The organism is Vibrio sp. 1069 (assembly GCF_033340555.1).
This window is the reverse complement of sequence record NZ_JAWOWP010000005.1, coordinates 57,672-173,014: the sequence shown is the minus strand read 5'-3', so window position 1 is coordinate 173,014 and position 115,343 is coordinate 57,672. Positions and strand designations below refer to the sequence as shown.

The following is a 115,343-nucleotide window of genomic DNA, read 5'->3' as shown; positions in this document are numbered from 1 at the left end:
CGATCAGCCCTGCCAACAACAAAAATAAAATCGCTGGCAAACGCAATCGCCAAGCTAACCATTGGCAACCTAAACCAATAACCCCAACCGCTGACAGCACCAGCGCTTCATTACCCACTTGCATCAATAATTACCTGTTTTTGTCTTTTTTCGCGTGAATGCGCTATACCCGAATACATTCAGCCTTACGGTCAAATAGAAACAACCGAACGTGCAAATCAAACGACTGACCTTCGATGACATCGCTACGAAACGCACATGTTTGAAGTCCTTTGGCGATCGCATCAGAACTATGAATATAGTTGACCCCCAATGACTTAACGACTCATTTTTGTTCATCAGGTCTTAAAGTGGCACACAAGTGTGCGACTTTGTCGAATTCATCATTACGCATTGAGTTTCATTATGTAGAATGATTTCTGAAGAAAGCGCGGAACCTAGCACTATATGAGGCTAAGGCATAGAGCATGAACTAAGCTTTAGCGTAAGTGCTCAAAGTTAAGAATCGTGGGTCACGCGACGTACGCAAGGAGAAATGGATTGTACGTAATACTAGCACTGTTCATGGCGTGTCTCGCCATCCTCATCGGAGTGAAAGCCGCCAACCGAGCTGCACTTTTAGAAAAAGAACTAACCAAACTTCGTGAGGAAGTCACATCACTACGAGCCAGTGTCCATGGGGGCTCAAACCCACAAGCGCACCAACAATCCAGCATCGAAAAAGACACACCATCTGTAGCGACGTCACCTCACATAGAATCACCACAGAAAAATGTCTCATCCTCTGGGGAACATGATCCAGCTGCCAACCTAGACTTGGACCAGAGCGCTGCGAATCAAGGGTACGCCCAGACAAGAGAAGTGCAACTGGATGTTTTTAGTCAAGAAAATGAGTCATTCCTTCAGAGTAAAGTTCAGAGCCTGCTTAGCAACATTCAAGAAAATTGGTTGGTTTGGGTAGGCGCATTGGCCATGCTGATCGGTGGAGGTTATCTCGTACAGGTGATTGGTAGTCACATCCAGTTTTCGCCATTTATGCGAGTGTCCTTTGCCTTTGTGATCTCATTACTTATGGTGCTTGTTGGCGAGTGGTTTCACCGTAAAGAACAACAGAATCCGCAACGGGCAGCACGAGCCCAAGGCTTTACGTATGTTCCTGCTGCTGTTACCGGTACGGGATTAACGGGCATTTACTGCACCGTCATTTTTGCCTTTGTGGTTTATCAAATGCTAACGCCGAGTATCTCGTTGATCATCTTGGCTTCAGCGGCATTTTTCAGTTTAGCATTATCATTGCGACAAGGGCCGTTAATGGCCGTGCTTGGCTTAATTGGTGGCTACACAGCACCACTGTGGATTGGGGGTAATGAACCCAACTACTTTTTGTTAGCCGGATACATCTGCGCAATTTCGTTCGCGGCGACCTTATTGATGCAAAAAGTGCGTAGGTCATGGATTACGCCAAGTATCGCGATTCCACATGTCATTTGGATGTTGCTGTTGATTGAGAGTACACCAACAGAACTGTTGTTCTCGTGGCTCGCGATTTATCTCTCCATCACTTTGTATCTCATTTTCGCGGTTCCGAGAATGGGTTGGATGCTCAATCCTCGCTTTCGTCACTATCAAAGCAAGTGGACAAACTCGCCGACCGCTACCGCTCTCGCAACTGCTTTATTGACCTTTTCTGCCGTCACCAGAATGCCGGATCTGAACACTCTACAAATGGCGTACTGTTATACGCTGCTTGTTGCGATCATCTGGCTACCAGCACTTCGTACAGGCTGGTCATTACGTGTATTTTTGCCATCCATTCTCGTCTCAGCAACCGCGCTGATTGTTCTTACCATCGCTTTTAATGCGCTGTATATGTTAGAGCGAGAAGCTAGCATCCTATTCGCATTGGCGGTGAGTATTGCGCTGATCTGCTATCGAACATATTGCCAATCACTTAGTGACCGTTCGCAACTCAGTGGGCTGCTTCTGCTGGTACTGGCTCCCGCGATGAGCTTAATTACGTTGTTTTATATTGACGAATTTATGCAAGGCTACCTGTGGTATTGGACTGCATTCTGCGCATTGATGGCCACTTACTACGTTGTGCTTGGTCAGCGTGCACGTTCGTTGGCATTAGAATGCTCTGCCGTTATGCATGCTTTAATCGTAGGTATCGCTTTTGTTTGGTTGAGTGATACTTGGTTAACAACAGCAATCTCAATACAAGTTGCGATAATGGCCTTACAGGCTCAAGTCGGGTTATTTCGACCTGCGAGTTGGGCGATTAAAGTGGCAATGGGAATACTGGTTATCCGACTCACGCTGCTACCTTTCATACCCGAATGGCAACCGGTAGAAGCTGGGCATTGGGCTTGGGTTCTGGTGAGTTATCTGCCTTCTCTCTTCATCTTGTCTTATGCTCGTTCAACACTAAAACAAGTGGACCGAGAACTGACCAACTGGTTTGAAGGGGCGTTTTTACATGTATTCTTAATGGCATTGTTCACCCAAACTAACTACTGGTTAACGGGGCAATATGGTTACTTGGGGAACATCGACTTCACAAGTGCGGCAGTCTTTGCCAATCAAGCATTAGTTATGGGTTTGGTATACAGCTACCGCAGCCAATTTGCGCAACGCTTAAGCCGTATCTACGAAATCTATAGTTACTTGCTTTGGTGCGCGTTCGCTATATTGATTATTTTGCTTAATACGGCAGAATCGCCGTTGGTGACTGATAACGTCTCGGCACAAGCACTTCCCATCTTTAACATGCTGAGTATCGGCTGGCTGTTACCAGCTTGCATCCTGCTTATCGCAACCTTTAAACGCTGGAATACGTTGCAAGTTCATCGATTTGCGATTGCTAGTCTAGGCTTTTTACTTGCAGCCATTTGGTTGGGGATGTCTATCCGTCAATTCTGGCAAACCACATCGATGATGCTGTATCAGCCAACCAGCATGGCAGAGTTGTTCAGTTATTCAGTGGCTGGCTTGCTCGTAGGTGGATTGCTGACTTGGCGCGGCGTGACCCAACAGGGGCTGATGATGCAGCGTGTCGGTCTAGTGGTCCTTGCCGGTGTCGCACTGAAAGTATTCTTATGGGATGTGAGCTCTCTGGATGGGTTCTGGCGAGCAATAAGCTTCTTAGGCTTAGGTGCATCTTTGATAGCACTTGGATGGCTATTCCAGAAATTGAATCGTTCGGTGGCAAAAGCACTCGAGCCCTAGACGAGTCAAAGAGAGATTCCCGACAGTGCGCTGTTTTCGTTATTGGGGGACGATAACAGTGTAAAGCCGGGAATCATTGGAGTGTTCGTTACTTCAGTAAAGCGACCACGGTATGACGACGCACGTTTGCTTGCGCATTCAATGCCTGAAAAGTCGAAGTAAACTCGCCAGACTTTTGCATGAATCCATCCAGTTTTGCATTCACCTCATTGACTGAAAGCTGTGCGGTTTTGGTTTGGATAGAACGCATTTGAGTATTCAGTTCACCATGAAAAGCTTTCGCCTCCTGCAAGCTCGTTTGAACTTGTTTCAGATGCTGATTTACTTTGGCAATCGTCTGCTTGATGCCGTCGCGTGAGCCTAAATCAAACCCGAGCTCCGCAATACCATCTGGCTCAGACTTTAAGTTCAAAACGTTAGGCTGCCCCGCAGGGAATCGGTGCCCTTCCCCCGTTACCATCACCTTTTGCTGCATTTGTTGATAAGCGTTGTCTCTGGCTTCAAATAAAATGCTGCCATCATCGGCTAATGAGGCTCGCATTCCTAACGCAATCAAGCTGCGATCCAGCATTTTGACCGTTCGCTCACCGTCTGATTGTCCATCAAACTGAATCATCACCGCTTGACCTTGAGGAAAATCCAAACGGATTTGCTCGGCCTTGTCGCTTAAGCGATGAACATTCAAACCTGGAATAGAAAAGCGACGAATGTCCGCTTTATCCAGTTTTAAGTGCAGTTCGTTATTTAGGACTTTCTGGCCATCGAAACGTGCTTGCTCAACGACTTTTTGGATGGTGGCTTTAGAGCGAACCAATGTATCCTGCAAACTAGGAACATTTTGTACGCCTTGATTCACAGCTTGCGTCAAACCACGTTTAATTTGCGTGAGCTCTTTGCCAATCACCTGCAGCGATTTGGACGCGATCTGAACCGCCGTGGCTTGCTGCTGACCCTGCGTAAGCTGAATACCAGATACAGAGTAGGCTGACGCAGTGTCAGCCTGAATTTGCGCCGGGCGCGGTTTAATTGCCGTACTTGAGTCTGCAGAACGGGTCGGCATGATAGAGGCTTGTTCTTGTCCACCTAAGCGTATGCTATGGGGTCTAACCTCTACTGTACTCATTACCATAAAAAGAACTTCCTAACCTTATAAACGGTCAAACAGCGACAAACCATCGATCTTCACATAGCTTGCTTGCGTTGCTTGCAAAGCGGCCATGTAATTACTCAATCGTACCGACGCTTCACCATAGTCCAGAGCAGAGAGGTCTCCAGATACTTTGTCAACGAACAGCTTGTTTTCACTGTGCGCGCCACCAACAAGATCTAAGTTGTTGTGTCGACCACCAATCTCAGTCATGGTCCCTAGTACGTTTGAAAAAGTATCGTCGATAGCGCTGATACTCGCCTCAACTTCAGCTCTGAAGTTGGCGGTAGGGCTCTCAAACTCTTTGATCAGCGCATCAATTTGGTTAAGCACGTTATGGCCTCCCCCAAGGTCCAATATTTCTTTTGCAGTCATATTGGAATCCATCGTGACACCTTTAGCAATTGTTACTACGCGCTTGTCACTATTACCTTCAATTACGTAGCTGCCGCTCGCTTTACTTACAGCCGCAGTATCCGTTTTAGTACCAGAGAAAAGGTAGTGCCCTTCTTCATCCTGCGCGTTAAAAGACGACTCAATAGAGTCACGGTAACTCTTAAGCTCTGTAATCATACCGCCACGACTTTCGTCAGTAAGAGAGCCGTTCGCACCCCAAAGCGCGATGTCTCGCATGCTTTTTAAGCTTTCTTTGATCGAATCTAAATGGGTTTCTTGACTCGATAGCGTCGTTTTTACGTTTTCAATGTTGTTTTTGTACTGAGCAATCGCACTGGTTTCTCGGTCTAAGTTAAGCAACTTGATCGAAGCCATTGGATCGTCAGACAGCTTGGTCAAGCGCTTGCCAGTAGACATCTGTTGCAGAGCTTCGCCTAATCCCGCGCTATTGCTCTGCAAGCTGTGCAACATCATTTGACTAAATTGATTGTCACTAATTCGCATCTAAACTTTCCTCTTAGAATAACTGCAGAATAGAATCGAGCAGTTGATTTGCTGTGCTGATCACTTTCATGTTGGCATTGTGCGCATTAGCAAACATCATTAGGTTAGCCGCTTCTTCATCGCTGTTTACGGAACTAACATTATCGCGAGCTGCGTGCGCTTGCTTGTTCATGGCTAACTTCGCTTGATAATCAGCATTAGCTTGGCGTGCTTTAATTGCGGTTTGACCCACCATTGAACTAAAGGCATCGTTCAAGCTTACTGAGCCGTAACCTGATACCGCCACTGGCTTGTTGCTTAACTCGATCAATGATTGCAACGCATCTGCGTTACCAGGTGTTCCATCACTTGAGAACGCAAGCTCATCTGGAGTTAGCTTGGTAATATCCAAACTGGCTGCAGGGTTTGCTGGGTCATAGCTGAACAAAGGTTTACCTGGGTTGCCATTTAAGTCTTTGCCAGTCGCAAGCACGGCGTTGTATTCATCCGCGAGAGCTTTCGCCATGTCATTCAGAGCCAGTTGGTTTGGTTTCAACACTTCGGTTTGATAGTCATTAATCGCACCTAATTTGCCACCAAGCGAGTCACCAATCGCAAAGCTTTGATTCGAGAACGTGACGTGTAAGTCCGCCAAGTAAGGATCACTCGGGTCAGGAATGGCTTCCAGTTTGCCATGGTCCGTACCCATCACAAGCGGTTGACCAGAGGTTAGTGTGACCTGAACACTGCCGTCATGCTGCTGTGTTGTTTTGATTTCAATGGTTTGAGATAACTCACCGATTAACCTATCTCGTTCATCCATTAACTGTGATGGGTTACCACCTGTACCTTGCATCTCTACCAGTTGCTTGTTCACCTTCGCGATATTTTCCATAAGGCTATTCGCGTGGTTAAGCGCTGCATTACGTTGGTCGCTCATGTCTTTATGTTGATTGTATAAAGACTCGGTAAGCGTATTAAAACGGCGGGCCAAAGCTTCAGATTCGTTAATGATCTGCTGGCGGTAGGGTATGGATTCTGGCTTAACGGTCGCATCGTTAAGCGCGGCGTTTAGTGAGTCCAAGCCAGCCGATATACTGAAACCATCGGCACCAAGCGTATTCTCCAGCTGACTCATGTTACTGGTGTATCCAGATGCGTATGCCGCCATACTGTTAGTCGACCACGTTTGCTTAATCAGAAATTGATCAGTAACGCGGCGAATGCTAGTGACTTCTACCCCTAAACCTGGACTTAAGCGATTGGCTTTACCATCATCGACAGACGCTATCAACGCTTGTTGACGACTGTAACCCACGGTATTCACGTTTGCCACGTTTTGCGCGGTTACGTCTAGGGCCACACGGTTCGCGCCTAAACCTGAAAGGGCAATATTAACTAGGTTCATTTACAGCTCCATTTTTCTGATCAACGGCTGAGAAAACGCGGTAGTCATACCGGCCTCACCGAATACCTGTTTAACAGAGGCGACGCCTTGAGAAGCGGTATTAAATAGGCTTGAATTCTTCTCCACCTCTTTAGAATCTACTTGTGAGATAGATTCAGAATTCGAAGCTTTACCATCGTTAGCGGATGAGATGTTGCGCGCAGCATCGAAAGCAACCTCACGCATAGACGGGCTCAGCTGCTGGATGAGCATATTGGCAATGCCTGAGCTCTGTTTCTTTGCTAGTTCCATCGCCAGCTGACCGTCATACATATCACGGAATACCCCTTGTTGCTGACTGGCGAACGGGCTGTCTTTATCAGCAAGAGCATCACTACTGCTGCGCATTTGGCGTAACACCATTTGTAGGAACATTGCCTCAAATTGACCTGCGACGACTTCAAGTGCGCCTTCTTGATCACGACTATGCTTGATGTTAGCCAATGCACTATTGTCGTGATAAAGCATCGAATTTAACTGAGTTTGTTCATTGGTACTGTCTAGCTTCATCCTTAACTCCTTATATCACGACCAATTCAGCGTTCAATGCACCTGCTTCACTCAAAGCTTGCAGGATAGACATCAAGTCTGTAGGCGTGGCACCTAAACTATTTACCGCATTAACTATGGTGTTAAGTTCCGTGCCTGGAGGCCAAATCACCATCTGAGCGAGATCTTCATTCACATCAAGGTCCGTTTGGTTAACGACTTTCGTATCGCCATTTGCAAACGCATTAGGCTGACTAACTTGTTGTGATTCAGAAATTCGCACGGTCAAGTTACCGTGACTTACTGCTGCTTCACTCACTTTGACACTCTTACCGATCACTACGGTGCCAGTGCGAGAGTTAAAGACAATACGAGCAGGTTTACGGCCTTCAACGACGCTCATTTCTTCAAGCATCGACATCATGACGACACGCTGCTGTGTATCTTTTGGTGCACGCATATCAATGCGCGCTTTATTGATCGCAACTGCAACGTTAGGCCCAAAAGTGTTGTTAATTTCACGCGCAATATTTTTTGCTGTAGTGAAGCTAGGCTTGCGCAGGTTTAGGGTGATTTCATCACGTTGGTTGAAATCGGTTTTGATTTCTCTCTCTAAAGTCGCACCATTCGGAACGCGACCCGCCGTTGGTGTGTTTACTTCTACTTTGGAGCCACTTCGCCCCTCTGCAGATAAGCCCCCCACAACCACGTTGCCTTGCGCAATCGCGTACACTTCGCCATCAATACCACGTAAAGGCGTTAGCAATAACGTACCACCGCGAAGGCTCTTTGCATCACCGATTGAAGACACAACCACATCCAACGTTTGTCCTGGGCCTGCCATTGGATCAACGGACGCTGTCACACTCACAGAAGCCACATTTCGTAGCTTAGGGTTCATACTGTCATCAATTTGAACCCCAAACTGACGTAGCATGTTGGTAATAGATTGAGAGGTAAATTTCACTTGGTTTCGGTCACCTTGGCCGGCTAAGCCAACCACCAAACCATAACCAACCAGTTGGTTTTCTCGAATGCCGCGAACATCGACCAAGTCCATGATCGGAATTTCCGCTTCAGCACGTGAAGTGCCTGGTAGTCCCAAGGTCAACACCAATAGGAGAGACATAAAGAAAGATTGCATTGTCTTCATTAGAAAGGTACCCATGGGCTGTTGAAGAACTGAGTTAGCCACCCGGCTGCGTTGCTGTCAGCTAGCGCTCCGCGACCTGCGTAGGTAATTCTTGCATCAGCAATTCGTTGAGAAGAAACTTGGTTACTGCGGTTAATATCATCCACACGGACGATACCGGTTAGACGAATAAACTCGTCGCCTTGATTCAGACGAAGCCATTTTTCACCGCTGATACGCAATACGCCATTAGGTAATACTTCGTGTACCGTTACCGTAATGGCACCTTGAAGCTTGTTGCCTTGTGAACTTGATGCACTGCCATCGAAGTTACGTTTGCCATCCACGCTAACCCCTAACTCATCGATAGTTTTCGTGCCTATGGTCGGCGCCACAAAGTTAATTGCTGAACTTTTACCGAACTTAGTACCCGCATTTTTACTCGATGAGGTTTCTTCTGATAATTGAACCGTTAATACATCGCCAACTCGGTAAGCACGACGATCCTGGAACAGAGTCATCGTGTATTGGTGACGATAAAGGCTACCAGATTGGGTTTCCGGCAGCGTGTAATCGAGCGTTGGTGGTGCATATTCCTCAGTATTCGGCTCAGGCGGAATAAATTCCTGACGGCCAGCACATCCCACCAGCAACACGGCGGCTACTGCCCAACTCTTAGAAAGCCATTTCATTGCTTTTTCCTTCATCATCACCAATTTCATACTTACATTGATTGCGAAACAAACTTCAGCATGTCATCTGCAGCAGAGACCACTTTCGCATTCATCTCATACGCACGTTGAGTGGTGATCATGTCGACCATCTCTTCTACTACTTGTACGTTTGACCCTTCCAGTGCACCTTGCTTGATAATGCCGGCGCCATCAGCTCCTGCAATCAGCTCATCAGCTGGACCGCTGGCTTCCGTTTCACGGAATAAGTTGCCACCCATGGCCTCTAAGCCGGCTGGATTGATGAATTTTGCAAGTGTAATTTGACCAAGCTGCTGAGGTGTTGGATCGTCTGCTGTTGTTGTAGTCACTGTGCCATCAACACCCACAGAGAAAGAGACCGCATTGTCTGGGATCTGGATTTGAGGCTCTAAAGGCAGGCCCTGACTGTTCACCATTAAGCCTTCTGAGTTTCGATGGAACTGACCATTACGTGTATACATGATCTGTCCGTCCGAGTTTTCTATTTGGAAGAAACCCTGACCCATTACAGCAAGATCCAACTCTTGCGTTGTGTTTTGGGTATTACCTTGCGTGAACACTTTTTGTGTGCCAACAACGCGAACACCGCTACCTAGCTGAATACCACTTGGTAGTTCGTTAACTTGGTCTACTTGTGCGCCTGGTTGACGCTGAATGCTGTAGAAAAGATCTTCAAATACGACTCGGTCACGCTTAAAGCCAACCGTGTTTACGTTTGCTAGGTTGTTAGAAATGGCAGTCATCTTCGTGTCTTGCGCTGCCATGCCTGTCTTACTTACCCATAATGCTGAATGCATTTTTTACTCCTTGCGGGGCGAGACTTAGCTCGCCGCCATTAATTTGTTACCAGCTTTTGCTAGAGTTTCCGCCGTTTTCATCATGCGAACTTGCATTTCAAAGTTGCGCGTCAGCGACATCACACTAACCAATTCATCAATAGCAGATACGTTACTGCCCTCAATGTGCTCAGGAGAGAGTTGCACGGTTTCATCTGCCGCGAATGGCACGCCATCTACGCTGTGCAGCAAGCTATCGCTCTCTTTTTGCAGTTGATTAATTTCCGGTTTAACCAACTTCAAAGTGCCTGCCACAATTTCTGCGCCGCCACCTGGTGGGATCACTGAGACTTGACCACGCTCGCTGATTTCAATCTTTTGATAATCCGGCACAACCAAAGGACCATTGTCACCGAGGACAGGGAACCCATTGATTGTTAGAGCGCCAAAAGTATCGACCTGAATATTGCCTGCACGGGTGTAAGCTTCGTTACCCGCTGGGGTTTCTACAGAGAGATATCCCTCCCCCATAACCGCAACGTCCAACGGACGTCCTGTTTTCACAATATCGCCAGCGTCGAAACGTGTTGAGGCAGAGTTGGTCACAACCATAGTGCGACCATCAAAACCTGGGCCTTGCATCTCTACACTACGCACACGCTCCATATCCGCTCGAAAACCCGCAGTATCAGCATTTGATAAGTTGTTTGAACGAACGTGCTGCGCTTTAAGAACTCGGCTGGCACCCGACGTTGCCGTAAATAACAAACTATCCATGCAAAACTCCCATTACACCGCGTTAAACAAAGCTTGAGTAAGCTTGTCGCTGGTAGAAATTGTCTTTGCGTTTGCTTGGTAGTTGCGTTGTGCAGTCATTAGAGCAACAAGCTCGCTGGTTAAGTCAACGTTAGAACCTTCTAATGCACCCGGAGTTAGGTCACCCATCGTACCTGAACCCGGAACACCCATAATTGGAGCACCTGAGCTAAAGCTTTGAGTCCATGATGTTCCACTCACTTTCGCTAAGCCTTGTGTGTTTGCAAAATCAGCAAGAACAACCTGACCTTGTAGCTGTGATTGGCCGTTAGTGTAAGTCGCGTAAACCATGCCGTTACCTTCAACGCGTACACCTGCAAGTTCACCTGATGTGTAACCGTTAGGACTATTAGTACTTACGCCAAAAGCTGCACCAAATTGCGTGCTGCCTTTCAGGTTAATGTCTACACTCATCGCGTTCGCGCCTGCAGCAGGGAATGAAACATTAAACGGCGCAGTTGGTGCTGAAAGCGAGCCGTCTTTACCAAACGTTACAGGCACAGTTGCTACTGGCGTCGTACCGCCATCTACTTGAACGTTCACTTCCCACGAGTTAGAAGCAGTCTTAGTAAAGTACTGAGTTACCGTGTGCGAGTTACCCAGTGAGTCGTAGACTTTTGTTGTGTAAGACGAGTTAAATGAGCTTGGATCTTTTGGATTGAATGGCGTTACGGCTTTATCAATAACAGACGCGCTTGCGTCGAAGTTCGCAACAAAATCTAAGCTGTCTGTTGCTTTAGCATTCAGTGAGGAAGTCGATACCTGAATATTACCCACAGAACCTGTCATTAGGTTGTTGTTGCTATCGACACTGTAACCTTGAAGCTTTGCACCGCTGTTAGCCGTAACAAAGTTGTTCTTATCCGTTGAGAACACACCTGAACGTGTGTACAACATTTGACCCATATTATCTTTAGTAACAAAAAAGCCACCGCCATTAATAGCTAGGTCCATCGCACGGCCAGTTCCTGTGATACTGCCGTCTTTGTCGAAGTTCTGTGAAATTGACGCGACTTCCACACCACCAGGTTGCATGCCGTTATATACAGCGGAGAATTCTGTGCGGCCACCTTTAAAACCATACGTTGATGCGTTGGCAATGTTGTGACTGATTGTGTTTAGCTCTGTGTTGGTCGCGTCCAGACCACTTAGTGCGATGTTAAAACTCATAAATAGACCTCTGATTTCCGTATTTGGTTAAGCACCAAACTGAGTGATTTGATAGAAAGGAACGTTGCCAACGCCATGGACATTGACTAATGCTGCGCCACCGGTATTAGGAATGCGCACTTGCTCAACAGTGCCTGCCATCAGCACATTTGGACTTGCTTGCCCTTCTTGCACTTCTACGGCCACTGAGTATTTGCCTGGTTTAAGACCAAGTTCTTCAGGATTAATTGAAAAGTCGACGTCACCTTTGCCGTGAGCACCTAGTGGCACTTTAGTTGATTGACCAAATTCATCTTTAACAACTAACGTGACTTGGTTTGAGCTATGAGCGAGTTCGATTTTTCCGTTTTGTACGTCTTCACCAAGCTGAAATTCATCCGCATTGACGTAAACCGTTTGCCCAACAAGGCCCGCTGTTGATAGCACTTGCATGTTGTCCAGTAACACCATGCTCTGTTGCATTGTCTTAGACATATTCTCGGTACTTTGTACCTGCGAGAACTGAGCCAATTGACCAACGTATTCCGTACCATCAAGGGGATTAAGTGGGTCTTGGTTTTGAATTTGAGCCACCATCAAAGAAATAAACTCATTCTCCAATGAAGAAGCGCTGTTCATGTCTTTAGGGTTTGGTGAGATACCGTTGCTGTCTTTTGCTTTTGTATTTACTGGAGCGTCAGACGATAAAGGGGTGTATTGTGCAATACTCATTAGCTGCCCTGCCCTAATCTAAGCAGACCTTGCTGCATACTTTTTACATTGGCTAATACTTCAACATTCGTTTCGAAGCTGCGTGTTGCGGACATCATGTCTGCCATTTCAGCAACTACATCAATATCTGGGTAAAACACATAGCCTTCATCATTAGCCAGTGGGTTGTTCGGCTCAAAACGCTTCTCTGCATCTCCAGCATTTTTAACAACGTCAACAATGCGAACTTCTGCATTGGGATAAGCTCCATTTTCTGTTGTCATTTGCGTTTTTTGGTACACAGTCGCAAATACTGGCTTAAGCGCTTTATAAGCATCTTCTGGATTTGCAGATACTGCATCTGCGTTTGCTAAGTTACTGGCTACCGTATTCAGACGCACAGTTTGTGCTGTCATCGCGGAACCAGTGATCGAGTAAATATCAGTGAATGACATAATTAACGTCCCTCAATCGCTTTCGCTAAGCCATTAAATTTCATGTTGAGAAACGTCAGGCTAGTTTGAAAGTCCATGTTGTTTTGCGTGAATTTTGCTTGTTCAACACCAAGCTCTACGGTGTTGCCATTTTTGCTATTCTGGTAAGGCACCGAGTATTGGGCCTGAACCTGGAACTTTGGCACCGGTTTGTTCACACCACCTGCCGTTACTTGGTTCATTACGGTGGTGAAACTTAGGTCTTTCGCCAAATACCCAGGGGTGTCAACATTTGCTAGGTTACTGGCGAGGACTTTGGTACGCTGAACGCGAAAATTAAGTGCCTCTGGATGTACTCCTAAAGCATTTTCAAATGTGATCGCCATGCATCTTCCTTACAGTTGGCTCGAATACGCCAACATACAAACAAGATACGTGCCATAAAAAATAGCTATATATATCAATGATTTACAAACAAGGATGGAAGCCAAACTTCCGGTTCTCGGAAAGCATTAAAAACAAGAGGAAAGTGTCCACTTCCTCAACAATAATGCTGACGTTACTCGCTTTGACATCAGAACAAGCATTCGCCAACACCAATGACAAAACCCTAAGCGTTGAAGAGATAAGGTCCGTTGTAGCAACGGATTTCGAACAAGAGGTGGATCGCGTAGCGCTCTCCAATCAGTGGGGGGAGTACAAACTAGACTTCGACATGTGGGTGCCCGGTTCAGCCAATCACTTGCCAGAATGTGAATCTCCTTTAGTTATCACAGGTCGTGACAACAACACGTTGCCAGTCGGTAACCTCAAGCGCTCAGTCAGCTGCGACAATATCGCATCACCATGGCGAATTAACGTTACGATAAAGTCTTCGCTGACTCTGCCTGTTTTGGTCGCGACAACCACGGTTGGCCGAAATGAAGTCGTAACGGCTAAACACATAAAGCTTGAAACCCGAACCATCTCTCGCCAAGACGATTTTTATACTCGCCCCGAGCAAGCAGTAGGCTTAGAAACCTCTCGTCGTTTGCGGGCTGGACAAGTGGTTAATCCATCCAATTTGTCGGCCCCACCTCTAATCGAGAAAGGCAATGAAGTCATAGTCATTGCGAGCAAAAATGGATTTAGTGCCAGCACAAAAGGAGTCGCCTTAGAAGATGGAGCGAAAGGGCAACAAATTGACGTGGAAAACCCAAGTTCGGGCAAGGTCATAAGAGCAGTCGTAACTGGATTAAACCAGGTTCATACTCAATTTTGATTTTTTGACTCGGGGTAACATTTTTTAATTTTGGCTCTCGTCAGTAACACTGAACTTCGAGTACAAAAAAAATATTTAATGTTTATCACATTCTAACCGCCTACTTAATTTAGAACATGATGATGAGGACCACAGCATGAAAATCGACAAAGTCGCGGGCGGTCATGTCCCACAAACAAAATTACAGCAAGCAAGCAAACAGCCTGTCGACGTCGTCGAACAGAGCAAAGTACACGAGCCTGCATTTCAAGCGAATACCGTAGCGATAGATCGCGCTCAAGCTGAAATGGCATCACTACCTGATGTTGATATGGAAAAAGTAGAACAAGTACGCAACGCATTAGCGCGTGGTGAACTTAGCCTAGATACAAAAGTGCTATCCAAGGCAATCATGCAGTTCCATACAGGTCACGAGTAATAAAACGCTAGGAAGACATCATGGCAAGCGCAGTATCGCAGCGAATTCAACAATTTGTTCGCTCTATATCTGAGGATATTAAGCTTTATCAACAACTACTTCCTTTGCTTCAGCAGCAAAAGGTATTGTACTTAAAGTTTGATGGAGAGGCACTGAACGACAATGTTCAAAAACAAATGCCGATACTCAATAAACTCAGCCGCTCCGCCAATGACAGAAGCCAGTGTATGCGAGCGCTGGGGTTAGCGTGTAATGACGCCAGCGTAAAACGAATTTTCAATGCTTTGCCTGCCCAAATAGGTATGCAAGCTAGAAAACAATGGGCGCTATTGGAAACGTTGGTAAGTCAGTGCCAACAATACAATCAGAGCAATGGCCACAGCTCTGCGGCGTTCCATGAGTTGGTCAGTCAACTCAAACAACCTGTGCAACACACTTATGAAGATAAATCGTTCTAAACGATGTTCGTCTTGCCTACAGATTCAGTCGCCATCTCGGCTGAGTACTGTAGGCCTTTTTATTTTTATTGCCTTTCTGTCCTACCTTCCATTCACATGCCAGGCAAAACCAAATGCTGTCGATATTCAAACGCAGTATCAAGTATTAGCCCCATACAAGCCACAAATTGCCAAGCGTCTCGATTCATCCAAACCGGTAATTAACCACATTTTCAAACAGCTTCAAAACCACTCATTACCAAATAGCCTAGCCTTAGTGCCAATGTTAGAGTCTTCTTACAATCCCAAAGCCGTTTCTCATGCTAACGCCGCCGGACTTTGGCAATTGATACCAACCACAGCGAAACGATTCGGATTAACGATAAATACAAAACAAGACGATCGCTTTGACACAGAAGCCAGCACAACGGCCGCGCTCAAGTACCTGGCGTTTTTATACAACAAATTCGATCAAAATATGGCTCTCACTTTAGCTGCATACAATGCCGGAGAAGGACGTGTTGCACGTGCTATTCAGCGAGCAGGAAGTCGAGATTTCCAACAACTCACGCTGCCTAACGAGACTCGTCAATACGTCAGCCGCTTCTATGCATTGGAAAAGTTGATAGATATCGGTCAGTTACAATCCTCATCATTTCAACCTTTACTCTTGTTTGCTCCAGACGCTCCTATGATTTCACAACCGCTGGTCGACTTTAGCCGACTGCCTCCGCTAGTTAATTTGTGATAAAAGCTACGACAGAGCTCAATGTCAGAGAAACGTAAAATTACAAGATCCTGTTCGGCGAATTTGAAAACTCGTGATCTCTATGCAAACGTGTGCAAAAAAGTTGAGGTAAGGTATCTCAAAGATAAGAAAGAGTAGTGGTTTACTAAAAAGCGCCCCAATTGCGCTTGGCAATTGGGTAGATATGCGTCACATTGCGTTTGCAAAAAACATGAAAACCAATGGTCAGACCTAATAATTATTTACACACTAAATGTAAAACAGCTATTGTTTTCATAGTTCGAAACAAATCTAACATATCAAGATGACGCTTCGCTTGCGCGTCTGGAATAAGTCCGGGTTCCGGGGGGGAGTCCGGACTTTTTTATTGCTCTAAAATCTTTACCAACAATAGCGCCAACAGAAGCTAAGTCGTAATGATGCAAGCTAGCTGTTTATAGTAATTCTTTAGAAATCAACTGAAGCAAAAACGTTTCGCGCTCAATGCTCATGCCTTTTTTCGGGCTTTCTGCCATCGTTTTTTCATTGTGTGCAATTGCTTCGTGAATGTTCATCCATACCGGGCGCATTCCATTTTTAACTTCGTAATCTTCATACGCCGTTTCGCCTAGCTCACGTTCGATTTTACATGTATAACAATACGACACCATGTGCATCACGTCAGCGTCATCCTTGTACCACGGACGAAACTCCTCAAAGATTCCGAAAGGCTTAATACCATGTATATTTTGGGCGCCCGTTTCTTCCTCTAATTCACGGACTAATCCAGCAATGACATCTTCACCATCATCAATACCACCGCCTGGTAGCGTGTAGTCATGGTAACGTTCTGTATAGAGCAACAGCACATCTTCACCATCAAGTACAATGGCTCGCGCTGCATTGCGCTGAAAAACAATTTTGTCATCCAAATGCTCTATGTCTGGATGAACGGTCGATTTTAAATGTCTCATCGAAAATACCACGGTCAATGTTTTGTGCGCATATTACCGAATTTTACACTTTAAATCATTGTTGTAGGCCAAGTACGTTCGAGCGCTTGTCAGGAAGTGATTGATATGACCTTCACAACAATACGCCAAGAACAGAAGTGTGACGTGCTAATCAGCAATAAATGAGAATATCTAAATTCTTATACGTCCCTCTTACTTTTAACATCGATAAGACAATAATCTCTTAAAGTTGCCTATAATCAATACAATACTCGCCCACCCCATGCGGAGATAAAGAATGAAAAAGACAAATTTAATGATGGCTATGGCTGCAACATTGGTACTGGCTGGTTGTTCAACTTACGAGGGAGCGACCCGCTCAACTGAGTATACCTCCGTTGCAAATCCCGCAGCCGTATACTGTGTTCAGCAAGGTGGTGAGCTGGATACCGTGTCGGAAAACGGCGAACGTGTCACTTACTGTGTGCTGTCTGACAATGAGCGCGTCGAGCAATGGGAATACTATCGCGAGAATCACAAAGAAAATGAGGGTGACAACTACTAATTATTTTTGTCGATACGTCACCTTCCCTCTATCACTTAGGAGCCTTTGGGCTCCTTTTTTATTTGATTTATCAAAGTGTTCTTACGTTGTTTTTACATATCTCTGACTTTACCGCACATCGACCCTATATCGAACAGTGTTCTATTCTTGACATTCCTCTGACATAACTTTCCACTTGGACAATAAAATTCCAAACACAGATCACACTAATTCACATTTCTTCCACATTTTCTGGGACAGGTGAGCAAGATGAAAACACAAATAGTAAAAGAAGCCGAGTCAGCCCCAAGCAACGTTGTTACTGAAAAATCAAAGCGCATTATTTATAAATCGAGTTTAAACGCCTTGATGATTGTCGCTATAAGTATTCTCGTTAACCTTAGTCTTCGTCTTGATTATGTCGTGTTGGGTTCAAGCCTTGGCGAGCTTTCCGTTACAGAAACGCTCCAGCTTGTGATGCTTGCTATTGCATCATGGTCGTTTTTCAGCTTATCGAAACAACAGCCTCAGCTAAAGCATGCGGCTATTTTGATCGCAGGATTTTTTGCAGTACTGATTATTCGCGAAACGGACTATTGGACAGACATGATTCATCATGGCTCTTGGGTTTTCCCAGCACTTGCTGTCACCGCACTGGCTTGCGCCAAAGCTTACCAAGGTGGTAAAGGTACCATGAACGAAATGGCGACTATTTTAACGGTGCCACATATGAAGCTATTAGTTGGTGCTGTAATGCTATTATTAGTCTTCTCTCGTTTGTATGGTATGGGTAGTTTTTGGCAACAAGTGATGGACGAAAATTACATCCGTGATGTTAAAAATATCTCAGAAGAAGGTATAGAACTGCTTTGCTACTGTTTGATCGCATTAAGCGCCGTCCGCACAAAACGCGAGCTTAATGAATAGACTCTGGGTCAAAGCGACGGTTCAATGCCGTCAGTATCGGATGGAAGATACTTAATGCCTTTTCCGCAGCACCTACAGATTCATCCAAGGCCGTCATTTCGACGGCCTTTTTCATTTCTTCAATATGTTGCAAAGCCTCTTTATCGAGCGGTAAAGAGAGCAATTTGTGAATAGTATCTCTTGCGATCATAAGTGGCTTTTTTCGGACAATTGATAAATCTCGGAAAAATACGCCATGCTTGACCCCTTCTAAATAAACTCGGTAGGTTGTGAGTTCATCGAGTAGCAAGAATGTCTCCGCCATAAGCCCTTTATGTGGGTATGGCACGCTAATATGTTTGCTGATATCCAGTGGAATATTGAGGGTCACCCCCATGGATTCGCAATCGGATTTAAGTACTCGTAATAAGCCTTGCTCATCCATCAAATTCTGGATATCAATGATTCGTTCGAGGTGGTAGTCATTAGACAGCAAGATAACCTCAACCGGATGCCCCAACCATAACTCGAACAACCCACTTTTGCACAAAACTTGGGAAACATAACGCATGTTTTGAAACGTGTTCAACGACTCCGTTTCTAAGAGTATATGACGTTCAGGGAACGGATTCACAGAGTCTGCGTTTAGGGTTCTAAAATACGCGTACATCGCCTCTGCTTCAGAAACACTTTGTCCTTGCGTTACTCCGCCACAAAAAATAATCGCCGTTTGCTCTGTCGGTAGTGATGCAGTCCTACAAGACAAAGCTTCGACTCTTGTTATGCCCTCAGAGGTCAACCTGTTATTGACGAGGCGTTTACCTAAAACGATGACGATGTTGTCTAACTTCATTTTAAAATCTCGCGCTTAGTTGGCAGTGTTACAAAAATCTTCTTTCACTCCCGACCCACAAACTTTAACATCTAGTTAACAACACTGTTCTAGAGACCTTTATAAAGGTTCACTGCTAAAGGAAGTCAATTATGCTGTCGATTTTCGATATATTTAAAATTGGTGTCGGGCCATCCAGCTCCCACACTAATGGTCCTATGCTTGCCGGATTCCATTTCACTCAGCTAGTTAGCGACTCTATGGCGAAAGTGCATCGGGTGCAAGTGGACCTTTATGGCTCATTGTCACTGACAGGTCGAGGGCACCATACAGACCGAGCCACGGTCCTTGGTTTGATGGGAAATAAACCTGATACCATCAGAATGAGCAGTGCCAAAAGTGCGCTACAAAATACCATAGACAATAATACGCTCATGCTCGCCGGTACACACCAGATTGAGTTTAGCTACGACCATGACATCGTCTTTCATAGCGACAACCTTCCCCTGCATGAAAATGGTATGACGATTACGGCATTAGACGCAGCTGGAGATCAAGTAGCGTTTGAAATTTATTACTCCATTGGGGGCGGATTCATCGCCACCGCCGACGAACTAGAGAACGGCACGCAACAAAATGAGGTCGCAGTACCATTTCCGTTTACATCCGCAGATGAGATGCTGGAAAAAGCCGAGACGAACGGTTTCAGCTTGGGAGGCATGATCCTCCAAAACGAACTCGCATTTCGCTCAGACGAAGAAATCAACCAAAGAGCAGAGCAAATTTGGAAAGTGATGTCGCTCTGCATGCAACGTGGCTTCGACACGGAAGGGATTTTGGAAGGTGGTCTAAATGTCACTCGTCGAGCACCAAACCTTTTGAAAAAGCTCGAAGCCAACGCTGCAGTTGAAAACGATCCGATGGAGATCATGGATTGGATCAATCTCTTCGCCTTTGCGGTTAGTGAAGAAAATGCAGCAGGAGGGCAAGTCGTCACTTCTCCAACGAATGGTGCAGCAGGGGTGATTCCGGCGGTATTGATGTACTACCATCGCTTCATCAAAGAGCTCGATGTTAAACAGCTAAAAGACTTTCTCGCAGTCGCCGGCGCTATCGGCATCTTATATAAAACTAACGCGTCAATTTCTGGTGCAGAAGTGGGGTGTCAGGGAGAAGTTGGGGTTTCTTCATCCATGGCTGCCGCTGGCTTAACAGCGCTAAGAGGGGGCAGTAACGAGCAGATTTGTATTGCTGCGGAAATTGCGATGGAGCATTCATTGGGTATGACTTGTGACCCGATTGGCGGCTTGGTTCAAGTACCTTGTATTGAAAGAAATGCCATGGGAGCAATGAAAGCGATTAATGCATCGCGTATGGCATTAAAGCGCACAAGTAAATGCTTAATTTCGTTAGATAAAGTAATCGAAACCATGTATCAGACTGGTAAAGATATGAATAAAAAATACCGTGAAACCTCTTTGGGGGGCTTAGCTGTCATTCATATGGCACCGCCATGCGAATAATGGCAAGTGGTCATTGCGCTTAGCTTCTCACCATACGCTTATCTGGTAATTATGATCTGATGATATTACATATAGAAATGCCGCGTTCTTCGCGGCATTTTCTTAACAAGAAACTATTCGATTAATCACGTCGACCACGAAGTTCAATTTTTTGAGTTGCAGCATCCGAATGGATTGTTACACCGCCATAGGCCATTTCATTGCGACCCTTCAGCGTCAATTGAGAATCTGCACGCTCTACGTCAACCTGATTTTTCGTTGCCATCGTCATATCAATCGTGCCCGTGTATGACCCATCGCCAGCAAATGCTACGTTTGTTGAGCAAACCATCAAAACAAGTGCGATTAGTTTTTTCATACATCACCTCTATTATCGTTCTTACTTTCTGTCGGTGGAAAAACTGTAACAACAGAAACGCGCTCATACGAGGAAAGCCATTATTTACCAAATGGAAATCCATGCTAATAAACTGATGTAACCAAGAATAACTTATCGTTACCTTCAATAAATCAGGGATAAGGCAGCGACTTAAATTGACCGAGCGTTGTCTTTTCTTAAGAAATTCAGCGATATGATTTGTCGACAAAAGCCAAGCGAGAGAATGTATGAGCGTTAATCTGGATATTCAAAATATTTTGGTATTAAAACGGATGTATGAGCTACGTAACGTCCGGTTAGTCGCAGAATCACTCGGTAAAACGTCAGGAGCAATCAGCAAAAATCTGACTAAGATGAAAATTCAGCTCAATGATCCGCTATTCGTTCAGACTAAAAATGGCTTTGAACCAACAGCTTTTGTGGAAGCGAACATTACACATTTTGAGCAAATACTCAACAGCATTGATTCCATCAAACCACAGCATTTTTCACCAGCTCATTTTGACGGCTCAATCACTATTTATGCCAACACATTGTTTTGGGAGTACTTCGGTGACAAGTTTTACTTGGAGTTACTAAAGCACGCTCCAGAAGCAAAATTCTCATGTTTGCGCTGGGGTAGCGAAGCAAAAAAACGATTAATTGACGGTGAAAACGCCATTGCGATTCATTACTTTGATGAAGATCTGCCACAGTCAATTGTTCAGACCGAGCTAGGGCGAGGAAAAGCGGTATTTTTTGTTCGAGAAGATCATCCCGCTCAAAACTCCCAAGAACTAGAAGAATACCCTTTTATACTTTTTAAAACGCCGGGATGGAACGACTACCGATACCCTGTGTTGGAAAGGCTCAAACATATGGGTTTTAGAACCACACCTAAAGTGGAAATTGAACATCCAGCGATGATTCAAAAAGTGCTTCTGCAAACGAATCATTTTGGCATAACGATGAGTGGACATGTTCCTAAGGGTTGCCGAAGTATCGCGCTTCCTGCTGGGCTAGAGCTTGATGTTCGCTACGTGATGAGCTGCCGTCGCTCTCAACAGCAAGCTCCGGTAAATCAGTGGTTATTAGATGTCATTAAGCATGTCGCTCAGTCCTAGACTGATGACTTGCTACTGCTAATAATAGCCAAACCACACATGCGCTCTACTCACTCGCTGAACGAACATTAAAGACTCTGTATTAACCATTGAGCAAAGGTGTTTACGTGTGATTTTTCGGATGCTCGAACCATCATATAATGTGCACCAGAACTTGGCATATGCCAATTTCCAACCTGGACTAATACGCCCTGTTGCAGCTCATCCTCAACAAGAAAGTCTCTTACCAGCAACACGCCAAGCTGATTAATCGCAGCATGAATAGCAAGCAATGAGTGTTCAAACTCGGCGACGACTTTGCTCACCTTCCCTTGATAACCTTGGTGCGTAAGCCACTCTTGCCAAGATTCATGATAACCGCTAGTACAGATTTTAGGCGCTTTAGCTAACTGCGAGAGGTCATTTATCGGGTTTAAATGCATAAAGCCGGGGCTTGCGACAACAATCCAGTTTTCTTGGGTTAATCGTATGGCTTCTTGCTCTTGCCAATCTCCATCTCCGTTAATAATTTCGATATCCGCAATCGCACTGGCGTTTGGAACTGTATTAGCAGTTGTCGAGACTTTAAAGGAAATGTCTGGGAATTGTCGCTGAAAATCAGCCAATCTTGGCATTAACCACTGAGAGCAAAAGCTGTGAGCGACATGTAAGTTAACTTGCGTATTCTTGGGACGAGTAAATAAATGCTGCGTCGTGGTCGATAATGTTTGAAGCACATGATTAACCACAGGCCAGTATTCTTGTGCGGAGCAGGTCAGCGTAAGGTGAGTGCCCTTGCGCACGAATAACGTCGCATTGAGCTGTGACTCTAGCGATTTCACCTGTTGGCTTACGGCCGCACGAGTCACATTTAGCTCCTCTGCGGCTTTTGTAAAACTCTGTAGTCGCGCCGTGGCTTCAAAAGCTCGGAGCAAATTAAGCGGCGGTAAACTTTGCATAACACTCTCCCAAACACTTGGCAGCCATGGTATGAACTGGTGATGACAAATTGATGAAAGTGCTGAGTTTGTTAAGCGGGATCAAAAAAGCCAGCGTGATACACGCTGGCTTTTGGAACTTTATCTTAAGCAGGAATTATTCTGCTTTTTCAGTTGTTTGGTATTCAAACGCAGGAACAACCACTTCAACACGACGGTTCATTTGACGACCTTGACGTGTCTCGTTGCTTGCCACTGGGTTAGCTTCACCCATGCCTTTCACTGTCATACGCTCAGCCGCAATACCTTTTGCTTGGAACTCGTCAGCAACGGCTTTCGCACGTTTTTCTGTGAGTTGCTTGTTGTAAGCAGCAGAACCTGTCGTATCGCTGTAACCCGTGATCTCAACTTGAGCTTGTGGGTAAGTATTCATCAAATCAACGGTACCAGAAAGGTTCGACGCGTCTTTCACTTCTGCACTTTCTAAGTCGAATTGTACTGTCGCTGTTGTTTGAGCAGGGTAAACGTGATCTACAATGCGTGTTGCAGGACGTGCTTCTACCACCTCTTCAACGGCTTTTTCTTGAACGACTGGCTCAGAACCAAACTTGTAGTTGAAACCGATACCGAAGAAATCTGAATCCATGTCTTCAATTACATCATCAGACATATCTTGGTAGCGTTGGTATTCAGCACGTAGGCTCCAGTTGTAGTTGATTTGGTATTCAGCACCCAGAGAGCCAGTTGGTACGAAATCTTTCTCGTCACCAGCCATCATGTATGCAGCACCAACTTTCGCGAATAGATTCCAAGAATCCGTTAGTGGTAGGTTAAATTTAGGAGCAAGCGTCAATGCCCAAAGATCACCATCAACGGTGTTTAGGCCAGGCTTTTTAAAGTTTGCAGTGAAGTCACCAAGGTAATCAACACCATACTCTGCCGCAACGTACTTGTTGAAGCTGTAGCCTAAGTGCATAGATGCTGCAAAACTGTCGTCGTCACAAGGTTCGTTCAGGTAACACGCATCGTTTAGAGAGTTGTAACCTACTTTACCGCCCATGTAAGTGTCAGCAAGTGCAACGTTTGAGATCACACCACCAGCAAGTACAGTAGCCACTGCTATAGCGATTTTTTTCATTATTCTTTTCCTTTTTCTTGTACACAAAGCAACACATCGCGGCAGCATACTGCCGTAAAATATGAAGCCGTAACTTTCTCTTTTCTTCGAATAGAAATAGCTAAATAGCGTAGGAAAGAATCAAAAATGATATTCAAACGCCAATGACGTAAAACGGAAAAAGGTAACCTCAAGACCATCTATTCATGAGCTTCATCCGCATACCCAACCGAAAAATAAAGTTCGTTGCGTTGGTTTAGCCATAGTCAATTCGTTGCGGAGAATATCACAAAGAAGCCAACTTTCTGTGACGCAAATCACCATAAAAAGCCACTTTCTCAAATTTAAGAATCATCATTTAAGCTTGTGAATGGCAACAAATTTTTACAGGGGAGCGTGGATCTGGAGAGCACAAAAAAACAGCTCATTTAAATGAGCTGTTTTCGAAATAATGAAAAAGCGTTAACTCGTCGAGCTAAATTTTATCCGCTACGGTTAACGTTGCAGCTAATACATCTTGCCCAAACAAAACACTACGCTCAGGAGACCAACCGTAAAGTGGATCTGGGTGATTGTTGTTATCTTTAAATGGCATTTCGATTGTGTAAGACAAGCATTTGAACTGCTCTGCAACCCAATTTGAACCGACCGTCAAATTCGCTTTACCAGGCTCATCTTTATCGTAACCAATCTCATCTTGGAACTCTGGCGTAATAGTCAGTAACGCTTGCTTAAATGATGTCTCTAAAGCGGCAAGATTTTCATCGTAAGAAGGAATACCTTCTGAGCCAGCGACGAAGTTATACGGAATCGCTTCATCGCCATGAATATCTAAAAACATGTCAACACCCGTTTCCAGCATGCGCTGACGCACAAGGTAGACTTCTGGGCTCTTTTCCATTGATGGCGTTTGCCATTCACGATTTAGGTTTACGCCTACTGAGTTGGTACGCAAGTGACCGCGAATACCACCGTCTGGGTTCATGTTTGGTACGACGTAAAGCACCGCTTTTTCAAGCAATGCACGCGCAACCGTGTCGTTTTCATCTAACAGACGTTGGATCATACCTTCCATGAACCATTCCGCCATTGTCTCACCTGGGTGCTGACGTGCAATCATCCAGATTTTCTTTTTACCTTCTTCTGGCTCACCGAAAGTAAGCAAGCTCATGTCGTTGCCGTCTAATGTGTGGCCTAGTGTTTCAAGTTGGCAGTGGTGCGCGCTTTGTGCCATGTGTAACAAGTCTAAATGACGATCGTACGTGTATGGCGCAAAGTACGCGAAGTAAATTGAGCTGCGCTCAGGGATTACAGTGAAAGTCAGCGTGTCGCCATCGAACTCTGCCGGTACTCGGAACCATTCTTCACGATCGTAAGACGCAACCACATCGTAACCTTGCCATCCTTCTGGATAAGCCGATTTAGCCAAATCAAGCAATTTGATGGTGTGCGATTGCTCAGCTTCTGTCTCAAGACGGAAGTGGAACCACTGGTAGAATTCCGACATATTGTCGTTAGGAATTTTGAGTTGGATGTCGTTTTTGTCGTCCGCTTTCACTACGTGAATGCTGCCGCTATCGAAGTTGCTGAATACTTTCATTTTATGACTCACCTTTTAAATCTGAGCTTGAAAGACAGAGGCTAACACAAGGCTTCATCGCGCCCCAATGACTTTCACTGCAAACTGTCTCGTTTGTGGCTAAAGTCTTCAGTTTAGTCAAGCTTATCCGCTTTGCCTGCTGGTCCTGCAAGTTTTGCTAGCCACTTATCCCAGATAAACGGCGTTTTCTCGTTATCTTCTGCTTCCTCTTTTCGACGTACCGCGTTGCGCACTATCATAGCCCCAGTCCAGCGAAGCGGGTCTGGAGGGAAATACCCCAACGGTCCTTTGGCTAAACCACTGTTCGTCCACTCGTTATCGATTCCCAATATCAATGAAGATAAGATCTTTCCGCCCATTCGAGTCTGCGCTACACCATTGCCTGAATAACCAAATCCGTAAAAGATATTGCTCTGTTTGTCTAGCTCGCCGAAGAAAGGGAAACCAGTAGCAGAACGATCAGAGCCCCCCGTCCATGAATAAGCAAACTCCTCGCCTCTCAAACGAGGAAACAACTTATCGAACGACTTACGCAGTAGACCTTGGTAGCGCGTTGGCTTGTTGAACATTGCGTTGACTTGGTTGTTGAAAGAGAACTGATTGCCGCCTTTCCCCAACATCAAACGGCCATCTGGCGTATCTCGGTAATAGTGCACAAAAATACGAGAATCCAACACACTAGAACCTGCCTGCCAACCAGATAGAGGTAGTGCGTCACCAAGCGGCTTGGTGATCACCATGTCGGAAGAGACCACCACGATACTGTTTTTGAACTGTTTAAACTGCTCTACCATCCATGCATTTAATGCCAACACCACCTGCTGCGCTTGAATATTTCCTTTAGGTGTACAGACGGTGGCAGGTTTTCCATAATCTAGACGCGTCATTGGCGTGTTCTCATAAACTTCTACACCCAGATCAATAGCAACACGGCGTAACCCTCGCGCGAGTAAGGCGGGTTGCACGTTAGCAGCAACCGGAGAGTGATAGCCTTCTATATGTCGAGGTGAACCCGCATTGGCACGCAGTTCCTCCACCGAGCAACGACGCCAACTGTTCACTTCTAATCGCTTTAACTCGTCCACAACTGGCTGCATTCCCCCAGTTTGAGCCTGATTGGTTGCAGTGTAATAAACCCCTTTCAACGATAAGTGCGCATCGATGTTGTGCTGCTGACAAAAGTCGTCAATCTCTAGCACTGCTTGTTCCGACTCTTTTACTAACCAAGCAGCATGTTCTTCACCGAATAACCGTTTCAATGTCGGAAACTTGGTAGACCAAGTCAGCATACAACCGCCGTTTGCGCACGATGCACCACTACCACATAAGCCCTTTTCGATAACAACCACCTGTTTTTCCGGAGATTGCTGCTTAATCATAATCGCGGTCCAAAGTCCGGTGTATCCGCCACCAACAATCGCAACGTCAGTATTAATGTTCTGCTGTAACGGTTGTGGCGTTTCTGGTTGCTCAGCTTCAATTGCCTGCTTGAACCAATATGAATGATGTGTCATCGGGTATCCTCGTTAGTGCGTTACATCCATTTCCGCAAACACTTTACAAACGATGATGACAATCAACGAGCAAGAAAATCTAACGCTGAGCGATAGAAAATGTTGCACTGAGAGTGTGAAAATTTTCGCTTTCGACAAAAACAAAATGAGGAGCTCGTGGCTCCCCAAAAACAAACAGCAAAAAATATTAGTGGTAAACAATTCAAGTCCGTCTTACTGGTTAGTATTTACCGGTATCACGCATGCGGTACTCGTATTGAACATTGAGAATAGGCTGGTAAACAACTTGCCCGTCACTTTGCAAGAACTCATTTACCATGACTTTTGAGTCAGTGATAGAAAACGATTGGCGATCAACATACGTTGTAAGGCTCGTAAACTCATCACGGAGTTGTCCAGATGATTTATTTTGGTAGCTTTGGATCATGTCTCGGCCCATTTCATAAGCCGCTTGTTTGCTATCCATTACGTCGCCATGGATAGTTTCGGTATCGTTTGTCCACTGATAACCACCAGCAAGAGCCATAGAAGGTGCAGCAATCAGAGCAATCGTACTTGCTAAAGTTGTTAAGCGTTTCATAAACCTCTCCTTACTTACCTTTACATCGGGCCAAAATTGGCTCGATACTTATAAGGTACGTATAAAGACCTAAAACACGTCAAAACAATTTCAAATAATGTTCAATTTTCGTTCAACTTATTTCACATTAACTTAGCAACTCAACGTCATATTCAGCCGACATTCGCATTTTCTTTCTTTTGAACAATGGGTTTCAACCTGACACTTCCTTACCAAACCATACAATACCTAAGGTCAATTTTCTCTTAGAATTTCAGCAAAAGAACAGTGTTCAAAACCTTACACAAACGTCGGACACAGCAAAAACCACCTCTTTTCAGTCGTGCTTTGCATTCCTCCTTTTCGGGTTCTTCGCTGCTCGTCCGTCGGTTCTTAATTGTCGCTATTGAGCACAAGTTAATCTGGAGTGAAAATGACCGCGAACAAATCCATTTTTTACCATAGCAAATCGATTTACTCAGATGATTATGCTGATGTCTACAAGCCAATTTGGACCTACAGAGCTAAGTTCATCTTACGTGCGCTTTATTACAAACGTGCGTTTAAGCACCTTTCAGACAATATTGAATCGTCATTGTTAGAGTTGCTTTGTACACGTACGCATCGATTTTTAGAGAAGCCGTTTCGTCCGTATATCATCAAAAACAACTCAGCGTTCGATCGTTCTAACTTGGTGGTTGATCACTATAAAACGATTTCAGAACTGTTTTCTAAACAAACAATCGAAGAAATCTACACAGACTCGAAAGGCCTAACATTAGCCTCTTTTGAAATTGACGAAATCCTGTACTCGGTGAGATTAGTATACGAAGCACGTTATCAAAAAGAAGGCGATATGAGCCTAGTGCTGCACAGCGCTGAAGATGGCAACTTCTACACGCTCTCTTTTACGCTCGGTCACATCGAATCTGGACGCAGCATTATGATTGGCGGCTTACAAGGACCGCGAAGCAGTGAAGAAAACAACGCGAAAATTAAAAAGCTAACTCGTAAGCTTTACGGACAGAGACCAAAAAGCTTGATGGTGAGCTTGCTCACTTTGCTCGCACAAATTTGGGAAGTGAACACGATTCTAGCAGTGAAAACGCAGTCCCATACTTACGCAGCTAAGCGCTACAGCAAAGGGCGAATCAAAACGGATTACGATGCACTCTGGCAAGAATTGGGCGGCACCGAATACAATCGTCATTTTTACTCAATTGATGTAAATGCACCCCGTCGAGATATCGAAGGCATGTCGCGCTCTAAGCGTTCGATGTATCGTCGCCGTTATGAATGGCTAGACAACACCAAGATCACTTTCGAACAAATATTAAAAGGCGAGCAAGCTAAAAGCTAAGGAGAAGCGTTCATGCGTTATTCATTCATTACTGCTTTAGTGTTGTCGGCTTTTTCTTTGTCAGCCAATGCAGAAATCAGTGAGCACATCATAGGTACAAACATTGGCTATGGCGATGTGAACTACGATGCTCCGACAAGCAAAGAATCAGGCGACATGTTCTTAGGTGAAATATATTACCGCTACATGCCAACACATAACTTTGGTATCGAAGCAGGTTATAAAGGCGCGTTTGACGGTATCGGCTCGATACTCGTGAGTCCGATTTCAGAAGTCACCGATACGAGCTTCTCCGGACCTCGCTTGAGTGGCTATGCTAGCTATCCTCTGGGTTCAGGTTTCGAACTGTACGGCAAGGCAGGTGTTACTCTCTACACTCTCGAATACACTTATAAAGTGAACGGTCAGAGCAAGAACATCGAACACTCAAGTGTCGGAGGTGAAGCGGCTGGCGGTATCGGCTGGAGCTACAAACACTTTGGTTTGAATGCAGAATATGTGTACTCAAAAAACAGCGATTTTGACTCTAGCGGTGTGATGTTTGGTGCGCAATTGCGTTTTTAAACAAGGCTTACAAGTTAATACAAAAGGCAGCGAGAGGCTCATTCGCTGCCTTTTTTCGTGAATATAGGTCAATACGCAAGCGCGAGAATGATCCCCGCCACGATAGAAGTAACGCCAAGCCCTCGGGTGAGATACCATTTCTCAGACAGAAACCAAATCCCCATAAACAATCCAAACACAATGCTAATTTGCCTTAGTGCCACGACCAAACTGACGTTGTCGGTCATGGTCATCGCAAACAGTACCAAACCGTAGGTGGATGCCATCATTACCCCTGCCATGCTGGCTGTTTTGCGGATCTGCCACGCGGTCTTAATCTCATCTAGCTTGCCCGTAACTAAGCACCACACAAGGGCTGGGATACCAATTGCCCAAAACTGCACGCCCAAGTAAAAGATCGCACTGTACTGATCATTCAAGATCTCTGATGCTTGTCCTGTGAGTAAACTCAGCGCTTCTTTATCGACTACCGAGTAACCCGTTGTGCCTATTGCGGCAATCAATGCCCAGAACACACCAACGTTCAAATAAGAGCCCAATGTCATCTGACGAAAATTCGTCAGTGGTACCAGCATACAACCAAGAGTAATTAGTAAGAATCCAAGCCACTGCTGACTAGATAATTCATGTCCCAATGCAACACTGATTGCGCCGACCATCATCACAGGCAATGCCCGAGCAATCGGATAAACCACCCCCACATCAGCGTGCTTATAAGCGACAATCAAACCAACCAGATAAACCATTTGTGAAATGCCGCTAATGAACAGCAACCCCCAAAACTCACTCGGTAATGATGTCCAGCCAATGGTTGCCAAATACCAAATCAAATAAGGGGTAAGAATGAAACATGCAGAGAAGCTGGCCGCCATAGTAAACGCGAGCCCTGACCCAGAGTTGCTTTTGCCAAGGATATTCCAGCCCGCATGAAGAACAGCAGAGAAAACGACGAGACCAATCGCCAACAAATCCATTTCAATGTTCCTGTCTGAATAAAATAAAGGCCCCGAGATGGAGCCTTAGATAATGAGAAAATCCACTTAACGATTGAGTTCCGCCAGAGATTCAATGCTGATGGCATCGTGTCGCCAATACTCGATATCGCAATCAATCAACTCACCGTGCTGGTTGTAGTTGATGCGCTCCACTACCATCGCGGGCGTACCGGCTGTCGCACGCAGTGCCTGAGCCATTTCACCCAATAAAGTGCTGGTTGAAATGCGGTAGCGAATCTTTTGATACGTCACGCCATAATGATCGCGGTAAATGTCCGTCAGTGAATTTGATAAATCGTAATCCAACAGGTTCGGAAACAGCTCTGGGCGAATGTAGTTTGTTACGAATACCACAGGTCTGTCTTCAAGGTATCGCACACGGTCGACTCGATACACGTCCGAGAAAGGTTGCAAGTCCAGTAAGCGCGCGGCTTGTTTGTTTGCCAACGTCCCTTTTGCTGCAACCAACTCCGTTTTTGGCACACGATTTTGCGCTTTCGCCATGTTCGGGAAGTTTAGCGTTTGGGTGGGGTCGTAACGCAATGGCTCAGGTGAGATAAACCAACCTCGGCGATCTTCGCGATAGATTCGACCTTCCGCTTCTAGCAGTGATAAAGCTTCACGCAGAGTGACGCGTGTAGTATCGAACGACTCCGCCAACTTACGCTCTGCTGGCAGTTTTTGACGCGGCGATAGCATGCCCGCTTCAATCTGTTCAACAATCGAATCTTTAATTTTTACGTATTGCACGAAGTGTCCTTATCTTTTGCGCCAAGCTTGTGTGCGATTCTCTAACAATTTACCCAAAGTCATCTGAACAATCTTCGCAATTGCGGCAGCCATCATGATCATCACAGCCATTGCCGCTGCAGCGCCAGTTTGACCGGCATCATCCATATTCAGAATCGAGACCGAAGCCGGAATCGTATCGGTTGAGTAAAGGAATACTACCGCAGAAGTGGTGGTCAATGCATTAACAAACAAGTAAGTCGCAATGTCCAAAATCGCAGGTAAGCACACAGGTAATGTCACTTTAAAGAACAACTTGTATTGAGGGAGCTTCACCGATGCCGCCGTGGCTTCAATCTCCGATGGTAACTGCTTTAGCGCTGTCAGGGCTGTCATGTGACCCACGGTGTAGTAATGCACTACCGTGTTAATTACCAAGAATGCCATGGTGCCATAAAGCACATTCAGAGGATTGTTCGCATCGTTGAAGTAAAATATGTAACCCAAGCCAAGCACCATACCCGGTACCGCCATTGGCACCACGCTAAGCATTTGCATCACCTGACGAATTGGACCAAACGCACGCCCTTTCTCAATGCAGTAAGCACCGACAAAGATGATGGCTGTACCAATAACTGCCGTCCAACCTGCCAGCGTTAGTGAGTTGAAGAATGGGCTCCAACCGTAAGTGCTCATTTCGGCAAAGTTGTAATTGTTTAGCGTCAACGCTTTGTTCCAAGGCCAGAACGTAACTAACGAGCCATACACCGCCATGCCAAGCACAGCCAGCACTGCAATAGAAATGATGCTGCAGTAGACCAAACAGATGCTGTCGCGCGCTTTATTAGGTTCTGGCTGATAAGGCACCGAGCGAGTGTCAAATAAGCTCTTTTGCTTTTTCTGTACCCAGCGGTCTGCACCAAATGCCATTACCGCAGGGAATAACAACATAATGCTGGTCACCGCCCCCATGGCAAAGTTTTGCTGTCCCACTACTTGCTTGAAGATGTCAGTCGCCAGGACGTTGTAGCTTCCACCAATCACTTTCGGCACACCAAAGTCCGTGATAACCAGCGTAAAGACCACGATAAGCGTACTGATCAAACCGTATTTCGCCGCAGGTAACGTCACCATAAAGAAGGTTTTGATGGGTGAAGTTTTCAGTGCGCGGGCTGCTTCATACAAGCGAGCATCAGAAGTGCGCAACGAAGTGGTTAAGATCATCAATGCATGAGGAAAGGTCCAGAAGATCAAACCCATCGAGATACCAATCACGCCATAAATCGAGTTTCCTAACAGCATCTCTTTCGCAATGCCTTGATTACCGAAAAGGAAGATTAAACTGATCGCCGGCAACAACGAAGGCGCAAGGATTGGCGCAGTACCTAAGATTTGGAACAAACCTTTAAACGGCATGCATGAACGAGTCAGCGCGTAGGCATAACCAAACGCAAGCACACCCACTACCGAGGTCACAATCACGCCCAAAGTGAAGGTGTTGCCCACCGACACCCACAAGCTTGAAGAAGAAAAGTACGTCGCAAAGTTGGCCAAACCAACGAATTCGCCATTGGCATTTTGCACACTCTTGGTCAACATTGCCCAAAGCGGCATTAAGATGAACAGCACCATCATGGTCGACAAGCCAGCAAGCAAACCAAACAACACAAGGTTGTCGCGGCTAACACGTCCGAGTAAGGATTTTGCTTTGTCTTGTGTGGTCAGGCTATTCATCGTCATTGTCTTCGCATCCATGTTTACACCTACGCTGCTAGCGCTTTATCAACCGAGGGCACGGCGTAACCATGCAGCCCTTCTTCAGCAAACTGGATGTAACGTACATCGCCCGCCTTGATGTTGAGTTTTTGAACCGTTTCCACAGGCACATCCACTACGATGGTTTTCGTTGAGCTGTCGTTTTGCAATACGCAATCAATGCGGAAAAACGCACCCAGAAACTCGGTAGCGGTAACTCGCACAGGTAAAGAGTTGGTGTAGTTTTCAACGAACTTGATGCTTTCAGGCCGCACCGCAAGGTCGAAGCGGTCACCACGTTGGATCTTACGATTGGTCAAGCTTGGCGCTGGCATCAAGGTTTCGGCAATGCGTACTTGGGAGTCCGTTGCGACTGAGGTTTCAATAAAGTTCATGCTGCCGACAAACTCAGCGACAAAGCGCGTTGCTGGTTGTTGGTAGATCTCTTGAGGTGTACCGACTTGCTCAATCACGCCATGGTTCATCACCACAATGCGATCCGCCATCGACAGCGCTTCGTCCTGATCGTGCGTAACCATAATGGTGGTGATGCCAAGCTTACGTTGCAGCTTACAAATCTCGTCACGTAAGTGAACACGTACTTTTGCATCTAGCGCTGACAGCGGCTCATCAAGTAACAGTAGACCCGGTGACAACGCCAATGCACGAGCCAAAGCAACACGCTGCTGCTGACCACCAGAAAGTTGGTTAGGGAATTTCTCGCCAGAGGTTGAAAGACCAATGGTTTCTAACCAGTAATCCACTTTCTCTAGCGCTTCTTTGGTCGACATACCTTGGTTCTTCAAACCCACCGCAATGTTCTCTTGCACAGTTAGGTTCGGAAACAAAGCGTAAGATTGGAAGACGATGCCGAAATCGCGCTTCTCTGGTGGTAGGAATGTGGTCTCTTGACCGTTTTGAAAAATCGCACCAGACGTTGGCAAGTCTAAACCGGCAATGGCACGTAGCAGAGTGGTTTTACCGCAGCCAGAAGGGCCAAGAAAACAAACGAACTCGCCCTTTTCAATCGCTAGCGAGATTTTCTTTAATGCAGTGAACTGTCCGAATTGCTTCACTACATTTTCGATATTTAGGTAATGTTGGTTAGTTGACATAACACACGCTCCAAATGGTATATACCAACTTTAGTTTTGGAATATTACGTTCCAATGACAAATTTATAGCCAGAAGATGACAAATAGATGAACACCCTCGATATTAAACGCTTAAATCTAAACTCATCTTGAAATACGGAATGTCTGATTTATAAAAGCGCTCGCCCTCCTTCTGTAATCCAAACTTCTGATAAATTTTCAATGCCGACTCACGCGCATCGCACCAGAATACCTCTGCGTTAAACGCCTTAGCATCATCAATCATCGTCTCCAACATTCGAGAGCCGATCCCTTTCCCTTGTTGACTTGAAGACACCGCAAACTTCCTTAGTCTTGCTGCGCCATTGTTGAAGAAGACTGACGCCACACCCACCAGCTCTCCGTTCACATAACTCCCGTAATGATAGCCAGTTTCATCTTCATCAACCTTGCAAAACTCAATGCTTTTGCTTGGCCATAAAACCTGCTGTCGAAGCGGCAGTGTCTGCTCCGCATTAATACGTTGGATTTCCATGCACTTCCTCTTTTCTACCTGAGTATCCGGCCACTAATGTGCCTCTACTTTTCGCAAGATGCAAAAAAGGAGAGCAACCGCTCTCCTTTGACAATCGGATTTGTCGTAACCCTTATGATTTTGGCTCTGATTTCGCGTCAAATTTCTCAGACCATGCCGTTAGAATCTCTGCACGCTTACTACCCATTTGCGCAAAGTCCATCTTCGCCATGTTCTCTTGAACATTAGGGAAGTTAGACACAGTAGCTTTCACTTCTTTATGTGCAACCACTGGGTACATTTCTACGTAAAGCTCGTTTGCCGCTTTAGAGATTGACCAGTCGACAACACGTTTCGCTGCATCCGACTCTTTTACTAGACCAACGGCTTCTGATTCCCAACCGATGCCTTTTGGTGTGATCACCGCTAGTGGCGCGCCTTGTGTTTTCAACTTCGCGCCGCGGCTTGCCATCGAAATACCGATAGCCACTTCACCCATACCCGCTTGAACACATGGCTTAGAGCCAGAGTGCGTGTAGTGTGCAATGTTCTTATCTAGGTCACGCATGTAGTTCCATGCCTGATCTTCACCCATGTTTTGTAGCCAAGCAGAAACCTGCATGTAGCCAGTGCCTGAAGACGCTGGGTTCGGCATTGCAATGTGACCTTTGTAAACCGGCTTCGTTAGGTCTTCCCAAGACGTTGGTTTCGGTAGGTTAAGTTGTTTCGCTACCGCTTCGTTGAAACAAACTGCGTTAAAGAACGCATCGTTACCGAACCAAGCTTGGTTTGATTGAGGGTCGTTTAGGTTCGCGTGCAGCTCTTCCAAACCTTTTGGTGTGTAAGGCTTAAGAAGACCCTCATCTTTAAGCAGTGCCATTGACGAGCCAGCAAGACCCCAAACCACTTCCGCTTGAGGGTTGTTCTTTTCTGCCAGCAATTTCGCCGTCATGATACCGGTGGAATCGCGAACCCACTTAATCTTGATATCTGGGTTATCTTTCTCAAACGCAGACTTGTATTTCGCAAGAATGTCAGTTTCGAAAGCGGTGTAAACCGTGACTTCCTGTGCTGCCATTGCATTCGTAGCTAGCAGAGAGACAAGTGCAGCCAGCGATCCTTTCATCAAACGGTTTTTCATCATTTTCTCCAGTTAATTTGGCTAAGTTTTCATTTGGTCTGTACCAGTTGACGATATACACCCTACTGAGCCTTTGTGACGAATTCATGACCATTAAATGGCAGTTTTACGAAAATTATCGATGAATAATCGTTCAATTGATCCGCCATTTTCTGGATATTAAAGTTTTATGAAATTGGAGATTCGCCTATTTACTGCCCTTTTCTTCCTCGCTAGAGTGAACTTGAAATTTGGTGTAGACCAATTAGCCTATTCTGATGGAAATCGAGATGAAAAACGAATACCTACTACTGACTCCAGGTCCTCTATCTACTTCTGAAACAGTACGTGAAGCCATGCTAAAAGACTGGTGTACTTGGGATGATGAATACAACAAAGACATTGTAGAAGTGATCCGCACTAAGCTTGTAAAACTGGCGACGGAGCAAGACGGCTACACCAGCGTACTAATGCAAGGTAGCGGCACCGCATCAGTCGAAGCAACGATTGGCAGTGCCATTGGCAAAGATGGAAAATTGTTGGTTGTCGACAACGGTGCTTACGGTGCGCGTATCGCTCAGATCGCTGATTACCTAAATATTCCATGCCATGTAGTTTCCCCAGGCGAAACATCACAGCCACACTTGAACGAGGTGGAAACTGCATTGGCATCGGATCCTGCGATCACACACGTGGCGATTGTTCACTGTGAGACAACCACTGGCATGCTGAATCCAATTGAGGCATTTGCTTCTGCGGCAAAAGCACACGGTAAAGTCGTGATTCTCGATGCCATGTCGAGCTTTGGTGGCATTCCTATCGATATCGCAGAGCTAGGCATCGATTTTATGATCAGCTCTGCAAACAAATGTATTCAAGGCGTACCGGGTTTTGGCTTTGTGATTGCGAAACAAACTGAGCTAGAAAAGTGCCAAGGTCAGGCGCGTTCTTTGAGCCTTGATCTTTACGACCAGTGGCACTGTATGGAAGTGAACCACGGCAAATGGCGTTTCACGTCTCCAACGCACACAGTTCGCGCTTTCTATCAAGCATTGCTAGAACTGGAACAAGAAGGCGGCATTGAGGCTCGTCATCACCGTTACCAAACTAACCAGAAAACACTGGTTGCAGGAATGCGTTCTCTGGGGTTCGAACCACTACTGAGTGATGACCTTCATTCGCCAATCATCACTTCTTTCTACTCTCCGACGCACAGTGATTACCAGTTCAAAGCGTTCTACACACGTTTAAAAGAGCAAGGTTTTGTGATTTATCCGGGTAAGGTATCGAACGCAGATTGCTTCCGTATCGGCAACATTGGCGAAGTTTACCCAGCAGATATCGAGCGCTTAATCGGTGCGATTGAAAAAGCCATGTACTGGCAAGTTGCTTAAAGCAGCCTTCTGATTGAGAGAGCGTTATGACTCAGAATATCAAACCGACCCATTTCCGCAGCGAAGGTGATGTCAACACGACACCAGCGCGCCAAGCTTGGAATGCATCGATGGACGACGAACGCACGCAAGCTTTGTTGAAGCGTGATTCGGAGGTCTTTCTTCATCAAGCCATGTCAACGCCTTGCTTAGATACCTTGGAAGCAGCAGAAGGCATCTACATCCAAGATGCTACCGGCAAAAAGTACATGGATTTCCATGGCAATAACGTCCACCAGTTGGGCTACGGTCACCCGCATGTGATGAAACGCGTGCAAGAGCAAATTGCCAAACTGCCGTTTTCACCACGTCGTTTTACCAACGAGACCGCGATTGAATGTGCCGAAAAGCTCACCCAAATCTGTGGCGGTGAATTGAATCGTGTGCTGTTTGCTCCAGGTGGCACATCTGCGGTTGGCATGGCACTTAAACTAGCGCGCCACATCACGGGCAACTACAAGGTGGTGTCGTTGTGGGACTCCTTCCACGGTGCATCGTTGGATGCCATCTCAGTGGGTGGCGAAGCGTGTTTCCGCCAAGGCATGGGACCATTAATGGCAGGTGTTGAACGCATCCCACCAGCCGTATCTTACCGTGGTGCTTTCCCAGTAGAGGACGGCAGCGACGTGCATTACGCCGATTACCTCGAATACGTGATTGAGAAAGAAGGCGGCGTGGGCGCATTTATCGCAGAAGCGGTTCGCAACACGGATGTTCAAGTGCCGAGTAAAGCCTACTGGAAACGCATTCGAGAAATCTGTGACAAACACAATGTCATGTTGATCATCGACGACATCCCGAATGGCATGGGTCGCAGCGGAGAATGGTTTACCTACCAAGCCTACAACATCGAGCCAGATATGCTCTGCATCGGTAAAGGCTTGGGTGGTGGCTTAGTACCTATCGCAGCCATGGTCACCAAAGACAAGTACAACACCGCCGAGCAAATCTCCATGGGTCATTACACTCATGAGAAAAGCCCTATCGGTTGTGCTGCGGCACTGGCAACCATGGAAGCCATTGAGCAAGACGGCTTGCTAGATAAAGCCAAAGCTGACAGCCAGTTCATGCGTGAAAAGCTGCTAGAGATGAAAGCCAAATACCCAGTGATTGGTGATGTGCGTGGCATCGGCATGTTGTGGGGCATTGAACTGGTCACTGACCACGAAAGCAAAGCACGCGCGTATGACGAAGCGGAAGCTGTGCTGTACCAATGCCTCAACAACGGCGTGAGCTTCAAAGTATCGCAAGGTAACGTGATTCAACTCAGCCCACCGCTGATCATTACTCGCGAACAACTGACAGAAGCGTTGGCGATATTCGAAGAAGCCATCGCCAAAGTATGCAAAGACTTTAACTACTTCTAACCTCAACAAAAACCAATTTATCCTGAGCGCAGTTCCAACGTGTAGGCAAGCGCTCTGGCAAGCAAGAAAAAGGATTGAACATGAGCAACTCACCAATTCAAGCAGTGATCTTTGACTGGGCTGGCACTATCGTCGATTTCGGCTCTTTCGCGCCAACCAGCATCTTTGTGGAAGCGTTCAAGCAAGGATTTGATTTCGAAATCGACCTTGAAGAAGCGCGCGAACCAATGGGGCTTGGTAAGTGGGATCACATCCAAGCGGTGGGTCGCATCCCTGCGGTTGATAAGCGTTGGAATGAGAAGTTTGGTCGCTCAATGACCAGCGAAGACATCGACGCTATCTACGCAGCATTCATGCCTCTACAAAAAGCAAAAGTGGCTGACCATGCAGACCCAATCCTTAATGCGATTGAAGTTGTGAACGGTCTGAAAGACAAAGGCATCAAGATCGGTTCTTGTTCTGGTTACCCTCGCGAAGTGATGGACGTACTGATTCCAGTGGCAGCGGATTACGGCTACAAACCGGATTACGTAGTAGCAACGGATGACCTGCCGCAAGGTGGTCGCCCAGCACCATTTATGGCACTGAAAAACGTGATTGAGCTGAATGTAACGGACGTTAATACGTGCATCAAAGTGGATGACGCCGCACCGGGCATCGATGAAGGTCATAACGCTGGTATGTGGACCGTTGGTCTATTACTTTCTGGTAACGAAGCAGGTCTAACGTTTGAAGAATACCAAGCCGCGGACGAAGCAACACTTAATGCCGCTCGTGAAAAAGCGCGTGCAAAATTGCTAAAGAGCTCGCCGCATTACCTCATCGACACCATTGCTGACTTCCCAGAAGTGGTTGCAGATATCGAACGTCGCCTAGCAGCAGGTGAGCGTCCTTAGCCGATAGTCACTATTCTCACGCATAAAAAAACCTCTCGGCATTGAGAGGTTTTTTGTATCGCGTTTTGTTTCTAACCAAATCAAATTAGTTGATCGCAGTACTCGCTCGGCGTTTTAGCTTAAAGCCCATGTCCGTTGCGTGCTCTACAGGCTCACCTTTAATGGCTTGCAGTAACTTGTCTGCAGCTTTCGTCCCCATGCGTTCGTAGTCGAATTCCGCACAGGTCAAACTTGGATAGGCGTGCTCACCCATGGAAGAACCTTCCAAACAGATAATCGCAATGTCGGTCGGGACTTTCAGCACTCGGCGGTGACACTCAAACAACGCGCCAATCGCAATCTCTTCATGGCTACATACCAAAGCATTCAAACTTGAATCGCGCAGCAATAGCTTTGCCAACCCTTCCGCACCCAATTGTGAAGATGGTGCTTCGTGCGTGGTTAAGAAATGATCCGGCGCAAGATAGTTCTCAATCATCGCGCTTTGCCAGCCGTGTAGCTTACGTTGCAAAGTGGAGTGATCGCCACGCGCACCAATGAAGCCCACGTTCTTGAAGCCTTGTTCAATCACATGCTTGGTACAGGCTTTACCCACCTCAAAATGGTCAACGCCGATATTGAGATAACTGGCTTTCGAACTTAACTCTGCAATTTCCAATACTGGCGTGTTCGAGGCTTCCAAAAGCTGATTGGTTCGCTGGCTGTGTTCATTACCAAACAACACCACTCCCGCTGGGCGGCTCTCAAGAAATGTCGAAAGCAGTTTCTCTTCTTGCTCTACCGAGTAATCACTGTAGCCAAGCAGCAACTGATAACCCGCTTTGTTCAACGCTTGTTGAAAGCTCGGTAAGAAAAGCGCGCACGCTTTTTCAAACAGGGAAGGAATGATAAGAGCGATGGAGTAACTTTCAGCAGACGCTAAAGCCCCTGCCGCTTTATTCGGGATATAGCCGAGCTCATCAACCACTTGTTGAATCTTTTCTCTCAGCTTGTCAGATACTAGCTCGGGCGTTCGTAATGCTCTCGACACCGTCATGGTGCCTACGCCGGCTTTTTTAGCGACGTCCGCCAAGGTGACATTGCCAGTACTTCTTCGTTTGCGAGGTTCGCTCATTGTTTTTATTTAGTGTTCTCTATTTTCTGCCGCGACATCTTACCACAGCGTTTTAGTGGTTTTGATATTAGCGCATTAGAAGTCGATCACAAGCATATGAAACTCGGATGACTGATAAAAATGGTAGCGCTATCACAATTTATGATAGCGCTATCAGATAGCGCTACCATTTGTGATCATTCTCAGGTTTTTCTGACAAATTGATCGATAAAGTACCCATCAACAAAACAACAAACCGGAAAGATCCAATGCTACGTGAACTGATTACCTCTGATGTGATTCGCATCCATTCTGATGCTACTGACTGGAAAGATGCGGTGAGTAAATCCTGTGAAGCACTGATTGAAAATGGCGCGATTGAGCCAAGCTACGTGGACGCTATTTACCGCTCACACGAAGAGCTCGGTCCTTACTACGTGGTAGGTCCTGGTATGGCAATGCCACACGCTCGCCCTGAAGATGGCGTTAACCGTTTGTCTCTTGCCATCACAGTGATTCAAAACGGCGTGAACTTCGATTCTGAAGGTAACGACCCAGTGAAAATGCTGGTTACGCTAGCCGCGACAGACAGTAACTCGCACGTGGATGCGATTTCTAAACTGGCTGAGTTGTTTATGAATGAAGAGCATGTAGAAGCCATCTGCACCGCTCAAAACACACAAGATGTTCTCGCGATCATCGAAAAATACTAACTCCTGATGTGCCCTTAAAAAATGGGCATACACCCCTATAAAAAGAAAAGGTCTGAATTATGAAAATTATGGTTGTTTGCGGTCACGGTCTTGGTACTAGCCTAATGATGGAAATGAGCATCAAAGGCATCGTGAAAGAATTGAATGTAAACGCAGAAGTGGATCATATCGATCTAGGTTCTGCAAAAGGTACGGATTGCGACATATTCATCGGTACTAACGACATCGTTGAACAGTTGAACGCACTTGGCGTTGAACCACGCATCGTTGCGCTTGATAACATGGTCGACAAAGTGGCAATGAAAGAGCGTCTATCTGTAGCACTTCAAGAGCTTGGCGCTCTATAAGGTGGCGTTATGGAATTTTTCAGTTTCTTAATGAACGATGTCCTATCAGAGCCAGCGGTTCTGGTAGGTCTTATCGCCCTAATCGGCTTAATTGCCCAGAAAAAACCGGTCACCGAGTGCATTAAAGGCACGGTAAAAACCATTCTTGGTTTCATCGTGCTTGGCGCGGGTGCGGGTCTGGTTGTAACTTCTCTGGGTGACTTTGCGACGATTTTCCAACACGCGTTCGGCATCACTGGCGTGGTTCCAAACAACGAAGCTATCGTCTCTATCGCGCAAGAAGCGTTTGGTAAAGAGATGGCGATGATCATGTTCTTCGGTATGTTAGTGAACATCTTGATCGCTCGCTTCACGCCATGGAAATTCATCTTCCTAACAGGTCACCACACGCTATTTATGTCGATGATGGTAGCGGCGATCCTTGCTTCTAGCGGCATGAAAGGTGTTCCACTGATCGCGCTTGGCTCTCTGGTTGTGGGCTCTGTGATGGTGTTCTTCCCTGCGATTGCTCACAAGTACATGAAGCAAGTAACAGGTTCTGACGACGTTGCGATTGGTCACTTCTCTACCCTTTCTTACGTACTAGCGGGCTTTATTGGCAGCAAGTTCGGTAACAAAGAACACTCTACTGAAGAGATGAACGTACCTAAGAGCTTGTTGTTCCTACGTGATACGCCTGTAGCAATCTCGTTCACCATGGGCATCATCTTTATGGTGACGTGTATCTTTGCTGGCGGTGACTTTGTACGCGAAGTTAGCGGTGGTAAGCACTGGTTCATGTTCGCGCTGATGCAATCCATCACATTCGCCGGTGGTGTGTACGTTATCCTTCAAGGTGTACGTATGGTTATCGCAGAAATCGTTCCGGCGTTTAAAGGCATCTCAGACAAACTAGTACCAAACGCGAAACCTGCGCTTGATTGTCCGGTTGTATTCCCATACGCACCAAACGCAGTATTGGTTGGCTTCCTATCGAGCTTTGCGGCGGGTCTTTTGGGTATGTTCCTACTTTACGTGATGGGGCTTACTGTGATTATCCCTGGTGTCGTTCCACACTTCTTTGTAGGTGCAGCGGCAGGTGTATTTGGTAACGCTACAGGTGGTCGTCGCGGTGCAATCTTGGGTGCTTTTGCACAAGGTCTACTGATTACCTTCCTACCAGTATTCCTAATGCCAGTACTGGGTGACCTAGGCTTTGCTAACACGACCTTTAGTGACGCAGACTTCGGCGCCGTTGGTATCCTACTGGGTCTGATTGTTCGTTAAGTAGTTAGTCTGAATATGACTAGCTGATAACTGACTTGATTGATGCGGGAATAGGCTCATCGGCATCAATCCTAAAGAGTCTCTAGTCATAGCAAGCGACTGACTTTAGAAGAACCGGAGCATGAAAGAAAACAAACGCCCCTTACGTGAGGGGCGTTTTTCTTTTTGGCACTATCTCAAGGAAGTTTGGCTTATTGAAGCGTAGTTCCGTTAGATAGCAGCTTTCTTGTCGGCTCTTGCTCGGTGTATTCGACCGCATCATGTTCCGCGAGTTTATCGACTTCCGCCTGTCCACCCACGACAACCAAGACGTGTTGTTTCACCAGAGCGTCGACCACTTCAATGTTGTGCTGACGAAGAAGCGCTCTCACTTCGCTCTCTTTCCCTTCATGATACTTAACAAAGTAACGTGCAGGTTGCTGCTCGGCTTGATCTTGGCGTTCATCCACGAGAGGAAATCCTTGATTGTTTGCCAAGCTGCTTGAGCTCAGTCCGATTGCCAATAGTGCGGTAGCGCCTACCGCAGACAAAGAAAGTAAGGTCAACTTCTTCATAGCCACTCCTTATTGAAAGGTCAGAGTCCAACTGTTGATGGTGCCTGTGTCTCTTCTGGCACTGTCCACCGCTTTTAGTTCCCATGTACCTTGCGATTCAAAACCAGAAAAATCCGCTTGGAACGTGTTTTTTATATCGTTAGCGCTGCCGCCGGTATTATTGTGAAGTACAACTTCTCCACCAGTCGGTGACGTTAAAGTCACTCGTAGATCACCGATGTAAGTGTGGCTAATATCAACGTCAATACTTACTGTGCCTGAATCACCAGAGCGTTCGACTTCTACTGCACTGATTGCGCCAGAAGATTTATTATCTGGAATCGCAACAGGGCTGGTATTTGAGAAGCTAGAGTCCGAAGAGCTACCACCATCAGGTCCATTACAGCCAGCGTCCAAGAACAGCTTAGCCGCTTCAGCATTAACTAGGCCGTGGCCAGTACGGTTGTCTCGACCAGCAACATCAATATCTGTTGCAGTTTTCACTAGGGCATTACGTACTTGCGCTGCTGTACAGGTTGGGTGGTAACTCCACACCAAGCCAGCTACGCCCGTTACGTGCGGTGTCGCCATTGATGTACCATTGTAGTACTCGTAATCTTCACCAGAGGTTGTTGCAACAGTAATTTCCTGACCAACATACCCCAACAGCTCTTGACCAAATGCACGATCAACCGTTACCGAAACCATACGATAAGCGTTGTTTGTGTCTACCAAGAATGGGTTTTGTAAACCAGGTAGTTCAGAGTTGCTGTATACGATTGCAGCTCGCGCACCCGCATTGTAACAAGCCTGAACCGCATCCACTTCAGGGTAGTTTCCTGAAGACTGGTTACCAATACGCTCAGTCAAACAAATTTTGCCCGACATATCACCACAGTTGACGTTACCGCCAGATACATCACAGCTATCTAGCGTTGCCGTTACTGAACCAGCGATTGGATCCGGAACATACGAAGAACCGTTATTGATCAAACGATTGTGAGGAACAATCCCACGATCAAACTGGCTTACACCATTCAAGGTAATATCAGAAAGTTTACCTTCACCTACCGTAACCGTTGATAAGATCGCCACACCCGGGCCTGAGATCTCAACTTGATTAGTAGATTGTGAGAACGCCGCATGATCATTTTGATTATCAACAGCCGCAACAGACATCACTGAGTCATAAGAAGCTGGATAGCTGTGCGCTGTATTGCCATCATTACCCGCAGCGGCGATCAATAGAACGCCTTGATCGTAAATATTTTGCAGTGCATTTTGCTCAGTTCGGCTTGATTGACTACCACCAAGGCTCATGTTCACAACGTTAGCACCATTATCGGCACAGGTCTGGATTGCTTTAACAAGCCCAGATGAGTAACCCCAACCCGATTCATTAAATACTTTCACGATGTGCAAATTAACATTCTGGTTTGGCATCACACCCTTTACACCTTCGGTGTTGGCAATCGCAGCAATCGTACCCGCGACGTGAGTACCGTGGGCATTGTTGTTACCCGGATCACTCCATGATCCCGTACCACTATCGTTAGTACCAGCAACGCGGTTACCGCTTAGGTCGTTGTGCGAAATGTCGTACCCTGAATCGATAATACATACAGTGCGATTACCCGCATTGAAGTCAGCTAGCAGTTGAGCATTAACCGCTTCATATCCCCATGGGGTCGTTTCGCTGAGCAAATAGCGAGGTGGATCGACTTCCACGTATTCCACATCACTACGGTTGCGAAGCGGCTCTAAGTCATCGCCATCCAATTCAACGCTGTAAATGGCGCGATTACCCAGTTTTTCCACCTTACGTGCCTTCACCTGTTCTAGAACAGACTCCTGCGCGATTCGTGGCCCCCAGAATGAGTTACCACCCATTGAAGAACGGCTGACTGCATCTTCTTTGAATTTGACGATGTACTTCGTCGGTAACTTAGATTCATCAAATCCCATTGGTGGAGCCGCAAACGCTGACATCGAAGTGGTCAGTGCTATTGCTACGGCAGACAACGAAAATAAGCCTTGTTTTTTACTTGTTGTGTAGTGCATTTGCCCTATTCCTTATTTGAGCTAATTTTTATTCACTATATTCTCATGAAAAGTCATCATCATGATGTTTGCATGAGAGCTTCAGCTATAGTTTACAGAGCAAAAATGCCAAACAATTTGTTTCATGAATATACAAATTTGTACAAAAGATCATTCAATAAACACTTTAAGTTAACATTAAAAATCATCAACAAAACCTTATAAAGCAATTACTTAATTAACAAAAAGTGAATGTTAAATTAATGTTAGTGAGTAATTATTCTAAATATCACCCATTTAATCGATTGCTATGCTGAATGGATTTTTTGACCGTGGTGCCAAAACTGAAATATTGAATATTTAGTTGTTGACTGTCTTGAGCATTTACTCAGAATTAGAAGGTTTAGTGAGAAAAATTCTCATCTAAATACTGTTATAGCCGAGCGTATTCACGCATTCGGAACAATAACCATTACAAGAAGAGTGAATGATGAAAAAAACAATCACACTATTAACTGCATTACTTCCGCTTGCCTCCGCCATTGCAGAGGAGCCAACTTTATCACCAGCAATGGTTTCTGCGGCTGAAGTGGTTAGCGCGCAAGAAAATCAAACTTATACGTACGTTCGATGCTGGTATCGTACGAGCCACTCTAAGGACGATGCGGCTACCGATTGGAAATGGGCAAAAAACCAAGATGGTAGTGACTTCACTATCGATGGTTATTGGTGGAGCTCTGTTTCATTTAAAAACATGTTCTACACCAATACCTCACAAAACGTAATTCGCCAGCGTTGTGAAGAAACACTAGATCTAGCGAACGAGAACGCAGACATTACATTTTTTGCTGCCGACAATCGTTATTCTTATAACCACACGATCTGGAGCAATGATGCTGCAATGCAACCAGATCAAATCAACAAGGTAGTGGCTTTGGGCGATAGCTTGTCTGATACAGGCAACATCTTTAACGCGTCCCAATGGCGCTTCCCTAACCCGAATAGCTGGTTCTTGGGTCACTTCTCAAACGGTTTTGTTTGGACGGAATACGTTGCTAAAGCCAAAAACTTACCGCTATACAACTGGGCAGTTGGTGGCGCAGCAGGTGAAAACCAATACATCGCGCTAACTGGTGTCGGCGAACAAGTTTCTTCTTACTTAACCTACACAAAGCTGGCGAAGAACTACAACCCTGCTAACACATTGTTTACGTTAGAGTTTGGTTTAAATGATTTCATGAACTACAACCGTAGCGTGCCGGAAGTAAAAGCGGATTACGCTGAAGCTCTGATTCGTTTAACAGACGCTGGCGCGAAGAACTTCATGTTGATGACACTGCCAGATGCAACCAAAGCACCACAGTTCAAATACTCAACACAGGAAGAAATTGAAACGATTCGTGCGAAAGTATTGAAGATGAACGAGTTCATCAAAGCACAAGCGATGTACTACAAAGCCCAAGGCTACAACATCGCATTGTTTGATACACACGCACTGTTTGAGAAGTTAACCTCGGCACCAGAAGAACACGGTTTCGTAAATGCAAGCGACCCTTGCTTAGACATCAACCGTTCATCCTCTGTTGACTACATGTACACTCACTCATTACGTTCTGAATGTGCAGCATCTGGCGCAGATAAGTTCGTGTTCTGGGATGTGACTCACCCAACCACAGCAACGCATCGTTATGTGGCTGAAAAGATGTTAGAAAGCAGCAATAACTTAGAAGAGTTTCGCTTTTAATAAGCCGTTGTTGTTCATTGCAAATTAATCTGCATAAAAATGACCACGATGCTTCGTGGTCATTTTTTATCGATATCGAACCCCGATAACGGTTTTATTTGAGCTCGCTTAGTTCAAGCCGTTGATTTAGAGACGTTGACTTTGAGCAGCCTCATTCAGCTTTCTGTTTTTGGTACGTTACCGCGGAAGCTGTCCACCATAATAGAGATCAACGTCTTTAAGGTCACATAATCACTGCGGTATGAGTAGGCTCGTATACCCGTAAACTGAACCTGGAACAACTGAGCAAGAAGCAATGTATCCTGAGCTTCAATTTCGCCATTCTCGATTGCTCGCTCAAACAGCTTTGCAAGAAAAGATTCAAATTGGCTTGCTAAGCTGTTTGTTTGATTGCGCAGCGCATTAAAATCCTCAGCAAATTCACTTGCTGATTTGACTAACATGCACACTTCACTGGGATTGGAGTCTCGCTGATTGATAACCACATCAATCGCGAAAGCTTCTATTGCATCTAGAACCTTTGTGTTCTGAGCTAAATGCAACTCAAACAGGGCTTGTAAGTTCGCAACGTACATTTTTAGCGCTTCACAATATAGCCCCTCTTTTGACCCAAACGTCGCATAAATACTTCCAGGACGCAGATTAACGCTATCTTGTAAATCACGTGTAGATGTTGCATGAAAACCTTTCTTCCAGAATAGATCCGAGGCGGCTTTCACCACTTCATCACGTTGGAATTTCTTTGTATTCGCCATGAGCAATTATCAATTTTGAACATATGCTCAATTTTATATTGAGCGACCGCTCAAAATCAACTATCCTGTTCTTGCCTAATCCGCTCATATCCAATTACAGGAGATTTAAACATGGCAGAATTTAAACTGTATACCGCAGAAAACGCACCCGAAGGATCAAAGCACCTGATTGAAAATTCAGTCAAAGCGTTTGGCATGCTACCAAATCTTCATGCTGTTATGGCTGAAGCGCCAACCTTGCTTGAGGGTTATCAAGTTGTGCATGAGCTCTTTCAACAAACATCATTTAACGCAGAAGAATTGACCGTCGTATGGCAAACCATCAACGTTGAACATGGTTGTCACTACTGCGTTCCTGCTCATAGTGCGATCGCGGCGTCAATGAAAGTGGATCAGGAGATTGTCGATGCTCTCGTCAACCAAACACCATTGGCAGACGAAAAACTTGAAACACTACGAGAGACAACGCTTCAAATGGTGCGCCAACGTGGTGTAGTTGAAGAGTCTCAGATAGAGAAATTCTTTGCGGCGGGTTACGGACAGCAGCAACTGCTTGAAATTGTTCTTGGTCTAGCGCAAAAAGTGATGAGTAACTACACCAATCACCTAGCAGACACCCCGGTTGATGCACCTTTCAAGAAGTTCGCCAAGTAACTTAAGCTTTTATTACTGGTCCCATTCATGGGACCAGTAATACCTTCAAAAAAAGCTTTGTTGCATGGCGCTTCGCTAGTGTGTGCTGACCCCTAATTACAACGGCGCAACGTCGGTTCCCCCTAAAGACTGGTAAAGCGTAACCTGAGTGAGAAACTGGTTGTAGCGGTTTTCCAACAAAGAAGCTTGCGCGTTTCTGGTGTCTTCTTGTGCATTCAAATAGTCCATGATCGACGTCGAGCCATACTGATACCGCGCAGCATAAATGGACTCAGCGGCACTTGCGGCATCATATTGCTCTTGTAAACGCGCCGCCTGATACTTCAATTTTTCGCGTGCTGACAAGGCATTTTCGACATCTTGGAATGCGGCGTACAACACTTGGCGATAGCTCACAATGGCCGATTGATAGTCTAAATCGGCAATGGCTTGGCTGTTTTTCATCTCATTCCACTGCAAAAACGGTAGCGTCATATCCGCACCTAAACTGCCGATCGGGTTGGAAAGCAGGTCTTTGAGCGCTTGTGACGATCCCCCCAAAGCCCCAGTGAGCGTCAGCTTAGGCAAGTAGTCCAAATCTGCTGCGTCTTTATTTGCTAGCGCGGCTTTGACGTCATAAATCGCGGCTTTAATGTCGGGTCTGCGGATCAATAAATCAGACGGAGCACCAACACTCAACGATGGCATATCGCCTTCAGGCAGCATTTGGATGTTTGCACTGATGCTCTTCGGCGGTTGATTGAACAAAATCGCAAAGGCGTTGTTTGCCTCAAGTAAACTCTGTTCAAACTCACTTTGCTGCGCTTGTAAGCTTGCCAACGTACGTTTGGCTTCAAGCACATCTAACTGATCCACAGCGCCAAGTTGGTACTGTTTTTCAATCAATTGTAGCGTTTGAGCTGCGTCTACCACATTACGCTGGCTGAGGTTTAAGCGCTGTTGCAGATAGCCGATTTGCCAATATAGCGATGCCGTCGTTGCTACCAAACTTTGTGCGGTCGCCTCGCGATCTTGTTGACTTGCCATCGCCGACCACTTGGCTTGGTCAACGTCTGCCGAGATTTTTCCCCATAAATCCAACTCGTAATTGACGGATAAGTTAGTGCTGTAACTATCTGCCGATTCCCCGCTATCAAGAGATTTTTGAACTTGTCCTGATGTGGAAGAACTCAACGTAGGGAAAAGGTCATCTTGCGCTAAACCCAGCTGTAAACGCGCTTTCTTTAGCGTTAGCGTTGCCAGCGTCAAATCGTTATTTTGAGCCAACACCTGAGTAATGTATTGATTAAGAGTTGGGTCGTTAAACGCCAACCACCAAGGATCCATACTGACATCACCCGCAACATGCATCTGTTGCCAATTTGCAGGCACTTGCACCTCAGGAGCTTGATAGTCGCTACGCATAAGCGACCCACAACCTGACAACCACACTGCGCTTAAGGCAGCCGCGACCAATCGAGTCTTGAATTTCATTGTGTTACTCATTTTTAGTCTCTCGCTAGCGCTTCTATCGGATCGAGTTTGGCGGCATTGCGAGCGGGTAAAAAGCCGAAAGCGATGCCAATCAACGTTGAGCAAATAAACGCCCAGATGATCGAGTTCATTGAGTAAATCATTTGGAAGCCGCTACCAGATGTACTGAATGCAAAACCAATCAAAAACGCCAAGCCAATACCAGCAATGCCACCACACAAACACACTAGTACCGCTTCAATCAAAAACTGACGCAAAATATCCGCTTGCCGCGCACCCACAGCCATTCGCACACCGATCTCTTTCGTGCGCTCTGTCACCGACACCAACATGATGTTCATTACGCCAATTCCCCCGACAATTAGGGAGATCACCGCAATCGCTGAGATCAGTAACGTCATGGTGGCGGTGGTTTTCTCGATGCTCTGACGAATGGTGTCAGTGTTAATCGTGAAGAAATCTTCTGTACCGTGGCGCATTTTTAACAAGTTGATGATGCTCTGCTCTACCGCCGCACTTGGGGCGTTCTCATCAATCCGTACAGTAATGCCGTTGAGGTAGCGTTGTCCCATCATGCGTCCCGACATGGTGGTGTATGGCACCCAAATTTTCAGCGCGTCGCTGTTGCCAAACGCGTCTTCTTTTTTCTGCGTGACACCCACAATACGCACTGGCAATGAACCTAGAAAAATCACTTCACCAATCGGATTTCTATCCGCAAACATTTCCTTTCTAGTGTTGTCATCAATCACTGCTTCTTGTGCGAGTGAGTTCACGCTCTCTTCATCCCAAAACTGACCTTTGGCGATCTCATAACCGCGCACACGGAAATAATCTTCCCCAACCCCTTCCACAGACGCGGTTGCATCCTGATTGGCGTAACGCACGGTTAAGCTGTTGGATAAAGACGGCGTGACACTGTCGACAAAAGGTAGACTCTCCAACGATTTAGCATCGTCGGCGGTTAGCGTTTTCACTCGTCCGGAGCGGCGGTCACCAAACCCTTTGCCCGGCCTGACATCAATGGTGTTTGTTCCCATGGATGAAATATTCGACAAAATTTGCTGTTGTGAACCATTACCTAGGGCCACCACGGAAACCACCGAGGCTATACCAATAATGATGCCGAGCATGGTCAAAAACGTGCGCATTCTGTGGCTAGACATCGCCAGCAGCGCCATTTTTAGCGCGTCAATAAAACTGTCCCACTTCCACCACTTACTGGCGGCTTGCGCTGGGCGATGAAAAGATGCGCTCGGTGTCTTTGCTGCTTGCTCATTGATTACAACTTGTGCATTTGACGTATCTGCAATGATTTCACCATCTTTGATTTCAATGATGCGATCCGCAAAGTTCGCCACATTCATATCATGAGTCACTAAGATGACCGTATGCCCAAGTTGATGCAACTCTTTAAGCAGTGCCATCATCTCTTGCCCACTGTGACTGTCTAATGCGCCAGTGGGCTCATCAGCGAGAATCACCTCACCGCCGTTCATCAGTGCACGAGCAACACTCACGCGCTGTTGCTGGCCACCACTCAGTTGGCTGGGCTTGTGAGTCAAACGATCTTCCAACCCTAAGCGAGCCAATAACGACTGCGCTCGCTCCGTTCTTTGACGATGAGGAACTCCCGCGTAAACCGCCGGTACTTCCACGTTTGCCACCGCGGTTAAATCCCCCAGCAGATGGTAACGCTGGAATATAAAGCCAAAATACTCACGGCGCAGTTCCGCCAGTTGGTCGGATTCCAACGTCGAGACATCTTGCCCATTAATGAAGTATCGACCGCTGGACGGTTTATCCAAGCAGCCGAGCACATTCATCAGCGTCGATTTACCTGAGCCCGATGCACCCACGATCGCGACCATTTCACCGCGTTTTATCTCTAAATTAATGTGGTTCAACACGGTAAGCGACTCGTCGCCAGAGACAAAACGTCGAGTTAAATCCTCAACTTTTAAAAGCACGTCACTCATCTTAGAACCTCATTAGAGATCGACGACGATCACCTCGGCTTGATGATTCTCCGTCCATAGCATTGCCAAGAACAACTTGGTCGCCCTCCTTCAAACCTGAGAGAATTTCTGCGTTCACTTTGTTGTTAATACCCACTGTCACGGGCTTTTCCACCACTTGGCCCTGTTCAAGCACTGGAACGGTATAATTGCCTTTGCCGCCAGATTTTTGCAGCACTTGTGAAGGGACAATCAAGGTATTTTCCGATTGCTCAAGGACAATCGAAACTTGCGCAGTCATGCCGATACGCAAAATACCTTGCGGGTTCTTCACATCAAATACAGCGTTGTAGTAAATGGCGTCGCTATCTGAAATGCTCAAATCGCTGTCATCGCCATCCATGATGGTTGGCCCCGGCTCAATGGCGCGCAATGTGCCTTTAAACTGCTGATTCGGTTTGCCTAAAATGGTGAACAGCGCCGTTTGGCCTGGGTGAACAAAAATCACATCGGCTTCCGAAATTTCGGCTTTCACCGTCATCGTATCTAACTTGGCTAACTCGATAATAGTTGGCGTGGTTTGATTGGCGTTTACGGTTTGTCCTTCTTCCACCGCGGTGTAAACCACCGTGCCATCCATCGGTGCGTTGATGGTGGTGTAACCGAGATCTAACTGCGCATTGTCGACGTTGATTTTGGCTTTCTCGATTTCGGCATCCAGTTGCGCTAACTCGGCTTTGTAGATGGCGAGCGTCGCTTCGGCATTCTCGTAATCAGCTCGTGAGCTCGCTTTCGCTGCCAACATGCCTTTTTGGCGCACGTATTCATAGTTTGCTTGTTTAATCTGCGCTTGCTTAGCCTGGTACTGAGCGTTGAGACTATTAAGAGACGCTTGGGCTTCTTTGAGGCTGTTTTGCTGAGTCAGGCTGTCAATCTGTGCAATCAAGTCCCCCTGTTTGATCTCATCCCCTAAGTTCACAGCGAGGCGTTGAATTTGCCCAGATACTTGCGCACCTACATTCACCAATTTGGACGCTTGCAACATGCCGTTGGCTAATACCGCCTTTTCGATATTGCCTTTGCGAACGACTTCTGTCGCGTAAGGAGAAATGGGTTCTGGACGTTGCAGATAATGATAACCACCAGCACCAATAGCGAGTAGGCCACACAAAACGAGCCATTTTTTATTGAGTTTCATAGCAGGAGTGAAGTAAATAATCGTTTTGATTTTATACTGCTATTTGTCTTAGCCGTACAGGGTACGAGACGTAAAGATAGGTAAATTAACGTCAAGATACTGAAGGAATAACTTCACTAACGTGAAAAATCCGAGATATTATAGTCACTTCAAAACTTTATCATTCAATAAATATAACAAAGATCATTTTTAATATAGAAATTCAAGTTATAAGTATTATAAACAAAACTTTTAAATACCAACAAACCAGTAAAATCCAAAATTATTCAACATGCCACCCATTTAAATTTCATTATGGTCATTTTGATGATTGAATTTAAAGAGGAGTTAAGTGGCAAGTTAAATAAAAAATACCCACATAACACAGGTAAGACCGAGAGGAGTGTGTCATGTGGGTTTAAAACGATAGTTCTCTTGCTGATTCGAACTACCAACGTTGGGATGCAATGGAAATACAAATGACTCAGAGTTTCCATCACGAACACTTTATCGCTGGATTTGCCTCTGTTTGTTAGGGAACAGTCAGCACAATAAAAATAGAGAAGTAATACCGCAAAAATAGAAATAGAGGCTCTGAGTTTAATTTACACGTAAAATAATCACCACATTCACGACATGAACCATTAATAAATTCATCAATAAATATTTATTAAGTTAAATTTATTTATTGTCAACATACTGTTAGTTTCACTCCTAAATATACTGGTCAGATTTGTTTATTTTACTGCTTTTCGTTGCAATACAACCTCTAATTAATTCATGAGAAAAAACATGCAGCGACAATTAACTCTTTCACCGATTTATTTATTAATCGGGTTAGCCTCATCGACGGCGTATGCCGGTGGTTTTCAAATTAACGAACATTCGGCGACGGGTCTTGGTCGTGCTTTTGCTGGTGATGCCGTCATTGGTGATAATGCGTCTGTAGTCAGCCGTAACGCCGCAGCGATGACGCTGTTTAAACAAAATGCCTTATCGTTCGGTGTCACTTACGTCAAACCTGACGTTACCGTTAAAAATGCGCAATATCATCGAGCTAACATTAATGCGGATGTCAATGTTGGTATGGGCGGTTTTCCTCCGTCCCCTCAAGTTGAAATTACCCCGTCCTTCTCTCAAACCGTGACCGACATTGATGACGTCGATGGCGTTGGTCAACCAGCCGTTGTACCCAATTTTTACTTTATTCACCCTATCAACGACGACTGGTATCTTGGCTTATCGGCATACTCCAACTTCGGAACCGACATGGAGTTTAAACCAAACTATGGCGCACCTGTTTTTGGCGGTGTCACCAGCGTAGCGAGTGTCAACCTTGGCGCAAGCTTGGCATACAAGGTGAACGACCGTTTTAGTATCGGTGGTGGTATTGATGTGATTTACGGCTCTGGTGAACTGTACCGCGATATGGACGTGGGTGTTTGCGTTGGTGGGAACATACTGGGAAACGAACTAGAACAACGTTGCGGAGCCTTAAAAGGCAACGCACTTGATGTGGAAGCTGGCGGCATTGGGCTTGGCGCGAACATTGGCATGATGTACGAGTTTAACGAACGTCATCGCTTGGGTTTGAGCTACAAGCACAGCCCTAATATCGATGCCAAGGGTGACATCCACTTTGCTGGCGAATCGTACGACTCACTTGCTATGCCGCTACCGGATATTGCGGAGTTTTCCGGTTATCACCGCGTCTTACCTAAATTTGCCCTGCACTATTCTGTGCAGTGGATTGGTTGGTCAGCATTTGACAGCTTGAAAGCTGATGATCAGTTGCTAAAAGATTTTCAGTGGCAAGACTCCGCGCACTACTCCATCGGTGCGACTTGGTACGCCAATGAACGTTGGACACTTCGCACGGGTTACATGTTCGACAAAACACCTGTCGATGAGCTGACTTCGCTTTCTATCCCAGATTCGAACCGTCACTGGTTATCTGCGGGTGCCTCTTACCAATGGTCATCAGATACCACGGTTGACATCGGCATGACGTACTTGATTGGTGAAGATGTCAACGTAGAAGAGTACGCGTATGAAGGTGTTCCTGCACCGATGGTAACGGGCGTGACCCATTCAAATGCGTTCCTAATTGGTGCCCAACTCAGCCACCGTTTCTAATTTGTCAGGCAGTGATCAAACCTCTAGGTCATTGCCTTGTAACAACGCTTATCAAAGCGACCGAACAGAGACATTATTATGAACAAAACACTACTTGCTTTTTCACTCTCACTTCTCACTCTAGGCGCGGCTCAGGCTTCAGAATGGGGCTATGGCAATGACAAACACGGGCCAGAGCACTGGGGAGAAATCGCCAAAGACTGCGCAACCACGAAAAACCAAAGCCCAATCAACATCGACAACCCAGCCGATGCAAAACTGGAAGCACTGAACCTTTCGTACACTGGTCAGGTCATTGGTTTAACCAACAATGGTCATACGCTGCAAGCGCAAGTGAACGGACGTAACAGCTTCACCATCGATGGCGAGACGTTCGAGCTGCAACAGTTCCATTTCCACACACCTTCAGAAAACCAAATCAAAGGCCGCCAATATCCACTTGAAGCGCACTTTGTGCACGCCAACGCAGATGGCGAGTTGGCGGTAATTTCGGTGATGTTTGATGCTGGCGATCAAAACGCAGCACTGTCTAAACTGATCAACGCAATCCCACAAGAGAATCAAACCACTTTCTTTAAAGATACGTTTGAGATTAACGACTTACTGCCAAAAACTGCAAACTACTATCGATTTAACGGCTCTTTAACCACACCACCATGTTCAGAAGGTGTGCGCTGGTTTGTGCTTAAAGACACTCAAACCTTATCCAAAGATCAAGCCGCGAAACTGATGGAAGTCATGGGACAAAACAATCGTCCGCTGCAACCGTTAAATGCGCGCGTTGTACTTTCTAACTAATCGCCAAATCCGATAAGGGGCATCGTATTTGCCCCTTATTTTGATTCGCTCTAACCTCACTTCGTTACAGGAACCCCAATGAAAACTCCATCTGTTCTGTCACTCTTACTCGCACTCGCCCCGACATTCGCCTTCTCTCATAACCTTTTTGTCGGTCAAACCACCCCTTCCGTCAGCATTGATACCTATGGCGAAATGACGCTGCAAGGAGACGATGTGGCTTATCAACCTTGGGCAACTCAGCTGATGTTAGGCAAAGTCCGTGTGATACAAGCCATTGCAGGTCGTAGTAAAGCCAAAGAGATGAACGCGCCGCTGATGTCAGCAATCACTGCCGCTCACTTTCCTGAAGATCAGTATCAGACCACAACCGTGATCAACCAAGAAGACGCCATTTGGGGAACCGGTACATTTGTTAAATCGTCGGCAGAGGACAGCAAGAAAGTTCTGCGATTATCGTACAAAATAAACAAGGCGAAATTTTATTCGTGAAAGAAGGGGCTTTAACTCAAGACGAAGTCACACACGTCATCGAACTGATTAAACAGAATATCTAAACCTAAGGTAAGGAAAAGCTATGAAACTGTTCAACACCATCGCACTCTGTCTTTTAGCGGCTGTAGCCTCTTTCCAATCGGTTGCAGGAGACAACGATTGGGATAAGATTGCAGATAAGACCGTCAGTTTTAAATCGGAAACCGACACAGTCAATCCACTGTCACCATTTGCTAACGCTCGTTTCAGCCACATAAAAATCAAATGTACGCAAGGTACGGTCGATCTGAAAAGCGTTAAAGTAATCATGAAAGATGGTCAGGAAAAGACGTTCGACAGTTTAGGGGTTCTGACTAAAGGCATGTCATCAAGAAGCTTAAGCCTACCAACAAAAGATAACGCGAAATTAGACAAGATCGAGTTGAACTATGAATCGGTTGGCAGCACAGCGCTGCAAGTCGCGGGGGTGACCAAAAAAGCGCAAGTGGAAATCTTAGGTAAGAAAATCGACGAGTAAGCGATGGCTCAACGAGCTCACCCAAACTAAAAACAGCGGCACTAGGCCGCTGTTTTCATTAAAAAATCGTAATGAATAACTAAATGAATTTCTTCAGCTTCGCCAAACCATAAGCAGCGATGGTGACACAATCTTTGATCGTACCGTCGATCATCATCTGTTCGAACTCCTCAACCGAAAAAGCACGAGCGATCAAATCCTCTTCTTCACTGTCGAGTTGATTGCCCACGTCCGTTAAATCAGTGGCGAAATAGACGTGACATGTCTGATTCAAAAAGCCGTATGCGATAAACTGCGCGCCGACATACGCCATGGCGCTCGCCTGCATGCCCGTTTCTTCACGCAGCTCGCCTTTGGCAAGCTCAAGATGATCCGCATTTGGGTTTGATTCCCACGCCCCTTGTGGGATCTCCCAACAACGTTGACCTACGGTGTAACGGTACTGCTGAACCAAGTGAATCATCCCGTTATCGATAGCCAGAATCGCAGCACAATCAGGTTTGTCGACCACACCATAGATGCCCTCTGCGCCGCTCGGACGTAAAATTTTGTCCTCACGCACCGTCATCCACTTATTCTGGTAAACGACTTTGCTGTCTAGCTGTTTGATGTCTGACATGGTTATTCCTTGATTTTTCTGAGGGTTACTGTGGAATAATACCCGATTCGGTTACGCCACCAAAATGTTCTTTAGTTCACTCAAAGACTCAACGGTGTAATTTGGTGCGATACGCTCATCAACGCTTGCGCCTGTGGTATTTAACCAGCAAGTTTCAATACCAAAATTATTACCACCCAGAATATCGGAATGCAGGTTGTCACCCACCATCAGTACGCGCGTTTTGCAGGGATTGCCCATTTGCTGCATCGCGTATTCAAAAATACCTAAGTCCGGTTTTGCTACGCCCACTTGTTCAGAGATCACCACTTTATCGAAGTACTCAGTCATCCCTGTGCGCTCAAGGCGGATCGCTTGCAACTCTGTAAAACCGTTGGTGATAATGCCCATTTTAGCTTTGCCTTGCAGCGCTTCCATCAGCTCTTTTGCACCTGGCAACAAGCTGCAAATATCGGCCATTGCTTCTAAAAATGCGCTGTTGAGATCTGCTGTTGTGGTATTCAACTTCTCAGCCCACTCGGTAAAACGCTTATGTTTTAGCTCATCTGCCGTTACTTTGCCGTCTTGGTAATCCACCCAAAGCGGTTTGTTTACGGTTTGGTAATGAGCAAAATCTTGTTCAGTAAAATCTACGCCTTTGCGAGAAAACATAAGCTGCAAACCTTTGAAAGCATCAAAGTGGAATAAGGTTTCGTCAGCGTCAAACAGGATCCAATCGTACTTCATTTTCTTCTTCCCAAAATCAAGGTCGTAATACTGGTGCATAGTCTAGATTGTTTTCTTCTTGAAGATAATCTCTATAATTGGAAATTAATTGTATCCTTGTGCTCAACAATAAATGCTTCACGATAATAGGAGATTGATGTGAACGCGATTGCCTCCCTGCCCGTTTTTGTTGCTGTTGTCGAATGCGGCAGCTTTTCCCTTGCGGCCAAACAGCTGAATCTGACGAAATCGGCGATCAGCAAACGCATCAACCAACTAGAAGACGATTTGGGCATTCGTCTCCTTAACCGAACCACGCGTAAGCTGAGCCTGACCGAAGCGGGAGAACGCTATTTTGAGTACGCTTCTCAAGCGCTCAATCTGGCCCAGCAAGGCGTAGACGCGGTATCGGAACTGCAAGGCTCTCCACAAGGTCGGCTCAAAATTACCGTGCCGATGTCTTTCGGTGTACTGCATATCGCGCCTTTGATCAGCGAGTTTCTCGCTCGTTACCCGAAAATTGAAGTGGATTTAAGCCTCGAAGACAAAATGGTCGATTTGGTTAAAGACGGTTTTGATTTGGGGATCCGTATTGGTGAACTCACCTCTTCCAATCTAATCGCAAAACGTCTCGCCCCTTGTAAAAGTGTGCTTTGTGCCTCACCAGATTACTTAGCGGAGTTTGGAACACCACAAAAACCAAGTGATTTAGTCGGTCACAACTGCCTGCGCTACTCCTATTTCCGTGGCGGCGTCGAATGGATGTTCATCAACAACGGCAGCGAATACAAGGTACTTCCAAAAGGAAACTTTATCGTCAATAACAGCGAAGCCATTCGCCAGTTGCTGTTAAGAGGTTCGGGCATTGCGCAACTGCCAACATTTATTGCAGGAAGAGACTTTGCCGCAGGAAATCTAAAACCGGTGATGGAAGAGTACTCTCTACCAGAACACGCCATTTATGCGGTTTTTCCTGAGCGCAAGCACATGCCGTTGAAAGTAAGAGCCTTTATCGATTTTATCAGCGAAAAACTCGGCACAGATTTACCTTACTGGGATCGTTACAACAGCCCAGAAAAATAACCATATTGATGATAAGTGAGTGAGATTTCACTACTGACATGTTCTGACATTCCATCCGCGTAACCTTATTTGGAACTCAACAGGCAATCCGCCAAAACCAATAAGGAATCACAATATGGAAACCGTTATCGAAACTGTGCAATTTCGTCTAACCGCAGGCACAACAGAGCAAGACGTGATCGCCGCTGCCAAACAGTCACAAACGTTTGTGAAGAATCTGCCGGGCTTTTTGTATCGCTCACTCAGTCACGAAGCGACGGACGATGTGTGGACAGACATCATTTACTGGCGTTCAATGGACGATGCAAAACAGGCGGGAAAACAGCTTAAGCAAGCCGCTGAATTTCAGCCTCTGTTATCAATGATTGACTGCGAAAGCTTCGAGCTTATACATCACAACTTAAAAATGTGCAGTGAGCTAGAGAAGTAATCAGCCACACTACTACTAACAACCAGTAGGTCTAGATAAGGAACATCATGAGCAAATCAGAACGACTGTTTGAGCTACTGACGCTTTTGCGCGCAAAGCGTTACGCAGTGACAGCGAAAGAGCTCGCAGAAAGAATGGAAGTCAGCGAACGTACGATTTATCGCGATATTCAGTCGTTGCTTAGTTCTGGTGTTCCTATTCAAGGTGAAGCAGGTGTTGGCTACCTATTGCAAGCTGGCTCTCATCTGCCGCCTTTGATGTTCTCAGAAAAAGAGATGATGGCGCTTGAACTGGGTATGCGGATGGTTCGAGCCTGGTCGGATGCCGAACTCGCCGAAGCGTCTCACTCTGCGTCCACCAAAATACTTTCGGTATTGCCCGATAAGCTCAAACAACAAGTGGAAGATTGTCCGCTGATTGTGCCCGATTATCACACCCAATCCGAGACTGCCAAACGAGGGCAGCTTCTGCGCCACGCGATTGATCATCAGTTTAAGGTCAGTTTGGATTACCAAGATGAAAGCGGACAAGTGACCGAAAGAAAAATCCAACCGTTAGGCCAGTTCTTTTGGGGCAAAGTCTGGACGCTGGTCGCCTGGTGCGAATTGCGCGATGACTACCGCCAGTTCCGCCTCGACCGTATCCAAGCACTGCGTATGCACGATGAAGAGTTTGAGAGTGCGGAAACCAAATATCTCAAACATTATATTGCGCAGTATGAATCGAAAGATTGAGTGTTCTTCATCCTTCCATCAAAAGGATTCTAAATTGCTCTGCTCAATGCGCGATATTTGGAAAGGTACATTTAGTTAAACTAACGTTTCATTTTTAACAGATGCGCAACCAACCTAAGATCGTTAACTTAAGTAGCACGTCAACCACACCGGAGCGTGAAGCTATGAAAGTACTGATTCAATACACCCAAGCAGGGAAATATCGAGATCAAGCGTGGGAGTCTTTAACTCTTCGATCTAAAGGTGATATGCAGGCCGTTACCCCTTCTTATGCTGCCCAACTTATCGAACAAAGCAAAGCGACACTTGTGATGACTGAGGAGCAACAAATCGTTATTCATCCATAACCGACTATTAGCCTTGTTTAACCAACCTTTGTTAGTTGTGCAAGGCTTACATCTCGCCATTTCACGTTATCAATTTTATACACGACCAACTATATTTACATAAAAATCAATAAAATAGTTCTTATTTTCGTTCTCGACACTCCTTCAAAACGGCCTTACATTCATAGCTAAGATATAGGTTATCTGTTAGTCTCTTTATTTCTTCATGATAAAAATTAGGATAAAACCTTTGAAAAAGCATCGGTTTATTATAAGGATAGGTGCAATATGCAATTGATCTGGAACATTATTGGATACTTAATGTTCTCTGGTGTATTAGTTATTTTTTTTCAAACATTCTTTATAGGTATCATGCACCTTTTAATGCCAAAAGACATTGTCAATAGCTACTTTAAAGAACCTTATTTTAACACTTTCGAACTAGCTCTATTTACAGGTTGGCCTTACGCATTTTTCCGAACATTGATGTTTGTTCGTTTAATCGTTCAACCTAACTCAGGTAAAAAACGAAAGTTACCCGATGTATCCCAAGAGGTGCCTAGGTGGTACCGTCTATTATCCTTCATAATAATATGGGTAATTATCATAAACTCTACAATGTTAGCACTTGTATTTTTTATCGCAGGTTTTTTATCACTAGCAAATCATGTATGACCTTCACTTATCCAACCAAGTTTAATATCACACTTTAAATGTAAAAAATCACATTAACAATTTCATACAAATAATAAATACATCAGCTAATTTGTAACTTTTTAAAATGAAAGTCTAGAAGGCAAAAAATAAACCTTTTTAAATATAGTTTTTTGTTAGTATCTGCACAAACAAATTATTAGCTAGAGGTGCTCTGTGTCGGGATTATTTGAGTATAAAATAAAAACTCATGATAACTTATCATCAATTATATTAAACATGTATGGTACTCCATATGAAAGGCTAAATTTATCACTTGATAATAAAAAGCTTACGAGTCTATCCGCATCGCTCGAAGTTGAGGGTTACCTGCGAATGCTCATATAGTTAAACAAGCCGAAAAACTGAATAAAATAGCTCAAGCATCTAAAGTGGGCGGACATGTTTTAGTCGGTGTTGGTCTGACGGCTTCCTGCATTCAGATTGCGAATACACAAGACCAACATGAGAAGAATGAAATTTTTGTTGAGTCAATAACTAGCACAGCTGTAGGAATGGGTACCAGCGCGTTAGTCGGTCTATTTTTAGTATCAAACCCTATTGGCTGGGTGACTGCCATTGTACTCGCTGCCGGCTCAACGGCTGTAGGTTATGCATCCGGTAAAGTGGCAAAAAGCTTTTATAATTCAATTGAAAGCAAGCCAAACTTAGTCGCTAGTACTGGAATAGAGTCTATATGCAGCAAGTAATCACATTTCTTTTTTACACTTTAATGACTGGTGTGATTATTATTTTCTTACAAACCATTTTTATCGGTGTCATGCACTTTCTGATGCCGAAGGAGATTGTTGGGAACTATTTTAAAAAACCATATTTTAATGAATTTGAGCTTTCTTTATTCACAGGGTGGCCTTACGCATTTTTCCGAACATTGATGTTTGTTCGTTTAATCGTTCAACCTAGCTCAGGTGAAAAGCGAAAATTACCTAATATTTCTAGAGAAGTACCAAAATGGTATCGTTATTTGTCGATTCTATTACTGGGTATTATCATTGTTAACTCTGTTGTCGTTGCCCTGACTTTATCAATTGGTGCCGTTCTTTTAGCAATTGAATGAGAAATTAACATTAAAATATAACGATGTACTCGACGAAGAGAGCTCAGTCAGAACTCTCTAATCGCCAGTGTTATTGCATACTGATCTCTACTCTTCTTCGTTGAGACGACGAATCAACTTAGCTGGCGTGCCTCCGTATAGACAATCTGGCGGCACATCATGGTTAACGACCGAGTTCGCCGCAATCACCGAGCGAGCGCCAACTGTTACACCTTGGTTGATGACGGAATTTCCGCCAATCCACACATCATCTTCAATCGTGATAGGTTTACAAAACGTTTCCCAACGTCGGCGACTGCGGTAATCAACAGAATGAGAAGCGGTATAGAATTGCACGCTCGGTCCAATGAGCACGTGGTTCCCGATGGTAATTTTGGCACCATCGAGCATGACCACGTTCATGTTGATAAAGGTTTCTTCACCTATTTCGATGGTCTTACCAAATTCACAATGAAAAGGGGACTGGACAATACAACGGCCTACCTTGCCAAATAGCTGCTTTTGCAATTCGTCGCGCTGACTTTCGTCGGTGTTATTATTAAGTGCTCTAAGTGCTTGAAGAGCATGGCTTCTAATGGCGTCAATTTCTTTGTCCATGCCATCAAAGACCTGGCCAGACATCATTTTTTCTAGTTCTGTCACTGGAAGACTCCTACAACCTGCAATTACTGCTTTCAGATTCTTCACAAGGTACGTGAATTGCGAAATAAAAAAAGAGAAAAGCCCGGACTTTTCTCTTTCCTGTTTTTATATTTTGTGGAGTCTGTCGGCTTACACAATTTCCCAGCTGTGGGTCATCTCAACACCTTCACCTAGCATTAAGCAAACCGAGCAGTATTTTTCTAGCGAGTCAGCCGCCACTTTTGCTACGACTGCTGGGTCAAGCTCGTCACCTGACACTTCAAAGTGGATATTCACTTGCGTAAAGATACGCGGTGCGGTTTCACGACGCTCTGTGGTTAGCTTGGCATTAACTGACGAAACCTTTTGGCCTGCTGTTTTCAAACCATCAACAACATCGACAGAGCTACAGCCACCAGCAGCCATTAGTACCATTTCCATTGGTGAGAAATAAGTACTGTCGCCACTCGCCATTATAATCTCTTGATTTTTATCTGTTTTACCAACAAACTTTAAATCTTCAATCCACTTAACTTCTGCTTTCATAACTCTATAATCCCGATAAAATACACTTTTTTAACAATCTGATTATATCTGTATATGACAGATAAGAAAAAGCCACTCAAAAGAGTGGCTTCAGTGTTCTTGGTGTTTTGTGGACATTTTAGGCAGCCTTGTTGTTAACAATGTAATCATTAACAATTTGACTGTCTTTCAGCCCCAATGCTCGCAATTCAACGTATCTATGGTAGTCAATCAGATAGCAAATTTTTTTGCTGTTAATTGTCATAAATACAGGAATTTTGTAGCTCACCTGACTCATAAGTTTTACCTTTTTTAGAGAATGGTGACTCTTCGAACGTCCTTCCTTTTGATTCCTTTGAAAAATGGCGGTTATATCCCTTTAACCTGCTTCCTGCACTCGTTCGTGCTGATTTACATCAAGACAAAACTTGCCATGAACACAACATACTGTTTTAACCCACAGCTAAGGTTTTTTACCAAGAACGAAATGATTGTTTCACAAAACACTTTGTAGGTCATTAGCTGCAACTGATTTTCGGTAAATCAGACCATTTTGTTGTGTACTGTTTTGAAAGAAATTGCCGTTTCATACTCCATTCCAGTTTGATGCCTTGCGTAGCGATGAACACCGCATCAGTGCCGTATTTTCGATTTAGGCCGTCAAAAACAGCGTTAAGTTTTTCATTGGATGGATTCTCATTTAACATATCTAATTGATGCATCGTTCTATCAGACAAATCTAACTAATTGTATTCTGCGGCTGGCGATTCAAAACCTGCTATTCCTGCGGAGGCAAATAGTGGGATTACTTTTATATAAAACCATACATACTGTATACATATACAGAATATATGGTTCAGAGAAACGAATAGATCAATATGCGGAGAACTGATCGGTCATTGGACACACAAAAAAAGCGATAGGCGATAGTGATACTTATATCGTGCCAAGAGACATAGTTTATTGTGGTACAGAAAAATAGACTAAAAACGAGTAACGTTATACTCGCTTTTTGTCAAAAAATATATCAGCATCTTGAAACGCATGTGTTTTAGAAGAATTGAGCAAAAAGGAACAAGCTGAATCCCCACATGCCAGCAGCATGAATTGAACCACTTAGACCAGCAAGGAAAAAGTCAAAAAACAACATGCCAATTTTGTACTTGACGGCATGGATAATACCAAATATGAAATGAACCAAGATAAAGAACAAGCCACCACAGATCATCGTCATAACAAAGCGTGGAATCATAGCTTGGAAACCTTGGTATAGGAAAACCTTATTTGCTACATCTTGTGGAAAAGAAAGATCCATCAATTGAGCAGTCATTAAAACAAAAACGATGAAAAGTGGAATAAAGTTTAAAAGTGCAACCCACTTACGGTATGTCAACATAAAAGAGTAGTTAATAAACTCACCGCCTTTTTTGTGAATACGCTGTTCTACTTTTGAAGTGAACTTAGAATTGTGCAAATTACGAGTATTTTGCTGGATACCGTTTTGAATGCCTTCAACTACTTTTTTATTACGTGAATAGAACATAGAATTAACCTCTTAAAGAACATTTTCCATAAGAAGATCATATACATAGAAAAGAAAAAAACAACAATTTCTTGTATGTTATTTGAAATAAACATACAATTATTATATAACTTGGTGACGAACGCATTTTTTCAAGATGGTTTTACAAAAAAGACTTCTTATTGAGTATTTGATTATTAATTTAATCTCGAAAATAAATCATAACTTTCTTGTGTAAATACGAACGAAACTCACATGCATTATCTACATCTACGAGGTTTAAGTCATGTTTAACTCAATTCTATTATTTGTAATACAACATCCAGTTTGGACAGGATTAATCATTGGGGGGCTAATTGTGAGCGTGCCTTTTTTAAAAATGTATATTTCAAGTTCATTGCGCAAGTAATACTGGTAATTGTTCGAACCTTCACGACTATTTCATTGTGGGATTATAAAATAAGTTTAAAGCGAGTAATGTTATACTCGCTTTGTGTCAAAAATATATTTTTCAACTTTTGCAATTTCTACGAAGTGCATAAATCATAGAAGCATTGCTTCCCTTCTGGATTAGATCAATTCGTATCGTTTTCTCTCAATCTTCTTACACTCAGCTTCAAGTTCAGTGCGGTTTTCAAGTAACTTAGCCAGTTTTTCTGAATCATTATCTGTACTTGCTCGATAGATAGTATTTGAAAGTTCTTGTAAGTCGTTTATTAAGCCAAAAAGTTTTTCATCCAGTTCTTTTGAGTTCATTACGATTGATTTTACATATACATTTTCTGCATCAAAAGCATTCCAGGCCAACTCTATCAAAGCCTGAACAGGCCTGCCTGTTAGTGTTCGGTTAATAAAGTCTTTTTCAACTTCTACATTGATAATGTTTTGTTCAGCCATAGCCATCTGATTATTATAGGTACATTTGTGCAAATCATAACGTATCTAAACACCAAATACCGTAAGTGCATCGATGATTTCTTCCTCAAAAATATATCGCCAAGTCAACATTTTAGAAAAAAAACCATCACTTTAGGCTTCGACATTTAGTAGACACACAAACGTCAATAGAACCACTATCTACAGGTAGAGCGGGTTACCCCGCTCCATTTAATCTATGCTTTTGTCTTTTTTACCATATCATTGCGCTCTTTCTTTCAAGCCCTTCATCAACATATCAAACATCAATGCGGCAAAGTTCTTTGCGACAGCGTCATTGGAGAGAACCTTCATCGCCATTTGCTCATGGACCCCCATACTCTCAATCACGGCTTCAGTGATAGATTCAGGGAACTGTCCCAGCATCGCCTGCTCCTTAGTATTGTTACGAAGCTGATCCATGACGACATCATTTTCAGACACTTTCCCAGCAATGGTATTGGCATAGTTGAGCATATCGTTTTCCGATAAACCATCTTCGATAAACAAGTCATTCATTCGTTCAATGATTTCATTAAGTAGCTCAGTTTTTGGATCTTTCGGCGTTGCGCCCGTCCCCTCTTTATCAGATGGGAGATGATGCTTTTGTTCTTCACCTACTTTATAACCCAACTTCAAGTCGGCTTCTCGCTGCTCATGCAAGCGGTAATGTGTCATCACTACATCAGATAAATCGATATCTTCATCGATAATGTCTAAACGCAACAATGGGGCAAGGTGATTCGCAAACAGTGCCAACTTCTCCAAGTCTAAGTCACTAAAATCAACGATCTGAGACACGAACTCGTAATAACGAGCGAATGAAGTTAGGTCTTTCTTGAATACGTCGAGGACGTCTCTCGCTTCCTTCGCATGTTTAACGCTGTTCTGAGCAAACTTAATTGCCTTGTCATTTTTCTCAATTTTAGCTTTTGATAAATCAGCTTGAGCAATTTCTAATACTGACGTGGCATCTTTGTAGCGTTCTTCAAAGCGCTTCACTGGTGCTTTGCACAGGTTCGCCAGTTTTGATTGGCTTGCATGTTTACTATTGTAAGCTTTAACGAAGGCTTCAACTTCAAACCACTGGTATATTCCGACCTTGCCAAGCTTATCCATCAACTCATAAACAATGTTAGGATCAGATACCCCAGCTAATTCAGCCGTTTGGAAGTAAACCTTGAACTCAGCCAGAATATCTTCAGGCTCATTAACAAAGTCCAACACAAAGGTTTTGTTTTTTCCCTTACAGGTACGATTCAATCGAGATAATGTCTGAATACACTCCACACCTTTAAGCGGCTTATCCACGTACATCGCGACCAATTTAGGTTGGTCAAATCCTGTCTGGAACTTATTCGCAACCAGCATCACTTGATAATCATTAGTATCAAATGCTTTGCGCATATCGCGTCCAAGCAAATTAGGGTTCATGTTGTTTTCAGTAAAAGGATGATCGGGTAAATCAGGGTCATTCACTTCACCAGAAAACGCCACCATTGCATTGACGTTAGAATAACCTTTTTCTTGCACGTATTTCTCAAACGCCAGTTTATAACGCACCGCCTCTAACCGACTTGATGTCACCACCATTGCTTTGGCTTCACCACCTAACAAGTGCTTCACTTTACTATTAAAATGCTCAATGATTACTTCAACTTTTTGAGCAATATTGTATGGATGTAGTCTCACCCATTTAGCCATTTTCGATGCAGCTTTCTTGCTATCTACTTCGTGATCAGTCGTCGGATTATCATGTGCTAATTGATAAGCGACACGGTAGCTTGTGTAGTTTTTCAGAACATCAAGAATAAACCCTTCTTCAATTGCCTGACGCATTGAATAGACGTGAAAAGGCACTGGTTTATTGGTATCACTTTCTGGCTCTAATGGCTCAGGTCTACGACCGAACAAACGTAATGTTTTCGCTTTTGGTGTGGCAGTAAACGCAAAATAACTCAGTTTATTTGAGCCCTTACGAGCTTCAACCGACAGAGCAAGCATATCTTCACTGTCTAACTCTTCATCGTCTTCCAGTTCTTGTGCCATTAGCACTTCACGAAGTTTACGAGCGTTTTTACTACTTTGACCTGAGTGTGCTTCATCGGCAATCACCGCAAAACTACGACCTGCCAGTGTTGTATCTTGCCGAATCGCCTCTAAAACGTGTGGAAACGTTTGAATCGTCACAATAATGATTGATGTACTGGCTTTTAGTTCCCCAGTTAATTGACTGGATTTAGAGCCTTGTGACTCTTCACGGTTAACGCGAGCAATCATCCCTTCATGGTGATCAAACTGATAAATCGTATCTTGAAGTTGGCTATCCAATACGGTTCTATCGGTGATCACAATAACGGAATCAAAAACCTTATCACCCGCCTTTTTACCCAAATCAGGATGAGAGGTGTGATAGTGCTTTGAGGCAAGTTGGTGAGATAACCACGCAATCGAGTTCGACTTCCCTGACCCCGCACTATGTTGAACCAGATATTTATGTCCCGTTCCTTCTATATCAACGGTGTTAAGCAACTTTGAAACAACAGCCCATTGGTGATAACGAGGAAAAATCATTGTCTCTTTGACTTTGATTGAACCGTCTAACTCTTCAACATCTTTACGTTCTAAGTGAATATAGCGACCTAAAATCAGCAGCAAATTATCTTTCTGGAAAATCTCGTTCCATAGATAGGACGTTGCGTAAGCGTCATCTTCTGGGATGTCGTTACCTTTACCACCGTCAGACGTCCCTTGATCGAAAGGCAGGAAGAACGTCTTTTTACCGTCCAAACGTGTCGTCATCGCAACGTTGTACTGACTCACAGCAAAATGCACTAACGCACCACGCTTGAATGTCAGTAGCGGCTCTGTTTTTTTCGTCGCGGGATCTTTAGGTTGCCTGTCTTTCATGTACTGAACTTTGGCATTATCAATAGACTGCTTAAATTCAGATTTAAGTTCACAAGTCGCGACAGGGATACCATTGACGAATAGGGTCAAATCTAACCGACCGTCATAACCGTTCGGTGAATAAACCAGCTCTGGCACCACTCGCAAAATATTTTGCTCGTATTGCTCAGTCGCTTCTGGGTTCAAAGCGTGATCTGGCTTGAAAGCACAAAGCTGGAACTTTGCGCCTCGATCTTTAACTGTATTACGCAGCACCCACAATGTTCCGTGGTTCTTTAAATCACGGACTAAGGATTTGAGAAGCGCATCTCTGGTTGCGGTTGGATTTCGCTCCGTACTTGGAAAATGCTGCGCGAGCTTTTCCCACTGTTTCGGTTGAGAAGTTCTTACAAATGCCTCAACGTCTTCTGGGTAAAGTGCTAATTCACGATTGTATTTACTCGATTGACCTAACAACCAACCATTGGAAAGCATTTGATCAAGGATATCGTTTTGGAATTGCAGCTCTCTAACTGTTTTCTCTTGACTCATAAGCCTATTTCTTTTTTTCTAATTTTTTTACAGCCGCTGCTAAATCTCGATCAACTTGCGTTGGGCTGGCGTCAATCACACATCTAAACTTATCGTATTCGTGCTTGGCCTTCTGTTTCGCCTGCTCCGCAGATACTTTTCCAGCGTGTGTTAAGATATTAAAATCACTCAGTTTTAGAAAATCATCAAGCTTTTCCGCCCAATCAGCCATTTTCATAAGCTTACCTTGTCTTGCTTGCAGTTCAGCAAACTCAAGGTAGGAGTTAACTAATCGGTTTAACGTATCTAACTCGTTCTCTGACAGATAATTTTTGGCTGTAACTACTTCTTTGCGCGTCGGCTCTGTACCTTTGTAAGTGGTCAGTCCCATGTGAGGCTTATCACCATCGACTCGTTTAAATATCAATTCAGCAGCGGTATGGCCGTGCGCAGCCCAATGCATTTTGTTTTGCACCTGTGCGAAAAACTGCATACTGGTTTGGGCACTCCCATCATAGTCAACACTGGTTGCATAAATATCGCATACTTTACGCCAGAAGATTTTTTCCGATGAGCGAATGTCACGGATGCGGTTAAGCAATTCATCAAAATACTGACTGTTGTCAGGATTTTTCAGACGCTCATCATCCATGACAAAACCTTTGGTCAAATACTCTTGCAGCGTTCGAGTTGCCCATTGGCGAAATTGTGTACCTTGCTTTGAACGAACTCGATAGCCCACGGCTAAAATCGCTTCAAGGTTATAATGGGCGACCTCTCGACTAACCTGACGACTACCTTCTTGACGAACTATTCGGAAATTCCTAATGGTTGAATTTTGTTCAAGCTCACCTTCATCATAAATATTTCGCAAGTGCTCGTTAATCGTGGGGACACTCTTTTGATAAAGCTCGGCAATCAGGTTCTGTGAGAGCCATAAGCTATCGGACTCAAACAAACACTCTACATTCGCTTGACCATCAGCACTTTGAAACAGGATGAACTGGCCTTGCGGTGGCGTTAACTCATTACTCATCTTTACGCACTCTCCTGCCAATCTCGAACATCAATCTTACCTGTCACGGCTGCTGAGATAAGAGCTGTCTTGCGTTCTTTCATCAACTCGATTTGCTTTGTCGCCTTATCTTCAATTTTTACAAAAGTCGCATTCATAGATTCAATCTCAGCAACAATTTTATCTTGTTCATTCTTAGGCGGCACAGGCATCATGATACGACCAAGTTCTTCAAAATATAGACGAAGCCTCATTTCCATAATTCCACGAGACCAACGCTTGAATTCACTTTGAGTAAACTCTTGTCTAAATAAGAAATGATAAAATTTAGGGTTAATATCTTTCGTTTTTCGAAGTATGTCATAAGCAGGACTGGTAACACCGTCATAATCGGAATACCCAACAGCCCCCATCCAAGCAAGCAGTTTATTTACGATAATATCGCCTTTTTTTACAGACCAATAACCATCAGTATTACTGGCTTTGTTACCTTTTTGCTCTAAGTCCTTTCGAGGGGCAACACCAATAGCTGCATAAACCGATAACAATTCCTTACCATGATTTTTTGTTGAGGGTTCAGCGACTAATCTAAAAAAGCGCTTTGTGGGTAATACTTCCCAATGCTCAGGCACATCTCCCAACCATTCCACACCAGAGTCTTTCATAGGTGCATCAGGGTTCAAACCTTTGGTTACAGCGTGAGAAATCACCGCTTGGCGGTTTCGTGGTCGAGGAAGTTGGCGATTTTTTGTTGTTCTTGAATTGATGGATTTGGGACGCGGTAATTTGCTAACTCATCCGTTGATAGTTCAAGAAATGTTGTACCCCTGCCAAGATTGTTAAGCTGCTTACCACTAATGGACAACACGTAGTAAACATATTTGTTCTCAACGCTGGTTGTTTTAATTAACGATTTACAACCTTGATTAGTACAAAGCTCTTTTGAAGCAATAGCAATCGTACCAATTGGTGCTCTGGTTGATAAAATAAGCGAACCTTTTGGGACAAGAGAAGTACCACAAGAACTTAGGCCTTCATTTGTAATAGTCTTTGATGAAGTAGATATACTCTCGTTAACTTTACTTAAATCCGCAGGTGTGACCCAAGTTATGTCACCATCCCAATACAACTTCTCACCAGAGCGAGGGGTTGACCCATTAACAACCTCAAAGCTCCGTTTAATTGGTAAACAACTCCAAGAAACTGGGATGACCCCAATCCAATCAATTCCGGATTCCTTATACTCTGAATATGCTTTATAACGACCAGTCATTATGAGTGCACCTCGTTAAGTAGCTGCATAATCTCAGCCGATACTGCATCAAGATCTGCATCAATTTCATCTAACTTTCTTGGTGGTTCATATACGTAAAAATGGCGGTTGAATGGGATTTCATAACCGACAATACCTACCTGTCCATCTAACTCATCTGTCTTACTTTCATCAATCCACGCATCGGGAACGTGGGGTAAAACTTCACGAGCAAAATATTCTTCAACGGTTTGGGTTAAAGGCACGTTTTCATTGTCGCGCAAATCTGGGTTGGCTTCTGGCTTACCTTTGTCTTTACCAGATTTTACAAGGCAGGTTTCGGCTTCATCATCATGCTCACCTAAGTGTTTCACAATCAGTTTTTGCTGTGTCGCACTGAGTTTGGTGCCAGCGAGATTTTTGGTTAAAGCTTTTAGGAACTGGTCTCGTGAAAGCAGTTTTTCATCTTCAAACATAGTAAGCGCGTTAAGGATTGCTTCCTGAACCGAGTCATTAATTTTTGACCACGCTTTATCCGCTTTAAGGGCCTCAAGGCGCGTTTCATCTTTTGGATAAATAGCCAGTTTTAAAGGACGTTCAACCGTAATACGACGGTAACCAAACTCTTGGTAATCAAAAATCTTACTAAACTCGTTTTCAACAAATTGACCGTAAGTTTTTACTATCGTTTCAATACCATCTTCTGTTAGTTCTCGACGCTTACTGCCTAAAGATTTTCTCATCGCAGCATAGAATACATGCTCAATTTCATCGGTTGACTCACCGCCGCCACTGCGACCACGTCCACCATTTTTAGGACGCTCTTTTGACGCATTAATTAGCTGGACTTTGCCTTTACGGTTTGGTGCTTTGTTATTAGACAAAATCCAGATATAAGTGGCGATACCAGTGTTGTAGAACATATCGGTTGGCAGAGCGATGATTGCTTCAAGCAGGTCATGCTCCAGAATATAACGACGGATTTCACTTTCACCACTGCCAGCCCCACCTGTAAACAACGGTGAACCATTTAAAATAATACCAATACGAGACGCAGTACCTTTGGCTTTATCTTCCACTGTTAGCGGGCGCATTTTACTGATGAGGTGCATTAGAAACAGCAATGAGCCGTCTGAAACACGAGGTAATCCCGCACCAAAGCGACCTTCAAAACCTTTCTCGTTGTGTTCATCAATAATCGATTTCTGAATCTTCTTCCAATCCACACCAAATGGAGGATTAGACAGCATATAGTCAAACTTATCGGTGCGCAGTAGGTCATTAGATAAGGTGTTACCCAATTTAATGTTATCGACTTTCTGTCCCTTAATGAGCATGTCGGCCTTACAGATAGCGTATGACTCAGGGTTCAGTTCTTGCCCAAAGGCAGAAAGCGACGCGCGCTCGTTTAGCTCAAGCACATATTCCATACCAGACGATAAGAAACCACCCGTTCCGGCCGTTGGGTCATAAATAGAACGCACTAAGCCCGATTGTGTTAATAATTCATCGTCATGAGAAAAAACCAAGGATGTGGTAAGGCGAACCAAATCTCTCGGAGTAAAGTGCTCACCCGCCGACTCATTAGAACTTTCAGCAAAGCGACGAATCAATTCTTCAAATACCAACCCCATGCCGTAGTTATTAATGACATTAGGATGTAAGTCAGTGGACGCAAAACGTTTTGCAACTTTATAGAGCAGATCTGCCTCTTCTAACTTGTCGATAGTATTGAAAAAATCAAAGTGTTCGAAGATTTCACGAGCATTAGGGCTAAAAGACTGAATGTAGTTTTCAAGGTTGCGAGCCACCCCTGTCTCACCCAGCTTGTTTAGATCCATTTTGGAAGTATTGTAAAAGCTGAATTGAGCCGTGTGGGTTAACACTTTTTCTTGTGCTTCAAACGGCATCGCCTTTACGGATTCATATTTATCCAGCACTTGCTCTTTTGTTGCTTCCAGAACACACTCCAAGCGACGAAGCAGTGTGAAAGGCAAGATAATGCGACCATATTGAGATTGTTTGAAGTCACCACGCAGAAGGTCTGCAACAGACCAAAGAAACGCTGCCGTTGAAGAAAAATTATTGTTAGTCATTGTTATTCGTCTGATTCCATAAAAAATTACCCAAAATCATACCACTTATTGTCCTTCATTCAGAGTAATGTTGAAATCTCGCGCAGCAGAATCGGACCGCTATCACCAGAGATCATTGGCATGTTTTGAAGCAATACTCCGCAAAAATCCCGCAACCTCTTTCCCTAAAACACAAAAATGCCCCATATAGGGCAATTTTCAAAGATAGGAGCACAATACTACCTATATTATTGTTGCAAATTAGCCCCTTAAATCGGACCTAATGACGGTGTGATTTTAGGCGAGAGAGTTGAGCGCTAATGTAGTCGTTTCGTAGTTGCTGCGCTGTTCGATACCGACTGTCAGGTCCGATGGAGACGGTGCGGAGCTTTAATTGATTGATCACATACTCTGTGAAAAATGATCGACTGGTCAGGCGCTTTTCTATCTCAGCAAAGAAGCTCTGCCTATCGACAACGATGAGTCTTTCATAAGCCAGCAATTGATAAAGACACTGTTCGATAGGTTGATCCTGATTCGCTGTAACGTGTGTTTCAACACCAGGTAAACCAACAACTTCAATTGACCAATGTCCTTGATACACTCGTAGCGATACGCATACCACGCAAGGATGTGATCGTTGCCACTGAGCCAAAGATTCTTCATACGAAACATTACAACTGACCATAATACACCTCATCATAAAGGCTTAGAGTGTATTCCTGCTCTGACTCAGCATTAAGCTGTGAAAGTTGAACAGCGTAATCATCTTCTACAGCCTGTTTCTTCATTGGTTTCGCCAGAACAAAGGAATAATTCTGATAAGTATAACCCTGTGGTTTTGAGGCTCGTTTTATGACTCTTACAGCATTTTTACGGTCTTTTTCTGTCTCACGGTCATACCCGAATAAGTCGAATAAAAACTCTCGTTTAAGCTTTACTTGCTGACCATAATAGCTTTTGAAATTGCTCATCATCCAACCAATGATTGAACGATGCGGTTTCATTTCATCTATGTCTATGAAGTAGCTTTGATTTGTTTTATCGCCATGATGGTTATCAATCTTGATAACTTTTCTTGAACTAAATGGAGCAGTATCAACAGAGTAAGTGATGTAAAAATTATCAATAGAATCAATCTGAATTAAAGGATGTTTTAGCTCGTACAGTATATCCAACATAGGCTTTTTGCTGGATTGAAAATAACTGCATATTTCCGACAGAGAGATACGACAAGTCACAATCTCATTGCTTTGGTTATAGTAGTTGATTAGCTGATTGTGATGCAGCAGATAAAACGCCACTTTTAGCGCTTTAAAGCTCAAACCTGATGGTAAAAGCAGACGTTGATACTCGTTGAAATGAGTATGAATGAACTGACGTTCTACGATTAGAACCTTATGTTTTGGGTTGTTTTTCGTCGTTTTAACAGACATTAGCTTCTCCTTTGATGTTTGTCGTTAAAGAGCAAAAATCAAAGCATAAAAGCCTATCCCAGCGTGTTTGAGTGCGGTGATGGAAGTGATTTAGCGTTAGTTTATTCTGTAAATTATCTCAATTTGATTTTTATCTCTTATATCGTTGTTACATATTGAAAAGATTTGTCAAGACCGTTCATCAAAATAATTTACAAATTGTCCACCCTATGCCATTCGTCAATGAGAGAAAGGTCAAAAACGAACAAGTTGGTGAGCAGTCCATTCGACCTTGATAAACCGTCTACGTTTTTCTGATGAAACGTCCGATAATCCTGATAGAGTGCCCACCTCTTTTAATATATTTAATAATCTTAATATAATTTCTTTTTTAATATAAAGTCGCTGACCAGCCAGCCGACTCGCCACACTTTAAAAACAACCCTTTTCATTCTCCTTTTGTCTTGAAGCCCAGTGCAAGCGTTGACCGTTTGATCGTCATCCAAACTCTGCGAACAAGTTCGCCTTTTCTGGTAAAGCCAAAACAAGAATTGCAATGAGATACATGAAAATCATGCCTGATACGCTCAGAACGTGCCCCCAACGGGGCGGATTTGCTCTGGAGATTAGAGCGATTGACAAGATTTAGGGTAAATAAAGGCAGTGCAAGCCTAAAGACTGACGAAACTATCTTTCAACAATCGTTAATTGCGGTTTTTCAACCGCCGCTCTGGTTTGATAGGCCAATACACCTTCAAATCGAGATCGTGACAATACGAGCTAATTTTGAGTGATAGAAATTAAGAAATCGAAATGTGTCAGTCAATCCAAAGCTTACGCTCACGAATAGCGTTTATCTTTGAACGGTAAGTGCCACGGTTCATCCCCAATAGTCTTGATGCTTTTGCCTGATTACCACGAGTATGGACAAGTATCTGCTCTAATAACTCATCACTGACCATCTGAATAACCCAAGACATATCGGGCGTTGCTTGTCGATCTTGGCGTGTTGGTTCAAGCTCCGCTTTAATGGACTCAATAATCAATTTCTTATCAAAAATGGTAGGGGTAGACACAATTACTCTCTGGCTGGTAAAAGGGGCAAGGATTATCATAGATCGTTGATCGATTGTCCAACGGTCTGCCCAAGACAAATCAACAAAAAACCACCTGGACTATCCACCTGTAAGACCATTAACCAACGATACTGGTGAACTGGCAAAACTCCCTTCCCCCTAAAAAGGGAGTATTCAAAACCGCTAAAATCACAAAACATTCAAATCAAAAGATCAAAAACCATTGCAAGACAAGGGTTTATACTCCCACCACTGCGTGGGTGTATCGTATGAAACCTAATCAACGGTCACCGTTGACTTCTTACCAGTCGTTTAATGAAGTGCTATTGCAATATCTGAAAAGTGCGATACAACATAGAGATAAGCACAGGAAAAGGAGACGCTATGACGATACAAATCAACCACAAAAACCAACTTCTGAACCGTCCTATCAGACACTCAAATACAAAGGTCACTCTTCAAACTTCAACCCCAAAGTGGACACATCACCCAATCACTTTCACTCCACTTTCAAAAGAATTGTTATCAAAACTGATAACTTTTCAAAACTCGATTGGGGAGAATCAATGAGCAATAAGTTCTTTCACTATTCAACGAATCAGGAGGTCGAACAATATCTGTCAGAACTGACGCTGCAGTGCGGATTTAAGAACAAAACCCAACTAATCAATGCAATATTCAATGGCGAAACGTTAACGGTTCAAAGCGATGATTTAACGCTTCAAAACAACCAATCAGCGCTGTTTAAACCAAACGCACAGCAATTGCTGGACTTAGATACACAGTTACGAGTGCACCTTCCTGATACTAATCCGGTTCATTTTGACATAAACGAGTATCAGAGCATTGGAGATAAACTTGCAGCAGCAGTACAACTCACCGTTAAGAATCGTCAGTTTTTACCTGCGTATCTGCATATTTTGCAAGAACTGCTACTGGTGTTTGATTTCGAGATAGCGCAACCAAAGCTCGAACAATTAGGTGAAGATGATGAGTTTGTGAAAGCGTATAAGGCGAAGCTAAAGACACTGGCTCAATCATCCAGTACAAAATCGAAAAGACGCATTGCCGTGAGCAATCCAGTGAGATTTGCAAAGACGATGGCTCAGTTCACAGCTAAGCTATTAACTAAAGCGCAAGAGGAAGCGCTATCGGTCGTTAATATCGCCAAATTGCAGCTGAAAGACATCGCTCTTTCAACACCAGTCAAAACAGCTTTACTGCAAGATTTTGACCGAGCAAAGCAAAGGTTAACCGCTACCCAAAAACCAGTATCGCAACTTGACAAGCTACTTATTCTGTTAAGTAATGCCAAGTTTCAGCGACTAACTATCACTGAAAAAAATAAACAAACCATTGAAACTGTGACAAAAGAATTAGCTGAGTTAAACCAGTGCATCAAAGCGTGTCATCACGCTCAGAATGATACTGCCTTAACCGTTAAGCAGAAGATGCTTGATATACTGGAATTGAAAAAGCACCTAAAGCGTTGTGCCATAGGTGCAAATAATTTAGATTGGTAAGCGTATAAAATTATTGAGATTTTAGTTTATAACCACCTGATTGTTCAAAATAAATCCCTCTCATAGACCATGCATCATATCTTATGTCACAAGGACTCAAAAAATCGTCAGATGGTTGATAGTCACTTGGGATTTTTGACCATATAGCATCTCCACCACGGTCACCAGTATTCAACCAGTAATCCAATGGATCGCCGTTTTGTTCGAATAAATCACCATCGAGTACTGAGATAAAATCATAGTATTTACCATTATCTACTCGGTAGTCATGAGAAGCACCATCAGTGGGCACAAAACCTACAATCTCTTCAAATACCGCAGGGCGAAGGCAAAAGTTTTCAGGAATTTGATATCCATCATTTGCAATACTTGTTTTTCTCCAAAAACCGTCACTATCTCTTTCGATTAGATAATGGGTTTTATTAAAAGTACCTTCTTCGTAACGGAACACTTTTTTCCAGCCACTTTGACCATCATGGATTGAAGGTGTTTGATCAAAGCTTTCATTTCCTGACATGACACTTTCAAGCTGAACAAACAATTCATCAATATCTTGATAGAAATTATTCGACGAAGGCGTTGCACTCCACAATGGAAGCTCTTCATTAGGATACTCTAATTCCGTTTCGGTAAAGCCTGACCTCACAATATCTTCATTACCACTATTAGCATGCACATTCGATTGCGTATCATCAAATACAGAAGAGACAATTTGCTCAACTGCATCAGGAGTTAGTGGGCATTTATCTATTTCGTCATTAAAATCAACGTTATTAAAAATTCTGTTGGTCTTAATGCTTTCTTCATTACTTACTGACACCACGTAAGAGCTTTCAGTACAAACCTTTAGTCCAACTTGACTAACCCTTTCGGCAACATAATTCCACTTAGCTGTATCAACCAAAGTTCGTTGCAGATAATAAAGAACTTGGTCATTTTGATCCTCGACTTCTTCAAGAACAACCACAGCACCATTTACACTATCATGGAAGCTCATTGTTGATACGTACAAACCGTCTTCTACGATGCCGTAGCTATCATATTCTAACTCACTTAAAACTCGAACCAGTGCTTGAGAATCTGGATTTTCAGATTTTGCTTTTTCTGTTTCTTGTAGAGTTGCCACTTCTTCCTGTGCAACAATTTCTAAGTCGCCACGACCTTCTTTAATGAAATCTTGATATAGATTATCTGTTGATACAGCTTCGATCACTGAGATATTGGTTTCAATATTTTCAGCAACTTGTTTTTCTGCTTTACCTGTCGTATCTAACAACCAGTCTGATGTTTCACTCTCAACACCAATCAATGCACCACAAGTTAACTCTACACCCTCAAGGATTGCTTGTTTTTGAACTTCTGTCCAAACCATTGTCGTAAATGGTGTTGTGTTTGAATCACGACCAGTGTAACCATCGAAAGAACTTGGTGGTGTCAACATCTTGTAAGCTGATGTTACTACTCCTGTTGTGCTATCGACTGCACCAACTGGCACATCTACAATAATTGGAGCTGCACCAAGACATGGATCTTCTGGAACAACTTGCAATACATATTGACCACTTGAATCTGTTACTGCGTGTGGCTCATCACCACTTAAAACACCATTAAAGTCACGGTCAAGAAACACAGTTGCACCTTGAACATAACCGTCAATAACTGTACCACCTAAACCAACAGTTGAACCATCAGGAATAGCAGGTGTATCGGATGTTAGAGGTGTAGTCCCACCATTATCACCGTTGCTGTCGTCACTACCACCACAACCTACAAGAACAGAACCGATTAATGTTGCTAAAATTAATTCTTTCAAAATATTTATCTTCCTTTAAATATTATTTAAAATTAAGGAGGAATAATCCACAAATAATAAGTCAGCACTCACATTGTTTGTAAAGTCAATCAGGGCGAACGCATGAGTTGAATTAATATTAATTCTCACAAGATGTTAACCAGAATTTTTTGCTCTAAACTTCTTTTCGGTCGTTTTTTGAACTTGAAATTTAGTACTTACACTATCTATCTTTTAATGAATTAACAAAGAACCCATTATCTGTTTACAAAAGGTCTACTCATGCGGTAGCACTGTAACGTCAATTGGTTGATTTATTAGCTGCTTTTTGTACAAGGTTCAAGCTAACTTAACTCAGATAATTGGAGGTTTTGGGATAACTAACAAACATAGAGAGTCCAAAAGCATCAAGCGGTTGCTTTTTAGGCAAGGTGGATCCCCCTGTAACAAAGTTTAGATGATAACATCAAAGATATTAATCTAAGCTATCAAAGTAAGCCTTCCAAGGTGGAATAGGTGTTGTTTTCTTAACACGCTTAAATCCACTAACGTATGATTGATCTTTTTTGCTTCCATACATAAGAAATAAGTCATCGGATACAATATCTATATAGACAAAACTGGACATCCAACCAGGAATTAAAACAAAATCGGTCTCGTTTATCACATCAAAATTAAATCTTTCCTTATACCACTTGATGTTTTCTCTCATTACTTCATTAGTAACAGGAGACATAGTGTGAATATTTTTATAATCAAAGTAACTTATTGTATTATAATTTTGCAACCTTCCTTCTTTGTCATATGTGAAATATGTCATAGAATGACTATCATAATCAGAATAATTAACTGGATATTTATCTAAATAGTCTTCACGGAGTTTTTTGTTTTCTTTATAACTTAATCTTTCATTAGGAAGCTCTTTTGTTAGATACTTGTAATAATGTATAGACTCAATTTCGTGCTCCAACCTATCTTTCAGCTTAATGTTTGCCTTTGCATGTAGAATATCTTTTTCTTTTGCGAAAAAATCTATTCTTTCATCAATATCATTAACACCTGAAGGCGTAAAAAAAACCACTATTGGTTTTCTCCTTTGCTCAAAGTGTGAGATAGCACTAAATTGATGTTTTTTTGGCTTATTTACCTGCCATTGCCCTGAAAAATAACTCGCATCAAACAATTCAGGCTTAACCCCCTGATTCTTGTTATAAATTCTCCTTTCAGCTTGAGATGAGATAGAAAAAAACATAGAAAAAACTATTAGAATCATAAATTTTAATTTCACACTTACCTCAAATGATAACATAACAAAAACCACTATTATATTTAATCTATGGCTGAAGAAAGTTCAAGAAATTAAAGTCACCCAAGCCCAATTGATAATTTAGTTAACAAATCCAATTATTTGTGCGAGCAATATCACAGACTTAACAGGCCAAAATATGTATGATTTTTGTGTGATTTTATACTTATTCATGTCGAGCATTAGGTAATTAATTATTAATACTTTATTTGTCGTAAGGATATGTATTGTCACCTTATTATAATATATTAATTAAAGGAACATTAAATGATTCGTAGAGCCATCATTAGTTGCGCAATTTTATCATTAGCTGGCTGTCAATTAACAGGTAGCGAAAATCCGAGTGATATTACATCGGTTGACTTTTCGACTATGGAATGTGAACAAATTGAACAAGTTTTTGTAGAATACAAAAATAACATGGATAACTTAGATACAGGCGCAGGATTATTGGCAACTGTAGGCCTTGATACAGGCACTAATGAAGTAAAATCAACAATGAATGCAGCTTACATGCAAGCTAAGAATACAGCAAAGCCAGTTATTAAAGCTAAAAACTGCTCTATTACGATTTAGCCATAAATTTATGTTAATTGTAAAAAAAGCACATTCTTGTGCTTTTTTTTATAAGGATTAAAGAGTCTTTTATGAAAAAAATCCTAATGCCACTGACTGTACTTATAGGACTCAGTGTTTCAATCAATGCATCAGCGAAAAGTAGTTACGAACGTGATTATGACCAAATGCAGAAGTTCAGATTAGGCTCATTCACCATTGATATGGTTGATGAGCTAACGCCAACAGAGACCAAAACATCAAATGATATGGATTTGTTGTATTTCGATAGTGCAACAATTCAAGCTCTACCCTTCAAACGTGGATTCTTTCCTGAAATGACAGTGCTCACGAACAAAGAGCACACTACCGCCACTTACTCTGCACAGTTCAAGGACCAAAACACTTGCATCAGAAAAGTGGGACAGAAAGAATTGAAGCCCTTGTACTATCGTGGATATCAAAGTAGAGCTGTTAAAAAAGATCCTAAGGATGATGTATGGGAGCTTTACGTCAACAAAAAGCGCTCTCAACAAGAGCAAATCGATCGTGATCAGTTTCAGTTAGTAACGAATGGGGCGTATGCAAAAGCTTACTTTAATCCTCTATATCCAGATTATGTAGGCACATTCGAAAAGCCAACACAAGGTGACATGTTCATTGAAATGGAATGCAAAGAAAATGGTGCTATGAGCATAACGTTCACCGATGTGAGCAAACACGCTGCTTTAAACCAATAATTAAATAAGGATACCTTTAATGACTATTGAAACAACTTATGCTTCCTTCAGGTCGGTTAAGAGCCTGAATGATCTAAAAGCGCTTCCATTCAAAGCCAAAGCGATAGCCCTCAGCGCTCTTGCCATTCTCATTTTGTTATTTTCTTCATTATTTTCAGGAGGCTACGCTTTCGAAGGAAACTACGTTTTAGACCTTTCTAAATATTCTGAAAAGCAAGCTCGTCAGCTATCGAGGCTCCCTGACGATAGGAATGTATTCTCTATTCATGGCAATGAAATGATCTTGGCTGGTGAAAAAACCACGATCGAAGTATTAAGTCATGATAAGAACGTGTATCAAATATCCGTTTCCTTGGGAGAAAAAACAACCTCTGCTTCAATCACGTTGTTGGACAATGGTAGTATCCAGATAGGCGGCAATGGATTTGGTAGAAAAGGCTCAGGTTGGTACTTAAAACCAAAGTCATAGATTAATAATCCACAAATAATAGGTGAGCACTATACTGCAGGGAAGTAGTGCTCATCAGGCGACTCCCTTAGCATTGATTACGGCTCATTGAGGCGAGCTACCTAATAACAACTGTAGTTAGCAATTTCGAGTAGATCAAAAAATTAACCAGATATTAAAAGTACAATAACTCAGGAATCGAGCTTAGCAGCCATGTCGGGCACAGTGGTACATTGCACGAAAATCCCCACCACAGTTGTTTTTCAGTAAGAAAGCAGCCAACTTTTCATTTGGGCCATTCATCAACGCTTCCAGCTCTGATAAATCACTACGCTCAATCAGTTCACATGTCCCTTGAACTTCATTGTAGTTCATACACTTCTTATCACACATATCAAGTAACATCCTTTTAACTTAATAACCACAATTTTAATGTAGGACATTTAAGTGGCTAATTTTGATGGTTTGAATAAAAATGTGAAAATACCGTATAGATGCACAGTGTGAATGCTGTTTATTATGACGCTGGTCACACCAGTATATTAGTTTTACTTTCTAACCGTTCGCTTATCATTCTGTCTTGGGACAACGAGAGCGGTACGCTGGCTGCCATCAGGCACAATGAAACATCAACAGTAAAAGCTGCCACTTTTACAAACGGCTCTGGGTTTATCCTGCAATACGGATTATTTGACATTTTGCGCTCTCATGATACGACATAAGTATACATGGACGTTTACTTATGATCATCAAGATGAAGAAAGTCGCTTTCTCTTGCGACAACAAACGAAAAGGGAAAAACACAGGCTCGTTAACCAACCACATCCTTTACCTCATCACAGATAAGAAGACCAAGCGCTACTCCGACAAGCGCTGCAACCTTTCCTTTTCTCTAAACCCAAATCAACCCGATTTAGGTGCATTACTGACGCACAAAGGCGCATCTCTCAGCCAACCTGAACTGTCTGAATTGGTAAACACCTACTGTTTAGAGCAGCATTGCTACATAACTCAGCATTACGTGAAAAACAGCCGTAAAGCCAAGCAACTGGACGATTACCAAGAATGTTTAGATCCTCAGAAACTGTTCAACTATCAAGGCTCATTGAGCTTTACTCAAGCGGAATACCAAAGGTTATTAAAAGCATCTGGTGGTAACGAAGCACAAGCCAAAGCGATGATGGAAAACATCACTCGCCACTATCTTGCAAGCTACTACAACCAGATAAAAAAAGAGCAGAATATTAAAGGGAAAAAGACTAAGCCAGAAGAGATTGTGCTTGTCTCGAATTTTCATATTGAAGGGGAAGCGAATCCGCACATCCATTTTTATACCCATGCTTTTTGTCCAACAACTCAACGCTACATGAACCCACGTTATTTCTCTGAAACAAAGCAAAAGGTTCATAAGCAAATTGAAAAGCAATTCGCCCAGTATTTAGAGCAAGGCGTTGCGACAGGTCAGCAAAAGAACCAAGCAAGAACCGCTCGTAGGGACTATCTGACATACCTTTTAGATCATTGCCACAATTGGTTTGAAGTTAAAAAAGTGTTTAGGGATTTAGAGGGATTGCTCAGTGAAGTGTTGAACAGCGATGATCCGTTACATGCGAAAATCAATGAATTACAAAAAAGAGGAATCTCCCTTAAGGTTAAATCTAATCAACAGGTTGAAATACAGCAGAAAGACGTACCAATCACCCTCTCTATTAATACGTTCATCAACAGAAAGTTGAAACAATCGTTAAAGCGCTTCGCTAAACAACACCAGTTTGAACAGCAAAGCCAACGCTACGGCAATACAACGCCAGTCGAAAAGATGGAAACGGTACTGTTAAACAACCTTAACGCTGTGAATAAGGCACTTTCTCAAGAGTTAGGTCAAATACCACCAAGCGAACATCAGGAAGCCAGAAACAAGGCATTTAAGACATTCTATGAGCGATGCCTTGCCACTGGCGTGTTAGTGAATCTAAACAAGCAACATCATTTGTCGTTTCATAAATTGGATGAGAATAAGCAAGTGAGCAGCCAAAACAACCTTAAAGCGACAAAATACAACGCTTCACTATTCAACTCTCCAGAATTGTCTGGCAAAGCGATAGCGCAGCACTTTGGTTTAGATTTGGACGACATTCGCCAGCACCAGAGCGAACTAATGGAGTTCATGCCACGCACTATCAACTATCGCAAGGTGGTGTTTTTCTCGATGGACAACCAACAGCACAACCACGTCTATCAGGAGTACTTTCACCTTAATCGTCACCAGTCGCTTTTTGATAATTGCGGCTTGGAGGTCTTTGAGAATGATGATGAAATCACGGTCTTCAACCGCAAAGGCGAATCACTGATCCAGATAAAGCAGATTGACGAAAACCACGCTCGAATCACGATGAACACGCTACATGGAGCAAGTGCAGCCAAGGTCTTACATTCAATGCTGGTTCGTGAAGCGAAATCGCTACCCGTTGGGGAAGGTATCTTGATTAAGCCAGCAAAATATTCCTTTGGACGACAACATCTAAGATATTTACACCTTGAGATCATGTTCTCAACGGACAGGCACAGCCAGAAGATTGTGGTTGAGTATAACAATATGAGCAGTGACAAAAAGTTGCAAAGAATGATTGATGCGAAGCTTGAGCAAGAGCTGGCAAGGTTTGAGAAGAACTTTGTCAGATACAGTCAGAAGAATCCAGACCAATACCAGTTTGGGGAAGCTGTTGGGACGCACCTTTTAGACAATGAGCACCTATCGCCAGAGCAGCGTGAACGTGTGAAGAAACAGATTGAGAGCCAGAAGCAGCGCTTAGAGATGAGCACCGCTAAGACAAATAAGAATAAAACTGAACCCGCTCCTAAGACCAAAAAGTTAAAACTATGAGATCTGTCCTAAACAGCTTGGTTCTATTTTGTGGCGCTAAAATTTTCTAATTCAATTGACAAGGTGAGCACAAATGGCTCACCTTCTCTTAGGTTTCGCAGTTGAATACTCTTTAAACTCAAACATCGATATTTTCAAGCACTCCGTATGGAAGCACCACAGATAGTGACTCAACATGCGAGTAATTAGCTCTACCCATTCCTGATACAGTGATAACGATTCACCACGTTCGCCAGCTAACATCGTCTGATCCCAACCAATCTCATCAAGCGCGTCAGCAACTGCTCGTTGAGCAATCGTTTTATTCTTATCAACACTCAGATCATCAAGCAAATGGTTGTAAGTATGAATATGCGGAATCGCTTCGATTACAGCTTTGCAGAACTGCTGCAAACTCACTTCAAAATCACAGCGATAAAACAAGCGCTTAACTTGTGGGTCAGTATCAAGAGATGAAACAATTTCCCTGAGATCTCGTTTCGCTCCTTGCTCCAGTGCCCAGCGCATTTCTTGCGGCATTTCCATTTTCAACCAATAACGAGTATCACAGTGGTGGTTGATGATGAACACGAGCCCTGAGAGTGTTTGAGGGTGTAATTTAATCTTTTTCCCTTTTTCATTTAGGCACTTTGTCAGATTTCCTTGCTGAGATTCGAGGAGTAGTGTTTGTCCATCAAAGCGCAGCAAATCATCAGAAAATTCTGCTCTCCAATCGGTATGGAGATAGTCACGACAACCTTTCAAAAACGACTTAGTGACAGCGAAGGTACAACGGCTCGGAAACGGTGTCGCAGAGTTAAAATCAAACAATCTGTCTTTGTTTGATAATACTCTTGAACGTAGGCGATCGACCTCTTTCTGATTCGCTCTTATTTCAACACGAAGATCGTGTTTTTCTATGTATTTTTCAGCCAGTTTCTCAAGCTGGAACAGCGTGATTTTAACTCTTTGCTGAACTGACGATAACGACTGTGCTTCTTCCAATTTTTCAGGATATTTCTCAACCAAAATCGACCAGTTTTTCGGCTTACTCTCTTCAATTTTTACGATAAGACCACTGTAATCTTCTCGCTGCTTTAACTCTTCAATTCCGTCTAAAAACGCTTTTTTATCCATAGAAACTCCTTATGTTTTGGGTACATAACCGTCTTATCACGCCAGCTAAATATTGCAAATAACCCAGTCTGTGGTAAGCCAATAAGAGGTCATTCAAACAAGGAGAGTTTATGAATTGGAGCATTGAGCAGATCGAAGATCAGCTAAATAGAAACGAACTAAAAGGCGTGATCGATTTGATTGCGAACCAAACCGATTTTGAAGTGTTATTTGAACAACAGTTGTGCAAGCAAGGTCTCTCAAAACAGAGCTTCAATCGCCAGTTTTTCAGAGCCAAACAGCAAATGGATATTGTGCGTTTGCCAACCTATCAACAGGCGTTGGTCGAGGCAGAAGAGGTTAGCGAAGCGGATCGTTTGTTCTTAGTCGATTTTTTCAAACCTCTGGTTAAAAAATACCAGTGTCTACTGGCGTATCATGACAAAACCGAAGAGAAGAAAATTGCGGATTTTATTAAGAGAGAAACTCAGGAAGGTCAATGATGAAATCCATAATTAATCAACTGAATAATTACACATCCAACCTGACGATTGAGGATATTTGCCTACTATCAAACTATGACTATGGAGCCTTTTTGCAGCAGTACAAAAAGTTGGTGTATATCACAGGCATGAGGCAATACTGGTTGATTATAGCGAAGCAACAGCGCAACCACAGCAACATCAAGCAGTTTAAAACGTACCATAAAGCACAGCAGCACTTCTATCGACAGTTAACGCAAGAGTTTCACCTTATAACGGGTATTAATCCAAGTCAGTCATACAGTATTACTGAGCTGTATGACGCATTGGTAGAAAAGCATTCGCGCTTCCACATAGCGACAACCGTCTATGCGGATAATCTACTCACTGCTATTCAATATGCACGATGTAATACTCAACTATGGCAAAGATTTAAGCAAGAGCTGGCTGCTGTCGGTATCGCTTTTAAAGATGTATCGCAGCTACTTACAGCGTTGCACTATGCTGATGAAACGGATTATCAAGAAGCCACTGACAGAATGGCGAAAGGATTTCGTAGGTTTTATCAGTATCAAGTAGATCGAGACTTTGAAGCACTGGTAATGGAAGCCATGAGTTTTGGGCAAATATTCCAACATTGCACACCGTGCTTTAAAATCTACAACTTGCGTCTCACCTTTCCTGAGATTTACGTCATTAAAGCATGTTTATCGCAGGCCATAGCCACACAGAACGGTTAACGAAGCCTCAAGCGAGGCTTTGTTTGACTTCGCTTTGGTTGCTCAAAGAAGAACAAATCGTCTATTGCCTTTTCGCACACAACATAGAGTTGTGCTACCGACGGATGCGCCAAAATCGACTCTAATTTTTCATTACAATCAGCCGAGCCAAAACCATACCAAAACGTATGTGGTTCATTCTGGCATTGAAACTGACAAACCATAAACGCGTGTTTAACTGTTTGCAGTGCTCCTTCTACTTTACATTTTCTCTGCTCTTGAACCGCTTCAACCAGAACCAGATTCAAGCGATTGAACATCAATGAGACAAACGGTTCATTCAAATCAAGATAGGCATTTTCAAATGCGGAATACTCGTCTTGTGCTGACGGTATTGTTTCAAAATCACTATCAAACAAATGACCGAAAAAGCTCAGTGTTAATAACTCTTTTTTGGTCATATTCGCAATCCCTTAGATCGTTTAACTTTACGCTTCGCGATCGCTGGCTCTTCAAATAACCCCTCTTGGACTTCCCTTCTTAATTCAGCGATGATCTGTTCTTCATAATCTGGCTCATCACTTGGCACTGGTTGAGCAACGTCTAATTCAACACCTTCAAATGGATTATCTCGCTCTTGCACCAATATCTTATCAGGGAAGCAAACTTGCTGAACCACAAGCCTGACACGCTGATCGACCTTTTCGCCTACCGTTGTCGTTTTCAAGTCAAACAATGAATTTTGTTTGATTATTTCCAGTGCCATACGCAGGCTTTCAACGCTCAATTCTTGATACGGGAAAGAATGAATGTGTTTATCTTTGACGACCAATAGAGCATTAATCAACTCATCAACACTGGGATTTTTACCTAATAGCAAGCCATTCGCTGTAACAGGTGAAGCAAGTGATTTTTGCTTACCATTATGGTAATAAATGCTCTGACGCTGTGCTGTACCTCCAAGTAATTCAAGATAGCCATTTAACCACTCTTTTTGCTGCTTTAAGTCGTAATACTCCTTGATCATCGTTCCACTATCGCCAATAGAAATCGTTGAACTGCAATGCAACTGACGTAGGGAATCCAACGAGAGAATTTCGTCAACACCTTTCGGTTCTTCTAACGCATCAAATGCCACATCAGGCAGCGTTTCACCATTAAAACTCGACAGAATCTTATCGCCAAAATAGAATCCTTCTGGCACATCAACACTTGAGCCAATCACAACTTGTTTTGCTGGGTAGTTCTGCTTTATTTCCGCCATTCTCTGTGGGTTTAAAGGCACTGACTGATTGAGCGGATCAAACACCCAGTCGGGTACATCAAAACCGGTGCCAGCAAGATATAAACCTCTCTGTTCGTGATCTTGATACTCCAGCAGCATCGCTTTAAACAAGTCATATTGCTCAAAACTAAACAACATTTGAGCTGTAAACGGACTTCTCTCCTCAAGAATCAGCTCTGGTCTTAACAAATCTTGATCATAAAAATATTGAAACAACTCTCTCACGACGTTCTTATCACCGGAGCCTTCCAACGTCTTAGCAAAAACAACGTATTGTTCGAATAGCTCAGGACGTTGCTCAAGCAACAATTTGCTCTTTTGTAACATCAATTTGGTATACGCATTTCTCATCTTTTTTCTCCTTTCGTTTACTTAATGGCATACCACAAATCCAACGTTTAACAAGAGTGTGCTGTTTTTCCCAAGCACCAAACAAGCAAAAAAACAATATCTAAAAGAAAAACTAACCATCAATAATTTCAGTAACTTGGAGATATTCAAAAGCGTGATACGACATAAGTAAGCTCATCAACAAAGGAGTGTATTTATGAGTAAATCCAAATCGAGTGCTACTGGCAGCACTAAGAACAAAAAAAGCCAGCAAGACCAAGTATTAGATCGATTATTCGACTTTTTCTCAAAGCCTAAAGGCGAGAAGCCAAGTTCTGACAGTGATGTTGAAGTGAGTTTCTACCGTTCAACGTTAAATGCTTTACCAATCAATTTTTTCGGTAACGAATACAACGGAATCAATATCATCATGTTGTTAGAAGCACAGCAAAATAGCGCTACCAAAATACCGATTTACTGCACGTTCAAGCAAGCATCAGAACTACTCGAAAAGCACAAAGATCAACTACCCCCAAAATCTGACGATTTTGACCCTAATAAGCCGTTAAAAGGTATTAAACTGGAAAATGTCGTGGTGAAATATTTAGAGAACTACGCAAAGGACGGGGAAAAAATCAGTAAAGTACAGTTCGAAAAATTGACTAAGGGCATGAGCTTTAGCGAGATGAAAGACAAGGGTTTTGAGGCAAAGCGTGGGCTGCGTACTTATCGTGTTTTTCCGATAGAGAAAGTCAAACACTTATTGCCTCAGTCATACATTGACGAACTGCCATATTTCGCCAAACAAGAAGTGTTAGCCAATCAGACAATGAGCGAAGCAGAGCAGGATTCCGCTTTTGTTCAAAATGCAGAGCTCATCATTGACTCAATGGGCGTACCTGTAATGGAGAAAGACGAAGATCGAGCTTATTACAGTGTTAAAGAAGATCACATCGTGATACCGCCAAGGGATAAGTTTAAAAGCGATAAGGCGAGATTTGCTGTGATTTTGCATGAACTTAGCCACAGCACTGGCCACCCTTCAAGGTTAGACAGAAAGTTAAGCAATCCATTTGGCTCTCAAGCCTATGCTAAAGAAGAATTGATCGCTGAAACAGCAACGCTATTTATGTGTCTTGACCAAGGGTTAGAAACGTTCAATTCCCATGCTGCTTATCTTGAAAGCTGGACTCAGCAGTTTGCTGATCAAAAGAAAGCATTGCTATCTGTCTGCAAACAAGCAAAAGAAGCGCAGAACTACATCACTGAAAAAGTGCAATGCCACACGCTGAAATTAGAGCAAGAGACACAAAGAATTGATTTAACAGATCAATCTCAATTTTTTCTACAGTGCTATATTGCTGAAGAAGCAGAGTTTGACGAGCAATTTACACAGCTGGTAGGGAAGCACATCACTGGTTTGCGTGAGATTGAGAACGGTCTGGAACTTGTTACCGAGGAAAACTTGCGTTATAAGCTCGATAGTAGCGCTTCTAAGCCACTTTCTCGCAAGGTAGATGAATTGATACAGGCAGACAAAAAGAAAGTCGAAATGGCGCGTTTAAAGACGGAACAGCCGAAAAGACGATTGACGATATAACAAAAAGACCGCTTGATGCGGTCTTCTATGTGCGTAAATAACTGATACGATACATATTTAATACCTATATCTTTGAACATTCATTAAGGCAGCAGTCCATTCAATCCGTCAGTAAGAAGACTATTAGCCAAAGATGAGTAATTCTTGTTCATGACAAATTGCTCTAAATCCTCATACTCATACAGATCCACATGAAAATAGGAATCGGGAAGTTGATGTAATGGCAATATTTTTTCTGCAATATCATCAAACGTCAATCGACTAAGTTCCAACTCAATAAGCTGATCCAAAGGGGCTAAATAATCATCATCACCTGTCTGTAACCAGTTTGAATATGCATCGCTCCACCCAAATACATACCTTCTCATTAATGCTTTTAGATCCAGCTGCATACAAGCAACAACACTCAGTGCATCATTTAAATCTGCATCAATACAATATGTTTTACCATCAGAAGCTTTTACAGAATAAACCACCTCATTGTACCAATTGTTAACGAGATCGATCACGATAGGACGTAGACCATCTTCTTTATATGTTTCTAAATAGAGTGCTTGATCGTGCATAACAAAATCGCCAGCATAACCATCCACTCTTTCAAAAAAATTGACCATTTTTTCACAGTCAAAATTAAATGTAGGTAAGTGACATAAAGTTACGAATAGTTCTTCTACAGCGATAATCTCGACCTCACCATAACCTTCCAACATTTCAGCATCACCTGATAAGATGTAGATTGGCTGATCCGCTTTATAGTCAATGCATTCATCTGCAATTTGTTCAAACTGTGACTCAACGATATATAGGTTCATTTCACCCCCTTACAATAAGGACTGAGAGAAGCCATTACATCACGATGATAGGTACACAAATCCATGTCATCAACTTCACACCCATCACTGGTGTTTTGTAACTCATGCTCAACTATTCTTATATGATCGAAAGTTAAAGTGTCATGGAATATCAAACTCTCAATCACCTTCACTCTTGTGTATTTTGGTAGCATAGAGAACATCAGCGTTTTATGCGTGACACTTAAATCGTTAGCGATACGCTCAACCACCCACGTATCACATTGACTATGCTCTTCGATTTTGCTCAAATACTTCTTCTCAATAATCGCTTGAGCTTTTTGCTCAATACTTGTCATTAATTCCATATCATCCTCCTATTGTTGTGGAACATAAACTTGTTTAATTTCATAGACTAACTGCCATGTTGAGTAACAGTCATTACACTCAACATCTTGGTTTAGATAATCGCCATGAAACTCTGTTTCACCAGCACTGTAATCACTTGAACCGCAGCGCCAGCAACTGGGCTCACTTGTTACATCGACTAACTCATCGAAAGGTAATTTGTTGTAATTACACATCTCTCACCCTCCTATTGGTTTGTTTGTTGTTGGGTAACATAGTCATAAGTCGTTTCAAAAAGCGGCAGATACGCTGCTTCTGAGATCACGTTATTTACCTTTGGCTTGATGAACAGCTCACAAAGTCTGATTAACTGAGATCTATTTTTAAAACCTTGACGCATCAGGTAAGAGATCAGCTTCAACATAGCGTTTGACGCAATATCTGCATCGATAGTGTTATCAACATTGATTGCGATTGCTTTCTGAGGGAAACCTACATTCACATTGATATTGTTGTCTTCAAACCCATCAGCTCGCTCCCTTGCATATAGAAGGTTTACCCCTTCAAAATCACACTGCTTGAACGTTGCTGAATACATAAACGTTTCAGCGAATAACGCATCGGTAAAATCGCAATCTTTGATTTCCGTATACTCAAAACTGGCGTTAGACAAATCAGCACCACTAAAATCACAGTTCTTAATCACTGAACCGCAGAAGTTCACGCCACGCAGATCTAAATCAGTTAAATCCAAGCGCTCTAAACGCAAACATTCAAAATCCGTTACACTCAGTAAAATCATTGCTACGACCACTGAACGAGTCATTGGTCTATCAGTCTTGAAGAACAGAACCGTTTGCTCAAACAGATACTGTGAATCTTCTCGCTTCAAGGCTTCTAATTCATGCAGCGCCATTGTTGAAATATCAATATTTTCTTTTTTCATAATCAATCCTCTCTTAATTTTTGAGTTTATTTAGGGTGTAAAAAGCCCCACCCAGTGGGCGTAAATATTAAGTTTGTGCTTTATGTGTGGTGAGAACCGCTATCACTGACGAGAAATGCACAGCGATACTGGTTTTCAGAAAGCAATAAGAGGGCGGTATGACAACAACTAAAAGGTAGTTCTGATTCAGCAGATAGATCTATCCCTGCACTTTGAATGAACAAAGCGAACAATGATCCTTGCGGAAAGAGTGCTTTTAGATTGTTGAACATGAATCTGCACATTGCAGATAAGCCGTTCTTGCTTAATATTTTGGAGGTAGAAGTGGCGCACCACGACTATCAATTTTGAGAGGAGGAAAAAGTGATTAGCTTTTTCAACGTTGGGAATAGTAACAGTAATCAGCTCTAAATGTCAATATTTATTTTTGCAATTTGTCAAGTTTTATTTTGGCATTTTTAAAGCAATTTTATGATTTATCTTGCCATCAGTTTGATACAAGGGATTGTAGGGAATGCTTGTCCTACAATCCCTTTGCCTCTCCCAGTTAAAATTTTATTCGTAGATCTCTTGCGAGTGGTCGATTTGGTATTTTAGTTTCAGATATTTAGCTGGATTCTCTTGGTAGTACTTTGCCATTCCATCTAATTGTGGATACTTACCGCTTTCAAGCCCCTCAAGGTAGTCTGTTGGTAAGATAACCGTTTCAGAGAAATCAACTGAGTCTACTTTGACAGCATCCTGATAAGGCAAAATGTTATGTATTTTGTCAGTCATTTTTTCATGAACAGGGATAAGTCGGTGAACACCGTCTAAAAACTGAATTGAAATCATATGATAACCAAAAGGATTATCTTCAGTATCTCGATACAGCACAGTCATGCTCTTAACTACTTTCTTCAATTCAACATTGAAGCGTTGTCTAATCTCATCATCAGCGCTTTCATCAAGAGTCAAGTCGATCAGCTCTTGCAGTGAATTATCACCATCTGACATAGCGATTTGCTGTTGAAGTTTCATGATTGATGTTTCAATTAGATCAATCTCCTGAACAACTTTTTTCAATTCATTTTCTTTTGCCAGATAATCATCTTGAACTTTTTCAAGTAAAGACGGTATTTTTATACTACTAATGTTCTTAACAATCTGTTCAATATCATCTTCAAGTTCAGATTTTCTAACTTTTAAAGGTATCATTTTTTGTTCAAGCTCTTTAAGTGAACTATCAAGAACTTGATCACATGCTTGGTTTGAAATGATTTTGTTGATGTTTAAACCTTTGCAGAATTGAAGCAGGTTATGCTCAAACACATCATGCTTAATCACTTTTGCATAACACAAGCCTTCTCGAGCTAAGTTACAGCGCAAGTATACGTTTCGCCTATCTTTGCTCTTAATGTATGTACTATTGCAATAAGGACAACGTAGAATGCCCTGTGCAAGATTCTTAATGCTTTTATTCGGTTTTGTACCAGAAGTGCGTCTTTCATCCATCATTTTACGAATGTATGCCGCTTGGCTTTCTGTCATTAACGCTGGATAGTAATTCTTTAAAACAGCGATTTCTTTTCTTACACGTTTACCCAAATGCTTTTCTGGATACTTGCCTTGTTCCACATCATCTTCAGTCGGATAGTAAGATTCTGTTAAGAGATAATCACCTTTAACAGTTGAGATCACCGAGTTAAACAAACCGCTATAAGCAGCAGCTCTAAAATGTCGAGTTTTACGGTTTGCCTTTTTCAACTTAGGCTTTAGATTGCCATTGTCTATCTCATCGTTGAGAAGACGTACAGCCCTTGTCATTCCGTTACCGTCTAACAGCTTTTCAATCAGAAAATCCATCACTTTCTTGTTTTCAGGAATGAAATCGTAACCGCGACCGTCTTTCTTCGCGGTTAGCCAGAACGGACACATAGCAGTAGCATTTTTTGGTCGTTCAAGGCCTTCCCTTTCGTCTTCTGGTAAGGTGAAGTAGTTAAGCAAATCTTCACGCTTCTTTTCCCATGACTTTCTCGAACGGTATTCTTTCATCAGTGATTCAGTGTGCGAACGCTGCAAGCTAATCAAAGCCATGAAGAGATCCATCATCCCATGCGTGGAGTCTATAGATTTTTTAGAATAGATTTTCTTTTCACCGTCAGCCAAAACTACGATTTTTGTATATTCGAGCAATTCAGTGAAAATCTGGGTAGATTTGAAGGGTCCAGTTCGAGTAATCCGGTCTAAACTTTCGACAATCAGATAAGTGTTAATTTCGCCATCTTCGTTAAACCTTTTCTTGATCTCACCAGACTTAAATTTCTTGATAGTTTGGCTGAACGAGCCAAGTGTTAGGTTTAAGCCACGATATGCGCTTACACCTAAATCCTTTAACGATATAACTTCATTTAAGTCAACACCATGCTCTTCACAAAACTTCTCTACGAACTTCCTATTGATTTCACTTTGTCGAAATTCTGATAAACCATCAGCTTGCTGTTTGCTCGAATATCGCAGATAAGTAATGATTGTTGGCTTCATAAAATGATTCGCTAAATGGCTGTATTTACATCATTTTAGCTTACTGCACAAATAGTTCAACCATCTCCATTGGGCTTGGTGCGGTTGCACCACCATTGCCATCCATCACTACGGAGTGGCCCGACTGAGATTGCCCAAGGAATTTAAAATCTTCTATCCATTTAACTTCAGCTTGCATGATTTACCTCATTTAGCATCGCTTATTCAAGGCATCGTTGCCCTTACTAGCGGTGTGTTTCTTGTCGATACTTTAGCTCTATCGCATAAAAGGGCAACGGAATTTTCAACATTACTGTAATTTTTTCGCTCGGTTACCTTTCTCTATACGTAACACTTTTTATTTAAGTAACACTTTCTACAAAAATAACGATGAGGTAGCTATGAAGAATATGTCTAAGTTATTGGCCGGTTTCTCCTTCGCACTTCCAGTCTTGTTTCTACTATTGAGTAAAACAGGTACCGCCGATACGATGGATAAGCTGAAGGCTTCAGAGAATACAAGAATCGCAACGCTAGCTGGCGGTTGTTTCTGGTGTACAGAATCGGATTTAGAGCAACTGCCCGGCGTAATCGATGTTGTATCAGGTTATTCAGGTGGTCATATTGAAAACCCGACTTACCGCCAAGTCTCTTCTGGTAAATCTGGTCATATTGAAGTGATTGAGGTGAAGTACGATCCTGCTGTTGTGAACTACGAACAAGTGCTGGATTACTTCTTCCGTCATATCGACCCTACCGACGATAAAGGTTCATTTGTTGACCGTGGTCCTCAATACCGTCCGGCGATCTTCTATCATAATGCGGAGCAAAAGCAGATTGCTAAGCAGTTTATGATGGAAATCGACAAGGCGATGATCTATCCAAAACCGTTGAAAACAGAGCTGATCGAGTTTGAAAAGTTTTACCCTGCGGAGTCGTATCATCAGGATTACTACAAGAAGAGTAGCCTGAAGTACAAATACTACCGCTACGCATCAGGTCGCGATAAATATCTCGACGAAGTATTTGGTGAAGATCGAAAAGAAAGCCCTAAAACACTTCGACAGTTGATTGAAGAAAAAAAGCTGCTTTCGAAAGTGAAAGTGTACAGTAAGCCTGCTCAGTCTGAAATCAAATCAAACTTAACAGAGCTACAGTATTACGTGACGCAAGAAGAAGGCACGGAGCGTCCGTTTGATAATGAATACTGGGACAACAAAGAAGCGGGAATTTATGTGGATATTGTGACCGGTGAACCGCTATTTTCTTCTACTGATAAATACAAATCTGGCACAGGTTGGCCAAGCTTTACTCGACCAATTAACCCGGGTTACATCGTGGAGAAAACCGATTATAAACTACTCTACCCTAGAACGGAGATCCGCAGTAAGTTTGGTGATTCACACCTAGGTCATGTGTTTAAAGATGGTCCGAAGCCGACGGGATTACGCTATTGCATGAACTCTGCTGCGATGAAATTTGTACCTGTGAACAAGATGGCGAGTTTAGGCTACGGCGATTACCTGTACCTATTTGATAAGTAGTTTTAACCAAATTAGGAGTGAACATTCAGCGCGATGAAAGGTTTTAAATCCAACCTTCCCATGAAAGTCTGTCCGGTCTGTCAGCGCCCATTTTCTTGGAGAAAGAAGTGGGCGCGAAATTGGGAGGAAATCGTTTATTGTTCTGAGCGTTGCCGAAGAAATAAATCAACGAAAACGTAGGTCACTCCGACCCTCTCTGGAGTATGTTATTCCCTTTGTATTAACGTTTGTACGCGTTCTCTTACCAAGGTAATAACGTCCCATCATAAGCCCAAAACGCCCCGCTATCTTGCGGAGTTGCTTTTTCTAACAAGCCTAATAAATCCTTTGCGACTCGCTCTGGTGTGAACAGCTTTCCCTCTGGCACATTGGTTTGAAAAGGTGCCGACAAAGCGGTGTCTGTAGTACCTGGGTGAAGTGACAGCACCGTGCCATGTTTGACCATCCTTTGCCATTCGATCGACATGGTTTTGAGGAACATGTTTAATGCGGCTTTCGATGCTCGATAGCTGTACCAACCACCTAACTGATTATCGCTAATGCTGCCAACTTTGGCTGAAATGGTCGCAAACTTAGGTGCAGTACTGCATTTTAGCTTGGGAGTGAAGTATTTTGCCAACAGTAAACTTGGCAAAGTATTGACCGTGATGGTTTGCTGAAAGAAGTCTGCGTCGAGCGAGCTAAGATTCTTCTCAGGACCTTTCTCTTGGGTGTGCAACATACCAACACAGTTCACCAACCAATCGACGTGTTCAATCTGCTCACTGAACGCTTTTACCTGCTCGTCTTGCGATACATCCACTTGATGCCAAACGACATTTGGGTGTTGCCAATCTGGTTGCTGCTTACGATAAGTGGCATGCACGCGCGCTTGAGGGAACCGAGCTGCGGCTTCTCTCACCACTGCCAAACCAATTCCACCATTGCCACCGACGATGAGTATTTCCATCACAAGTTCTCCACGTTTTCTATGTAGTGCTCTGCGGTATCAAGAATCGCTTGGCGTTGCTGTTCTTCCATGTTGTCCCAAGAGCGGAAAATCATCCCGATTCGTGGATTGGCTGCGAGGCGCTTGTCGTGCTTGTTCATAAAGCGCCAATAAAGGCTGTTAAACGGACACGATCCTTCCCCACTCCTCGCCTTATTGTCGTAATGGCAACCCTTACAGTAGTCGCTCATTTTGTTGATGTAAGAACCACTCGCCGCGTAAGGTTTGGTGCCAACAATGCCGCCATCCGCAAACAATGCCATGCCACGTGTGTTCGGCATTTCGACCCATTCAATCGCATCAACATAGATACCGAGATACCACTCATCCACTTGATCTGGGTCGATCTCGGTTAGCAAGCAAAAGTTACCAGTGACCATCAATCGTTGGATGTGGTGTGCGTACGCGTAATCGAGGGACTGCCCAATCGCATTGCGCATACAAGCCATTTTAGTTTCACCATTCCAGAAGAAATCTGGCAGCTTTCTTTCTGCGCCCAATTCGTTGTTTTTCGGGTAATGAGGCATGTTCGCCCAATAGACCCCTCGAATGTACTCTCGCCATCCTAAGATTTGGCGAATAAACCCTTCAACTTGAGAAATGTCGATGTCCGCGTTGGAATGAAATGCCTTGAGTGAAGCATCAATGACTTCTCTCGGGTGCAGTAATTTGCTGTTAAGCGAGAATGAAATTCGGCTGTGATACAAGCTCCACTTAGCGTCGTGCTGGCCTGTCATGGCATCTTGAAAACGTCCGAATAACGGCAGACAGACTTGGCAGAAATGCGCGAGTAAAGAGAGGCTTTGCGCGCGATTAATCGGCCACAACAAGTCCCCTTCGAGATTTCCGATGGTTTTGATGTCATGTCGTGCCAGCCGCTCAATAATGCCGTGGATGTCAGTACTGAACATCAAAGGTTGTGGCAGTTGTTCAATGTCTTTGGCTTTGAGCTTGTTACGATTATTGGCATCGTAATTCCATTTTCCGCCGACGGGCTTTCCGTCTTGCATCAAGATGTCGAAGCGCTTGCGCATACGGCGGTAAAAGTGCTCCATCATGATGTGTTTACCTTGAGGAAACTGCGATTCTATTTCCTCAAACGGCAACAAAAAATGTTCCGAGTCGACACAACGCGTCACGACCCCATCAAGCTTTAGTTTGGCTAACTGCTCCAGAAGACGGTATTCATCCGGGCGTTGATATTCAAACTTACTTGCACCAACTTCACTCGCGTAGTGTTGCAAGACTTGCTCAAGATCGTCGAAGGATTGTGTGTCATCCAACGTGAGGTGCAGAACTTGGTGACCTTCACTCTGACGCTCTTTCGCAAACTGTTCCATTGCGGAAAAGAACGCACACACTTTCTGAATATGATGCGTGACGTAAGTATTCTCTTGCTTGAGCTCCGCAATCAGGTAAAGCACTTGCTCATCCGGTTGCTGAAACCAAGAGTGCTCACTGTTAAGTTGATCGCCCAAGATCAATCGTACGGTTTCAAATTGCATTACGGTTTCTCCGATGACGAAGCTTTGTCACTGCTGCCCATCACAATCGGCCAATCGACCATGTCTACACTATCCAAATGCGCGCCAGGACAACGACCTTGCCACCTATCGATGAACTCCATGTGCGGGTCGTACATTTCGGTTTGCTTTTCGAGGTTGAATTGTCGTGAACCACGCGGATCAGCACCAACGCCTGCTAAGTATTGCCAATTTCCCCAGTTTGATGCCACATCGTAATCGACCAGTTGTGACTCAAAGTACGCCGCGCCATAACGCCAATCGAGGCCAAGCTCATGCACCAAACAACTGGCAACTAACTGTCTGCCACGATTCGACATATAACCCGTTTCATTAAGTTGGTGCATACACGCATTGACGATAGGAAATGGCGTTTCACCTTTCTTCCATTGTTGGAAACGGTGCGCGTAAAAGCTAGTGAGTGGTGCTTGATTTTGGATGCCACCGAATCGGAACAGCTGCCGCTTGTATCGACGGGCATACCAATAAAAGTATTCACGCCAAAGCAGTTCGAAGTAAATCCAATAGGTTGAATCATTTGCACCACTCTCCGCTTCATAACGTTTCAACATGGCATAAATAGTTTTCGGAGAAACGCACCCATGAGCTAGCCAAGGAGAGAACTTAGTGGAGTAATCCATGCCATCTAAACCGTTGCGTGTTTGTTTGTATTCACTGGCTAGTGTGGAAGCAAAATACTGGCGACAATGTTCAAGCCCGCGGCTTTCTCCACCATGAAACGCAGCTTTTGTGTCAAAGTAATATGCAGTAACGGAAGGAAGATTCACACCTAAAGGAATTGGAGGTAACGAACGGATACTCTCGTGGGGCCGAGAGATGTCTAAACCTTCAACTTGCTTTCTAAACTGCGTGAAAGTGGTAGGCAGATTGCTCAAGTCAAATGGCAGTTGTTCTTCCCTTAACAGGGTCCGGATTGCTTGCTGTTTTATTTTTACATGAGAAGCGCCTTCAGCTACGCGATCTAACGCTTGTTGCTCATCCGAACCGGGAAAGGCGTCAGCATATATATGTGTGACGCCGAAGCGATTAACAGCATACTTGATTGCTTGATCGGGCGTTAGTTCAACCGCCCATAATCGCTGACCAAGGTGATTCAAAGATTGATTGAGTTCACTAAGCGATGAGTCGAGAAACTGCAATTTCGCGCGCCCGAAAGAGGCTTCCTGCGCAAAGTGATGCAAGTAAGGCGTCATTGAAGGGTAGCAATACAAGCAAATTAACTCGTCCATTTCTACACTGGCGCTTTTCAACAGTGGGTTGTCGTGCAATCGCAAGTCGTTCGTGAACCAATAAAGTCCTATTTTCTTTTTCAATTCGCACCCTCAGATGTTAATTCTTCGTCTACGAGTTCTTTTCACGGAGACCCTGACGTTAAGCCTTTTGATTTACTTGCTTTTATACGAAAACGAGAGTTTGACGATCATTAGGTTACTAGCGTTTACACGGAATCCATTTGCTGGATATCTCAAAACACGCAATACCACCAAATGCCTGTACATGTTTCATACTGATATTTTATAAAATTTGAATCCAACGGTATTGATCACGATCTTAATCACTCATTTTCTATATAAACCATGCAAAAGTGATAAAAATTAAAGCGACATTAGTTAATATCCGTTAATCTAAGCCCAATCCCATTTTGCTAGTACCATCGCAGAAATGACCGACGAGTTTAAGAAATCAACCGCTAATTTAAAAAAAGCGGTCCCACTGATGATCAAAAACCATGTTGCTGCCACGCCAGCCAACTACGCGCTTTGGTATACCTACGTTGACAAAACCATTCCAGAACTCAACTTTGAGTTAGACACGGTGTTAGAAAACTACGGTATTTGCCCGCCAGCAACCAATAAACAGCTTTACAACAACTATGTGGCCAGCAAAGCAGAAACCAGCCTTGAAGATCTTAGAACCAATGTAGAAGTTCTGCTACATGAAGTATCCAGTTCAATGAGCGATACAATTTCAGATACTTCCTCCTTTTCTGAGATGGTAGACAAAAGCTTTAATAAACTGGAAAAAGTTGAGGACAATAGCCTAAGCATTGAAGAAGTGATGGTAGTGATTCGTCAACTTGTCGCAGAGTCACACGAAATTCGTCACTCAACAAAGTTTTTGAATAGCCAATTGACTAACGCGAGTGAAGAAATTTCTCGCCTCAAAAACCAACTGGCTGAAGTACAGCAAGATGCGTTGTTCGATGGTTTGTCAAACCTATACAACCGCCGAGCATTTGACAAAGATCTCTCTTCACTTATTGCATCAAATCAGGCAATGACCTTGATCATGCTTGATATCGATCATTTCAAATCATTTAACGACAATTACGGGCACCTTTTTGGCGATACAGTATTAAAAGCCATTGCCCGCCGGCTACAACAAAGTTGTCGAGATGGGATATGTGCGTACCGTTTTGGTGGTGAAGAATTCGCGTTAATTGTACCTAACAAATCTCTGCGAATTGCTCGCCAATATGCAGACACACTACGCCGGATGATAGAAAAACTGCGTATCAGAGATAAGCGCTCAGGCACACAAGTTCACAGCATTACCGCTTCTTTTGGGGTAGCAGAATTTGAGCCGGGTGATACGCCTGAAGCCTTAATCAATAAAGCCGATAAACAGCTTTATGAGGCAAAACAACTCGGTCGTAACCGCGTGATGCCAATTTAAATAAACTGGCTAAGCGAAAACGACTTTTATGATGAAAAAGAAAACCCCGCGCTGTAAAGTGCGGGGTTTTTGTATCCAATCATGAGTATCTTAATCGACGCTGTAACAGTAACTTAGAATGTAGTCGTCACCATTTTTTGCGGTATATTCTTTATCTTCACTGCATGCCATCGGCTTACCTTTTTTGTCGCCTTTGATTAGACTTATCCAATGGCGCATCGCGGTTGGTGCATTGCCAGTTAGTTCAGGATGAAACGTCGTGCGAGTTTCTAATTGAATATCGTCAATGTCCACTAATTCCACGCAACCAGTGCCTTTGTGACAGCCAAACAGCACTTCTACATGATTGCCCGAATCATCTTTAAACAAAATCGACTTTGGATCTTCCTTTTCACCAGTGTACGCCACAAAATGTTTCGGGCTTTTCAGGCCGCTATGCGTACCGTCTTTGAAGTAAGCCAATACATGGCGATAATCAATTACGTAACTTGATACGTCTTGGTGCGACCCGTTCTCCAATGGGAACATGCGGTCAAGCAGTTGCTTCGCTTTTACTTGTTTCTCACTCTGCTGCTCAGCACTTACCGCTTCGACGGCAAATACGGCTTCAGCGATAAATGGGCGTTGTTGTTGTTGCATCTCTTTTTTATCGAAGTTCAGCATATTCATCGTCATATCCTCGCACTTAAAAACTCGTCCTAGAGTAAAAACTTAAATCCTTTATTTAAGTTTCAGGCAATTCTGTGAAGTGGATGGTTAATTTCCTTGCCTGCTCATTATGTAGACTAGCGAAATATTGACTACAATTTCACAACAAAAATTTTACAATGTGAATTTTACAAAATGTCTGTGTCAAAAAGCCTTATTCGTCAGTCTCATTTTCTTGGTACGAAAATTCGTAACCTAAGAAAAAACAACCATTTAACGATGGAAGATTTGTCTGCCCGTTGTGTAAGAATTAATCCAGAGTACGCTCCTTCGGTTTCTTACCTTTCAATGATTGAGCGCGGAAAACGCGTACCGAGTATCGATATGCTCGAAGTGATCGCGGAAGTTTTTCAAAAAGATCCTGCTTGGTTTTTAGATGATGAACCCGAATTAGAAGCCATCACACCCAACAAAGGAAATCGTGGCGGGATTAGTGGCATGGCGTTGGAGCCGAGCTTTCTGTTCTCCAATGATATTCTTCAAATCGCGATACCAGAAATGCTCTCCCAAACAGGTATCACGGGGCGTCAGTTTGCCCACTTACTGATCCGCGCACACCAAGAAAACCATCAAAACCATTTTCCTGATTTAGAGCGCGCCGCCGAAGAGGTCGGCTTGAAGCGGCTGAATCTATCTGTAGAAGATCTCGTAGACATTGCAAAGAGTATGGGATTGGATATCCGCTGGGTAGATCGAGCGCCACAAGATGTGATTGATGAACTGGGCGTCAGCGCCAAACAGTTGATTACGTCTTTCATGGAGCCACCTGGGACTATTTATCTCAATAAACGAGTGCGTGACTATCCAACCCGATTGAAGTATGACTTGGCGGTATATATCGGCCATCGAGTGCTCCATAGCAGCGATGCAATGAATAACGTTTTATCTATCGGGCATCAAAACAATTGGGAGCAAATGGACAGCCCTGTGTCGAACTCTGAACTCAATTCGCAAGATATCCTGCAAGCTTGGCGTGATTTTGAGTCCAGCTTTTTTGCTGGTGCCTTGCTTTGCCCCAAAGTACCATTTCGTCAGTTGCTTGACCGCTCCGGTTACGAAATTGATGTTCACAAAAAGGCCGGCGTTTCTCCTTCCGTTGCAATGCGTCGCATGACGGTGGTCTCGCCTTACCCTCATTGGCACTATTTTGATGCCTATGGCCCCGGCAAGTTAAAAGCAGTGTATCGAGGAAATGGTATTCCATTGCCTTGGGGCAACATGCGCAAAGTAAACGACCCTTGCCAGCACTGGGCGGTATTCCGACGCCTTTCCCAGCCTTTGGATACCAGTTCAGCGCAAATTTCGATTTTAAATGTTGGCGACGAGCCACGTATCTACTGCTGCGAATCGGTCAACGTATTTGACCCTGCGGGAAATAATCGCGTGCTATGTGCCGGTATTGATCTTAACCCTGCTATTTCTGCACAAGGTGGCGATGCCGTTTCCATAGCGGAAGAACTTAAGTCCCTTTGTGTCGCTTCCGGCGGAAGTAGTGTTATTCCTCCCCACATCAAAAAAGACTTAACGACTATCGCTAAGATATTAAACATCAACTGGATAGAGCGCGGGATTCAAACCCAAGCAAGGTTGATCTGCTCCAGAGGGGCGGTTTGTCCAAGACAACCTAGTTGTTACAGCAAGTGCGGAGAAGCTGATGAGACGGGCAGCGACGTGAATATCATCGGGCTTTAGAAAGAAAAAACGCCAATCACAATAAACGTGATTGGCGGTATATACTTGTGAACAATTTGTATTCACTAACAACGTCAGTTGGCTAGGTGACCCTCGGCTTAATAAGGGTCACTCTAAGTAATGCACGATGCGTGCCAACTTTAAAAAAGCCGTTTTTTAGTAGATCCAGACGCATATCGTTGCTTTATTAACCATTAATTTCGCAAACTGCATTTGCAAAATGCAACATTATGCAAATATGCCACTAAATGCACTGCTAATAACGACTCTCTCAGCAAAGTGTCTGTGAACATATGAAGTCACATATTCTTGCACCTCAATGATGATGAGATTTCGGGCTCCCAACTTTACCATTCTTCTAACCCCTTATTGAAACTGGGTTCAGGCTCATCCGCCATGCTTTTGTTGATACATTCTCTCATCGGCTATTTTCATCATTTGCTCAGGAGATGACATTTGCGGGTCAAATATCGCGTACCCAATACTGGCTTTCAAATAGATAAGCGTTTCATCGTAAATGACGGGCGTCGAGCATAGCGCTAATCGAAGTTTTTGTAGAAGGGACTGAACATTTTCTTCCGTTCCAGGGTGATGGACTACAACTAAAAACTCATCACCGCCCATTCTGGCCACGATGTCTGATTTACGCAGAGAGCTTTTTACCCTTTCAGCCGTAGCGATTAAAACTTTGTCACCTGCGTCGTGACCATAGGTGTCGTTAATGTGTTTAAACCTATCTAGGTCAATATTAATTAAGGCGAAGCTATAACGCTTTTTATAACGTTTCGCTATTTCGAACTGCTGCTTGTAAAACTTCATAAAATAGCGACGGTTTGGTAAACGCGTGAGTTCATCGTGTAAAGCTCTGTCATCTGCAATGGTATACAGTCGATAAATGGCGAGCAGCGCGAGGCTAAGTGCGAATATAATGGGATAGCCGATTACTCTAGCTAAATGCAACTGATGCCAAGAGATTTGGCGATCAGCTTTGCCTCCAGAGAAAACCACCATACTCCACCCACCATAAGGAAAATGAACCATCTCTTTTGCATATGCCATGCTATTTACACTTTGCGCGCCAAAGAAAGCATCACCAAATGAGCCACCGCTATCGTAACCACGGATCATTAAAGGGTAACGATACGAGAAATCAATTACGCCGGTTTCTCTCATCAGAGCATCGAAATCAATCACCGCACTGATCACTCCCCAGTAGTCCTGATTCATTGGAGGATCAAGAAAAACAGGCACACGCACGATCAAACCTCGGCCACCTTGGATCAATGTAACGGGCCCTGCGATGAAAATTTCTTGTACATCCTTGGCTTTTTGCACCTGTACCCACTGCTGTGGCACTGCGCGGTAATCAAGGCCGATTAGGCGCTCATTACCTTGGCGTGGAAATACGTGACTAATTACATCATTTTTCGCGATACCGATGATTGTAATATGTTTACTTTTATTTAGGATTCGGTGAGCGGCGATACTCAATTCTTCTTCTTGGTTTTTAGGAAGTAAAGTAATGAGTGTCGCTAAAGTACTGGCTTTGTAGATATCCGCCATAAGTACCGCTTCCAAATTGGAACGGAGAATGGAAAGTTGTTCTTTGGCCTCAACTTGAACTCGCTCTTTGTGAAGCTCTTGCTGGTTTCGATTTAACAGCTCGATAACCCCAATACACAAAGCGAAAAAGGTGAGGAAGAACAATGCAAAATAGCATCGCTTTCTGGGTAAATAACGCATTTTCTCCCCACAACTCGTATACAACTACGAGATTTTTTATTTATTGTTAAAATTCTTATTATCACAAGAATAACCAATCATAATCAGAAAGGTAACAGTGATTGACAACTTTTATGTTTTAGGTGTGAGATGATGCATCAACAAGGCGATTTATTTGGCGGCGATCTATGGCAAGAAGTAGAAAGAGGAAAACTTTATTATGATCCTCATTTTCTTAGCCATCTTGAGGCGGATAATTACTTTGACCAACTTCGAAAAACACTACCATGGCACCAAGAACACATTACTATGTTCGGCAAGTCAGTACTTCAACCTCGCTTACAAGCGTGGCACGGTGATGCAGCATATACTTACTCAGGCTTAACCATGCAGCCTCACCCTTGGACTCCTGAGTTAACTCAGTTGAAAGTGCGTTGTGAATCAGTTGCTGATGTCACTTTTAATTCTGTTCTCGCTAACTTATATCGACACGGCCAAGACTCAATGGGCTGGCACCAAGATAATGAACCAGAGTTAGGTAGAAACCCTGTTATCGCATCTTTGAACTTAGGTGAAACACGTCGATTTTTGCTTAGAAATTTACATTGTAAAACTGAGATTGAATACGAGCTTTCTCACGGCTCCTTACTGATTATGGCTGGCGAGCTCCAGCATCACTGGAAGCACTGCGTACCAAAAACCGCGAAAACCAAAGATGAACGTATCAACCTGACTTTTAGGCAAATTTTTAACTATTGACTCAGCTTTTACATTCTCAATTAATATTGATGGTAGGTTTAGGTTCAGGACTTCATAGGGAATGGATTTATGCGTATTAAACCTCTTAGCTTAGCGGTCTTACTCTCTTGCTCACTTACCTTTGCAGCTCAGGCATCACAGGAAGAGGTACCGCTTCTCGATAATACTCAATCAGCGCAGTTGATTCGTAGTACCTACGAACAGGAACTGTTCACTTTCCCGGCGTTTAAAGAGGGCCATTTTGGCTTACGCATGTACCGCCAAACATTAGATGAGAAATATCACTCTGCCATTTGGACCGACATGGCACAAGTAGCCAGCCGGTTAAACCAATTTGCTAATGAAGTTGTTGAACCAGAAGACATCATTCTCTATTCATCTCAAAGGCTGACCACGTATCAAGAGAAAGAAACCGAACGAGGGCAGCGACGCTATACCGTGACTAAACACCATCCTGAGTACCTTTATCTTGGTGTGGATTTGCTTGGCGCAATGGCAAGAGCAAACGAATATGGCCTACAACATAAACAAGACAAAACGCTGAGAAAAATTATTAGGCGCTACGATTTCTCGCGTTACGTTACGGACAAAGAGATGATAGAGGCATGGGCAGCTCAGCTTGCAAACCAAGTCTACTGGCTTCGTCAGTTAGGAGAGCAAGATGTGGTCGAGGAATTCACTCAAACCTTCCGTGACACCTACCCCGACGATAAAGATAAGATGCTTTCAGCTCAGCAGTATTGGAACAAACTCTATGGTATGACGCACATCATCTTTGCCGATTCACAGTATTATCAGGAGCGAGTAAGCGAGAAGAAACACCAATGGATTTATGATTACTTTCGCAACAATATCGACACTATCCTACTGCGCGCCAAAGAAGACGTGATTGCGGAAGTCGGCATTTCGTTTTTGTTAGCAGGCTTGGACCATGATCCGGTCGTAAAGAAAACCCGCCAAGCCATTCGTCACGCAATCAACGCAGAAAAAGGGATGATTCCGTCGGTCGACGGTAACTTTGATCTCAAGTACGGCGAACACCGTAACGTGCTAGCCATCATGCTGCTCGATTGGAAAGGGGTACATAAAGCGCCAACTTATCAAGAGCACCCAGAGGCTTTTAAATCGATACCTTACGGCTTAATGCCCAAGCCTTAGAAATAACAAAACCCGCCATTTAGGCGGGTTTTTAGTGTGTATCTTCAATCTAAATTAGAGAGAGATAAAAATGCCCGCTAAGCACGCACTCATCAGGTTAGCGAGTGTACCAGCAGCAACCGCTTTTAGGCCTAGACTTGCAACATCTTTGCGGCGCTCAGGTGCCATCACGCCGATAGAACCCAACTGAATCGCAATTGAGCCAATGTTCGCAAAACCACACAACGCAAAAGTGATAATAATTTGAGTATGCTCAGACAGTGTCGCTTTGTGCTGCACAAAATCGATAAACGCAACAAACTCATTCATCACCACTTTCTGACCAATGTATGAACCCGCAGCTAGGATTTCGTGGCTTGGCACACCAATCAACCATGCGAGAGGTGCAAACAAATAACCAAAAATCGCTTGTAGCGTTACGCCAGAGAAACCAAGTATCTCACCCAAGTTTTCTAGCCCCGTGTTCACCATCGCGATAACACTCACGAAAGCGATAAGCATGGTACCAACAGCAACAGCAACTTTCATACCGCCCATAGCACCGCTTGCTAGCGCATCAATTACGTTGCTTTCTTCTGATTTATCTAGCTCAATATTGTTGTAATCGCTTGGCGTTTGACGCTCAGGAACGATAATTTTTGCCATCATCAAACTACCTGGCGCTGCCATAAAGCTTGCCGCGATCAAGTATTTGAGGTCGACACCCAAACCAGCATAACCACCAAGCACACTGCCCGCCACTGAAGCCATACCACCAGCCATCACGGCAAACAGTTCAGAGCGAGTCATGTTAGAAAGAAATGGACGAATAAGAAGTGGTGACTCGCCTTGAGATAAGAAGATGTTCCCTGTTGCAACCAAAGACTCTGCTTTACTCGTACCCAAGAACTTCTGGATAGCGCCGCCAATAAATTGAATCACTTTTTGCATAATGCCCAAATAGTAAAGGGCGGAGATAAGAGCACTGAAGAAGATGATGATAGGAAGGACACGAATAGCGAAGATAAAGCCAGAAGAAGCGAGGTCACCAAAGAGGAATTTAATCCCTTCATCAGCAAAGCTGAGTAGCCCCGCGACCCCATTACTTAAACTCGCCAGCGCCGCTTGACCCAACGGGAAATAGAGCACCAAAGCAGCAAACCCCATTTGTAGCATCAAGGCGCGAGATACAGTTTTCCAATTAATGGAAGAACGACCCTCAGAAAGTAGGAAAGCACAACCTAGCAGTGCAACAATACCAAATAGACTAAATAGAACACTCATGAGCTGGACCTACTAAACGTTGAAAAAGAAAAAAGAGCCAAAGGAATTGGCAGAAGAAAGGGACAACGCAGCGAGTGATAACTCACTTTTAGATCCAGAATGTAGACAGAACGAATAGTTCGACATCTTATTTTTACCTTATACAAGCAATTGAACGTAGCTGGTCCGGTCCGTGGGGTCATTCACTGCTGGCGAGCATGTTGCTTGGCCTGCTCCATGTGACGGCTTGTATGGGTAAGGGTCCTGAACAACTAAACCCTAATTCCCGCTTAAACGGGACGCAAGTATAGCCAACAAAAAGAGATATTCATCACATTTATTTACGCAAACGTTCAAGCGTTCAAAATTTAGGCAAAAGTACTCTTTTGTCGTCATACTATTAATAAAAGTAAGGGCATAAGGATAGGCGTTGATGGTAAAAAACATAAAAGTGACCAATAAATATGCAATCAAACTCGAAAGAGCCAAAATTCGTCATTTTGCTCTCGCCAACAGGTGGATTTTGGTTATACAATTCGCGTTGCTTCTTTCGAGGCCTCTGAGTATTCAGAGCATCATGATGCCGAGATGGTGAAATTGGTAGACACGCTAGCATGAGGTGCTAGTGCCTTTGGTGTGAGGGTTCGAGTCCCTCTCTCGGCACCATTATCCTTCTTCCCTAATTTTGTTCGAGTGTAATGCAAAGTTCTAAGCAGGCAAGACAGTCTACAGATGCTAATCAACTTCTGAGTGAGCTTGCGGTTCACGCTTTATTACACCTGCACTTTAAAATTCACGCGTCCTCGCATGGCCTCTCCCTTAAAGAACGTAATGACTTACTTCAGAAATGGCTGAAACCAAAACTGAAGAGTAATCGCTATAAGCTGATTAAAAAGCCGTTAAAATCTTTGACTCAGCAGGCAAAAGGTGAGAACGGAAATCTGGAAGCATTACTCGAGCGCTGCGTCGGTGCAGACAAACCCAGCAACCCTCAACCCGATCTAGATAGCTACTTGCTGCTGATCAACGAGATTGAGAAGAAACTGGGGACTACCGTGTTATTATCTCGACCGGAAGACGTCGACTTATCTCACGACCAACACGGCTGTTTGCTGTGTGTGCTTTCTGAGAACTTAAATCAGCACTTCGATGATAATAACGCCCTAATCGCTCCTATTTCGATGCTGTTCCGCGGACCAATGAGTCAACGTTCACTTTTTCTTGGCAGCATTTACGCCAGTGGTACCTTCAATTATGAAGTGCAGTATCAAGACGACCAGTTCGTTCGCATCACATTAGAGTTGGCGTAAGTGTAACGCTAAGAAATAAACGAATCGAAAAAGGCCGCGAAACTCGCGGCCTTTTGCTTATCTAGATTTAAACTTGAGTTAATCGATCTCTTTAAATCGAGCAGTAAAGTGGCGCAGCACTGGTGGCTCGTACTCGAAAGTGAGCCCTTTTAACTCATGTGCACGATTTTTCAGTTCGATAATCGCATCCGCAATGTAATCCATATGATCGTTTGTGTAGACACGACGTGGAATGGTCAAACGCATCAACTCAAGCTCTGACACTTTTTGTTTACCCGTTTCCGGATCTCGACCAAGCAGCAACGATCCTATCTCTACTGCTCGAATACCCGCTTCCAAGTACAAAGCATTACACAATACCTGCGCAGGAAACTGATCCTCTGGAATATGTGGCAAAATCTTAGCGGCATCCACAAACACAGCATGACCACCCGTTGGGTATTGAATCGGAATACCGCCTTCACGTAAGCGCTCACCTAAGTATTGAACTTGGCTAATTCTATAGTGAAGAAAATCCTCATCCGCGGCTTCATACAAACCGCGAGCGAGCGCTTCCATATCACGCCCAGCCATGCCGCCGTATGTTACAAATCCTTCCATGGGTACGCAGCGCGTCTGCACCGCCTGGAACAACTCCTTATGATCACGAATACAACACATGCCACCAATGTTTACCATCGGGTCTTTCTTAGCTGACATGGTGAGCATATCACCGTACTGGTACATCTCACGGATGATTTCCAGAATCGATTTATTCTCGTAACCCGCTTCACGCTGCTTGATAAAGTAGGCGTTCTCACAGTAACGAGCCGAGTCAATCACCACTGGAATATCGTACTTGGTTGCAATCTCGTACACACTGCGCATGTTTTCCATCGACACAGGCTGACCACCGGAGCTATTACAAGTAATCGTGGTGATAATTGCACAAATGTTATGCGAACCGTGCGCTTCAATTGTTGCCACCAGCTTATCGATATCAAAATTGCCCTTCCAATCATAAGGCGTAGTGGTGTCGAATGCTTCTTCCGTTACCACGTTAATCGCTTTACCGCCATTGAGTTCAATGTGACCCGCTGTGGTATCAAAATGGTAGTTCGAGATAAATACTGGCGTTTCGCCACCACGCACCTGACGCATACGCTCAATCAAAGCTGGGAACAAAATTTGCTCGGCACCACGCCCTTGGTGTGCAGGCACGGTGAGCTTATAACCGAAGAAGTGCTCCACTGCATCACACAGGTTGTAGTAATTTCGACTCCCCGCATAGGATTCATCCCCCATCATGATACCAGCCCACTGATTATCACTCATGGCACCAGTGCCTGAGTCAGTCAGCAAATCGATATAAACATCATCACTACGAAGAAGAAATGGATTATAGCCCGCTTCTTTTAACGCGACTTCACGGTCTGCCAAAGTCGTCATTTTGATTGGCTCAACCATTTTGATACGGAAAGGTTCTGGAATACGTTTCATTGTTAATTTCCTTATACGCATTGCCCTACGCAGTTTCACGTAAGACTAAAAAACAAATAGATAGAATGCTTTTCAATGCGATTGCATTGAGGAAATCAACGAGAAGAGATTTTACTAAGAAGAGACAAGCAGTAGTCTAGGTTATACCAGAACGACAGCACCAAACGGCTATCGAGAATATCCTTTATTCTCATCGTCTTCGTCCTCCTGATAAAAATAAAAAGTCAGAAACCCCATGTCTCTGACCTTTTCAATATAGTGCAGTTTTCAATCAATTTTCAGTGAGGTCACCCTCATTTTAAGAAGGTCTCGCCCTTTTCATTCTGCGTTTGATATTACTTTCTTTGACTAGGTAATCGAAAAGTGGCGCGAATAAGTTAGCAAATAGAATCGCTAACATGATGCCTTCTGGATAAGCCGGGTTCAGCACTCGGATAAAAATCGTCATCACGCCGATTAATAGTCCGTATGCCCATTTCCCGTTATTGGTAAAAGCTGCCGAGACAGGGTCTGTCGCCATAAAGAAGGTACCAAACGCAACCCCACCAATCACGAAGTGCCAGTAGAACGGCATGGAGAACATGGGGTTAGAGTCTGAACCGATCGCATTCAATAGTAATGAAGCTCCGATTAAACCGACCAACACGCCCGCAACAATTCTCCACGATGCAATCTTCATAAAGATGAGAACCAAGCCTGTTAGTGCGATCAACAACGTGGAGACTTCACCCATCGAGCCTGGTAAATTACCAACAAAAGCATCTCCCCATGAAATTGTTTGTCCTGTCATATTATTTATCAAAGCACTTTGCCCGCCTTCATACCATTGACTAAGTGGAGTAGCGCCAGAGTAACCATCAGCCGCGACCCACACAGCACCACCGGACATGTTGGCAGGATAGGCAAAGTATAAGAACGCTCGCCCTGCTAAAGCTGGATTTAGGAAGTTTCGTCCAGTACCACCGAAAATCTCCTTCGCCACAACAATACCGAAAGTGATACCTAAAGCCGCTTGCCATAGTGGAATTGTCGGAGGAAGAATCAGCGCAAAGAGTATAGAGCTGACAAAAAAACCTTCATTTACCTCATGCTTTCGCACAATAGCAAACAGAACTTCCCAGAAACCACCAACGATAAACACCGTCGCATAAACCGGGAGAAAGTAAGTAGCACCAAGCCACATTTTACTTCCCCACCCCGCTTGTGAAACCGCATCTAACGAGCCCCATACCCAACTCAGTTGCCATGAAGAAACAAGCGCTTGCTGAGCTGAGGCTTGATCCATTCCATACAACAAGGCATCACTCGCTTGCTGGCCTACGTTGTACATACCCCAGAACATGGCAGGGAAGACCGCCAACCACACCATGATCATAATACGTTTTAAATCGATGCTATCTCGAACGTGAGTCATGCCCTGGTTTACCTTACCAGGCGTGTAAAAAATGGTTTCGACAGCTTCGAAAAGTGGGTAGAACTTGTGATACTTCCCACCTGGACCAAACTTAGGTGTCGCTTTCTCAAAGTAATGTTTAAGGCTCATAACGCTCCTCCTTTATCTAAAAGATGGTACGCACATGTGTAAAAAGCGATCGTTTTTTAATCTCTTCGTCTTCCTTCTTCGTACTTCACCTTGTTCGCCACTCTTCTGTCTCCTCTTTAAATCCGGCGAACAGTTTATCCAACGAAAAAGGGACCGCTCATGGACACACTCGCCATTGACCTAGCTAGATTCCAATTTGCCTTTACTGTCTCTTTCCACATTATTTTTCCAGCTTTTACGATTGGTTTGGCAAGTTATCTCGCTGTATTAGAGGGCTTGTACCTAAAAACGGGCAACAAACAGTACATGCAAATCTATAAGTACTGGCTCAAAATCTTTGCCATCAGTTTTGGTATGGGTGTGGTGAGTGGCATCGTGTTGAGCTATCAATTCGGTACTAACTGGAGCGTGTTTGCCGACAAAACAGGCCCAATCCTAGGCCCGCTGATGGGTTATGAAGTTTTTACTGCGTTTTTCCTCGAAGCGGGGTTTTTAGGCGTGATGCTTTTCGGTATGGATAAGGTGGGTAAGAAGCTTCACTTCGCCGCGACTTGCATTGTTGCATTCGGGACGTTTTTGTCTGCGTTTTGGATACTTTCGGTTAATAGTTGGATGCAAACACCAGCGGGCTATAGTATCAACGAAGCCGGACAGTTTATCCCAGAAGACTGGTGGGCGATTGTCTTCAACCCTTCTTTTCCTTACCGGCTCGTTCATATGTTGCTCGCCGCTTACCTTACTACTGCCTTTGTTGTAGCTGGCGTTGCCGCTTACCACTTACTAAAAGCAAACCATAACCCTCTAGCCAGAATTATGTTCTCGATGGCAATGTGGATGGCTGCCATCGTGACACCAATTCAAATCGTTGCTGGAGACATGCATGGATTAAAC

The 115,343-nt window shown here is 43.7% G+C and carries 112 protein-coding genes, 1 tRNA gene and 2 pseudogenes (2 of these 115 cut by a window edge); 46 read left to right on the top strand and 69 right to left on the bottom strand.

What is annotated here, in order from left to right:
- Nucleotides 1-124, bottom strand: partial view of a cation:proton antiporter gene (locus R7040_RS10755; protein ID WP_213967465.1) — the 5' end (the start) only. It extends 1,676 nt beyond the left edge of the window; only the first 124 of its 1,800 coding nucleotides appear in the window; it begins with the start codon at nt 122-124; its stop codon lies off the left edge, out of view.
- Nucleotides 125-564: 440 nt separating this feature from the next.
- On the opposite strand from R7040_RS10755, the gene R7040_RS10750 reads away from it, so the two are divergent.
- Complete coding sequence (locus R7040_RS10750) at nt 565-3,228, top strand: DUF2339 domain-containing protein (protein WP_054576171.1); 2,664 nt, start codon at nt 565-567, stop codon at nt 3,226-3,228.
- An 88-nt stretch (nt 3,229-3,316) separates the two neighbouring features.
- Here R7040_RS10750 and R7040_RS10745 read toward each other — a convergent pair whose 3' ends face one another.
- Genes R7040_RS10745 through flgB form a run of 12 tightly spaced genes read right to left on the bottom strand, consistent with a single transcriptional unit; the run spans nt 3,317 to nt 13,307 of the window.
- On the bottom strand, nt 3,317-4,357 hold the full coding sequence (locus tag R7040_RS10745) for a flagellin (RefSeq protein WP_042523339.1): 1,041 nt from the start codon (nt 4,355-4,357) through the stop codon (nt 3,317-3,319).
- 18 nt (nt 4,358-4,375) lie between these two features.
- The gene (gene flgL, locus R7040_RS10740) at nt 4,376-5,275 is read right to left on the bottom strand and encodes a flagellar hook-associated protein FlgL (RefSeq protein ID WP_005373998.1); all 900 of its coding nucleotides are present in this window, start codon (nt 5,273-5,275) and stop codon (nt 4,376-4,378) included.
- A 13-nt stretch (nt 5,276-5,288) separates the two neighbouring features.
- A complete protein-coding gene (gene flgK / locus R7040_RS10735; protein WP_318081312.1) occupies nt 5,289-6,662 on the bottom strand; it encodes a flagellar hook-associated protein FlgK in 1,374 nt (457 codons plus the stop codon).
- Entirely contained in the window at nt 6,663-7,211 is a 549-nt protein-coding gene (locus tag R7040_RS10730; RefSeq protein ID WP_064354508.1) for a rod-binding protein, read from the bottom strand.
- Nucleotides 7,212-7,221: 10 nt separating this feature from the next.
- Nucleotides 7,222-8,358: a flagellar basal body P-ring protein FlgI gene (locus R7040_RS10725; protein ID WP_086026720.1), complete on the bottom strand. Its 1,137-nt coding sequence runs from the start codon at nt 8,356-8,358 to the stop codon at nt 7,222-7,224.
- Nucleotides 8,343-9,014 carry a flagellar basal body L-ring protein FlgH gene (gene flgH, locus R7040_RS10720; RefSeq protein ID WP_154204177.1) on the bottom strand — a complete coding sequence of 224 codons (672 nt, stop codon included), beginning with the start codon at nt 9,012-9,014 and terminating at the stop codon, nt 8,343-8,345. Before flgH ends, R7040_RS10725 begins: the two co-directional genes overlap by 16 nt.
- A gap of 32 nt (nt 9,015-9,046) precedes the next feature.
- The gene (flgG, locus tag R7040_RS10715; protein WP_005374008.1) at nt 9,047-9,832 is read right to left on the bottom strand and encodes a flagellar basal-body rod protein FlgG; all 786 of its coding nucleotides are present in this window, start codon (nt 9,830-9,832) and stop codon (nt 9,047-9,049) included.
- Nucleotides 9,833-9,856: 24 nt separating this feature from the next.
- A complete protein-coding gene (flgF, locus tag R7040_RS10710) occupies nt 9,857-10,588 on the bottom strand; it encodes a flagellar basal-body rod protein FlgF (RefSeq protein WP_005374009.1) in 732 nt (243 codons plus the stop codon).
- A gap of 12 nt (nt 10,589-10,600) precedes the next feature.
- Nucleotides 10,601-11,797: a flagellar hook protein FlgE gene (gene flgE / locus R7040_RS10705; protein ID WP_005374010.1), complete on the bottom strand. Its 1,197-nt coding sequence runs from the start codon at nt 11,795-11,797 to the stop codon at nt 10,601-10,603.
- Between the two features lie 27 nt (nt 11,798-11,824).
- Entirely contained in the window at nt 11,825-12,508 is a 684-nt protein-coding gene (gene flgD, locus R7040_RS10700) for a flagellar hook assembly protein FlgD (protein WP_005384410.1), read from the bottom strand.
- Nucleotides 12,508-12,942: a flagellar basal body rod protein FlgC gene (gene flgC / locus R7040_RS10695; protein ID WP_005374012.1), complete on the bottom strand. Its 435-nt coding sequence runs from the start codon at nt 12,940-12,942 to the stop codon at nt 12,508-12,510. The genes flgD and flgC overlap by 1 nt, the downstream gene beginning before the upstream one ends.
- Nucleotides 12,943-12,944: 2 nt before the next feature.
- Nucleotides 12,945-13,307 (bottom strand): flagellar basal body rod protein FlgB, encoded by a 363-nt coding sequence (gene flgB, locus R7040_RS10690; protein ID WP_005374013.1) that lies wholly within the window; start codon nt 13,305-13,307, stop codon nt 12,945-12,947.
- 77 nt (nt 13,308-13,384) lie between these two features.
- On the opposite strand from flgB, the gene flgA reads away from it, so the two are divergent.
- The 4 genes from flgA (at nt 13,385) to R7040_RS10670 (ending at nt 15,785) form a co-directional block, all read left to right on the top strand.
- Nucleotides 13,385-14,182: a flagellar basal body P-ring formation chaperone FlgA gene (gene flgA / locus R7040_RS10685; RefSeq protein ID WP_047102793.1), complete on the top strand. Its 798-nt coding sequence runs from the start codon at nt 13,385-13,387 to the stop codon at nt 14,180-14,182.
- A gap of 136 nt (nt 14,183-14,318) precedes the next feature.
- Nucleotides 14,319-14,600, top strand: a complete 282-nt coding sequence (flgM, locus tag R7040_RS10680; protein WP_005374016.1) for a flagellar biosynthesis anti-sigma factor FlgM — start codon at nt 14,319-14,321, stop codon at nt 14,598-14,600.
- Nucleotides 14,601-14,620: 20 nt separating this feature from the next.
- On the top strand, nt 14,621-15,058 hold the full coding sequence (gene flgN / locus R7040_RS10675; protein WP_005374018.1) for a flagellar export chaperone FlgN: 438 nt from the start codon (nt 14,621-14,623) through the stop codon (nt 15,056-15,058).
- The gene (locus R7040_RS10670; protein WP_054579235.1) at nt 15,039-15,785 is read left to right on the top strand and encodes a lytic transglycosylase domain-containing protein; all 747 of its coding nucleotides are present in this window, start codon (nt 15,039-15,041) and stop codon (nt 15,783-15,785) included. Before flgN ends, R7040_RS10670 begins: the two co-directional genes overlap by 20 nt.
- Nucleotides 15,786-16,219: 434 nt before the next feature.
- Here R7040_RS10670 and R7040_RS10665 read toward each other — a convergent pair whose 3' ends face one another.
- Nucleotides 16,220-16,738: an NUDIX hydrolase gene (locus tag R7040_RS10665; RefSeq protein ID WP_005374021.1), complete on the bottom strand. Its 519-nt coding sequence runs from the start codon at nt 16,736-16,738 to the stop codon at nt 16,220-16,222.
- Between the two features lie 277 nt (nt 16,739-17,015).
- On the opposite strand from R7040_RS10665, the gene R7040_RS10660 reads away from it, so the two are divergent.
- Nucleotides 17,016-17,282: a DUF333 domain-containing protein gene (locus tag R7040_RS10660; RefSeq protein ID WP_005374023.1), complete on the top strand. Its 267-nt coding sequence runs from the start codon at nt 17,016-17,018 to the stop codon at nt 17,280-17,282.
- Nucleotides 17,283-17,531: 249 nt separating this feature from the next.
- Nucleotides 17,532-18,188, top strand: a complete 657-nt coding sequence (locus tag R7040_RS10655) for a hypothetical protein (protein ID WP_005374025.1) — start codon at nt 17,532-17,534, stop codon at nt 18,186-18,188.
- Here R7040_RS10655 and R7040_RS10650 read toward each other — a convergent pair.
- Entirely contained in the window at nt 18,178-19,020 is an 843-nt protein-coding gene (locus R7040_RS10650; protein ID WP_064354507.1) for a YdcF family protein, read from the bottom strand. The genes R7040_RS10655 and R7040_RS10650 overlap by 11 nt on opposite strands.
- A 131-nt stretch (nt 19,021-19,151) precedes the next feature.
- On the opposite strand from R7040_RS10650, the gene R7040_RS10645 reads away from it, so the two are divergent.
- Nucleotides 19,152-20,522: an L-serine ammonia-lyase gene (locus R7040_RS10645; protein WP_053349354.1), complete on the top strand. Its 1,371-nt coding sequence runs from the start codon at nt 19,152-19,154 to the stop codon at nt 20,520-20,522.
- A gap of 121 nt (nt 20,523-20,643) precedes the next feature.
- Here R7040_RS10645 and R7040_RS10640 read toward each other — a convergent pair whose 3' ends face one another.
- Nucleotides 20,644-20,880: a hypothetical protein gene (locus R7040_RS10640; protein WP_005374030.1), complete on the bottom strand. Its 237-nt coding sequence runs from the start codon at nt 20,878-20,880 to the stop codon at nt 20,644-20,646.
- Nucleotides 20,881-21,128: 248 nt separating this feature from the next.
- On the opposite strand from R7040_RS10640, the gene R7040_RS10635 reads away from it, so the two are divergent.
- On the top strand, nt 21,129-22,004 hold the full coding sequence (locus R7040_RS10635; protein WP_064354506.1) for a LysR family transcriptional regulator: 876 nt from the start codon (nt 21,129-21,131) through the stop codon (nt 22,002-22,004).
- 68 nt (nt 22,005-22,072) lie between these two features.
- On the opposite strand, the gene R7040_RS10630 is transcribed toward R7040_RS10635, so the two are convergent.
- The 5 genes from R7040_RS10630 to R7040_RS10610 form a co-directional block, all read right to left on the bottom strand.
- Nucleotides 22,073-22,942 (bottom strand): LysR substrate-binding domain-containing protein, encoded by an 870-nt coding sequence (locus tag R7040_RS10630; protein ID WP_064354505.1) that lies wholly within the window; start codon nt 22,940-22,942, stop codon nt 22,073-22,075.
- 136 nt (nt 22,943-23,078) lie between these two features.
- Nucleotides 23,079-24,059 (bottom strand): OmpA family protein, encoded by a 981-nt coding sequence (locus R7040_RS10625; RefSeq protein WP_005374035.1) that lies wholly within the window; start codon nt 24,057-24,059, stop codon nt 23,079-23,081.
- Nucleotides 24,060-24,513: 454 nt separating this feature from the next.
- Entirely contained in the window at nt 24,514-25,638 is a 1,125-nt protein-coding gene (locus tag R7040_RS10620) for a M14-type cytosolic carboxypeptidase (RefSeq protein WP_213967468.1), read from the bottom strand.
- A gap of 113 nt (nt 25,639-25,751) precedes the next feature.
- Entirely contained in the window at nt 25,752-27,152 is a 1,401-nt protein-coding gene (locus tag R7040_RS10615; protein WP_318096867.1) for an FAD-dependent oxidoreductase, read from the bottom strand.
- A gap of 220 nt (nt 27,153-27,372) precedes the next feature.
- On the bottom strand, nt 27,373-27,732 hold the full coding sequence (locus tag R7040_RS10610) for a DUF3316 domain-containing protein (protein WP_017819758.1): 360 nt from the start codon (nt 27,730-27,732) through the stop codon (nt 27,373-27,375).
- 412 nt (nt 27,733-28,144) lie between these two features.
- Between R7040_RS10610 and R7040_RS10605 the strand changes: the two genes are divergently transcribed.
- Complete coding sequence (locus R7040_RS10605; RefSeq protein WP_005384371.1) at nt 28,145-29,071, top strand: VirK/YbjX family protein; 927 nt, start codon at nt 28,145-28,147, stop codon at nt 29,069-29,071.
- Nucleotides 29,072-29,083: 12 nt separating this feature from the next.
- A complete protein-coding gene (locus R7040_RS10600) occupies nt 29,084-29,635 on the top strand; it encodes an outer membrane beta-barrel protein (RefSeq protein WP_213967469.1) in 552 nt (183 codons plus the stop codon).
- 68 nt (nt 29,636-29,703) lie between these two features.
- Here R7040_RS10600 and R7040_RS10595 read toward each other — a convergent pair whose 3' ends face one another.
- The 6 genes from R7040_RS10595 to R7040_RS10570 all read right to left on the bottom strand — a co-directional run bounded on the left by R7040_RS10595 (nt 29,704) and on the right by R7040_RS10570 (nt 35,866).
- Nucleotides 29,704-30,609: an EamA family transporter gene (locus R7040_RS10595; RefSeq protein ID WP_258469530.1), complete on the bottom strand. Its 906-nt coding sequence runs from the start codon at nt 30,607-30,609 to the stop codon at nt 29,704-29,706.
- A 66-nt stretch (nt 30,610-30,675) separates the two neighbouring features.
- A complete protein-coding gene (gene phnR, locus R7040_RS10590) occupies nt 30,676-31,380 on the bottom strand; it encodes a phosphonate utilization transcriptional regulator PhnR (RefSeq protein WP_005442366.1) in 705 nt (234 codons plus the stop codon).
- A 9-nt stretch (nt 31,381-31,389) separates the two neighbouring features.
- Nucleotides 31,390-33,114, bottom strand: coding sequence for a putative 2-aminoethylphosphonate ABC transporter permease subunit (locus R7040_RS10585; RefSeq protein WP_005442364.1), 1,725 nt, complete (start codon nt 33,112-33,114; stop codon nt 31,390-31,392).
- 8 nt (nt 33,115-33,122) lie between these two features.
- A complete protein-coding gene (locus tag R7040_RS10580; RefSeq protein WP_213967472.1) occupies nt 33,123-34,229 on the bottom strand; it encodes a putative 2-aminoethylphosphonate ABC transporter ATP-binding protein in 1,107 nt (368 codons plus the stop codon).
- Between the two features lie 103 nt (nt 34,230-34,332).
- Nucleotides 34,333-34,743, bottom strand: coding sequence for a GNAT family N-acetyltransferase (locus tag R7040_RS10575; protein ID WP_025499398.1), 411 nt, complete (start codon nt 34,741-34,743; stop codon nt 34,333-34,335).
- A 112-nt stretch (nt 34,744-34,855) separates the two neighbouring features.
- Entirely contained in the window at nt 34,856-35,866 is a 1,011-nt protein-coding gene (locus tag R7040_RS10570; protein WP_171342663.1) for a putative 2-aminoethylphosphonate ABC transporter substrate-binding protein, read from the bottom strand.
- 266 nt (nt 35,867-36,132) lie between these two features.
- Here R7040_RS10570 and phnW point away from each other — a divergent pair, with 266 nt between their 5' ends.
- From phnW to phnX, 3 genes are all read left to right on the top strand, one after another.
- Nucleotides 36,133-37,236: a 2-aminoethylphosphonate--pyruvate transaminase gene (gene phnW, locus R7040_RS10565; RefSeq protein WP_045457715.1), complete on the top strand. Its 1,104-nt coding sequence runs from the start codon at nt 36,133-36,135 to the stop codon at nt 37,234-37,236.
- 26 nt (nt 37,237-37,262) lie between these two features.
- Nucleotides 37,263-38,642 (top strand): aspartate aminotransferase family protein, encoded by a 1,380-nt coding sequence (locus R7040_RS10560; RefSeq protein ID WP_213895815.1) that lies wholly within the window; start codon nt 37,263-37,265, stop codon nt 38,640-38,642.
- An 80-nt stretch (nt 38,643-38,722) separates the two neighbouring features.
- On the top strand, nt 38,723-39,538 hold the full coding sequence (gene phnX / locus R7040_RS10555) for a phosphonoacetaldehyde hydrolase (RefSeq protein ID WP_213967473.1): 816 nt from the start codon (nt 38,723-38,725) through the stop codon (nt 39,536-39,538).
- 85 nt (nt 39,539-39,623) lie between these two features.
- On the opposite strand, the gene R7040_RS10550 is transcribed toward phnX, so the two are convergent.
- Nucleotides 39,624-40,652, bottom strand: coding sequence for a LacI family DNA-binding transcriptional regulator (locus R7040_RS10550; protein ID WP_005442357.1), 1,029 nt, complete (start codon nt 40,650-40,652; stop codon nt 39,624-39,626).
- Nucleotides 40,653-40,900: 248 nt separating this feature from the next.
- On the opposite strand from R7040_RS10550, the gene R7040_RS10545 reads away from it, so the two are divergent.
- The 3 genes from R7040_RS10545 to R7040_RS10535 are packed head-to-tail and all read left to right on the top strand — an operon-like array spanning nt 40,901 to nt 42,957.
- Nucleotides 40,901-41,344 carry a PTS sugar transporter subunit IIA gene (locus R7040_RS10545; RefSeq protein WP_005384357.1) on the top strand — a complete coding sequence of 148 codons (444 nt, stop codon included), beginning with the start codon at nt 40,901-40,903 and terminating at the stop codon, nt 41,342-41,344.
- 59 nt (nt 41,345-41,403) lie between these two features.
- Entirely contained in the window at nt 41,404-41,691 is a 288-nt protein-coding gene (locus R7040_RS10540; protein WP_005374080.1) for a PTS sugar transporter subunit IIB, read from the top strand.
- Between the two features lie 9 nt (nt 41,692-41,700).
- Nucleotides 41,701-42,957: a PTS ascorbate transporter subunit IIC gene (locus R7040_RS10535; RefSeq protein WP_005384349.1), complete on the top strand. Its 1,257-nt coding sequence runs from the start codon at nt 41,701-41,703 to the stop codon at nt 42,955-42,957.
- 191 nt (nt 42,958-43,148) lie between these two features.
- Here R7040_RS10535 and R7040_RS10530 read toward each other — a convergent pair whose 3' ends face one another.
- Nucleotides 43,149-43,511, bottom strand: a complete 363-nt coding sequence (locus R7040_RS10530) for an ATPase (protein WP_213967474.1) — start codon at nt 43,509-43,511, stop codon at nt 43,149-43,151.
- Nucleotides 43,512-43,520: 9 nt separating this feature from the next.
- Nucleotides 43,521-45,551 carry a S8 family serine peptidase gene (locus tag R7040_RS10525; protein WP_318081311.1) on the bottom strand — a complete coding sequence of 677 codons (2,031 nt, stop codon included), beginning with the start codon at nt 45,549-45,551 and terminating at the stop codon, nt 43,521-43,523.
- A gap of 466 nt (nt 45,552-46,017) precedes the next feature.
- On the opposite strand from R7040_RS10525, the gene R7040_RS10520 reads away from it, so the two are divergent.
- Nucleotides 46,018-47,274 carry a type 2 secretion system lipase gene (locus R7040_RS10520; RefSeq protein ID WP_017819748.1) on the top strand — a complete coding sequence of 419 codons (1,257 nt, stop codon included), beginning with the start codon at nt 46,018-46,020 and terminating at the stop codon, nt 47,272-47,274.
- Nucleotides 47,275-47,429: 155 nt separating this feature from the next.
- Here the strand turns inward: R7040_RS10520 and R7040_RS10515 are convergent, their stop codons facing one another.
- Nucleotides 47,430-48,029 (bottom strand): TetR/AcrR family transcriptional regulator, encoded by a 600-nt coding sequence (locus tag R7040_RS10515; RefSeq protein ID WP_172563704.1) that lies wholly within the window; start codon nt 48,027-48,029, stop codon nt 47,430-47,432.
- A 111-nt stretch (nt 48,030-48,140) separates the two neighbouring features.
- On the opposite strand from R7040_RS10515, the gene R7040_RS10510 reads away from it, so the two are divergent.
- Entirely contained in the window at nt 48,141-48,683 is a 543-nt protein-coding gene (locus tag R7040_RS10510) for a carboxymuconolactone decarboxylase family protein (protein ID WP_005374097.1), read from the top strand.
- 96 nt (nt 48,684-48,779) lie between these two features.
- Here the strand turns inward: R7040_RS10510 and R7040_RS10505 are convergent, their stop codons facing one another.
- The 3 genes from R7040_RS10505 to R7040_RS10495 are packed head-to-tail and all read right to left on the bottom strand — an operon-like array spanning nt 48,780 to nt 53,312.
- On the bottom strand, nt 48,780-50,156 hold the full coding sequence (locus R7040_RS10505) for an efflux transporter outer membrane subunit (RefSeq protein ID WP_172563703.1): 1,377 nt from the start codon (nt 50,154-50,156) through the stop codon (nt 48,780-48,782).
- A gap of 14 nt (nt 50,157-50,170) precedes the next feature.
- Nucleotides 50,171-52,135: a MacB family efflux pump subunit gene (locus tag R7040_RS10500; RefSeq protein ID WP_172563702.1), complete on the bottom strand. Its 1,965-nt coding sequence runs from the start codon at nt 52,133-52,135 to the stop codon at nt 50,171-50,173.
- A 1-nt stretch (nt 52,136) separates the two neighbouring features.
- Complete coding sequence (locus R7040_RS10495) at nt 52,137-53,312, bottom strand: efflux RND transporter periplasmic adaptor subunit (RefSeq protein WP_172563701.1); 1,176 nt, start codon at nt 53,310-53,312, stop codon at nt 52,137-52,139.
- A 771-nt stretch (nt 53,313-54,083) separates the two neighbouring features.
- On the opposite strand from R7040_RS10495, the gene R7040_RS10490 reads away from it, so the two are divergent.
- The 4 genes and pseudogenes from R7040_RS10490 (at nt 54,084) to R7040_RS10475 (ending at nt 57,237) form a co-directional block, all read left to right on the top strand.
- Nucleotides 54,084-55,427: an OmpP1/FadL family transporter gene (locus tag R7040_RS10490; RefSeq protein WP_168936791.1), complete on the top strand. Its 1,344-nt coding sequence runs from the start codon at nt 54,084-54,086 to the stop codon at nt 55,425-55,427.
- 78 nt (nt 55,428-55,505) lie between these two features.
- On the top strand, nt 55,506-56,225 hold the full coding sequence (locus R7040_RS10485) for a carbonic anhydrase (protein WP_017819741.1): 720 nt from the start codon (nt 55,506-55,508) through the stop codon (nt 56,223-56,225).
- 78 nt (nt 56,226-56,303) lie between these two features.
- A pseudogene (locus R7040_RS10480) lies at nt 56,304-56,782 on the top strand (YtfJ family protein).
- 20 nt (nt 56,783-56,802) lie between these two features.
- Complete coding sequence (locus tag R7040_RS10475) at nt 56,803-57,237, top strand: hypothetical protein (RefSeq protein ID WP_005480927.1); 435 nt, start codon at nt 56,803-56,805, stop codon at nt 57,235-57,237.
- 79 nt (nt 57,238-57,316) lie between these two features.
- On the opposite strand, the gene R7040_RS10470 is transcribed toward R7040_RS10475, so the two are convergent.
- Together R7040_RS10470 and yjjG are read right to left on the bottom strand one after the other, a co-directional pair.
- Complete coding sequence (locus R7040_RS10470; protein WP_172563700.1) at nt 57,317-57,856, bottom strand: NUDIX domain-containing protein; 540 nt, start codon at nt 57,854-57,856, stop codon at nt 57,317-57,319.
- A 51-nt stretch (nt 57,857-57,907) separates the two neighbouring features.
- Nucleotides 57,908-58,582, bottom strand: a complete 675-nt coding sequence (gene yjjG, locus R7040_RS10465; protein ID WP_005374109.1) for a pyrimidine 5'-nucleotidase — start codon at nt 58,580-58,582, stop codon at nt 57,908-57,910.
- 138 nt (nt 58,583-58,720) lie between these two features.
- On the opposite strand from yjjG, the gene R7040_RS10460 reads away from it, so the two are divergent.
- From R7040_RS10460 to R7040_RS10435, 6 genes are all read left to right on the top strand, one after another.
- On the top strand, nt 58,721-59,644 hold the full coding sequence (locus R7040_RS10460) for a LysR family transcriptional regulator (protein ID WP_042523376.1): 924 nt from the start codon (nt 58,721-58,723) through the stop codon (nt 59,642-59,644).
- Nucleotides 59,645-59,759: 115 nt separating this feature from the next.
- The gene (locus tag R7040_RS10455) at nt 59,760-60,074 is read left to right on the top strand and encodes a hypothetical protein (protein ID WP_029795225.1); all 315 of its coding nucleotides are present in this window, start codon (nt 59,760-59,762) and stop codon (nt 60,072-60,074) included.
- 47 nt (nt 60,075-60,121) lie between these two features.
- A complete protein-coding gene (locus R7040_RS10450) occupies nt 60,122-60,808 on the top strand; it encodes a helix-turn-helix transcriptional regulator (protein ID WP_172563699.1) in 687 nt (228 codons plus the stop codon).
- Nucleotides 60,809-60,972: 164 nt separating this feature from the next.
- Nucleotides 60,973-61,155: a hypothetical protein gene (locus R7040_RS10445; protein ID WP_021035913.1), complete on the top strand. Its 183-nt coding sequence runs from the start codon at nt 60,973-60,975 to the stop codon at nt 61,153-61,155.
- A 1,064-nt stretch (nt 61,156-62,219) separates the two neighbouring features.
- Nucleotides 62,220-62,537, top strand: coding sequence for a hypothetical protein (locus R7040_RS10440; protein ID WP_235213034.1), 318 nt, complete (start codon nt 62,220-62,222; stop codon nt 62,535-62,537).
- Complete coding sequence (locus R7040_RS10435; protein WP_005374128.1) at nt 62,525-62,905, top strand: hypothetical protein; 381 nt, start codon at nt 62,525-62,527, stop codon at nt 62,903-62,905. Before R7040_RS10440 ends, R7040_RS10435 begins: the two co-directional genes overlap by 13 nt.
- A gap of 87 nt (nt 62,906-62,992) precedes the next feature.
- On the opposite strand, the gene R7040_RS10430 is transcribed toward R7040_RS10435, so the two are convergent.
- The 13 genes from R7040_RS10430 to R7040_RS10370 all read right to left on the bottom strand — a co-directional run bounded on the left by R7040_RS10430 (nt 62,993) and on the right by R7040_RS10370 (nt 76,741).
- Complete coding sequence (locus tag R7040_RS10430) at nt 62,993-63,547, bottom strand: sugar O-acetyltransferase (RefSeq protein ID WP_031780875.1); 555 nt, start codon at nt 63,545-63,547, stop codon at nt 62,993-62,995.
- Between the two features lie 129 nt (nt 63,548-63,676).
- Nucleotides 63,677-64,072: an OsmC family protein gene (locus R7040_RS10425; RefSeq protein WP_318096866.1), complete on the bottom strand. Its 396-nt coding sequence runs from the start codon at nt 64,070-64,072 to the stop codon at nt 63,677-63,679.
- A gap of 497 nt (nt 64,073-64,569) precedes the next feature.
- Complete coding sequence (locus R7040_RS10420) at nt 64,570-64,758, bottom strand: DUF4113 domain-containing protein (RefSeq protein ID WP_318096871.1); 189 nt, start codon at nt 64,756-64,758, stop codon at nt 64,570-64,572.
- A 344-nt stretch (nt 64,759-65,102) separates the two neighbouring features.
- Entirely contained in the window at nt 65,103-65,594 is a 492-nt protein-coding gene (locus tag R7040_RS10415; protein WP_025612377.1) for a hypothetical protein, read from the bottom strand.
- Nucleotides 65,595-66,143: 549 nt separating this feature from the next.
- The gene (locus R7040_RS10410; RefSeq protein ID WP_262646925.1) at nt 66,144-66,470 is read right to left on the bottom strand and encodes a hypothetical protein; all 327 of its coding nucleotides are present in this window, start codon (nt 66,468-66,470) and stop codon (nt 66,144-66,146) included.
- A gap of 240 nt (nt 66,471-66,710) precedes the next feature.
- Nucleotides 66,711-69,929 carry a type I restriction endonuclease subunit R gene (locus R7040_RS10405; RefSeq protein ID WP_318096865.1) on the bottom strand — a complete coding sequence of 1,073 codons (3,219 nt, stop codon included), beginning with the start codon at nt 69,927-69,929 and terminating at the stop codon, nt 66,711-66,713.
- Between the two features lie 4 nt (nt 69,930-69,933).
- The gene (locus R7040_RS10400) at nt 69,934-70,944 is read right to left on the bottom strand and encodes a virulence RhuM family protein (protein WP_262646923.1); all 1,011 of its coding nucleotides are present in this window, start codon (nt 70,942-70,944) and stop codon (nt 69,934-69,936) included.
- A gap of 2 nt (nt 70,945-70,946) precedes the next feature.
- On the bottom strand, nt 70,947-71,588 hold the full coding sequence (locus R7040_RS10395; protein ID WP_318096864.1) for a restriction endonuclease subunit S: 642 nt from the start codon (nt 71,586-71,588) through the stop codon (nt 70,947-70,949).
- A 41-nt stretch (nt 71,589-71,629) separates the two neighbouring features.
- Nucleotides 71,630-72,196, bottom strand: coding sequence for a restriction endonuclease subunit S (locus R7040_RS10390; RefSeq protein ID WP_318096863.1), 567 nt, complete (start codon nt 72,194-72,196; stop codon nt 71,630-71,632).
- Nucleotides 72,196-74,271, bottom strand: a complete 2,076-nt coding sequence (locus tag R7040_RS10385) for a class I SAM-dependent DNA methyltransferase (RefSeq protein WP_318096862.1) — start codon at nt 74,269-74,271, stop codon at nt 72,196-72,198. Before R7040_RS10385 ends, R7040_RS10390 begins: the two co-directional genes overlap by 1 nt.
- A gap of 259 nt (nt 74,272-74,530) precedes the next feature.
- Entirely contained in the window at nt 74,531-74,938 is a 408-nt protein-coding gene (locus tag R7040_RS10380; RefSeq protein ID WP_139061206.1) for a hypothetical protein, read from the bottom strand.
- Complete coding sequence (locus R7040_RS10375; RefSeq protein WP_262646920.1) at nt 74,925-75,686, bottom strand: hypothetical protein; 762 nt, start codon at nt 75,684-75,686, stop codon at nt 74,925-74,927. The genes R7040_RS10380 and R7040_RS10375 overlap by 14 nt, the downstream gene beginning before the upstream one ends.
- 797 nt (nt 75,687-76,483) lie before the next feature.
- Complete coding sequence (locus tag R7040_RS10370) at nt 76,484-76,741, bottom strand: helix-turn-helix domain-containing protein (protein WP_228084435.1); 258 nt, start codon at nt 76,739-76,741, stop codon at nt 76,484-76,486.
- Nucleotides 76,742-76,875: 134 nt separating this feature from the next.
- Here R7040_RS10370 and R7040_RS10365 point away from each other — a divergent pair, with 134 nt between their 5' ends.
- The gene (locus R7040_RS10365) at nt 76,876-78,264 is read left to right on the top strand and encodes a hypothetical protein (protein WP_262646919.1); all 1,389 of its coding nucleotides are present in this window, start codon (nt 76,876-76,878) and stop codon (nt 78,262-78,264) included.
- Nucleotides 78,265-78,274: 10 nt separating this feature from the next.
- Here R7040_RS10365 and R7040_RS10360 read toward each other — a convergent pair whose 3' ends face one another.
- Nucleotides 78,275-80,077 (bottom strand): hypothetical protein, encoded by a 1,803-nt coding sequence (locus tag R7040_RS10360; protein ID WP_262646918.1) that lies wholly within the window; start codon nt 80,075-80,077, stop codon nt 78,275-78,277.
- A 454-nt stretch (nt 80,078-80,531) separates the two neighbouring features.
- The gene (locus R7040_RS10355; RefSeq protein ID WP_270049763.1) at nt 80,532-81,344 is read right to left on the bottom strand and encodes a hypothetical protein; all 813 of its coding nucleotides are present in this window, start codon (nt 81,342-81,344) and stop codon (nt 80,532-80,534) included.
- Between the two features lie 285 nt (nt 81,345-81,629).
- Between R7040_RS10355 and R7040_RS10350 the strand changes: the two genes are divergently transcribed.
- From R7040_RS10350 to R7040_RS10340, 3 genes are all read left to right on the top strand, one after another.
- Complete coding sequence (locus R7040_RS10350) at nt 81,630-81,938, top strand: hypothetical protein (RefSeq protein WP_262646916.1); 309 nt, start codon at nt 81,630-81,632, stop codon at nt 81,936-81,938.
- A 71-nt stretch (nt 81,939-82,009) separates the two neighbouring features.
- Entirely contained in the window at nt 82,010-82,657 is a 648-nt protein-coding gene (locus R7040_RS10345) for a hypothetical protein (protein WP_270049764.1), read from the top strand.
- A 19-nt stretch (nt 82,658-82,676) separates the two neighbouring features.
- Entirely contained in the window at nt 82,677-83,126 is a 450-nt protein-coding gene (locus R7040_RS10340) for a hypothetical protein (protein ID WP_262646914.1), read from the top strand.
- Between the two features lie 183 nt (nt 83,127-83,309).
- Here R7040_RS10340 and R7040_RS10335 read toward each other — a convergent pair whose 3' ends face one another.
- On the bottom strand, nt 83,310-83,480 hold the full coding sequence (locus R7040_RS10335; RefSeq protein ID WP_180803307.1) for a hypothetical protein: 171 nt from the start codon (nt 83,478-83,480) through the stop codon (nt 83,310-83,312).
- A gap of 367 nt (nt 83,481-83,847) precedes the next feature.
- On the opposite strand from R7040_RS10335, the gene R7040_RS10330 reads away from it, so the two are divergent.
- A complete protein-coding gene (locus tag R7040_RS10330) occupies nt 83,848-85,989 on the top strand; it encodes a hypothetical protein (RefSeq protein WP_318096861.1) in 2,142 nt (713 codons plus the stop codon).
- A 78-nt stretch (nt 85,990-86,067) separates the two neighbouring features.
- On the opposite strand, the gene R7040_RS10325 is transcribed toward R7040_RS10330, so the two are convergent.
- On the bottom strand, nt 86,068-87,105 hold the full coding sequence (locus tag R7040_RS10325) for a hypothetical protein (protein ID WP_262646912.1): 1,038 nt from the start codon (nt 87,103-87,105) through the stop codon (nt 86,068-86,070).
- Between the two features lie 110 nt (nt 87,106-87,215).
- On the opposite strand from R7040_RS10325, the gene R7040_RS10320 reads away from it, so the two are divergent.
- Both R7040_RS10320 and R7040_RS10315 read left to right on the top strand, forming a co-directional pair.
- Entirely contained in the window at nt 87,216-87,587 is a 372-nt protein-coding gene (locus R7040_RS10320) for a hypothetical protein (protein ID WP_025612741.1), read from the top strand.
- Entirely contained in the window at nt 87,584-88,306 is a 723-nt protein-coding gene (locus R7040_RS10315; protein WP_025612742.1) for a hypothetical protein, read from the top strand. Before R7040_RS10320 ends, R7040_RS10315 begins: the two co-directional genes overlap by 4 nt.
- Here R7040_RS10315 and R7040_RS10310 read toward each other — a convergent pair.
- Together R7040_RS10310 and R7040_RS10305 are read right to left on the bottom strand one after the other, a co-directional pair.
- The gene (locus R7040_RS10310; protein ID WP_262646911.1) at nt 88,303-88,746 is read right to left on the bottom strand and encodes a hypothetical protein; all 444 of its coding nucleotides are present in this window, start codon (nt 88,744-88,746) and stop codon (nt 88,303-88,305) included. The genes R7040_RS10315 and R7040_RS10310 overlap by 4 nt on opposite strands.
- Nucleotides 88,743-89,921, bottom strand: a complete 1,179-nt coding sequence (locus R7040_RS10305) for a hypothetical protein (RefSeq protein WP_262646910.1) — start codon at nt 89,919-89,921, stop codon at nt 88,743-88,745. Before R7040_RS10305 ends, R7040_RS10310 begins: the two co-directional genes overlap by 4 nt.
- Nucleotides 89,922-90,117: 196 nt before the next feature.
- On the opposite strand from R7040_RS10305, the gene R7040_RS10300 reads away from it, so the two are divergent.
- On the top strand, nt 90,118-91,500 hold the full coding sequence (locus R7040_RS10300) for a zincin-like metallopeptidase domain-containing protein (RefSeq protein WP_083140317.1): 1,383 nt from the start codon (nt 90,118-90,120) through the stop codon (nt 91,498-91,500).
- Between the two features lie 83 nt (nt 91,501-91,583).
- Here the strand turns inward: R7040_RS10300 and R7040_RS10295 are convergent, their stop codons facing one another.
- The 6 genes and pseudogenes from R7040_RS10295 to R7040_RS10270 form a co-directional block, all read right to left on the bottom strand.
- On the bottom strand, nt 91,584-92,312 hold the full coding sequence (locus R7040_RS10295) for a hypothetical protein (RefSeq protein ID WP_318096860.1): 729 nt from the start codon (nt 92,310-92,312) through the stop codon (nt 91,584-91,586).
- On the bottom strand, nt 92,309-92,659 hold the full coding sequence (locus R7040_RS10290; RefSeq protein ID WP_270049767.1) for a hypothetical protein: 351 nt from the start codon (nt 92,657-92,659) through the stop codon (nt 92,309-92,311). The genes R7040_RS10295 and R7040_RS10290 overlap by 4 nt, the downstream gene beginning before the upstream one ends.
- A gap of 9 nt (nt 92,660-92,668) precedes the next feature.
- On the bottom strand, nt 92,669-92,875 hold the full coding sequence (locus R7040_RS10285; RefSeq protein WP_318096859.1) for a hypothetical protein: 207 nt from the start codon (nt 92,873-92,875) through the stop codon (nt 92,669-92,671).
- Nucleotides 92,876-92,886: 11 nt separating this feature from the next.
- A complete protein-coding gene (locus R7040_RS10280; RefSeq protein WP_262646908.1) occupies nt 92,887-93,585 on the bottom strand; it encodes a pentapeptide repeat-containing protein in 699 nt (232 codons plus the stop codon).
- A 555-nt stretch (nt 93,586-94,140) separates the two neighbouring features.
- Nucleotides 94,141-96,108, bottom strand: a complete 1,968-nt coding sequence (locus R7040_RS10275; protein ID WP_318096858.1) for a recombinase family protein — start codon at nt 96,106-96,108, stop codon at nt 94,141-94,143.
- Nucleotides 96,109-96,166: 58 nt separating this feature from the next.
- A pseudogene (locus tag R7040_RS10270) lies at nt 96,167-96,286 on the bottom strand (osmotically inducible protein OsmC); the annotation flags it as partial.
- A gap of 202 nt (nt 96,287-96,488) precedes the next feature.
- Here R7040_RS10270 and msrB point away from each other — a divergent pair.
- The gene (gene msrB / locus R7040_RS10265) at nt 96,489-97,631 is read left to right on the top strand and encodes a peptide-methionine (R)-S-oxide reductase MsrB (RefSeq protein ID WP_167415760.1); all 1,143 of its coding nucleotides are present in this window, start codon (nt 96,489-96,491) and stop codon (nt 97,629-97,631) included.
- Nucleotides 97,632-97,664: 33 nt separating this feature from the next.
- Complete coding sequence (locus tag R7040_RS10260) at nt 97,665-97,811, top strand: DUF2256 domain-containing protein (protein ID WP_005374142.1); 147 nt, start codon at nt 97,665-97,667, stop codon at nt 97,809-97,811.
- A 61-nt stretch (nt 97,812-97,872) separates the two neighbouring features.
- Here R7040_RS10260 and R7040_RS10255 read toward each other — a convergent pair whose 3' ends face one another.
- Genes R7040_RS10255 through R7040_RS10245 form a run of 3 tightly spaced genes read right to left on the bottom strand, consistent with a single transcriptional unit; the run spans nt 97,873 to nt 101,476 of the window.
- The gene (locus R7040_RS10255; protein WP_064354492.1) at nt 97,873-98,580 is read right to left on the bottom strand and encodes an SDR family oxidoreductase; all 708 of its coding nucleotides are present in this window, start codon (nt 98,578-98,580) and stop codon (nt 97,873-97,875) included.
- Entirely contained in the window at nt 98,580-100,124 is a 1,545-nt protein-coding gene (locus R7040_RS10250; protein ID WP_005374147.1) for a cryptochrome/photolyase family protein, read from the bottom strand. Before R7040_RS10250 ends, R7040_RS10255 begins: the two co-directional genes overlap by 1 nt.
- The gene (locus tag R7040_RS10245) at nt 100,124-101,476 is read right to left on the bottom strand and encodes a DASH family cryptochrome (RefSeq protein WP_064354491.1); all 1,353 of its coding nucleotides are present in this window, start codon (nt 101,474-101,476) and stop codon (nt 100,124-100,126) included. The genes R7040_RS10250 and R7040_RS10245 overlap by 1 nt, the downstream gene beginning before the upstream one ends.
- 349 nt (nt 101,477-101,825) lie before the next feature.
- On the opposite strand from R7040_RS10245, the gene R7040_RS10240 reads away from it, so the two are divergent.
- Nucleotides 101,826-102,839: a GGDEF domain-containing protein gene (locus R7040_RS10240; RefSeq protein ID WP_005374150.1), complete on the top strand. Its 1,014-nt coding sequence runs from the start codon at nt 101,826-101,828 to the stop codon at nt 102,837-102,839.
- Between the two features lie 90 nt (nt 102,840-102,929).
- On the opposite strand, the gene R7040_RS10235 is transcribed toward R7040_RS10240, so the two are convergent.
- Nucleotides 102,930-103,508, bottom strand: a complete 579-nt coding sequence (locus tag R7040_RS10235) for a malate synthase (protein ID WP_005374156.1) — start codon at nt 103,506-103,508, stop codon at nt 102,930-102,932.
- 174 nt (nt 103,509-103,682) lie between these two features.
- Here R7040_RS10235 and R7040_RS10230 point away from each other — a divergent pair, with 174 nt between their 5' ends.
- On the top strand, nt 103,683-105,239 hold the full coding sequence (locus tag R7040_RS10230) for a DUF3612 domain-containing protein (protein WP_104980353.1): 1,557 nt from the start codon (nt 103,683-103,685) through the stop codon (nt 105,237-105,239).
- Nucleotides 105,240-105,626: 387 nt separating this feature from the next.
- Here R7040_RS10230 and R7040_RS10225 read toward each other — a convergent pair whose 3' ends face one another.
- On the bottom strand, nt 105,627-106,982 hold the full coding sequence (locus R7040_RS10225) for a diguanylate cyclase (protein WP_213967481.1): 1,356 nt from the start codon (nt 106,980-106,982) through the stop codon (nt 105,627-105,629).
- 132 nt (nt 106,983-107,114) lie between these two features.
- Here R7040_RS10225 and R7040_RS10220 point away from each other — a divergent pair, with 132 nt between their 5' ends.
- Nucleotides 107,115-107,720, top strand: coding sequence for an alpha-ketoglutarate-dependent dioxygenase AlkB family protein (locus R7040_RS10220; protein WP_005374161.1), 606 nt, complete (start codon nt 107,115-107,117; stop codon nt 107,718-107,720).
- Nucleotides 107,721-107,789: 69 nt separating this feature from the next.
- On the top strand, nt 107,790-108,878 hold the full coding sequence (locus R7040_RS10215; RefSeq protein WP_064354488.1) for a DUF3541 domain-containing protein: 1,089 nt from the start codon (nt 107,790-107,792) through the stop codon (nt 108,876-108,878).
- A gap of 54 nt (nt 108,879-108,932) precedes the next feature.
- Here the strand turns inward: R7040_RS10215 and R7040_RS10210 are convergent, their stop codons facing one another.
- Complete coding sequence (locus tag R7040_RS10210; protein ID WP_017635515.1) at nt 108,933-110,141, bottom strand: NupC/NupG family nucleoside CNT transporter; 1,209 nt, start codon at nt 110,139-110,141, stop codon at nt 108,933-108,935.
- A 561-nt stretch (nt 110,142-110,702) separates the two neighbouring features.
- Between R7040_RS10210 and R7040_RS10205 the strand changes: the two genes are divergently transcribed.
- Together R7040_RS10205 and R7040_RS10200 are read left to right on the top strand one after the other, a co-directional pair.
- Nucleotides 110,703-110,786, top strand: a tRNA-Leu gene (locus R7040_RS10205).
- A 32-nt stretch (nt 110,787-110,818) separates the two neighbouring features.
- On the top strand, nt 110,819-111,430 hold the full coding sequence (locus R7040_RS10200; protein ID WP_005374167.1) for a DUF2913 family protein: 612 nt from the start codon (nt 110,819-110,821) through the stop codon (nt 111,428-111,430).
- A gap of 78 nt (nt 111,431-111,508) precedes the next feature.
- Here R7040_RS10200 and R7040_RS10195 read toward each other — a convergent pair whose 3' ends face one another.
- Both R7040_RS10195 and R7040_RS10190 read right to left on the bottom strand, forming a co-directional pair.
- Nucleotides 111,509-112,909, bottom strand: coding sequence for a tryptophanase (locus R7040_RS10195; protein ID WP_054728609.1), 1,401 nt, complete (start codon nt 112,907-112,909; stop codon nt 111,509-111,511).
- Between the two features lie 298 nt (nt 112,910-113,207).
- A complete protein-coding gene (locus R7040_RS10190) occupies nt 113,208-114,452 on the bottom strand; it encodes an NADH:ubiquinone reductase (Na(+)-transporting) subunit B (RefSeq protein ID WP_053304661.1) in 1,245 nt (414 codons plus the stop codon).
- 159 nt (nt 114,453-114,611) lie between these two features.
- On the opposite strand from R7040_RS10190, the gene R7040_RS10185 reads away from it, so the two are divergent.
- Nucleotides 114,612-115,343, top strand: the 5' portion of a protein-coding gene (locus R7040_RS10185; RefSeq protein ID WP_017635517.1) for a cytochrome ubiquinol oxidase subunit I. The gene runs 657 nt beyond the window's last position; the window shows 732 of its 1,389 coding nt (coding positions 1-732); the start codon lies at nt 114,612-114,614; its stop codon lies off the right edge, out of view.

Excerpts from the sequence above, each read along its gene's own strand:
- R7040_RS10750 (WP_054576171.1), top strand. The coding sequence starts at position 565 with ATGGCGTGTCTCGCCATCCTCATCGGAGTGAAAGCCGCCAACCGAGCT.
- R7040_RS10745 (WP_042523339.1), bottom strand. The coding sequence starts at position 4,357 with ATGGTAATGAGTACAGTAGAGGTTAGACCCCATAGCATACGCTTAGGT.
- flgL (WP_005373998.1), bottom strand. The coding sequence starts at position 5,275 with ATGCGAATTAGTGACAATCAATTTAGTCAAATGATGTTGCACAGCTTG.
- flgK (WP_318081312.1), bottom strand. The coding sequence starts at position 6,662 with ATGAACCTAGTTAATATTGCCCTTTCAGGTTTAGGCGCGAACCGTGTG.
- R7040_RS10730 (WP_064354508.1), bottom strand. The coding sequence starts at position 7,211 with ATGAAGCTAGACAGTACCAATGAACAAACTCAGTTAAATTCGATGCTT.
- R7040_RS10725 (WP_086026720.1), bottom strand. The coding sequence starts at position 8,358 with ATGGGTACCTTTCTAATGAAGACAATGCAATCTTTCTTTATGTCTCTC.
- flgH (WP_154204177.1), bottom strand. The coding sequence starts at position 9,014 with ATGAAATGGCTTTCTAAGAGTTGGGCAGTAGCCGCCGTGTTGCTGGTG.
- flgG (WP_005374008.1), bottom strand. The coding sequence starts at position 9,832 with ATGCATTCAGCATTATGGGTAAGTAAGACAGGCATGGCAGCGCAAGAC.
- flgF (WP_005374009.1), bottom strand. The coding sequence starts at position 10,588 with ATGGATAGTTTGTTATTTACGGCAACGTCGGGTGCCAGCCGAGTTCTT.
- flgE (WP_005374010.1), bottom strand. The coding sequence starts at position 11,797 with ATGAGTTTTAACATCGCACTAAGTGGTCTGGACGCGACCAACACAGAG.
- flgD (WP_005384410.1), bottom strand. The coding sequence starts at position 12,508 with ATGAGTATTGCACAATACACCCCTTTATCGTCTGACGCTCCAGTAAAT.
- flgC (WP_005374012.1), bottom strand. The coding sequence starts at position 12,942 with ATGTCATTCACTGATATTTACTCGATCACTGGTTCCGCGATGACAGCA.
- flgB (WP_005374013.1), bottom strand. The coding sequence starts at position 13,307 with ATGGCGATCACATTTGAAAATGCTTTAGGAGTACATCCAGAGGCACTT.
- flgA (WP_047102793.1), top strand. The coding sequence starts at position 13,385 with ATGATTTACAAACAAGGATGGAAGCCAAACTTCCGGTTCTCGGAAAGC.
- flgM (WP_005374016.1), top strand. The coding sequence starts at position 14,319 with ATGAAAATCGACAAAGTCGCGGGCGGTCATGTCCCACAAACAAAATTA.
- flgN (WP_005374018.1), top strand. The coding sequence starts at position 14,621 with ATGGCAAGCGCAGTATCGCAGCGAATTCAACAATTTGTTCGCTCTATA.
- R7040_RS10670 (WP_054579235.1), top strand. The coding sequence starts at position 15,039 with ATGAAGATAAATCGTTCTAAACGATGTTCGTCTTGCCTACAGATTCAG.
- R7040_RS10665 (WP_005374021.1), bottom strand. The coding sequence starts at position 16,738 with ATGAGACATTTAAAATCGACCGTTCATCCAGACATAGAGCATTTGGAT.
- R7040_RS10660 (WP_005374023.1), top strand. The coding sequence starts at position 17,016 with ATGAAAAAGACAAATTTAATGATGGCTATGGCTGCAACATTGGTACTG.
- R7040_RS10655 (WP_005374025.1), top strand. The coding sequence starts at position 17,532 with ATGAAAACACAAATAGTAAAAGAAGCCGAGTCAGCCCCAAGCAACGTT.
- R7040_RS10650 (WP_064354507.1), bottom strand. The coding sequence starts at position 19,020 with ATGAAGTTAGACAACATCGTCATCGTTTTAGGTAAACGCCTCGTCAAT.
- R7040_RS10645 (WP_053349354.1), top strand. The coding sequence starts at position 19,152 with ATGCTGTCGATTTTCGATATATTTAAAATTGGTGTCGGGCCATCCAGC.
- R7040_RS10640 (WP_005374030.1), bottom strand. The coding sequence starts at position 20,880 with ATGAAAAAACTAATCGCACTTGTTTTGATGGTTTGCTCAACAAACGTA.
- R7040_RS10635 (WP_064354506.1), top strand. The coding sequence starts at position 21,129 with ATGAGCGTTAATCTGGATATTCAAAATATTTTGGTATTAAAACGGATG.
- R7040_RS10630 (WP_064354505.1), bottom strand. The coding sequence starts at position 22,942 with ATGCAAAGTTTACCGCCGCTTAATTTGCTCCGAGCTTTTGAAGCCACG.
- R7040_RS10625 (WP_005374035.1), bottom strand. The coding sequence starts at position 24,059 with ATGAAAAAAATCGCTATAGCAGTGGCTACTGTACTTGCTGGTGGTGTG.
- R7040_RS10620 (WP_213967468.1), bottom strand. The coding sequence starts at position 25,638 with ATGAAAGTATTCAGCAACTTCGATAGCGGCAGCATTCACGTAGTGAAA.
- R7040_RS10615 (WP_318096867.1), bottom strand. The coding sequence starts at position 27,152 with ATGACACATCATTCATATTGGTTCAAGCAGGCAATTGAAGCTGAGCAA.
- R7040_RS10610 (WP_017819758.1), bottom strand. The coding sequence starts at position 27,732 with ATGAAACGCTTAACAACTTTAGCAAGTACGATTGCTCTGATTGCTGCA.
- R7040_RS10605 (WP_005384371.1), top strand. The coding sequence starts at position 28,145 with ATGACCGCGAACAAATCCATTTTTTACCATAGCAAATCGATTTACTCA.
- R7040_RS10600 (WP_213967469.1), top strand. The coding sequence starts at position 29,084 with ATGCGTTATTCATTCATTACTGCTTTAGTGTTGTCGGCTTTTTCTTTG.
- R7040_RS10595 (WP_258469530.1), bottom strand. The coding sequence starts at position 30,609 with ATGGATTTGTTGGCGATTGGTCTCGTCGTTTTCTCTGCTGTTCTTCAT.
- R7040_RS10585 (WP_005442364.1), bottom strand. The coding sequence starts at position 33,114 with ATGGATGCGAAGACAATGACGATGAATAGCCTGACCACACAAGACAAA.
- R7040_RS10580 (WP_213967472.1), bottom strand. The coding sequence starts at position 34,229 with ATGTCAACTAACCAACATTACCTAAATATCGAAAATGTAGTGAAGCAA.
- R7040_RS10575 (WP_025499398.1), bottom strand. The coding sequence starts at position 34,743 with ATGGAAATCCAACGTATTAATGCGGAGCAGACACTGCCGCTTCGACAG.
- R7040_RS10570 (WP_171342663.1), bottom strand. The coding sequence starts at position 35,866 with ATGATGAAAAACCGTTTGATGAAAGGATCGCTGGCTGCACTTGTCTCT.
- phnW (WP_045457715.1), top strand. The coding sequence starts at position 36,133 with ATGAAAAACGAATACCTACTACTGACTCCAGGTCCTCTATCTACTTCT.
- R7040_RS10560 (WP_213895815.1), top strand. The coding sequence starts at position 37,263 with ATGACTCAGAATATCAAACCGACCCATTTCCGCAGCGAAGGTGATGTC.
- phnX (WP_213967473.1), top strand. The coding sequence starts at position 38,723 with ATGAGCAACTCACCAATTCAAGCAGTGATCTTTGACTGGGCTGGCACT.
- R7040_RS10550 (WP_005442357.1), bottom strand. The coding sequence starts at position 40,652 with ATGAGCGAACCTCGCAAACGAAGAAGTACTGGCAATGTCACCTTGGCG.
- R7040_RS10545 (WP_005384357.1), top strand. The coding sequence starts at position 40,901 with ATGCTACGTGAACTGATTACCTCTGATGTGATTCGCATCCATTCTGAT.
- R7040_RS10540 (WP_005374080.1), top strand. The coding sequence starts at position 41,404 with ATGAAAATTATGGTTGTTTGCGGTCACGGTCTTGGTACTAGCCTAATG.
- R7040_RS10535 (WP_005384349.1), top strand. The coding sequence starts at position 41,701 with ATGGAATTTTTCAGTTTCTTAATGAACGATGTCCTATCAGAGCCAGCG.
- R7040_RS10530 (WP_213967474.1), bottom strand. The coding sequence starts at position 43,511 with ATGAAGAAGTTGACCTTACTTTCTTTGTCTGCGGTAGGCGCTACCGCA.
- R7040_RS10525 (WP_318081311.1), bottom strand. The coding sequence starts at position 45,551 with ATGCACTACACAACAAGTAAAAAACAAGGCTTATTTTCGTTGTCTGCC.
- R7040_RS10520 (WP_017819748.1), top strand. The coding sequence starts at position 46,018 with ATGATGAAAAAAACAATCACACTATTAACTGCATTACTTCCGCTTGCC.
- R7040_RS10515 (WP_172563704.1), bottom strand. The coding sequence starts at position 48,029 with ATGGCGAATACAAAGAAATTCCAACGTGATGAAGTGGTGAAAGCCGCC.
- R7040_RS10510 (WP_005374097.1), top strand. The coding sequence starts at position 48,141 with ATGGCAGAATTTAAACTGTATACCGCAGAAAACGCACCCGAAGGATCA.
- R7040_RS10505 (WP_172563703.1), bottom strand. The coding sequence starts at position 50,156 with ATGAAATTCAAGACTCGATTGGTCGCGGCTGCCTTAAGCGCAGTGTGG.
- R7040_RS10500 (WP_172563702.1), bottom strand. The coding sequence starts at position 52,135 with ATGAGTGACGTGCTTTTAAAAGTTGAGGATTTAACTCGACGTTTTGTC.
- R7040_RS10495 (WP_172563701.1), bottom strand. The coding sequence starts at position 53,312 with ATGAAACTCAATAAAAAATGGCTCGTTTTGTGTGGCCTACTCGCTATT.
- R7040_RS10490 (WP_168936791.1), top strand. The coding sequence starts at position 54,084 with ATGCAGCGACAATTAACTCTTTCACCGATTTATTTATTAATCGGGTTA.
- R7040_RS10485 (WP_017819741.1), top strand. The coding sequence starts at position 55,506 with ATGAACAAAACACTACTTGCTTTTTCACTCTCACTTCTCACTCTAGGC.
- R7040_RS10475 (WP_005480927.1), top strand. The coding sequence starts at position 56,803 with ATGAAACTGTTCAACACCATCGCACTCTGTCTTTTAGCGGCTGTAGCC.
- R7040_RS10470 (WP_172563700.1), bottom strand. The coding sequence starts at position 57,856 with ATGTCAGACATCAAACAGCTAGACAGCAAAGTCGTTTACCAGAATAAG.
- yjjG (WP_005374109.1), bottom strand. The coding sequence starts at position 58,582 with ATGAAGTACGATTGGATCCTGTTTGACGCTGACGAAACCTTATTCCAC.
- R7040_RS10455 (WP_029795225.1), top strand. The coding sequence starts at position 59,760 with ATGGAAACCGTTATCGAAACTGTGCAATTTCGTCTAACCGCAGGCACA.
- R7040_RS10450 (WP_172563699.1), top strand. The coding sequence starts at position 60,122 with ATGAGCAAATCAGAACGACTGTTTGAGCTACTGACGCTTTTGCGCGCA.
- R7040_RS10445 (WP_021035913.1), top strand. The coding sequence starts at position 60,973 with ATGAAAGTACTGATTCAATACACCCAAGCAGGGAAATATCGAGATCAA.
- R7040_RS10435 (WP_005374128.1), top strand. The coding sequence starts at position 62,525 with ATGCAGCAAGTAATCACATTTCTTTTTTACACTTTAATGACTGGTGTG.
- R7040_RS10425 (WP_318096866.1), bottom strand. The coding sequence starts at position 64,072 with ATGAAAGCAGAAGTTAAGTGGATTGAAGATTTAAAGTTTGTTGGTAAA.
- R7040_RS10420 (WP_318096871.1), bottom strand. The coding sequence starts at position 64,758 with ATGTTAAATGAGAATCCATCCAATGAAAAACTTAACGCTGTTTTTGAC.
- R7040_RS10415 (WP_025612377.1), bottom strand. The coding sequence starts at position 65,594 with ATGTTCTATTCACGTAATAAAAAAGTAGTTGAAGGCATTCAAAACGGT.
- R7040_RS10410 (WP_262646925.1), bottom strand. The coding sequence starts at position 66,470 with ATGGCTGAACAAAACATTATCAATGTAGAAGTTGAAAAAGACTTTATT.
- R7040_RS10405 (WP_318096865.1), bottom strand. The coding sequence starts at position 69,929 with ATGAGTCAAGAGAAAACAGTTAGAGAGCTGCAATTCCAAAACGATATC.
- R7040_RS10400 (WP_262646923.1), bottom strand. The coding sequence starts at position 70,944 with ATGAGTAATGAGTTAACGCCACCGCAAGGCCAGTTCATCCTGTTTCAA.
- R7040_RS10395 (WP_318096864.1), bottom strand. The coding sequence starts at position 71,588 with ATGAAAGACTCTGGTGTGGAATGGTTGGGAGATGTGCCTGAGCATTGG.
- R7040_RS10390 (WP_318096863.1), bottom strand. The coding sequence starts at position 72,196 with ATGACTGGTCGTTATAAAGCATATTCAGAGTATAAGGAATCCGGAATT.
- R7040_RS10385 (WP_318096862.1), bottom strand. The coding sequence starts at position 74,271 with ATGACTAACAATAATTTTTCTTCAACGGCAGCGTTTCTTTGGTCTGTT.
- R7040_RS10380 (WP_139061206.1), bottom strand. The coding sequence starts at position 74,938 with ATGGTCAGTTGTAATGTTTCGTATGAAGAATCTTTGGCTCAGTGGCAA.
- R7040_RS10375 (WP_262646920.1), bottom strand. The coding sequence starts at position 75,686 with ATGTCTGTTAAAACGACGAAAAACAACCCAAAACATAAGGTTCTAATC.
- R7040_RS10350 (WP_262646916.1), top strand. The coding sequence starts at position 81,630 with ATGATTCGTAGAGCCATCATTAGTTGCGCAATTTTATCATTAGCTGGC.
- R7040_RS10345 (WP_270049764.1), top strand. The coding sequence starts at position 82,010 with ATGAAAAAAATCCTAATGCCACTGACTGTACTTATAGGACTCAGTGTT.
- R7040_RS10340 (WP_262646914.1), top strand. The coding sequence starts at position 82,677 with ATGACTATTGAAACAACTTATGCTTCCTTCAGGTCGGTTAAGAGCCTG.
- R7040_RS10335 (WP_180803307.1), bottom strand. The coding sequence starts at position 83,480 with ATGAACTACAATGAAGTTCAAGGGACATGTGAACTGATTGAGCGTAGT.
- R7040_RS10330 (WP_318096861.1), top strand. The coding sequence starts at position 83,848 with ATGATCATCAAGATGAAGAAAGTCGCTTTCTCTTGCGACAACAAACGA.
- R7040_RS10325 (WP_262646912.1), bottom strand. The coding sequence starts at position 87,105 with ATGGATAAAAAAGCGTTTTTAGACGGAATTGAAGAGTTAAAGCAGCGA.
- R7040_RS10320 (WP_025612741.1), top strand. The coding sequence starts at position 87,216 with ATGAATTGGAGCATTGAGCAGATCGAAGATCAGCTAAATAGAAACGAA.
- R7040_RS10315 (WP_025612742.1), top strand. The coding sequence starts at position 87,584 with ATGATGAAATCCATAATTAATCAACTGAATAATTACACATCCAACCTG.
- R7040_RS10310 (WP_262646911.1), bottom strand. The coding sequence starts at position 88,746 with ATGACCAAAAAAGAGTTATTAACACTGAGCTTTTTCGGTCATTTGTTT.
- R7040_RS10305 (WP_262646910.1), bottom strand. The coding sequence starts at position 89,921 with ATGAGAAATGCGTATACCAAATTGATGTTACAAAAGAGCAAATTGTTG.
- R7040_RS10300 (WP_083140317.1), top strand. The coding sequence starts at position 90,118 with ATGAGTAAATCCAAATCGAGTGCTACTGGCAGCACTAAGAACAAAAAA.
- R7040_RS10295 (WP_318096860.1), bottom strand. The coding sequence starts at position 92,312 with ATGAACCTATATATCGTTGAGTCACAGTTTGAACAAATTGCAGATGAA.
- R7040_RS10290 (WP_270049767.1), bottom strand. The coding sequence starts at position 92,659 with ATGGAATTAATGACAAGTATTGAGCAAAAAGCTCAAGCGATTATTGAG.
- R7040_RS10285 (WP_318096859.1), bottom strand. The coding sequence starts at position 92,875 with ATGTGTAATTACAACAAATTACCTTTCGATGAGTTAGTCGATGTAACA.
- R7040_RS10280 (WP_262646908.1), bottom strand. The coding sequence starts at position 93,585 with ATGAAAAAAGAAAATATTGATATTTCAACAATGGCGCTGCATGAATTA.
- R7040_RS10275 (WP_318096858.1), bottom strand. The coding sequence starts at position 96,108 with ATGAAGCCAACAATCATTACTTATCTGCGATATTCGAGCAAACAGCAA.
- msrB (WP_167415760.1), top strand. The coding sequence starts at position 96,489 with ATGAAGAATATGTCTAAGTTATTGGCCGGTTTCTCCTTCGCACTTCCA.
- R7040_RS10260 (WP_005374142.1), top strand. The coding sequence starts at position 97,665 with ATGAAAGGTTTTAAATCCAACCTTCCCATGAAAGTCTGTCCGGTCTGT.
- R7040_RS10255 (WP_064354492.1), bottom strand. The coding sequence starts at position 98,580 with ATGGAAATACTCATCGTCGGTGGCAATGGTGGAATTGGTTTGGCAGTG.
- R7040_RS10250 (WP_005374147.1), bottom strand. The coding sequence starts at position 100,124 with ATGCAATTTGAAACCGTACGATTGATCTTGGGCGATCAACTTAACAGT.
- R7040_RS10240 (WP_005374150.1), top strand. The coding sequence starts at position 101,826 with ATGACCGACGAGTTTAAGAAATCAACCGCTAATTTAAAAAAAGCGGTC.
- R7040_RS10235 (WP_005374156.1), bottom strand. The coding sequence starts at position 103,508 with ATGAATATGCTGAACTTCGATAAAAAAGAGATGCAACAACAACAACGC.
- R7040_RS10230 (WP_104980353.1), top strand. The coding sequence starts at position 103,683 with ATGTCTGTGTCAAAAAGCCTTATTCGTCAGTCTCATTTTCTTGGTACG.
- R7040_RS10225 (WP_213967481.1), bottom strand. The coding sequence starts at position 106,982 with ATGCGTTATTTACCCAGAAAGCGATGCTATTTTGCATTGTTCTTCCTC.
- R7040_RS10220 (WP_005374161.1), top strand. The coding sequence starts at position 107,115 with ATGCATCAACAAGGCGATTTATTTGGCGGCGATCTATGGCAAGAAGTA.
- R7040_RS10215 (WP_064354488.1), top strand. The coding sequence starts at position 107,790 with ATGCGTATTAAACCTCTTAGCTTAGCGGTCTTACTCTCTTGCTCACTT.
- R7040_RS10210 (WP_017635515.1), bottom strand. The coding sequence starts at position 110,141 with ATGAGTGTTCTATTTAGTCTATTTGGTATTGTTGCACTGCTAGGTTGT.
- R7040_RS10200 (WP_005374167.1), top strand. The coding sequence starts at position 110,819 with ATGCAAAGTTCTAAGCAGGCAAGACAGTCTACAGATGCTAATCAACTT.
- R7040_RS10195 (WP_054728609.1), bottom strand. The coding sequence starts at position 112,909 with ATGAAACGTATTCCAGAACCTTTCCGTATCAAAATGGTTGAGCCAATC.
- R7040_RS10190 (WP_053304661.1), bottom strand. The coding sequence starts at position 114,452 with ATGAGCCTTAAACATTACTTTGAGAAAGCGACACCTAAGTTTGGTCCA.